This window comes from Streptomyces sp. NRRL F-2664, from assembly GCF_000719345.1.
Classification (GTDB): Bacteria; Actinomycetota; Actinomycetes; order Streptomycetales; family Streptomycetaceae; genus Streptomyces.
In genome coordinates this window covers 1-113,829 of the sequence record NZ_JOFX01000001.1, presented here as the reverse complement: position 1 = coordinate 113,829, position 113,829 = coordinate 1, and the positions used below count along the sequence as shown (strand labels likewise).

The window sequence follows — 113,829 nt, the reverse complement described above, 5'->3', positions numbered from 1 at the left end:
GAGCGAAGGAGGTCGGGCGAGCCGGGACGGCCGGCGTCGGAAAAGGGGGAAGCGGCCGCCGGGACCGTCGGGACCGTCGGAGCACTCATCAGGGTTCTGCCTTCTGCCACGGGACACACGGGCACAGTCGGGATCAGGGGCGGGTCGTTCGGTGATCCTGACAGCGCGCGCTCGCGTGCCGGACGAGGTCCACTGGGATCCGTCCGCGGAGCAGGAGTTCATACCGCATACGGCCAGCGTGGCGATCTCCCGGGGACGCCGTCAAGCGGGATCGGGCAGATGTCGGGCGCGTCACGCGCTGTGCGGGCGCGCGCACCGGCGCGCCCGGGCCCGCCGTCGGCCGCGCCGCCGCGGGCACCTCCCGTCGGCCCGTCATACGGCGGCGCCGAGCGCGGCGATCACGTCGACCTTGCGCGGCATGCCGGCCGCCCGCCGCACGATGCGGCCCGCCGCGTCCAGGACGAGCACGGTCGGGGTCTTCTCGATGCCGAGGGCCCGCACCAGGTCCAGGCGCTCCTCCGCGTCGATCTCGACGTGCGCGACCCCTTCGACCATGCCGGCGACCTCGGCCAGGATCCGGCGCGTGGCCCGGCAGGGCTGGCAGAACGCGCTGGAGAACTGCACCAGGGTCGCCCGCCGGCCCGGCTGCGCGCCCAATTCCGCCGCACTCAGGCGCACGCGCCCGCCGTCGACCCGGGCGCCGGACGGGCCCCCGGCCCTGCCGTCCCGCCGTTCTTCCCGCCCGCGCACCCGCACTCCCCTCGTCACCCGCGGCCTTCGCGTACCCACATGATCGTCGTACGCTCGTACGTGGATGGGACACGCGGCGGGCCCGGGGCATTCCCGGCGTGACAAGAATCTCCCCGGGCGCGGGCGTCTGGACTGGCCAGCGGCCCTCGTTTGGGGCACCATCCCCAAGGGTCGCGTACCTACGCTTCCGTAACTTCCGGCCGGGAGCTCCTCCCCAGACAGAAAGCGGGTCTCCCCATGGCTGAGCTCGTCTACCCCCCGGTGATCGGCGCCGCGCACAGTCTGTTCCGCGCGTTGGACATCCGCATCGACATGAAGGGCACCGAGAACATCCCCCGCAAGGGCGGTGCCGTCCTGGTGTCGAACCACATCGGCTACCTCGACTTCATCTTCGCCGGGCTGACGGCACGGCCGCAGAAGCGCCTGGTGCGTTTCATGGCGAAGGAGTCGGTGTTCCGGCACAAGGTGTCCGGCCCGCTGATGCGCGCGATGAAGCACATCCCGGTGGACCGCAAGCAGGGCGAGACCGCCTACCAGCACGCGCTGGATTCGCTGCGCTCCGGTGAGATCATCGGGGTGTTCCCCGAGGCGACGATCTCGCAGTCCTTCACCCTGAAGAGCTTCAAGTCGGGTGCGGCCCGCATGGCGCAGGAGGCCGGAGTCCCGTTGATCCCCGTGGCGCTGTGGGGCACGCAGCGGCTGTGGACCAAGGGCCGCCCCAAGAACCTCAAGCGCAGCCACATCCCCGTGACGCTGCGGGTGGGCGAGCCCATCGAGGCGCCGACGGACCAGTACGCCGGGGCGATCACGCGCCGGCTGCGCGAGCGCGTGCAGGAGCTGCTGGACGCGGCCCAGCGCGCCTACCCGGAGAAGCCCCGGGGTGCCGAGGACTCCTGGTGGCTGCCGGCCCACCTGGGCGGTACGGCGCCGACGGCGGCCCAGGTGCGCGAGGCGGGCTGAGCCCTCGCGCCGACGATGCGGCTCCGCCCCGCGCAGGAGCGGAGCCGCGGCTCAGCCTGCCTGGGTCCGGCCGTCGTCGGACGCGGCGCGGGGTGGGCCGCAGGGGGCCTTGACGCACTGCCACTGCGGCTCCTTCGGGTGGTGCTTGCCATGGTCGGGGCCGCCCTTGCCGGGCGGACCGCACGGGGCGGTGATGCACTGCCACTGCGGCTCCTCGGGCTGGTGACCGGCGTCGTTCGTGCCGCCCTTGCCGCCGCCCGCGCCCGGACGCTTCTTGTCCCACGCGCCGCCCTTCTTCCAGCTGTCGCGGTGGTCCTTCCCCGGCCCGCCCCGGTCCGTGACGGCCGCGTGCGCGGCGGCGGCCGGGGTGGCGGCGAACGCGGCCGTGGGGACCAGTACGGCTCCGGCGGCCATGGCGGTCGCGGCCGCGAAGTGGGCCAGGCGCCGCGTACGTACGGTGTGGGTCATGACGGTTCTCCTCCGGGAGAGCGGAACGGGCATCTCCAGTACGCCCCGGTCCTCGTCGCCCGTCAGGTCCCGGCCTCTCGTGACTTGACACCACCGCCGCGACGGCCCGGGCGGTCCCGTCCGGCAGGAGGTCAGTCGTCGAGCAACCGCCACGCGGTGAGGGCGAGCCTGACCCGGGTCAGTCCGGTGGGCGCGGTGAGGTCGATGTCCAGGGTCTTCGAGATCTGTTCGAGTCGCCGGGCGACGCTGCTGTGGTGCAGGTGGAGGAGGTCGGCGGCGCGGCGCAGGGAGCCGGTGGCGCAGTAGGTGTCCAGGGTCTCCATGTCCTCACCGTCGTGCGCGATGCGGGCGATGGCTGCCACGTCGGCGTTGTCACGTGCGGTCTCCCGGGGTACCTCGGCCAGGAGTGCCAGCGCACCCAGGTCGGTGTGGCGGACGACGGGTTCGCGCGGGGTGGTGAAGCGCAGGGCGGTGCGGGCCTGCTGCCAGGACCGGTCGGGACTGTCGGCCGCGCCGATGCCGGCGCGCACGCCTGCCGGGAACAGGGCCCGGTCGACGGTGGTGGCCAGGATGACGCCCACATCGGCGAGCGGTGCCGCCTTCACGGGGCGGGCGCGGCACACCAGGCTGCCGATCCGGCCGAGCGGGAGCTGCGAGCGGACGGCCACGACGTGGACCGGCAGGTCGGCGGCGAACCCCAGGAGCCGTAGCGCCCGTGCTCTGGCCGCCTCATCGCCGTCGGAGCTGATGGCCAGTTCGACGAGCGCGGGGTCGGCCATGGTGGTGCGGGCCGGGCCGTACCGCGTCTACGACATGTCCTGGACGGGGACGGGTGCCGCTCTGGTGTCGACCATGGAGGACCTCAACCGGTTCTACGGCAAGCTTCTCGACGGCGAGATCGTCAACCGGTCGTCGCTGGCTCAGATGCAGCGCACGGGCCCGGTCATCGCCCTGGACGGATCGGTGATCGAGTACGGCCTCGGGCTGCACAAGGTCGTCGTCCCGGGGTGTGGCACCTTCTGGGGACACGACGGCACGGTCTGGGGGGCCGGCACGGTTTCCCTGACCCGGGCCGACGGCCGGCGTCAGCTGTCCGTCGCGGTCAATCTCCAGAGGTGGAACGAACGGGACTCCTCGGGGCGGCCGCAGCACCACCCCATCGACGACGCGCTGGAGAGGCTGTACCAGCACGCGATGTGCGCCAGCACGGAGCCCCGGGCCGAGAACGCCTCCGAGTCCAAGGCGTTCGGCCCGTGACCGGCTGCCGCAGCCTCAGAGTGCGGTCGGCAGCTTGCGCCACAGGTCCTGCCGGTCGGCGGACTCGCGGAGCGCGGTGAGCACGGCCGGGTGCGGGGACGCGTACACCTCGGGGTGGTCGGCCTCGCCCAGCTCGGGGCGTACGGGGAAGGCCAGGCGCTCCTCGGCGAGGTCGAACCGGGCGTCCACTCCCGGCTTGTTGCCGCGCGGGTCGAGCCGGCTCCAGCGGTCGCGGCCCGGCAGGCGCAGGGCGGTCAGCCCGTGGACGAGGGGGTTCGAGCCGTCGTCGTCGGCGAGGCTCTGGTAGCACAGGCCGGCCGGGATCCCCCGGGCGCGCAGCAGGGCGACCAGGGCATGGGACTTGGCGTGGCAGATGCCGTTGCGCGTGCCGAGCACGTCGGAGGCCCGCCAGGCGACCCGCTCGTCGCCGGAGTCGGCGGAGTGCGGGATGGTGTCGCGAACGAACACGAAGGCGGCTTCGGCGTATGAGTATGCGTCGCCGGTGGTCGACCAGAGGGCGTCCGCCCGTTCCCGTACGAGGCGATGCCAGTGGTCCACGGCCTCGTCCGAGGCCAGATAGGCGCGCACGTCGGGGTTCTGCTGGATCAGCTGCATGGCCCGGAGCATAGGCATGCCACCCACCGCAATTCAATGGATTTGCGGTGGGCGGCATACTTATACAGCCAGGCGGGAGGGAGCGCCCCTAGCGGGCGAGCTCCTCCTTCAGGGCCTGGAGGAAGCCGTCGACGTCCTCCTCCTGGGTGTCGAAGCCGCACATCCAGCGGACGTCGCCCGCGGCCTCGTCCCAGAAGTAGAAGCGGTAACGCTTCTGCAGACGCCGGGAGACCTCGTGCGGCAGCCGCGCGAACACGGCGTTCGCCTGCACCGGGTAGAGGATCTCCACGCCGTCGGTCTCGCGGACACCGGCGGCGAGGCGCTGCGCCATCTCGTTGGCGTGGCGGGCGTTGCGCAGCCACAGGTCCTTGGCGAGCAGCGCTTCGAGCTGCACCGAGACGAAGCGCATCTTCGACGCGAGCTGCATCGACATCTTGCGGATGTGCTTCATCTGCCGGGCCGCGTCCGGGTTGAGCACGACGATGGCCTCGCCGAACATCATGCCGTTCTTGGTGCCGCCGTAGGACAGCACGTCGACGCCGACCGTGTTCGTGAAGGTGCGCATCGGCACGTCGAGCGAGGCCGCGGCGTTGGCTATCCGGGCCCCGTCGAGGTGGACCTTCATGCCGAGCCTGTGGGCGTGCTCGCAGATCGCCTTGATCTCGTCCGGCGTGTAGACCGTGCCGAGCTCGGTGTTCTGCGTGATCGAGACGACCTGCGGCATCGCGCGGTGCTCGTCCTCGAAGCCCCAGGCCTCCTGGTCGATCAGCTCGGGCGTGAGCTTGCCGTCCGGGGTCGGCACCGCGAGCAGCTTCAGCCCGGCCATCCGCTCCGGCGCGCCGCCCTCGTCCACGTTGATGTGGGCGCTCTTGGCGCAGATCACCGCGCCCCAGCGGTCGGTCATCGCCTGGAGGGCGGTGACGTTCGCGCCGGTGCCGTTGAAGACCGGGAAGGCCTCCGCGTACGGACCGAAGTGGCTGCGGACGATCTTCTGCAGGTGTTCGGTGTACTCGTCCTCGCCGTAGGAGATCTGGTGACCTCCGTTGGCGAGGGCGAGGGCCTCCAGGATCTCCGGATGGACCCCCGCGTAGTTGTCGCTGGCGAAGCCGCGCACTGCCGGGTCGTGGTGCCGGCGGGCATCGGTCTTCACGGTTGCGGAGTGAGCCACAGACGCTGTCCGTTCACATCGATGGCGGGCTGCTCCCACACGCCGGCGATGGCCTCGGCCAGCTCCTTCACGTCGGTGAAGCCCGCGAACTTCGCATTGGGACGCTCGGCGCGCATCGCGTCGTGCACCAGTGCCTTGATGACCAGGATCGCAGCTGCCGCGCCGGGTCCCTCGTCACCCCCAGCCTTGCGGAAGGAGTCCGCCATGGCGAGGGTCCAGGCCTCGGCGGCCGCCTTGCCCGCGTTGTAGGCGGCGTTGTTGGCGACCGGCTTGTGCGCGCCGGACTGGCTCACCAGGACGTAGCGGCCGCGGTCGCTGCGCAGCAGCCCGTCGTGGAAGGCGAGCGAGGTGTGCTGGACGGTGCGGACGAGGAGCTTCTCCAGGAAGGTCCAGTCGGCCAGGTCGACGTCGGTGAAGGTCTTGCTGCCGCGCCAGCCGCCCACGAGGTGGACCAGTCCGTCGACCCGCCCGAACTCCTTCTCGGTGTGCTCGGCCCAGGCCTTCGTGGCCTCCAGGTCGAGCAGGTCCACGGTGTCACCGGTGATCGTGGCGCCGCCGTGCGCGTAGCGCGCCGCGTCCACGGCTTCCGCGAGCCGCGCCGGATCGGCGTCGGACGCCACGACGGTCGCACCCGCCTCGGCGAGGCGGAGCAGGGCGGCGCGGCCCGCGGGCCCGCCGGCCCCGGCCACCGCCACCACCGCTCCGTTCAGCTTTCCATTGCCGTTCCCGGAGCCGTTCATCTGTGCAGCCTCCTGTGGGCGAGTGCTCACGCGGCGACTCGCTCGGCCTGCTCCGCGTTCTGGGCGGTGATGCCCCTGGTCGCCGCGATCGTGCTCTTGAGCTTCTTGGCGAGCGCCTCAAAGAACATGCTGAGCGGAAACTCGTCCGGAAGCACGTCGTCGACGAGCTTGCGCGGCGGCTGCGTCAGGTCGAGGGCGTCGGCACCCTTGGCCCACTTCGAGCCCGGGTGCGGGGCGAGGTACGTGGAGACCAGCTCGTAGGCCTTGAGCCAGTGGACCAGCTTCGGGCGGTCGATGCCGGCGCGGTAGAGGTCCTCGATCTCGGCGCACAGCTGGTTGGTGACCTGCGGGGCGCGCATCCAGTCGATCTTCAGCTTGTTGTCCGTCCAGCGCACCACGTCGTGCTTGTGGAGGTAGGCGAAGAGCAGCTGGCCGCCGAGACCGTCGTAGTTGCGGTTGCGGTCACCGGAGACGGGGAAGCGGAACATCCGGTCGAAGAGGACGGCGTACTGCACGTCGCGGCCGTGCTCGTTGCCCTCGGACTCCAGCTTCACGGCCTCCTTGAAGGCGGTGAGGTCGCAGCGCAGCTCCTCCAGGCCGTACATCCAGAACGGCTGGCGCTGCTTGATCATGAAGGGGTCGAACGGCAGGTCGCCGTGGCTGTGGGTGCGGTCGTGGACCATGTCCCACAGGACGAAGGCCTTCTCGCAGCGCTCCTGGTCGTCGACCATGCGTGCGATGTCCTCGGGCAGGTCGATGCCCAGGATGTCCACGGCGGCAGCGGTCACCTTGCGGTAGCGGGCGGCCTCGCGGTCGCAGAAGATGCCGCCCCAGGTGAAGCGCTCGGGGGCCTCGCGCACCGCGATGGTCTCCGGGAAGAGCACGGCGGAGTGCGTGTCGTAGCCCGGGGTGAAGTCCTCGAAGGTGATGCCGAGGAAGAGCGGGTTGTCGTAGCGGGTGCGCTCCAGCTCGGAGAGCCACTCCGGCCAGACCATCTTCAGGACGACGGCCTCGAGGTTGCGGTCGGGGTTGCCGTTCTGCGTGTACATGGGGAAGACGACGAGGTGCTGCAGGCCGTCGGCGCGCTCGGCGGCCGGGTGGAAGGCCATCAGGGAGTCGAGGAAGTCCGGCACGCCGAAGTCCTCCGCGGCCCACTTGCGCAGGTCCGCGACGAGGGCTGCGTGGTACGCGGCGGCGTGCGGGAGCAGCGGGGACAGCGTCTCGACGGCGCCGATCACGCGGTCGACCGCGGCGAGGACCGTGGCCCGGGCGTGCTCGCCCTCGGCCTCGAAGTCGATGGAACCGTCGGACGCCTGCCAGGGGCGGATCTCCTCCACGGCGGCCTTGAGCTCGGGCCACGCGGGGTGGTCCACCACCCGCGCCCCAGCGGATATCACGGCACCGCCGACGCCCGGCACAAGAGTTTCCGTCATGTCACTTCCTCCACAGGAGAACCTCACGTCCGCACAGCGTATGCGTGCGAGGCTCTCCCGCTCAAGAGGCAATTCGGGAAATTATCCTGCGTCACCCCCGGCTTCACCGAAAGTCTTCCCGTTTGTCCGGGCGGAACTGATAGCTCCGCCCAGTCGCGCGAAGGCTTCACATGCCTGTGGCAGTACCCCGGCCAGGCCCAGGAAGCCGTGGAACATGCCCGGATGGCCGTCCAGGACCGACCGGATCCCGCTCCGCCGCAGCCTGCGGTGGTATGCGCGGGCCTCGTCCCGCAGCGGGTCGCACCCGGCGATCACCAGGTGGGCCGGCGGCAGCCCGGCGAGGTCCGCGCGCACCGGGGAGGCCAGCGGGTGCCGGCCGTCGCCGCCGGGCCCGAGGTACTGCTCCCAGAACCAGCGCATGTGCGCGGCCGTGAGGAAGCAGCCCTCGGCGGCGGTCCGGTACGAGCGGCGGTCCTGGGCGGCGTCCAGCACCGGACACGCCAGGGCCTGGAGCGCGACCGGCGGCCCCCCGCGCTCCCGGGCGAGCAGCAGCGAGGCGACGGCGAGGTTGCCGCCGGAGCTGCCCCGGCCACGACCAGGGCGGCCGGGTCGCCGCCGAGGTCGTCCACGTGGCCGCCGGCCCAGCACAGCGCCGCGTGGGCGTCCTCCGCGGCCGCCGGGAAGCGGTGCTCGGGGGCACGCCGGTAGTCCACCGAGACCACGGCCGCGCCGGCCGCCCGTGCCAGGTGGCGGACGGTGGTGTCGTGCGTGTCCATGTCGCCCAGGACCCACCCGCCGCCGTGGCAGAACACGACGGTGGGGCGGGGCCCCGGCCACCGCCCGGGGTCGGGCAGGTAGACCCGCACCGGTACGGGCGCGGCGCCGGGCGGGCCGGGAACGGTCAGGTCCGCCACCGCCCCCACACGCGGGCGGCGGGCCGGCGGGCGGGGCGCGGCCGCCAGGACCCGCCGGGCCTCGTCGGCGCGGGTGACGCCGCGGCCGAGGTCGGGGAACGCGGCGGCGAGGGCGTCGACGCATGCCGCGGCCGCCGGGTCGAGACGGTCCCGGTCGCTTCCCCGCCCCGCCGGGCCTCGGCGGTCGCGGGTGCGGGGCCGCCAGCACAGGTTCCGAAAGTGCGGGATGACCTTCTCGCCCCACTGGCGCAGGGTCTCCATGCAGGCGTCCTGTTCCACCGTGCCCATCTGGACCAGGCACATGATCTCGTCGGCCCCTTCAATTCGGAATATGACTAGTAGTCACACCGCGAAGAGGCAAGAGAAGCAGCAGCACCCGGACCTGCCACCGACCGCCTGGGCCGTTCTCGGCCTGCTGTCCTTCCCCGGCGAGCGCACCGGGTACGAGCTGAAGAAGTGGGCGGACTCCTCGCTGCGCTTCTTCTACTGGTCGCCGGCCATCAGCCAGATCTACGCCGAACTGCGCCGTCTGGAGGACATCGGGTACGCGTCCTCCGCGCGCTCGGGGCCCGAGGAGGCGCGGGCCAAGCGCCGCTACAGCATCACCGGAGCCGGGCGCGCGGCCCTGTCCCGCTGGGCCGCCGACACCGCGGACGCCGGCCCCCCGGTCCTCAAACACGGGCTGCTGCTGCGGGTCTGGCTCGGCCACTTGGCCGAACCGGCGCGGCTGCGCGCCATGGTCGAGGCGCACCTGGAGCGCACCCGCGGCGAGCTGGCGGCCGTGCGGGAGGCCGTGGAGCAGGCGGCCGGCGTGCCGGAGTGGGACTTCCCCGCCGTCGCGCTGCGCTGGAGCGAGCGCCAGCACCTGGCCGAACTGGAACTGGGCGAGGCGTTGTTGGCCGACCTCGGGCGGCTCTCCGCGCGGGTCGAGGCGACCGGCCGTCAAGCCGGCGGGGACGCGCCCACGCCCGGGTGACGCGACAGGGCCGCGGCAGGCCGCCGGGGGGCGCGCAACCCTGGCGGGAAGCGGCCGGGGCGCTTCCGCGGGCCCGTGCACGCACGGTCCGTATCCGCGAGCGGCGCACTAGCATGCGACCTCTATCGCGCGCGGCCGGTCGGGACACCGCGACCGCGCGGGGAGCCGCCGTCGACGGAAGCGAGAGAACCTTGACTTTCCTCACCATCGGTCACCGCGGGGTCATGGGTGTCGAGCCGGAGAACACCCTGCGGTCGTATCTTCGGGCGGAACGTTGCGGGATGGACGCCATCGCCCTGGATCTCCGGCTGAGCAAGGACGGCGTCCTCGTCGCCGTGCACGACCCCGACGTGGACCGGACCACCGACGGCTCGGGGGCCGTCGCCGACCTGACGCTGGCCGAGCTGCGCGGACTGGACGCCGGTCAGGGCGAGCGGGTGCCGGTCTTCGAAGAGGTGCTGGAGGCGGTCCGCTCGCCGCTGCAGGTGTCCGTCGACGACCGGGCCGCGGCAGCGGCGCTCGCGGAGCTGGTGCTGCGCCGGGACCTGGTTTCCCGTGTGGAGATCGCCTCCGCGCGCGAGGAGGTGCTCACCGAGGCGGCCCGGCGGGTGCCGGGCGTCCGGACCGCTCTCTTCGTACGGTCCGCCCCCGGTGACCCGGCGGCCGTGGTGGGCCGGGCGACGGGCGCGGGGGCGGCCACGGTCTCCCTGGACATCCGCGGGATCACCCTGGAGCTGGTCGAGGCGGCCCATGCGGCCGGCCTGCGCGTGACGGGCCTGGCGGTCGACACGCTGGACCTGCTGCGGCTGGCGCGGGCGCTCGGCCTGGACGGGGTGACGACGGACCATCCGGAGATCCGCAGCACGGGCCGCTTCACGGCCTGAGGCGGCCGGCCCCGGGCGGCCGCGGCCCCCGTCCGTCACCGGCGCCGCCGGCGCGACCGGTGGCCCGCCGCCTACAGGGGCTTGACCAGCAGCTCGAAGGCGAGGTCGTCGCGCAGCGGGATGCCGAAGCGCTCGTCGCCGTAGGGGAAGGGGCTCAGCTCGCCGGTGCGCCGGTAGCCGCGGCGCACGTAGTAGGCGATGAGCTCCTCCCGCACGTTCACCACCGTCATCCGCATCTCGCCGGCACCCCACGTGTCGCGCGCGCGGCGCTCCGCCTCGGCGAGGATCTCCTTGCCGAGGCCGCCACCCTGCAACCCGGGGCGTACGGCGAACATGCCGAAGTAGGCGTGGTCGCCGCGGTGTTCGATGTGGCAGCAGGCGACGAGCTCGTCCGCGCGCTCGACGACGAGCAGTACCCCGTCCGGGTTGTCGATCACGGCGCGGACCCCGTCGGGGTCGGTGCGCTGTCCGTCCAGGTAGTCGGCCTCGGTGGTCCACCCCGCCCGGCTGGCGTCCCCGCGGTACGCGGACTCCACGAGCGCCACCAGTTCCGGTACGTCGGCCTCGACGGCACTGCGGAAGCTGAGGGCTGCGGGCTGGGCGGTCGACATGGGCGCTCCGTTCGGTGCGGTGGCATATGACATGCCGGGACAGCAGGGAGAGCCTATCCCGGGGCCGCGTGAGCCCCGTGCGAGAAGGGCATCTCTCCCCGTGACGCCGACGAACCGGGAGGTTCCGCCGTGCACGGATCCGCCTCGTCCCTGCCCGCCTCCCTCTCCGCCTGGCTGTTGGTACTCCTGTGCGCCGTGAGCGGTGCGTACTGCCTGCGCAGGGCGTGCGAGTGGGGCGGGCCGGCCGCCGGAGAGGCGGTGATGGGGTTCGGCATGGCGCTGATGGCGGTGCCCCTAGGGAGCGGCGGCGCATGGCGGCCGCCCGTACTGGGCGCGGTCTTCTGCGCGGCGGCGCTGCACGCCGTGTGGCTGCTGCGGGACGGGGCCCACCACGCGCACCACCTGGTCGGGTCGCTGACGATGGTCTACATGACCGCCACCGCGGGCCTCGGACCGGGGGGCGGACACGGCCACGGCGCCGGGCTGCCGCTGCTGACCGGGGCCCTGCTGCTCTACTACGCCGGCTATGTGGTCCTCGGCGGGGCGCGTCTGATCACGCCGGGCGGTCCGGGCCCCGCGCACGGCCCGCCCACCGAACTCGTCAGGGCCTGCCGACTGGCCATGGGGATGGGGATGTTGGCGATGCTCCCGGCGATGTGACGGTGCCCGCGGACGTGTCCTGCGTCACCAATGCACCCGTCCCGTACCCGCAGGTAGTCCCCCGCTCATAGGCTGGTGGCCATGATGGTCCCCGCCGCTCTCCTGCTGCTCGGCGCCCTGACCGCGGTGCTCGCTCCCCGTCTGCTGGCCCGGGCCCAATGGCCCGAACGCGAGCCGGTCGTGGCCCTGTGGGTGTGGCAGTGCGTCGTCGGCGCGGTGCTGCTGTGCTTCGGGCTGTCCATGCTGCTGAGCGCCGCCGCGGCCTGGCAGGCGGTCCGGGGCCGGCTCTTCGCCGTCGCCCCGCACGGGGTGGTCGACGCCTACGCACTCGGCGCGTCCGGGGGCCCCTGGGCCGCCGGCACCGCCCTCGTCCTGGCGGGCGGCGGCCTGTGGACCGGGGCGATGCTGGCCGGAGAGGTGCTGCGGGCGCGGGCCCGGCGGCGCGCGCAGGGCAGTGAACTGCTGGAGCGTGCCCCGCTGCTGCCCGGGGAGGATCCCGCGGGCGCCCGTCTCGTCGTCCTGGAGGGTCCGCGGCCGGACGCCTGGTGGCTGCCGGGAGCGGCCCCGCAGCTGGTGGTCACGACGGCGGCGCTGGGCCGGCTGAAGGGCAGCCAGCTGGACGCGGTGATGGCGCACGAGCAGGGGCACGCGGCGGCCCGGCACGACTGGCTGCTGCACTGCTCGCGGGCGCTGGCCCGGGGCTTCCCGCAGGTGCCGGTCTTCGCGGCCTTCGAGGCAGAGATGCACCGGCTGGTGGAGCTGGCCGCCGACGACATGGCCTCGCGACGGTTCGGACGGCTGACGGTCGCGCTGGCGCTCGTCGGACTCAACGAGGACCGCGGGGTGTTCACGGCGACGTCGCCGCCCGAGGCGCATGTACCGCAGCGGGTGCGCAGGCTGCTGTCGGCCGCGCCCCGGCTCTCGCCGGGGCGTCGGCTGCGCCTGACGGCGCTGGCCGCGCTGGTGCCGGCGGTCCCCCTGCTGGTGGCCTTCGTACCGGGGCTGAGCGCGTTGAGGTAGGGAGTGTCCGGCGCCGCACCGGGTTCGCCGGTGCGAGGATCCCCGTATGCGGAACGATCACTTTCGGTGGGTGGGGATCGGGTGCGCACTGCTGACGGCGCTGTTGACCGCCCTGGTGGTGGCGGCCTGGCAGCCGCTCCTGGCGGGCGACGAGCGGGTCGCGCGGGACTTGCACGCGCACGCCGTCGTCCACCCCGGGGTCACGCAGTCCATGCGGGTGCTGACGGACTGGGTCTGGGACCCGTGGGCCATGCGCCTGCTCGCCGCCGTCGCGTGCTGCGCGCTGTGGTGGCGCGGCGAGCGGGAGCGGGCGCTGCGGGTGGCGCTGGTCGTGCTCGTGGCCACGCTGGTGCAGCAGGGGCTGAAGGCGGTAGTGGGGCGGGAGCGTCCGGTGTGGTCGGACCCGGTGGACTCGGCGCACTACGCGGCCTACCCCTCCGGCCACGCCCTGACGGCGGCGGCGGTGTGCGGGATGCTGCTGTGGCTCGTCCCCCGGCCGGCTCCGCGGTGGGCGCCGGCCGCCTGGGCCGCGGCTGCCGTCTCGGTGCTGGGCGTCGGCTTCACCCGGCTCTACCTGGGTGTGCACTGGCTCTCGGACGTGGTGGCGGGCTGGCTGCTGGGCGCGGCCCTGGTGGTGTTGGCGACGTCGGTGTGCGTCCGCGGGCGCGGCCGGGATCGGCGGGAGCGCTGTGGATGAGGCGCGCCTGCCCTGGATGATCCCCCGTGTCACCCAGAGCAGGCGACCCCGTGCGCTGAGTATATTGGCTGCGAGCCAGTCAACGCAGGAGTAAGCATGTCCCCGCGCAGCGCCTCGGTCAATGAAGAATTGCGCAGACGTTCCCGGGAGCGGCTGCTGCAGTCCACGGTCGAACTCGTCGCCGAGCACGGCTACGAGGCCACGACCCTCGGCGACATCGCCGACCGGGCCGGTGCGGCGCGCGGCCTGGTCTCCTACTACTTCCCGGGCAAGCGGCAGTTGCTGCAGGCGGCCGTGCACCGGCTGATGCACCTCACCCTGCACGCGGCACTGGAACGGGAGCCCCGCAGCGCGGACGGGCGGGAACGGCTGGCGCGCGCGATCGACGCGGTCCTGGGGCTGGCCCGGGACGAACCGCTGCTGATGCGGACGCACATGGCGGGCATCCTCACGGCCGACGGTTTCGTGCAGTGCCCGGAGCAGCGGAGGCTGGCCGCCCTGCTGCGCGACACCCTCGCCGGGTACGGCTCGGCGGATGTGGACGCGGATTATCCGCTGCTGCGCGCCCTGTTGATGGGGGCCGTCGTGGCGGTGCTGATGCCCGGCGCCCCGATGCCGGCCGCGCGGCTGCGCGCGGAGCTGTTCCAGCGCTACGGGCTGGATTGGGAGCTGGGTGTCCCGCCGGACGGCGGGCCGCCCGGCGGAACGCTCGACTCACGCCTGTGACCTCACGGTTCAGCGGTAGTCGGGTTGGGTCTGCACGTTGAGCCGGTCCATGCGGACCCGTTTTGCGCTGTCTGTGCGGCGGTCGTCGATCCGCAGCACGTCGAGGCCCTTGGCGATGTCGTTCGAGTAGATGTGTCCGTTGTAGTAGTACGCCGACCAGGATCCGCCGAGACCGAGCCGGTCCGTCGTCAGCGGCCCGCGCTCGAAGTAGGCGATCTCACGGGGCCGGTCCGAGTCGGTGAACTCCCAGACCGAGACGCCGCCCTGGTACCAGGCCTGCACCATGATGTCGCGGCCGCCGCCGACGGGCACCAGCGAGCCGTTGTGGGCGACGCAGTTCTCGGTGTCGGCCTGGTGGCGCGGGATCTTGAAGTAGCTGCGGAAGACGAGTTTGCGCTGGTCCCCGCGGCCGGTGATGTCGTAGATCCCGTCGGCGCCCCGGTCGGGGCCGGTGGCCTCGTTGCAGGTGGCGCCGCCACCGCCGCCGAGTTCGTCGGTGAACACCACCTTGTTCGCCCGCTCGTTGAAGGTGGCCGAGTGCCAGAAGGCGAAGTTCACGTTGTCCTGCACCCGGTCGATGACGCGCGGCTGCTCGGGCCTGCTGATGTCGAAGAGGATGCCGTCGCCCATGCAGGCGCCGGCGGCCAGGTCCTTCGACGGCAGCACGGTGATGTCGTGGCAGCCGGTGGTCTTGGAGACGCCGGGGTTGGTGGGCGCGCCCGGGTTGCCGCCGTCGGGGAAGAGGACCGGGAAGGCCACGACCGCGGCCTGCGTCGGCGCCTTCCTCGGGACCTTCACCACCGAGATGCCGTCGTGCGGCGGCCGGCAGTCGGGGAAGGCCTCGTTCGGGGAGTAGGAGGCGACGTAGAGGTAGACGTCCCTGCCGTCCGGGACGAGGGTGTGGGTGTGCGAGCCGCAGGCCGTCTCGACGGACTTGATGTAGCGGGGGTTCTTCTTGTCCTTGATGTCGAAGATCTTGATGCCCTCCCACGAGGACTTCTCCGTCGCGGGCTGCGAGACGCTGTTGCAGGAGTCGTCGCTGCGGGAGGAGTCGGTGGAGAGGAAGAGCAGGTCGCCGTCGACGGAGATGTCGTTCTGCCCGCCGGGGCAGAGCACCTCGGTGACCTTCTTCGGCGTCCTGGGATTGGCGATGTCGTAGATCGTGAAGCCGTTGTAGCTGCCCGCGTAGGCGTACCGGCCCTGGAAGGCGATGTCCGAGTTGATCACGGCGGGGTCGGTGGAGGGGACGTTCGCCAGGTGTTGGATGTTGGCGCTGTGCACGATCTCGTCCGGGCCGGGGATGCCGCCCGGGGCGGATCCCCCGCCGTCGGAGGCGGCCGTGCCCTGATGGCTGCCGTGGCCGGTCGTCAGGTCGCCCGGGTCGGGGGTGGCCGCCGCCGGTCCGGCCGCCAGGAGGGTCGCGAGGAGTCCGGCCGCCGCTGCGACCACCCCCGCCCTCCTCTGATGCGCTCTCCTGGTGCGTAACGAGGTCACTGTGCCTCCCATGGGAGCCCGATCGGTTCCTTCCGCAGGGGAACGGAACCAGGACCCCGGCAGTATCTTCCCTTCATGGACATGGCAACAGACCTCCGGGGTCGCAAGGCCCTGACCACGCGGCCCTTACGGACGACCGCGGCGTGGGCGGCCGCCGGCCTCCTCCTGGCCCTCACGGCCTGCCAGGACGGCGGGGCGGACCGGGACGACGACGGACGGGCCACGGTCGTCGCGCCGGGCAGGCCGGGCGAGACCGCACGCACACTGACTCCCGAACAGGCCGCCAAGGCCAAACCCGACGACAGTCCGAACGCCGCCGACCACGCCTACGTGCAGCGGATGATCGAGCACCACCGGCAGGCGCTGACGATGAGCGCGCTGGCACCGGAGCGCGCGGCGGCCGATGCGGTCAAACGGCTGGCGGAGCGGATCACCGCAGCTCAGAAACCCGAAATCGGCGCGATGCAGAAGTGGTTGGCCCGCCACCCGGCGCCGACGGCGGGCTCCGGCACCCCCTCCCCCGGTCACGACCACGGCCAGCAGCCGGGGCACGCACAAGGGCACGACCACGGTGCCATGCCGGGCATGGCGACCGAACAGCAGCTGCAGGAGCTGGCCGCCGCCAGGGGCGCGGACTTCGACCGGCTCTTCCTCAGGCTGATGACCGCCCACCACGAGGGGGCCCTGACGATGGCGGGCGAGGCGCTGGCCGGGGGGAACAACACGGCCGTCGAGGAGATGGCCAACGAGGTGGTCGCCACGCAGAGCGCCGAGATCCACCGGATGCGCACGATGGGCTGACCCGCGGTCGGGGCGGTGGCATGCTGGGACCACCTGCGGAAGGAGCTCCGCCGTGCTTCGTGTCGCCGTCGTCGGATCGGGCCCCAGCGGGGTCTACGCGGCCCAGACGCTGGTCCAGCAGCGCGAGGTGCCCGGGGTGCGGGTGGACGTACTGGACCGGCTGCCCGCCCCGTACGGGCTCGTCCGGTACGGCGTCGCACCGGACCACGAGAAGATCAAGTCCCTCCAGGGCAGCCTGCGCACGGTGCTGGAGGACGAGCGGATCCGCTTCCTCGGGAACGTGGAGGTCGGCGGAGCCGCCCTGCCCGCGGCACGGCTGCTGGAGCTCTACCACGCGGTCGTCTACTGCGTGGGCGCGGCCCGGGACCGGATGCTGGGGATCCCCGGCGAGGACCTCGCCGGGGTGCACTCGGCCACGGCCTTCGTGTCCTGGTACAGCGGGCACCCCGACGCCGCCGCCGAGGCCTTCGGCCTGCCCGGGGTCGACGCGGCGGTGGTGGTCGGGGCGGGCAACGTCGCGGTGGACGTGACGCGGATCCTGGCCCGCGGCGCGGCCGGCCTGGCCCCGACGGACATGCCGCAGCCGGCTCTCGCCGCGCTCGCGGACAGCGGCCTGCGCACAGTGTCCATGGTGGCCCGGCGGGGGCCCTCCCAGGCCAGGTTCACCACCAAGGAACTGCGGGAACTGGGCACGCTGCCGGGCGTGGACGCCCGCACGGACCCGGCCGAACTGGCCCTGGACCCCGTGTATGCCGATCCGGACGCGGCCGCCGCGCTGCCTGCGGTCGCGCGGCGGAACCTGGAGGTGCTGCGGGGCTGGGCCGCAGCGGCCCCGGCCGCGGGGCCCCGCCGCATCGCGCTGCGGTTCTACCTGCGCCCGGTGGAGGTGCTCGGCGGGCCGGACGGGAGGGTCACCGGGATGCGCTTCGAGCGGACCGCCCCCGACGGCCGCGGCGGGGTCACCGGTACGGGCGTCCACGAGGACGTCGAGGCGCAGCTGGTGCTGCGCTCGGTGGGGTACCGGGGCGTGCCCCTGGCCGGGCTGCCGTTCGACCCGGTGACGGGCACGGTCCCGCACGCGGCCGGACGGGTGCTGCGGGCGGGTCGCGCCTCGGTCGGCGAGTACGTGGCGGGCTGGATCAAGCGGGGCCCGACGGGAGTCATCGGCACGAACCGGCCGTGCGCGAAGGAGACGGCGTCCTCGCTGCTCCAGGACGCGGGGGTGCTGTCCCGCCGCGCGCTCCCCGGCGACCCGCTGGACGCCCTGCGCGCGGCGGGCCTGCGGCCGGTGGAGTGGCCGGGCTGGATGGCGATCGAGTCGGCCGAGGCCGATCTGGGCCGCTCGCTGGGCCGTCGCTCCGTCAAGATCCCCGACTGGCCCGGCCTGTTGGCCGCGGCGGGCGCGCCTCCCGCACTTTGAGGGCCCGTCGAGCCGCTCGCCCCCGGCCCGCAGAGCCTTGCTTCGGGCCTGCGTGGAGCAGTGCGGCCGCACCATGGGCGGATCGCGTGTCCCCCTTCCCGCGGCGCTTGCGGTCGTCCCCCCTCCCGCTCCCCCGACCGTGCCGGCCGACCCGGAAGATGGGACGGTGAATTCGAAGACGTGTATGGACAGTGAGTCCGTGGAGAACCTGCTGTCACTCCTGGAGCAGGCCGCCGCCCTGCCGGCGCAGGACGCTCGGCGCCGCCGCATCGAGGGGGCAGCCAAGAACCTCCTGCGGCGCGGCCGTCGCGACCGCCGGGCCCAAGCACGCCTGCGCGACCGGGAGGTCGACGCCGCGCTGCTCGCCGCCACCGCCACCGGAGCCCGCGACCGGGTCATGGACACGGCCCTCCCCGCCCCGTCGGCCGGACCGCGGCCCCTGCCGGCAGCCCGGCGGAAGGTCGAGACCTCCGCAGCAGGGCCGACGCCCGCCGCGGGGCAGCCGGCCGCCGTCGGCAGCCTGCGGCGCAGCCAGCGCTGCTACGTCTGCAAGACCCCGTACCGGGAAGTGCATCCCTTCTACCACCGGCTGTGCATGCCCTGCGCCGGCTCCCACCTCGACCAGCGCACCGCACGGACCGACCTCGGCGGCCGCCGGGCCCTGCTCACCGGGGGCCGCGTCAAGATCGGGCACGAGCTCGCCCTCATGCTTCTGCGTGACGGCGCCGACCTGACCGTGACCACCCGCTTCCCCCGCGACGCCGCCGCCCGCTTCGCGGCCGCCCCGGACCGCGACCTCTGGTGGGAGCGACTGACCATAGCCGCGCTCGACCTGCGGGACCCGCGTCAGGTGCTGGCCTTCACCGACCAGGAGCTGGCCCGCGGCCGCCCGCTGGACATCCTCGTCAACAACGCGGCCCAGACCCTGCGCCGCCCACCCGAGGCGTACGCGGCCCTGGCCGCCGCCGAGGCGGCCGGCCTGCCCCCCGCACGCCACTGGGCGGCCCCGGGGTTCACCGTGCCCGGCAGTGCGCAGCTCGCCCTCACCGCGGGCGGCACTGCGGAGCCGGCCGCACCCGGCGTGCCGGCGGGCGTCGGCGGCGTGGTCGATGCCGCGGGACTCCTGCCCGACACCGCACCGATGAACTCCTGGACGCTCCAGCTCGGCCACATCAGCGCCGCGGAGCTGATCGAGGTGCAACTCGTCAACGCGGTGGCCCCGTTCCTGCTGGCCGACCGGTTGCTGCCGCTGATGGAGGCTTCGCCGCACCCCCGCCGCTACCTGATCAACGTCTCCGCCGTGGAGGGCCAGTTCGGCGCCCCCAACAAGTCCCCCGACCATCCGCACACCAACATGGCCAAGGCCGCCCTGAACATGCTCACCCGCACCAGCGCCGCCGCCCTCGCCGCACGCGGGATCCACTGCTGCTCCGTCGACACCGGCTGGATCACGGACGAGAAGCCCGCGGCCGCCCGCGCGCGACACGCGTCGACGGGATGGCGGCCGCCGCTGGACGTCGTCGACGGCGCGGCGCGCATCTACCACCCCATCCGCGAAGGCGAGGCGGGCAGGCCGCTGCACGCGGTGTTCCTCAAGGACTACCGGCCCGCTGCCTGGTAGCGGTCCCGGGTCGGGCCCGGTGCAGGTCGGCCGGGCACCGACAGCCGGTCCGCCTCGGCGGCGGCCGCCGCCAGGACGCTGTCGAGAAGGCCGGGGAAGAGCGCCTCCAGGTCGTCTCGGCGCAGGGCGTTGAGCTTGGTGGTGCCCCGGTAGGCCTGGCGCACCACCCCGCTCTCGCGCAGGACGCGGAAGTGGTGCGTGGTCGTGGACTTGGTGACCGGCAGGTCGAAGTGCGAGCAGGCCAGGTCGTCCGCCGAGCCGGCCAGGTCCAGGACGATGGAGAGCCGGACCGGGTCGGAGAGGGCGTGCAGCACGCCCTCCAGGCGGATCTCGGCCGCCTCCGGGTGGGCGAGGGTGCGGGAGGTGTCCCGGTCCGTCATGTCCCTGCTCCGCTCACTCGGCTTGGTCGGGCCCCCATGGTACGAGAGTCGTCGAAGGAGGCGCGGGGCTCGGGAAGACCGGCCGGAACAGGAGGGTGCGGCCGCGGCCCCGCCGCCGCGGCCGCACCGCCGTCACCAGGACCGGTGGTACTGCTCGGGCGTACGGACCTGCGCGCCGAGCTCGGCGGCCGCACGGCGGGCCCAGTACGGGTCGCGCAGCAGCTCCCGGCCCAGCAGGACCGCGTCGGCCTCGCCGTTGGCCAGGATCTTCTCGGCCTGCGCGGGCTCGGTGATCAGGCCGACCGCGGCCACCGGCAGGCTCGTCGCGGCCTTCACGCGGGCGGCGAAGGGCACCTGGTAGCCGGGGCCGACCGGGATCGTCACGCCGGGGGCGAGGCCCCCGGTGGAGACGTCGAGGAGGTCCACGCCGTGCTCCTGGAGGAGCCGGGCCAGGCGCACCGTCTCGTCGGCGGTCCAGCCGCCCTCCTCCAGCCAGTCCGTGGCGGAGATCCGGAAGAAGAGCGGGAGCTCCTGCGGCCACACCGCCCGCACGGCGTCGACGACCTCCAGGGCGAAGCGGGTCCGGTTCTCGAAGGATCCGCCGTAGGCGTCCGTGCGCCTGTTGCTGTGCGGGGAGAGGAACTCCCCGATGAGGTAGCCGTGGGCGCCGTGGATCTCGACGACCTCGTAGCCCGCCGCGAGGGCCCGACCGGCCGCCGCCGCGAACCGGCCGGTGATCTCTGCGATCTCATCGGTCGTCAGCTCGTGCGGCACCGGGTGGCCCTCGGCGAACGGGACGGCGCTCGGGGCGACCGGCTGCCAGCCGTGCGCGTCGGCGCCGACGGGCGCGCCTCCCTTCCAGGTGCGGTCCGTGGAGGCCTTGCGGCCGGCGTGGGCGATCTGGATGCCGGGGACGGTCCCCTGCGTCTTGAGGAAGCCCGTGATCCGGCGCAGGGCCTCGACCTGGGTGTCGTTCCAGATGCCGAGGTCGTAGGGGGAGATCCGGCCTTCCGGGGAGACAGCGGTGGCCTCCTGGATGATCAGGCCGGTGCCGCCGGTCGCGCGGGCGGCGTAGTGGGCGAAGTGCCAGTCCTGGGCGACGCCCGCGTTCGGCCCGAAGGCCTCCGCGCTGTACTGGCACATCGCGGTCATCCACACCCGGTTGGGGACCGTGACCGATCGGAGGGTGTACGGCTCGAACAGGGCGGCGAAAGCAGCGGGTACGGCGGGGGCAGCACTCATCGGGCTCTCCAGAGGTCACCGGGCGCGCCGGGATCGGCGCCCAAGTACGAGAGTCACCATACTACGAATCCTTTCGTACTACGAGACTTCTCGTACAAGCGCGTCCAGCTCCGCGCGCAGCGCTCCGGTCAGGGCCGCCAGGTCGGGGACGGCGGCCGCGTCGGCGACCAGGCCGTAGTGGACCGTCCCCTTGTAGGTCGAGACCGCGACGGCGAGGGACTGGCCGCGGGCCAGCGGGGCGAGCGGGTAGACCTCATGGACCCTGCTGCCGCCGAGCGAGAAGGTGAGGCCGGGCAACGGGACGCTGGTGACGAGGATGTCGTAGAGCAACCGGGCGGCCTGGGCGACGAGGGGCCCGCCGAGGCGGTGGCCGAGCGGGTGCACGTGGTCGGCGAGCAGGGCCACGGCCCCGGCACCCCGGGCGGGTCCGGCGTCCTTGTTGCGGTCCATGCCGGCGCGTACCCGGTCCAGCCGGCGCAGCGCGTCGGGCTCGGCGAGCGGCAGTCGCAGCAGGTAGCCGGAGAGCCGGTTGCGTGCGCCGTCGGCGCCGCGCGGCCCGCGGCGGCGCGAGACGGGGATCAGGGCCCGCGGGCCGGCCCCGAGCGGTTCGGGGTCGCCGCGCTCCGCCAGCCAGCGCCGCAGGGCGCCGGCGACGAGGGTGATCAGCACGTCGTTGACGGTGCCGCCGGCCCCCTTGCGGACCAGGTTGACCTCGTCCAGGTCGAGGGTGAGTCCGGCGACGGTACGGGGGCCCGCGCCGGCGGGGTCGGCCGTGAGCGCGGCCGGGACACCGAGCGGCAGACCGCCGCGGGCCACGGCGGCGCCGATCTCCAGGGCCTGCCCGACGCCCTGGACCCGGGCGGCGAGAACCCCGGGGATCCGGCTCAGGACGGAGCCGGCCCGCTGTCCGGGGACCGGGCGCACGGCGGCCCGCGGCTCCGGGACCTCGTCGAACAGCGCGGCCGCGAGGGCGAGGGCGCCCAGGCCGTCGGCGAGGGCGTGGTGGAACTTGAAGAGCACGGCGAAGGTGTCCGGATCCGGTCCGGCCAGCACGTGCGCCTCCCACGGCGGCAGGTCGCGGTCGAGGGGGCGGGCCATCAGCGGCCCGGCCGCCTCGTGCACGCGGATGCGGTCCGTGCGGACGAGGAAGACGTGCCGTGCGGGGTCGAAGTCCGGGTCCGGCGACCAGGCGGCGGCGCCCAGCGGCAGCAGCACGTCCCGGATCCGGCGGCGCAGGCCGGGGACGGCGGCGCAGCGTACGGCCAGGAGTGCGGCGGCGCGCTCGGCGGCGTGCCCGCCGGAGCCCGGCGGTCCGGCGGGCCGGAACACGGCGAGGGCGCCGAGGTGCATGGGGTGGTCGGCGGATTCCATCCGCCAGAAGGCGAGGTCGAGCGGAGAGAGGTGCTCGGTGGCCACGTACGTCCTTCCACATGCGGCAGCAGTGGCTTGAAGTCAACCCATGAAGAACACCCTCATGCAAGGCGCAATCATTTCCCAGCGGTAAATGATCGGTATAGATCATCCGATGTGCGGTGCGCGGCGCCCGCCGGGCTCTTGTCGGTGGGCGGGTGCAGACTGGCCGGAAAGACGCTCTGCGAAGAAGGCGACGACGTCCGGAGGTGCCGGCCATGGCCGATGTACTGCTGCTCGTGGGAACCCGCAAGGGACTGTTCATCGGCCGCCGCCGGGGGGACGGGCCCTGGGAGTTCGGTGAGCCCCATTTCAACGCCCAGGCCGTCTACGCGCTCGCCGTCGACCGCCGCGGCCCGGTCCCGCGGCTGCTGGTCGGAGGGGACAGCACCCACTGGGGGCCGTCCGTCTTCAGCTCCGACGACCTCGGGGCGACCTGGCACGAACCGGCCCGGCCGGCGGTGAAGTTCCCCCAGGACACCGGCGCCTCGCTGGAACGGGTCTGGCAGCTCCAGCCGGCCGGGGACGAGGCGCCGGACGTGGTGTACGCGGGCACGGAGCCGGCCGCGCTGTTCCGTTCGACGGACCGCGGCGAGTCCTTCGAGCTGGTCCGCCCGCTGTGGGAGCACCCGACCCGCGGCAAATGGGTCCCGGGCGGTGGCGGCGAGGGCCTGCACACCGTGATCACCCACCCCGGCGACCCGGACGCGCTGACCGTGGCCGTCTCCACCGCCGGGGTGTTCCGGACCCGGGACGGCGGGGCCAGCTGGGAGCCGTCCAACCAGGGAGTCTCGGCGGTGTTCCTGCCGGATCCGAATCCGGAGTTCGGCCAGTGCGTGCACAAGATCGCCCGCGACGCCGGCGACACGGACCGGCTGTACCTGCAGAACCACTGGGGGGTCTACCGCAGCGACGACGCGGGGACCCGGTGGACCGACATCGGCGACGGACTGCCCTCCGACTTCGGTTTCGCGGTGGCCGCCCACCCGCACCGGCCGAACACCGCCTACGTCTTCCCGCTCAACGCGGACTCCGACCGGGTGCCGGCCGAGCACCGGTGCCGGGTCTTCCGTACCGAGGACGCGGGCACCACCTGGCAGCCGCTCACGCACGGGCTGCCCGCCGCCGACCACTACGGCACGGTGCTGCGGGACGCGCTCTGCACGGACGACGCGGACCCGGCGGGCATCTACTTCGGCAACCGCAACGGCGAGCTGTACGCGAGCCACGACGACGGCGACAGCTGGCAGTTGCTCGCCGAGCACCTGCCGGACGTCCTGTGCGTGCGGGCGGCGACGATCGGCCAGTAGAGTGATCCACCGTGGCAGCACGACCGTTGAACGAGATCGTCGAGCCGGGCTGGGCCCGGGCTCTTGAGCCCGTGGCGGCGCAGATCGCCGTGATGGGCGACTTCCTGCGGGCAGAGATCGCGGCGGGCAGGACGTACGTCCCCTCCGGGGCCAACGTCCTGCGCGCCTTCCAGCAGCCCTTCGACGAGGTGAAGGTCCTCATCGTGGGCCAGGACCCGTATCCGACCCCGGGCCACGCGGTGGGGCTGTCCTTCTCGGTGGCACCCGACGTGCGGCCGGTGCCGCCGAGCCTGGACAACATCTTCCTGGAGCTGCACCGGGACATGGGCACCGGCCGGCCCGCGAACGGCGACCTGACCCCGTGGACCCGGCAGGGCGTGCTCCTGCTCAACCGCTCGCTCACCACCGCGCCCCGCCGGTCGAACGCGCACCAGGGCAAGGGCTGGGAGGCGGTCACCGACCAGGCCATCCGTGCCCTGGCCGCGCGGGGGAAGCCGCTGGTCTCGATCCTGTGGGGCCGGGCGGCCCGCAATCTGCGGCCGCTCCTGGGCGACCTGCCGGTGGTGGAGTCCTCGCACCCCTCCCCCAAGTCGGCCGACTACGGCTTCTTCGGCTCGCGGCCCTTCAGCAGGACGAACCAGTTGCTGGTCGGCCAGGGATCACAGCCCGTGGACTGGCGCTTGCCGTCCGTCAGTTGAGCGTATCTGCAATTCAACGGATAAATACGGACAGATGCGGCACGGGATGGCCCTGCCCGAACACCTTGTTCCGATAAGCCAGTAGCATGCGGCGCCATGAGCTCCCCCACTGGCCCCGCACATGGCCTGCCCGTACGAATGCCGCGACCCCGCCCGACCGGACGGCACCGCCGGCCCGAGCCCGCGGCCGCGCCCGAGGGCGCGCCCGCGCTGGTGCTCGCGGTGCCCGGTGCGCCTTCGGCCGCCTCGCGGGGGCTGGCGGAAGAGATCATCAGCATCGGCCGCTCCGAGCTGCCGGGCCTCGACGCCCGCGTCGGCTTCCTGGAGGGTGACGACGCCTCCGAGTTCCCGTCCCTGTCCGGCGTGCTGAGCGCCGTGGCGGCCGACCGGACCGCGCGGGCGGAGTTCGCCCGCGCAGCCGGCCACGAGGTGCCCGAGCAGACCGGCCCGGACGCCGTGGTCGTCCCGCTGCTCGCGGGTCCGGCCAGCGACCTGCTGCGCCGGATGCGTCAGGCCCTGATGGACTCCTCCGCCGCCGCCGAGCTGGCCGACGTCCTCGGCCCGCACCCGCTGCTGGCCGAGGGCCTGCACGTGCGCCTCTCCGAGGCGGGTCTGGCCCGCGCCGACCGCGCCCGCCTGTTCACCGTGACCACCGCCGCCGACGGCATCGTCCTCGCCACCACCGGCGGCGAGGAGGCCGTCCAGGCCGCCGGCATCACCGGCATGCTGCTCGCCGCGCGGCTCGCCGTACCCGTCCAGGCCGCCGCGCTGGACCAGGAGGGCTCGGTGGCCGCGGTCGCCGAGCAGCTGCGCCGCGAGGGCTCCACGCAGCTCGCCCTCGCGCCGTACCTGATCGGGCCCGAGGCGGCCGACGGGCTGCTGGACACCGCCTGCAAGGAGGCCGACTGCGCCACCGCCGAGGTGCTCGGCGCCTACCCGGCCCTCGGCAAGCTGGCCGTTGCGCAGTACACGGCGGCGCTCGGCATTCCTCAGGGCACGCCCGCGCACTGATCCGTCCCCTACGACGCGAAGGCCCCCGCCGAGCCCGGTTTCCCCGGAGGGCGGGGGCCTTCGCGTGGTGCGGCCCTACGCGCCTGGGGCGAGGACCACGCAGCTGGCGGCGGGCACGGGCAGCGACCCGGCCCGGTGCGGCCGGCCGGTGAGCGGGTCCACGTCGAACCAGGTGACGTCGCCGGAGTGCTCGTTGGCCGCGTAGAGCCGGCTCCCCGCGGCGTCCACGGCGAGGTCCCGCGGCCAGACGCCCCCGCAGTCCGCACTGCCGGTGAGCCGCGGCCTGCGGGGGCCGTCGGCGAGCGACAGGGTGACGAGCGCGTCGGCCCCGCGCACGGCCGCCCAGAGGAACCGCCCGTCGGGCGAGGCCACGACCGCCGAGGGGTACGCCCGTACGGCCCCTGGCGCGCCCGGGGAAGCCACCGGAACCTCCTCGACCGGTTCCAGCCGCCCGGATGCGCCGTTCCAGCGGCAGACGGTCACCTGCGGCTCCAGCTCGTGCAGGACGTAGACCGCCTCGCCCTCCGGATGGAAGGCCAGGTGGCGCGGCCCGGTGCCGGCGCGCAGCGGTGTCTCGGCGTGCACCCGCAGCTCCCCCGTGGCCGCGTCGGGCACGCAGACCCGTACCGAGTCCGTGCCGAGATCCACGCTGCACACCCAGCGGCCGGACGGGTCGGTCAGCACCTGGTGGGCGTGCGGGCCGGCCTGTCGGGCCGTGTCGGGGCCCGAGCCCCGGTGCGCGAGGACCCGGGCCGGTCCGGTCGGGCGGCCGTCGGCCGCCAGCGCGAGGCTGCTGACGCTGCCCGAGGTGTAGTTGGCCGTGAACAGGCGGCGTCCGGCCACGCTGACGTGGGTGGGCCCGGAGCCGCCGACGCGCACGGGGGCGCCGAGCGGGGCGAGGCCGCCAGTGGTGGGCCGGAAGGCCGCGACCTCGCCCCGCTCGCTCTCGCTCACCGCGTAGAGGACGCCGGTGTCCCTGGCGAGGGCGAGGTACGACGGATCCTCGGCGGTGGCGACCGAGAGCGGGGTCAGCGCCCCGGTCTTCGGATCCACGGTCGCGGTGGTGACACCGCGGCCGCCCCCCGAGGTGAAGGAACCGATGTAGGCCCGGTGTTCGCCGCTTCGGTCCGTGCTGTCGGCGTCGTCCACAGGAAACCCCTCTCACCGCTGTCGGATCCGTACGCAGCCGACGGTAACAGAAGGTCTAGACCAAATCCCGGCCCCGGGCCCGTTCTTGTGCGCCGGCGTGGTGGACATAGGCCGTACTGCTGGGGAGGTCTTCGTAGGTGCGGTGGAAGACGGGGGTGGCGGAGCCGGAGATGGGCGGCACGATCCAGGACCAGTCGGCCCCCACGTCCCGTCCCTTGCGCTCCTCGCGCGCCATGTGGGAGAGGAAGCGCCGGGACTCGGAGTGGTGGTCGGCGATGGTGACCCCGGCGCGGTCGAAGGAGTGCAGGACCGCCCGGTTGAGTTCGACGAGGGCGCGGTCCTTCCACAGGGAGCGGTCGTCGGAGGTGTCCAGGCCCAGGCGGCGGGCGACGGCGGGCAGGAGGTTGTAGCGGTCGGTGTCGGCGAGGTTGCGCGCTCCGATCTCGGTGCCCATGTACCAGCCGTTGAACGGCGCGGCCGGGTAGTGGATGCCGCCGATCTCCAGGCACATGTTGGAGATGGCCGGTACCGCGTGCCAGCGCAGGCCCCAGTCGGCCCAGTCGTCGCCGTCGGGATGGCCGATCGGCACCTCCAGGACGGCGTCCGCGGGGGTGTCGAACCACCGGGGTTTGTCGTCGACGCCCTGGACCACCAGGGGGAGGAGGTCGAAGGGGGTGCCGGCGCCGCCGGACCAGCCGAGCCGGAGCAGGGCCGCCGTCAGCGGGGCGTTGCGGGCGTCACCGACGGTGAGGGAGGGGTGGTCGCCGTAGCCGGCGTAGCGGACGAGCTGCTCGCTCCAGATCAGCGGCCCCGGGCGGTCCGGGGTCTCCGGGGCGAAGACGGTGATGGTGGGTCTGACCCGGCCGCCGTTGGTCGCCTCGCGCAGGTGGTCGAAGCACTCGGCGGCTATCGCGTCGGCGTCGGTGAGGCCGCGGCGGTCGCGGACCCGCAGCGAGTTCCAGTAGAGCCTGCCTATGCAGCGGTTGCTGTTGCGCCAGGCGACACGCGCCCCGTGGGCCAGCTCCTCGGGCGTATGCACATAGGTACCGGTGTCCGCCAGTTCCGCCCTGACGGCGGCGAGCCGGGCGCGCGGATCACCCGCGCCGGCGTTCTCCCTGTGGAAGAGTCGGATGAACTCCTCGGCCGCCTGCCACACCTGTGCGGTGGTGGAGCGCTGTTGAAGAATTTCCATTCCGGCGGGGTACCCCCTGTCCGACCAGATCCACCCTGTACGTGCCGGATGAATGTGCAGTAAACAATTACCCGTTGTACCTGCCGCAGGTCAGCGGCGTACGGCATGAGCTCCCGGAACACTCCTCCGGGTGATCCTCGCGGAAACGGCTGCGGACGGGGGGCGTGAAGGCGTACGATCCGGCGCACCCGGCGCACCCGGCGCACCCGGCGAACTGACGGAGCGTCGGACCCTCCGCGCGCCCCCGGTTGCACCGAGTGCCACGCATCGAGCCTCGAGCCGAGCCGGGTCAGCGGCAGGGGCGGCTCATGAACAGCGCCCGCTCACCCGCCGACGGCGTACCGTCGTAGAGCGCGGTGTCGAGGCCGCAGAAGGTGAACCCCATGCGCCGGTAGGCGTGCACGGCGGGGGCGTTGACCGAGCTGACCTCCAGCCAGAGGTGCTCCGCGCCCCGTGCGCGGGCGAACTCCGCGGCGCGCTCCATCAGCGCGCTGCCGATCCCGCGGCCCCGGTGGCCGGGCGCGACCTCGATGTCCTCGACGGTCAGCCGCCGGTTCCATGCGGAGTAGCCGACGGCGGCGAAACCGCAGAGCTCGTCGCCGTCGAGGGCCACGAAGGTGCGCGTGTCGGCGTCCACGTCGGGGCCCGCGCCGCGGGCGAACCCCTGCTCGTCGTGCTCCTCGGGCGGAAACGCCTTGTGCACCGGCGGGTCCACGGGGACCTCGCGGAGCAGGAAGCCCCACCCGTCGCCGGAGGCGGTCACCTCGAAGACGGTGGAGGTGGTGAAGGACCCGTCCAGGGCCTCGATGGCACCCGCGTCCTCGGGGCGCGCGAGGCGGTGGACGACTGCGCCGGCCGGCTCGTGCGGGGTGGTCGTCATGAGATCCACCGTACGCAAAAAAACCCCGGCCGAATTCACTGCCGAGGGAGGAGAAGGCGTATATTGAATGGTTCGCGACTTGGACCCTAACAAATCGCGAAAAGCTTACGGAGACACTATATCGCGGCGGGAGCGCAATTGTCAACCGAGGAATTCCGAAAAGAGCAGCAATTCGTCACCGACCTCTATCGGCGCCTCGACGACCTGCGCGACCAGGCCGAACAGGCGGTCGAAGGGGCTTTGCGGGACGTGGGGACGGGCTTCCAGGCGCGCTTGGAGCGCGATGTCCTGGTGGCCGAGCAGTCCGGTCTGCTGTCCGCCCTGAACGCCGGGGAGAACGGCCTGTGTTTCGGGCGCCTGGAGTTCTCCGACGGCGCCGACCACCACATCGGCCGCATCGGGATCCGCGCCGACGACGCGGACCGCACACCGCTGGTCCTGGACTGGCGGGCCGAGGTCGCCCGCCCCTTCTACCTCGCCACCGGCCACACCCCGATGGGGCTGCGGCGCCGCCGGCACATCAGCAGCCGCGGCCGGGTGGTCACCGCCCTGCACGACGAGATCCTCGACCTGACCGACGCGGAGCGCACCGGCCACGAGGGCGCCGACGCGGACGCGGTGCTGCTGGCCGCCCTGGACGCCGCCCGGACCGGCCGCATGCACGACATCGTGCGCACCATCCAGGCCGAGCAGGACCGGGTCATCCGCTCCACGCACCGGGGGGTGCTGGTCGTCGAGGGCGGGCCGGGCACCGGCAAGACCGCGGTCGCGCTGCACCGCGCCGCATACCTGCTGTACGCCCACCGCGAGCTGCTCGCCAGGCGCGGGGTGCTGATCGTGGGGCCGGGGCCGGCCTTCCTCGGCTACATCGGCGGAGTGCTCCCGGCGCTCGGCGAGACGGGCGTGCTGCTGTCCACGCCGGGCGAGCTGTTCCCCGGCGTCCACGCCACCGGCACCGACCGCCCGGGGGCCGCCGCGGTGAAGGGCCGCGCCTCGATGGCGCGGGTCCTCGCCCGCGTCGTGGCCGACCGGCAGCGCCTGCCGGAGGAGGTGCCGGCCGACACGGGCGAGGAGTACGACACCGTCCCGGAGCCCGCGCTGGAGATTGACCACGACGACCACGGGACCCTGCGGCTGGACCGCACGATGGCCCACGAGGCACGCGACCGGGCCCGGGCCACCGGGCTGCCGCACAACCAGGCGCGTCCGGCCTTCGCCTTCGCCGTCATCGACGCGCTCACCGCGCAGCTGGCGGACCGGCTCGGCGCCGATCCGTACGGCGGACCCAACCTGCTGGGGCCGGACGACGTCGCCCAGCTCGGCAAGGAGATCGCGACGAGCCGGGCCGTGCACGCCGCCATCGACTCGCTCTGGCCCTCCCTCACCCCGCAGCGGCTGATCGCGGACTTCCTGGCGGAGCCCACGCACCTGCCCCCGGACGAGGCCCGGCTCATCCGGCGCGCGCGCTCGGCCCGGCCCGACTGGACCCCGGCCGACGTGCCGCTGCTGGACGAGGCGGCCGAGCTGCTCGGGGAGGACGACAGTGCGCTGCGCGCCGCCGAGGAGCGGCAGCGCCGGCGGCGCATCGCGTACGCGCAGGGCGTGCTGGACGTCTCGGCGGGCTCGCAGTCGTACGAGTTCGAGGACGAGGAGAACGAGTACCTCGCGGCCCACGACATCATCGATGCGGAGCGGATGGCGGAACGCCATGAGGAGGCCGACCACCGCAGTACCGCCGAGCGCGCCGCGCAGGACCGCACCTGGGCGTTCGGGCACGTGATCGTGGACGAGGCGCAGGAGCTGTCGGAGATGGCGTGGCGGCTGCTGATGCGGCGCTGCCCGACCCGTTCGATGACGCTGGTCGGCGATCCCGCGCAGACCGGTGACGAGGCGGGCTGCGGTTCCTGGGAGCGGATCCTGGCGCCGTACGTGGGCGACCGCTGGGAGCTGGTCCGGCTCGGGGTCAACTACCGCACGCCGGCCGAGATCATGGCGGTGGCGGCGGCCGTGCTGCGCGAGCGCGACCCGGGGTTCGAGCCGCCGCGCTCGGTGCGGTCCACCGGGGTGCGGCCGTGGGCGCGGGCGGCCGAGGACCTCGCCGCAGCGGTCGCGGAGGCCGTGGAGCGGGACCGGCCGGCGGAGGGGCGGCTCGCGGTGATCGCGCGGCGGGAGCGGCATGCGGCGCTGACCGGCGTGCTGCCGGGGGTACGGGAGGGCGCCGAGCCCGATCTGACCCGGGAGGTGGTGCTGCTGGATCCGCGGCAGGCCAAGGGGCTGGAGTTCGACACGGTGATCGTGGTGGAGCCGGGCGAGTTCGGGCCGAGCGACCTCTACGTGGCGCTGACCCGGGCCACCCAGGCGCTGGGGGTGGTGCACACCCCCGGCCGGCCGCCGGAGGGACCGGCGGCCGGGTGGGGTGCGCTGCTCAGGCGCTGATGACGAACGGCGCCTTCGGGTCGGTGCCCAGCGGGGTGGCCAGCTGGGTGAGGGCCCGTTCGAGGCCCTGGAGGTGGGCGAGCGCGGGCTCGGCGGTGCCGGCGGGCGGGGCGGCGGGGTGCGCCGCCCGAGGTCCTTCGAGCTCCCGCTCGCCCGCGGTGAGCGCCTGTACGGCGGCCTCGACGCGCCAGCAGGCGGCGGCGAGGCGGGCGTCGTGGCCGGCGTCCGGGTCGGCGGCGACGGCCACCAGGCCGCGCACCTCGCGGGCGCAGTCGTCCAGCAGGGCGATGACCTGGCCGGCGCGCGCCTTACGGGCCCGGAACGGGCTGAGCGGGTGGACCAGCGGGGCGAGGGCCGTCCGGACGCGGGCCAGCAGGGTCTCCAGCTCGGCGGCGTGCGGGGCGGGATCCGCCGTCGCGGAGCCGGCGAGTCGGGCGGCGGCCTGGGCGGTGGCCGCGTGCACGCAGTGCAGCGCGCGCTGGATCCAGGCGTCGTTGGTGGCGTGGGTGGTGACGGGCAGGACGAGGACCACGGCCAGCGCGGCGCACACGGCGCCGACCGCCGTCTCCTCCAGGCGCAGCACGAGCAGGCCGGGGTCCAGCACGCCGAGGAGGCCGTAGAGCAGCCCGGCCATCAGCGTGACCGCGAGGATCATCCAGCTGTAGGAGACGGCGGCCGTGTAGAAGATGCCGAAGACGCAGGCCGCGACCAGGAGGGCGGTGGGAAGGGGTGCGCCGTCCAACGGGATGGCGATCAGTACGCCGGCGGCGACGCCGACGACGGTGCCCAGCACCCGGCGGAAGCCGCGGACCAGCGTCTCGCCGCGGGAGGCGGTGTTGACGAAGATCCACCAGGCGGTGCCCACGGCCCAGTACCAGCGGTCCTCGGACAGCACCTGGCCGACGGCGAGGGCGACGGCGCAGGCGGCAGTCGCCTGGAAGGCCTGGCGGGTGGTGTGCCGGGCCAGGCCGCGGCCGGGCAGCGGTGCGGGGGCGGCGGGCGGCGGGGTGCGCCGCTCGATGGGCCAGAGCAGGAAGCGCACCGCGGCCGACGCGGCCAGGGCCAGGCCGACGGCGGCGTAGAGCTCGGGGAGCTGGGCCGGGAGGGCATGGAGGAACTGCGTCACGAAGAAGTTCATGAACGCGAAGATCCCGAGTGCGTGGCCGCGCGGGCCCCAGCGTCGGGCGTAGACCCCGCAGAAGACGACGAGGACGAAGGCGGCGTCGCGCAGCGGGGTCACCCCGTGCAGGGCGGTGGCCAGGGCCAGTACCGGGAACCCGGCGGCGGGCAGCAGGGCGGTGGTGACGGCCTGGCGGCGCACAGTGGGGTCGGTGACGGTGAACAGCGCGAGCAGCGCTGCCAGGCCGCCGGTGATGGAGGCGGTCAGGGAGAGACCGCACAGTTCGGCGAGGGCGACGGCGGCGCCGACGCCGATCACCGCGCGGACCGAGGTCCTCAGCCGCAGACGCCCCGGATCCGGAGCCACGAACATCCTCTTCACAGCGGTGTGCCGCCCCCCTGCAGTGGTGCGCGCCGGGCCGACCCCGCCCGGGGGTGGTGGGCGGCGGACGGGCACGGCGAAGGCGCCGCGCTCCGGAACCGGCCTCGTTGCCGTCCGGCGCTGCGCGGCGCCGAAGTACATGGATAGGACACAGATAAGCACCTGGGGGCCCAGTGGCTCAACTCGGCCTCGATGACCAGGTCCATTGGCGCAGTCGCAGAGGTGATCGGCGCGCCAGAGCGCTGCCAATGGACCAGCCGGGCCCGGCCTTCGCGGACAGGTCGCGCACGACTCTCGTCCGTGCGACCACGCGCTGTTATCGTGCAGCGACCCGGAAGACGTACGGAGGGGGACCTGCGTTGACGTGCAGAGCGGAGTCCGGGGAGGCCGAGGCGTTCAGCCGGGCCGCCGTGGCCGTCTTCCGACTGAACGGGCGCTTCACCGCGGCCGTCGACCGGCTGGCGCCGGCGTCCGGTCTGAGCGCGGCGCGCTGGCAGGTCCTCAGCACGGTGACGGACGAGCCCCTGTCGGTCTCCGAAGTGGCCCGGCGCGTGGGGACCACCCGGCAGAGCGTGCAGCGCATAGCGGACCTGCTCGTACGGCAGGGACTCGCCGTCTATCTGGACAATCCGGCGCACCGGAGGGCGAAACTGCTGGCCGCGACCGAGCGGGGCGGGGCTGCGAAGCAGGAGGTCGACTCCTGTCTGGCCGACCTGGCCCGGCAGCTGTGCGCGAGCCTGGGCGGTGAGGAGGAGGTGCACCGGACGGCCGAGATCATTCGGGGGCTGTCGGGCGCGCTGGCCTCGGTCGGCACGGGCGGCTCCGGGTGAGGGCCGCCCGCGCCCGCTACCGCTATACGGACAAGGCGGCTTGAAACAGCCGCCGTTTTTCCCAAAGGTTGACTGCACCGAGGAATCGTCTTTGCGGTACCGTTCGCGCCTGACACGGGGTTTCAAAGGCGGGGGACCTGTGAATCGGTTTGTCTTCAGACTGCTGGGGCCACTGCTCGTCCAGGCCGAGGACGGCCCCTTGCGCATCAACGGCAGGCGCCAGGCGACGGTCCTCGCGATGCTGGTGCTCTATGCCGACCGGGTCGTCTCGGTGGACACCCTGGTGGACGCCGTCTGGCCGGATTCGCCTCCCGCGACGGCCCGCAACCAGATCGCCATCTGCGTGGCCACCCTGCGCAAGACCTTCAAGCAGGCCGGCGTGACCGACCTGCTGATCACCTCTCCCCCGGGCTACCTGCTGGCCAAGGGCGAGCACCGCGTCGACGTCCAGGAGTTCCTGGAGCGCGCCGAGCAGGGCCGCGACGCCGCCCGGCACGGCCGCACCGAGGAGGCCTGCACGCTGTTCGAGGAGGCGCTGAGCATCTGGCGGGGCTCGGCCCTCGACGAGACGCCCGGCTCCCGGCTGGAGGCCGAGGCGACGCGGCTGGAGCAGATGAGGCTCACGCTCATGGAGGAGCGGGCGGGGCTGATGCTCCAGCTCGGCCGGCACCGCGCGCTCATCGGCGAGCTCACCGACCTGGTGGCCCGGCATCCACTGCGCGAGCAGTGCCGTGAGCACCTCATGCTGGCCCTCTACCGGTCGGGCCAGCGGGCCGAGGCCCTCGACGTGTTCCTGGCCGGCCGCCGCTTACTCACCGAGCAGCTCGGGATCGAACCGGGTCCGGGGCTGCGGCAGTTGCACGACCTGATCCTGCGCGACTCGCCGGAGCTGACCCGGCCCCCGGCCGTGGCCACCCCCGCGCCGACCGCCCTGCACACCGTCCCGGCGCAACTCCCGGCGCAGGTCATGGCGTTCACCGGCCGGCAGCGCGAGATGGCCTCGCTGGACCGGCTGCTGAAGGAGCCGTACCACCCGCACACCCCGGCCCTGGCGACGATCGTGGGCGTGGGCGGGGTGGGCAAGACGGCACTGGCGGTGCACTGGGCGAGCCAGGTGGCGGACCAGTTCCCCGACGGCCAGCTCTTCGCCGATCTGCGCGGCTACGACGAGGAGCAGGCGCCGGTGTCGCCCGCGGCCGTGCTGGACCGCTTCCTGCGGGCCCTCGGCATAGCCGCACCGCAGGTACCGGTCGATCCCGATGAGCGGGCGGCGCTGTTCCGGAGCCTGCTCAGCACCCGCAAAACCCTGATCCTCCTGGACAACGTACGCTCCTTCCAGCAGCTCAGACCCCTGCTGCCCGGCGGTGGGCGCAGCGTGGTGCTGGCCACCAGCCGGGAGAACCTGGGCGACCTGACCGGGGACTACACGGCGCTCAGCATCCGGCTGCGGATGCTGGAGCCGACCGAGGCCACGGCCCTGCTGATCAAACTCGCGGGGGCGGACCGGTTCGGCAGTGACCCGGTGGCGGTGGAGCAGCTCGGCGCGCTGTGCGACTGCCTGCCGCTGGCGCTGCGGATCGCCGGCGCCCGGCTCGCGGCCAAACCCAACCTGAGCGTGCGCAGCCTCGTGGAGCGGCTGCGCGACCACCGCTCCCGGCTGGACGTTCTGAGCCCGGGCGAGGGCGGGGTGCGCGCCGGCTTCCGCCTCACCTACCGGGACCTGCCGCCGGAGGCGGCCCGGATGTACCGGCGCCTCGGACTGCTGCGCACGGCGGACTTCGCCGCCTGGGCGGGGGCGGCCGTCCTCGACACCAGCGTGTGGCACGCGGAGGAGCTGATCGACCACCTGGTCGACGCCCAGCTGCTGGAGGTGGCGGAGTCGGCGCCGGGCCGGGCGGCCCGCTACCGCTTCCAGGACCTGCTGCGGCTGTTCGCCCGGGAGCGGGCGGAGTCGGACGAGCCGGAGGGCGAGACGGACGCCGCATTGGAGCGGGCCTTCGGCGCGTGGCTCTGGCTGGCCGAGGAGGCGCACCGGCGGATCGACGGACGCGACTTCCCGGTGGGCCGGCCGGCCGCGCCCGCCCCCGGCTTCCTGGGCGAGCTCGCCGACGAGCTGCTCGGCTCGCCGATGGACTGGTTCGAGTCGGAGCGCACCGCCGTGACCGACGTGGTGGCCCAGGCGGCGGAGACGGGCCGGGCCGGCTACGCCTGGAAGCTGACCGAGAGCGCGGTGCCGCACTTCGAGACGAAGAACTACCTGGAGGACTGGCAGCGCAGCGCCGAGCAGGCCCTGGCGTCCGCCCGCTGCGCCGGTGACGAGCCCGGCGAGGCGACCATGCTGCGGCTCCTGGGGTCGCTGGCGATCTACCAGCGGCGCTACGAGCAGGCCGAGGGCTGGAACATGGCCGCGCTGCGGCTGCTGCGCACCACGGGTGACCTGGGCGGGGCGGCGCTCGCGCAACGGAACCTGGCCATGTGCGCACGGTTCCAGGGCGACTGGGAGCGGGCGCTGGAGTACTGCGAGGCGGCGCTCGGCGGCTTCCATGCGTCGGGGGACATCGGCAACGAGGCCCATCTGCTGGGCTTCCAGGCGCAGATCGAACTGGACCGGGGCAACGTGGGCGGCGCGCTGCCGCTGGCGGAGCAGGCGGTGGCGCTCAGCCGGCGTACCGGATCGGTACGGGCGGAGGCCCAGAGCGTGTACCGGCTGGCCGAGGTGCGGCTGCGCGCGGGGGGCTACGGCGAGGCGGCCGAGGCGTTCGGCGCGGTGCTGCGCCTGACCCGCGGCGAGGGCGACCGGGTCGGTGAGGCCCACGCGCTGCGGGGTCTGGGGCAGACGCAGTGGAGCCAGGGCCTGCTGCAGGCGTCGGGGGACACGCTGCAGCAGGCCCTGGAGATCACCGTCGAACTGGCGGACCGGTTCCTGTACGCCCGGGTGGAGACGGACCTCGGGTGCGTGGATGCGCTCGGGGGCCGGTGTGCGGAGGCGGCGGAGAGGTTCCGGCGGGCCTGTGCCGCCTTCGGTGAGGTCGGCGCGCAGCCCTGGCGGGTGCAGGCGGGCCGGCTGCTGGCGGCCGTACGGGATGCGGGGGACGTACCGGGCGGTGGGGGTCCCGGAGGGCTGCCGCATCGTTCCTTCACTCCGGAGGAACTGACGGAGCTGCTGGCGCATCCGGCGAACTGACGCCCGTCCGATATGGCGCGGGCCGCGGGGGCGGATGGCCGCCGGTGCGGGCTGCGGTGGTGCGGGGTCCGCGGCGGGGGCGCCGGCTGCGGTGGCGGTGCGGGCCTGCGTGGTGCGTGCGGCCCCAGCACGTGCTGCCGTCCACGTGCGGTGGTGCGGGCTTGCGATGCTGCGTGCTGCGGTGGAACCGGAGGAGCGGCGCGGCGCTCGGGTGGGGGCGCCGCAGGGGGGTCAGCCCCAGGGCATGTCGCCGTTCGTGCCGGCGGAGCCGGACGGGGAGGGGTGCAGCGGCTTGACGATCCCCCAGGGCATGTCGTCCGCCTGGACGCTGGTGCCCCCCTGCGCCGTGACGGCCGACACGGCCCCCGTGCCCACGAACATCCCCGCAAGGACAACCAGGCAAGCGGCCGTCTTCTTCGCCGTCCGGGTGCTGCGCATCTCGGATTCCCCTCTCGATGGATCATCACTGCCGCTCGCTGCGGCACGAATGGAACAGTAGGGACGCCTCCTTTCTCTTCCGTGTTCCATCGATTTCGTGACCCAGGCCCCCCTCGAAATCGACACGATATCGAGGGGACAACGACCTCCTCTAGCTTCGTTCGAAGATTCTTCTCAGGAATCACGGATGGGGCGGTACATGGAATTCCGAGTGCTCGGGCCAGTAGAGGTACGGCGGGACGGCCACCGGGTCGCGTTCTCCGGGGCGAAGCTGCACACCGTGCTCGCGGCGCTCCTCCTGGCCCGCGGGGAAGTGGTGTCGGACGAGCGGCTGTGCCGGTTGCTGTGGGGCTGGGCGCCCCCCGCGACCGTCAGCGCACAGCTCTACACCTATATTTCGCGCCTGCGCAAGATTCTGGGCGCCGACGTGACGATCGATCGCAGACCGCCGGGATATGCCATGAGCATCGGTAATGCGACCGTCGACCTGAACGAATTCGAGAAGCTGGCACTCGGCGGCCGCGAGGCACTGATCAAAGAGGACTTCGAAAAGGCCGGTGAGCTGCTGCGCGACGCCCTGGCCCGGTGGAACGGCCAGCCGTTCGCGAACGCCACCGAATACCTCGCCGACGCAGAGGCCCCGCGACTGACGGAGGCGCGGGCCGTGACCCTGGAGCACCGCATCGCCGCGGACCTCGCCCTCGGCCGGCACGAGCAGCTCACCGGCGAACTCACCGGGCTCGTGGCGGAGTTCCCACTGCGCGAGCGCATCCGCTGCCAGCTGATGACCGCCCTGTGCCGGTCGGGGCGGCAGGCGGACGCGATCCACCTCTACCACCACGGCCGGGCGGTGCTCGCGGACGAACTGGGGGTCAATCCCGGCGAGGAACTCCAGGCCACCTACCGGGCGCTGCTGGACGGCACACTCGACCGGTGGCCGGGCTCCGCCCCCGCCGTACGGGCGGGCGCGCGGCCGCGGGCCTCGGGCCCCTCGGACGGGACCCCGGCCATGCTGCCCCCGGACACCGTCGACTTCACCGGGCGGGAGCCGGAGCTGGAGCTGGTGTGCCGGGCCCTGGCCCCCGACGGGCAGGGTGCCGGACGGCCCCGCCGGGTCCTGGTCACCGGCATGGCGGGGCTGGGGAAGACCGCGCTGGCCGTCCACGCGGCGCACCGCTGCCAGCGGCATTTCCCCGACGGCCAGTTGTACGCCGACCTGCGCGCCGCGGACGGCACTCCGCGGCACCCGGCCCGGGTACTGCGCCGGCTGCTGCGGGCGCTGGGCCCGATGGACGACGTACCGGCCGCCGACGACCAGGACCAGCTGGTGCGCCTGTACCGGGAGCGGACCCGGGGACGGCAGCTGCTCATCGTGCTGGACAACGCCTCCGGGGCGGCCCAGCTCGGTCCGCTGCTGCCCAACACCCCCGAGCCGGCCGTGCTGGTGACGGGGCGTACGGCCCTGCCTACGGTGGCCGGGGCGCACACGGTGGCCCTCGCGCCCCTGGAGCCGCGGGCCTCCCTGGAGCTGCTCGCCGCGGCGGCCGGTCCCTCCCGGGTGGCGGCGGCCCCGCGCGCGGCGTCCGCGATCGTCGAGCACTGCGCCGGGCTGCCGCTGGCGCTGCGGATCGTCGGTACACGGATCGCGGCCCGGCCGCACTGCACGCCCGACCGGCTCGCCCGCAGGCTGGCCGACCCCGTGACCCGGCTGCGGGAACTGCACTCCGGCGACATGGACGTGCACACCTCCCTGCTGCCCTCCTGGCGCGCACTGGAGCCGGAGGTGCGGGCGGTGTTCCCGGAGCTGGCCGCGCTCGGCCCGGATCCGTTCCCGGCAGCCGAGGCGGCGACGGCGCTGGACCTGCCGGAGGCCGAGGCCGAGCGGCTGCTGGAGGCGCTCGCCGACGCCGCCCTGCTGGAGGTCAGCGGCGCGGACGAGTGGGGCCAGCCCTGCTACCTGTTCCACCCGCTCGTCCGGCTCTTCGCGCTCTCCCTGGAGGAGGGACGCGCGGCGGTACCCGCCGAGCGGACCGGCCGTCCGGAGCGTAACCGGCGGCTAACTCACCGCCCCTAGCCTCGCCCTGCCCCGCAGCAGGGCGCCCCGGCCCGCATCCACCCCGAGCACGCACACGCCAACGGCCCGTAACACCGAATGGAGTTGGACCATGACCGAGCTCCTGCCCGCTCGCGCGGACAGTGCCGCGTCCTTCCCGATGACCGAGACGCAGCAGGCACTGATGATCGGGCGAGGCGAAGCCGTCGAGATGGGCGGCATCGGCTGCTACGGATATTTCGAGTGGGAGCGCGCGGACCTCGACCCGGAACGGTTCGCGACCGCCTGGCGCACGGTGGTCGCCCGCCACGACATGCTCCGCGCGATCGGCAGGACGGACGGCACCCAGTGGGTGCCCGCCGACCCGCTGCCGTTCGAGATCCCGGTCGTGGACCTGCGCCACCTGTCCGCGGACGCCGCCCGGGAGCACCTCGCCGCGGTGCGCGAGGAGATGAGCCACGTGGTCTTCCCGGTCGGCAGCTGGCCGCTGTTCGACCTGCGGATATTCCGGCTGGGCGGTCCGGAGGACCTCGGCCGGGTCCACCTGGGCATCGACCTCCAGGTGCTGGATGCCTCCAGCGCCTTCCAGGTGCTCTTCCCGGAGCTGGTCGACCTGTACGAGAACCCCGATGCCGAACTCCCCGAGCCCGGCATCAATTTTGCCGAGTACGCCCGCTGGCGCGCCGACGCCCTGCCGCACACCGAAGCCTTCCGGGCCGCCCGCGACTACTGGGTGCAGCGCGTGCCCACGCTGCCGCCGGCCCCGTCGCTGCCCACGGGCGGTGCCGGCGGCGACACCGGCGAGGTCCGCTTCGACCGGCGTGAGCACCGCCTCTCCCCCGCGGACTGGCAGCGGTTCACCGAGCGGGCGCACGGGGCGGGCCTGACCCCGTCGTTGCTGCTCACCGCGGCCTTCGCCGAAGTGGTGCGGGCCTGGGCGGAGGAGTCCGACTTCACGATCAACTACCCGGTCTTCCAGCGCCCCGCGGTGCACCCGGACATCACCGGCGTGCTCGGCGACTTCACCAACGCGGTGATGCTCGCCGCCGACGGCTCGGGCGCGACCTTCCTGGACCGCGCGCACGCCCTGCGCGACCAGCTGGCCCGCGATGTCGAGCACGGCTCCTTCAACGGCGTCCGCGTACTGCGGGAGTTGACTCGCCTGCACGGCGTGGGTGCGCAGGCCGGGATGCCCGTGGTCGTCACCAGCCTGCTCGACTACCCGGTGCGCCGGCCCGTCACGGACCTGGGCCGGGAGGTGTACTCGATCTCGCAGACCCCGCAGGTGACCCTCGACGTGCAGCTGCGGGAGCTGGCCGGTGAGCTCCGCGTCATCTGGGACTTCGTCGACGGCGCGTTCGCGCCCGGCTTCGTCGACGCCGCCTTCGGCGTGTACGTGGACCTCCTGACCAGGCTCACCGACGATCCGGACAGCCTGCACACCCCGCGCTTCGACCTGGTCCCGCCGGCCGAGCGGGAGCTGCGCCGGCAGGTCAACGACACGGCCGGGCAGATCCCGTACACCACCCTGCACGAGCTGTTCGCCCGGCAGGCGGAGCTCACGCCGGACGCCGAGGCCGTGGTGGACTCCCGGCGGCGGCTCAGCTACGCCGAACTGGCCGCCTACGCCTGGCGGATCGGGCACACGCTGCGCGAGCACGGGGCGGCGCCGGGCGAGCTGGTGGCCGTGGTGATGGAGAAGGGCTGGGAGCAGTACGCAGCGGTGTACGGCATCCTCGCGTCCGGTGCCGCCTACCTGCCGCTGGACGCGTCCGTGCCGCCGGAGCGGCTGCGCCGGCTGCTGGCCGAGGCCAAGGTGGACCGGATCCTCACGCAGTCCTCGCTGGAGTCCCGGGTCAGCTGGCCGCCCACGGCCCGCCGCTACCGGGTGGACAAGGACTTCGAGACCGGCACCGCGACCCGGCCCGACACCGCGCAGACCCCCGCGGACCTCGCGTACACGATCTTCACCTCGGGCTCGACGGGCGAGCCGAAGGGCGTGATGGTCGACCACATCGGCGTGGTCAACCTGATCCGCGACGTCGCCGACCGCTTCGGGGTCGACGAGCGGGACCGGCTGCTGGCCATCTCGGGGCTGCACTTCGACGCCTCGATCTACGACGTCTTCGGGGTGCTCACCCAGGGCGGGACCGTGGTGGTGCCGCCGCCGTTCGAGCACGCCGAGCCCGACGTGTGGGCCGACCTGGTGCAGACGGAGCGGGTCACGCTGTGGAACTCCGTACCCGTGCTGATGGAACTGCTCGTCGGCGAGGCCGAGGTGCGCGACCGGCGGGGGGCCGGCCGGCCGCTGGAGTCCCTGCGGCTGTCGGTGCTCTCCGGCGACTGGATCCCGCTGACCCTGCCGGACCGGCTGCGGGCGCAGAGCCCGCGGATCCAGGTGGTGGGCTCGGGCGGTCCGACCGAGACGATCTGCTGGTCGCTCTTCCAGCCGATCGGCGAGGTCGACCCGTCGTGGACGAGCATCCCCTACGGCAAGCCGATCACGAACCAGCGCTACTACATCGTCGACCGGACGGCCCACGAGCGCCCGCTCGGCGTCGTCGGCGAGATGGCCGTGGCCAGCGACGTCGGCCTCGCGCTCGGCTACTGGAACGACGCCGAGCGCACGGCGAGCCGCTTCGTGCGCCTCCCGGAGACCGGCGAACGCGCCTACCTGACCGGCGACCTGGGCCGGTACCTGCCGGACGGCAGCATCGAGATCCTGGGCCGGGACGACTTCCAGGTCAAGATCCAGGGGCACCGGATCGAACTGGGCGAGATCGAGGCCGTGCTGCGCCAGGACGACGAGGTCGAGGCGGCCGTGGTCGTGGCCCCCGCCAGCGCCCACGGGGTGCGGCGGCTGCACGCCTACGTGGTGGCCGACGCCGGGTCGGACGCCGGCGCCGCCGACCGGGTGCTGGAGCGGCTCGCCGCGCAGCTCCCCGGCTACATGGTGCCCGCCGCGATCACCGCGCTCGACGAACTGCCGCTGACCCGCAACGGCAAGGTCGACCGGCTGCTGCTGGCCTCCTCCGCCGGGAGCCGGCAGTCCGCCGACGACGCGGCCGCACCCGACGGCGGGGAGGCGACCGGCAGCGCGCTGGAGCTGGTGCTGTGCGCGGCGGTCGCGGACATCCTCGGCCTGGACGGGGTGGCGCCCGGTGACAACTTCTTCACCCTGGGCGGCGACTCGCTCAGCGGGACCCGGCTGGCCGGACTGCTCAAGGAGCTGCTCGGGGTGCCGGTGCCGGTCAAGACCGTGTTCCAGAACCCGGTGGTCCGCGACCTGGCCGGAAAGATCGCCGCGGACGAGCAGCACGGTGCGGAGGCGGTCGCGGCCGCCGAGGCGTTCGGCGAGCTGGAGGCCGAGGAGACGGACACCGCCGATGCCGAGGACTGAGGAAACCACCCGGTTCAGCACGGCCACCACGGACGATTCCGAGAGGGGACAGTCATGAGTCTCACCCTGCCCGCGCCCGTCACCGGTCCTCCGGACGGGAACGGACGGCCGGGCGGCGCACCCCGGGTGCCCGCACCGGACCTGGTCGATTTCGCCGCGCACGCCAACACCCGGCTCAGAGACCGCGACTCCGTCCTGTACGACCTGCTGGCGCGGGAGTCGGCGCGCCAGCGCGACACCCTGATGATGGTCGCGGCGTCCAGCGTCGCGGACCCCTCCGTGCTGGCCTGCGAGGGCAGTGCGCTGGGGAACCTGACCGCCGAGGGGTATCCCGGCAACCGCTACCACGCGGGGTGCGGCGTCGCCGACGACATCGAACGCCTCGCGATCGAGCGGGCGTGCGCGGCCTTCGGGGCGCAGGACGCGATCGTGCAGCCGCACTCCGGGTCGTCCGCGAACCTCGCCGTGATCACGGCCCTGCTCAGCCCGGGTGACAGCCTGCTCGGCCTCGACCTGGACTGCGGCGGGCACCTCACCCACGGCTCCCCCGCCTCGGTGACCGGCCGCTACTACCGCGCCCACGGCTACCGGGTGACGCCGGAGGGGCTGCTCGACTACGACCAGATCCGTGAACTGGCGCTGGAGCACCGGCCGAAGCTGATCGTGTGCGGGGCGAGCGCGTACCCCCGCAGCATCGACTTCGCCCGGTTCCGGGAGATCGCGGACGAGGCCAACGCCTACCTCCTCGCGGACATCTCGCACATCGCGGGCCTGGTCGCGGCCGGCCTCCACCAGAGTCCGGTCGACCACGCCCACGTGACCACCACCAGCACCTACAAGCAGCTGTACGGCCCGCGCGGCGGACTGATCCTGCTGGGCCGCGAGGCCCGCAGGGCGGGGCCGGAGCGCGGCACCCTGGCCGCGACCCTGCGCCGGGCGGTGTTCCCCTTCACCCAGGGCACCCCCGACCTGGCGTCGGTGGCGGCCAAGGCCCGCGCCCTGGACTTCGTGGCCAGCCCGGACTTCGCCGAGGTGGCCAAACGGCTGGCCGACGGTGCGCAGGCGATCGCCGAGCGCCTCCTGGACCGGGGCTTCCGGCTGGTCACGGGCGGTACGGACACCCACATGGTGCTGCTCGACCTGCGCGGCACCGGCGTCACCGGGGACGTGGCCGAGGAGGCCCTGGAGTCCTGCGGGATCGTCGTCAACCGCAACCGCGTCCCCGGGGACACCACGCCGGTCCGGGTGACGGGCGGGCTGCGGCTGGGCACGAACACGCTGGCCGCCCGCGGGATGGACCGGACGGTGGCCGCCGAGTGCGCCGACCTGGTCGCGGACGTCCTCACGGCGCTCGCCGCGCCCGGCGGCGTGCTCCCGGACGTGTTGCGCGACCGGGTCCGCGCCCGGGTGTCGGAGCTGTGCGCCGCCCACCCCCTGCCGGGGTACCTGCCGTGACCTTCAGCGGCTTCCCGCCCTCGGCACTGCGCCTGTACGAGGACCTCGCGGCCGACAACAGCAAGGAGGCGTGGCGGCTGCGCCACCGCGAGCGGTACGAGCGCGACGTGCGTGCGCCGATGGACGAGCTGGCCGCTGAACTGGGCACGTTCTTCGCGGAGTGGGCCGGACCGGCCGGGGTGCAGGTGCTCGGCCCGGTCCGCGACACCCGGATGTCCCACGACAAGTCCCCGTACAAGACCTACCAGGGCGCCTATCTGGACCTGCTGCCCTGTCTGGGACTGTGGGTGCACCTGGACCGGGACGGGCTGTACGCCTCCGGCCGCTGGTACCCGTACGCCGGGGCCGAGGTCGCCCGCTACCGTGCCGCCGTCGAGGAGGAGGACGGCGGCACGGAACTGGCGGCGCTCACCGGCCGGCTGGCGGAGCAGGGCTTCGTCATCGGCGGGGACCGGCTCAGGTCCCGGCCGCGGGGGGTGCCCGCGGACCACCCCCGGCTGGACCTGCTGCGCCACCGCAAGATCGACGCGGGGCGCCGCTACGGTCCGGCCGCGGGTCTGCACACGGCACGCGCCGGGGAGCTCGTACGGGAGACCTGGCTGCTGGTACGGCCGCTGCTGGACTGGATGGCGGCCCGTGGGCTCACCCCGCGGCCGCGTGAACGAGGAGTTGACGATCCGTCATGAGCACAGCCGGATGCACGGTCGCCGATCTGCGCAGCGACACGGTGACCCGGCCGGGTCCCGCGATGCGGGCCGCGATGGCCGACGCGGAGGTCGGCGACGACCTCTTCGGGGAGGACCCGACCGTACGCGCCCTGGAGGAGCGCCTCGCGGCGCTCTTCGGCTTCCCGGCGGCGCTGTTCACGCCGTCCGGAGTGATGGCCAACCAGATCGCGCTCCAGCTCCTCGTCGGTCCCGGCGAGGAGCTGGTGTGCGACGCGGAGGCGCACGTCCTCGCCCATGAGGAGGCTTCCCCGGCCCGCTACGGCGGCATCCAGACCCGTACGGTGACGGCCGAACGGGGGGTGATCACCCCGGCCCTGCTGGCGCGGGTGCTCCGGCGGGGGAACCCGTACACCCTGGGCACGCGCGCGGTGGAGGTGGAGCAGACCCACACCCGCGCCGGCGGCACCGTCCATCCGCTGGAGACGCTGCGGGCGGTGCGCGCCCTGGCGGCCGGCGCGGGCGTTGCCGTCCACATGGACGGTGCCCGCATCTGGAACGCCATGGCCGCGACCGGAACCGCGGCGGAGCGGTACGGGGAGACGGCCGACTCGCTGTCGGTGTGCCTGTCGAAGGGGCTCGGCGCGCCGGTCGGCTCGGTGCTGCTGCTGCGGGCCGAACACCTGCCCCGTGCGCGCAAGCTGCGGCACGGCCTGGGCGGCGGGATGCGCCAGTCGGGCATCCTGGCGGCTGCGGGGCTGTACGCCCTGGACCACCACGTGGAGCGGATCGCCGAGGACCACGAACACGCCGCGCTGCTGGCGGCGGGGCTGCGGGAGGCGGGCTTCCCCGTGCGCCCGCCCGAGACCAACATCGTCCTCGTCGGGGTGCCGGGCGCCGACGAGGTCGTCGCCCGGGCCGCACGGGAAGGAGTGCTGGTGACCGCGCCGGACCCGGACACCGTCCGGCTGGTCACCCATATGGACGCAGGACGCGAGGCGTGTCGGCGCGCCCTGGAGGTGCTGACCGCCGTTATGACCGATGTCGTCGCTGGTGCGCGTGAGGGCGTGCCCGCGGGGCGAAAGCAAGAAGCGGAAGAGAGCGAAGTAGCAGCATGAGTTTAGAAGTCCGGCCGGCCACGGCGGATCTGTGGGACGACGTCAAGAAGGTGCTCCAGCCGAAGAAGAGCGCGCACACGTGCTGGTGCATGGCGTGGCGGCTGACGACCGGGGACTACGGGAGGATGTCCGCGGAGGAGCGCGGTGAGCACCTGCGGACCCTGGCGGAGAAGGCCGATCCGCCGCCCGGGGTCCTCGGGTTCCTGGACGGGGAGGTCGCCGGCTGGTGCAACGTGGCGCCGCGCCGCCAGCTCGACCGGTTGACCTCGTCGAAGACGATCACGCCCGTCGACGACGTGCCCGTGTGGTCGGTGACCTGTTTCGTCGTGCGCAAGGAATTCCGCGGCAAGGGGGTCGCCTCCGGTCTGCTGGAGGGGGCCGTCGAGCACGCGCGGGCGAACGGCGCGCCCGCCGTCGAGGGGTATCCGGTGGATCCCGAGGGCGGCCGGGTGAACCCGACCCTCGCCTACGTCGGCACGATGGACATGTTCGAGCGGGCCGGCTTCCGCCGGATCCTGCGCACCGAGGCCAAGAGCGACAAGCGGCACCGCTGGATCGTACGTCGCGACCTGGTCTGACGCCCGCACCGGCGGTACCGGTGAAGGGGCCCCCGCAGTGCGGGGGCCCCTTCCTCGTCCTCGGCTCAGGGGGTGTGCGCCGCGGTGTCCCACAGCTGGGTGGGCCGTCCGCAGCGCAGTGCCTCCCATGCCGCGCGCCGGTAGCAGCCGGCCACCAGGCCGTCCCGGACGAGGCCGGAGGCGCCGTGCAGGTGCACCGCGTCACGGGTCACGTCGAGGGTGGTTTCGGCAGTGAGGGCGATCAGTCCGGCGGCCTCCCCCGGGGTGAGCCGGCCTTCGTCCAGGTCCCGGGCCGCGTCCCCGACGGCCCAGCGCACGGCGTCGAGCCGGGCCAGCAGCCCGGCCACCCGCAGCCGGGGGCCCTGGTGCTTGACCAGGGCCTGGCCGAACTGCTGGCGGCCGCGGATCCGGGAGACGACGGCGGTCAGCGCGGCCGCGGTGATGCCGGCCAGCAGCGACGCCTGGTGGACGGCGGCGCGCAGGCCGACGCGGGCAAGGGCCTGCTCGGCGGCGAGGCCGCGCAGCAGGACCGACCCGGCCGGGATCCGCGCCTCGTCGAAGACGGCGCCGGCGACCGCTCCCCCGCCGTGGTCACGCAGCGGGCGTACGGTCACCCCCTGCGCGGGCAGGTCGACCAGGACGATGCAGGGACCGTCGGGACCGCTCGCCAGGACCAGCAGGGCGTCCGGCCCGACGCCGGCGGCGAACGGACCGCCGGTGCCGGTGAGGACGACCCCCGCGCCGTCGCCGTCCGGTTTCCAGGCGATGCCCGGCGCTACCGTCCCGCGCGGGTCGGGCAGCCGGCCGGGGACGGCGAGCTGCAGCTCGCCGGCGCGTACCCGGTCGAGCAGGTCGTCGGTGCCCTCCGGGGCGAGGGGACCGAGGGCGGAGAGCACGTCGAGCGCGAGGAGGGTGTCGGCCAGCGGGACGGGCTGCATCGCGTTGCCCGCCTCCTCGCAGACCATCGCGAGGACGGCCTGGCCGAGGTCGAGTCCCTCCTGGTCGATGGGCAGGGCGAACTCCCACGCGCCGACCTGCGTCAGTGCCTCCCAGGCGCCGGCGGGGGTGTCCCCGTCGACCTCCAGGCCCTGGCGCACGGTGAGCCGGAGCTGCCGGAAGAGCGAGTCCTCGTCCTCCCGCTCCCGCCACCGCTCCGGCGCCGCACCGGCCGCCCCGCCCGTACCGCTTCCGTTGACCGCCTGCGTCGTCACGGCCGTACCTCCGCCCCTGAGTCGAGACGCAGCCGGGCCAGCGTCTCCAGCATCATTTCGGCGGTGCCGCCGGATATCCGCATCCCGGGGGCTTCACGCATCGCCGAATCGAGTGGGTGTGCCACCCCGTCGACCTCCGGGTCGTCGAGGGTCATGCTCGTGTCGCCGTCGAGTTCGGCGGCCCACCAGGCCACCTCCGCGGCGAGTTCGGTGGTGTACCACTTCGCGGCGGCGGCCTCGTCCTCGTTGAGCTCGCCACGGTCGAGGCGGGTCAGGACGCGGCGCACGAGGGTGCCGGCCGCGAGGAGCCGGGCGTTGAGCTTGGCCAGGCCTATCTGGTCGTGCTGGCCGGCCTCCAGCCGGTCGGTGTGGGCCTCCAGCCGTTCGACCGCGGCCCGGTACCAGCGCAGCGCCTTGACGTAGTAGTCGAGTCCGGTGCGCTCGAAGGCCAGGGTCTTGACGACGATCGCCCAGCCCTGACCGATGCCGCCGACGACGTCGTCGGCGGTGACGGCCACTCCGTCGAGGGCGACCTCGTGGAAGGCGTCGTCGCCGATGCCGGGGATCTGCCGGATGGTGACGCCGGGCTGGGCCAGGGGCACGAGGAAGAGGCTGAAGGCGTCGTCCTCGCCGCGGGCCAGGCACAGCCCGTAGTCGGCGAAGCGGGCGAAGAGGGAGTGGACCTTCGTGCCGTAGAGCTTGTAGCCACCGTTGCCGTCGGAGACGGCGCGGGTGGAGAGGATGTTGAGGTCGGAGCCTGCCTGCGGTTCGCTGAAGAGCACGCACCCGAAGGAGGTGCCGGCGGCGAAGCCCGGCAGGTGGCGCGCCTTCATCTGCGGGCTCGCGACGTTGAGCAGGGTGGAGCCGACGATCTGCACGGTGAGCGTGTGCAGCAGGTCGGGGACGTCGTGCATGGCGAGTTCCTCGACCAGCACGGCGGCGGCGACCTGGCTGACACCGCGGCCTCCGTACTCCTCGGGCCACTGGGGTGCGAGGAGGCCGCGTTCGCCCAGGGCCCGGTGGATGGGCCGGGGGTCCCGGGTGCGCCGGGCCTCGGCGACGGGGGCGGACACCAGGATGTCGTGGATGTCCTCGCGCAGGGCCCGCATGGGGGTGCGGGGCACGTCGGCCCCGCTCCGTACGAGCCCGCAGTCCGCGGGCGCGCGGTAGAACTCGGTGGTGAGCACGGGCAACTCCCTAGGCGGGTCTGGTGGGTCCGGGTGGGGATCGAGCAGGGGCCGGGGCCCGCGGCCCCGGCCCCGCTCAGTGCCGGGTGGTGGTGAGTGGGGAGGCGGGCGCGGCGACGGCCCGGTCCAGTACCTCCTCGATCCCGGTGAGCAGGCCGCGCACGTCCTCGGGCGCGGCCGCGTGCCGGTTGTACTCGGCGGTGCCGCCGATCTCGCCGTCCCGCTCGACCAGGCCGACGCAGGCCAGGGCGGCGGCCGGGTCGGGGCTGTACAGCTCCAGGTGGCGGGCCGGCGGGCCCGGCAGCTGGCCGACCTCGATGCCGGGCAGGTCCAGCGGTACGGCCGGGTAGTTGTGGAGGGCGAACAGGACGTTGTACGGCGGGGGCGTGCCGTCGCCGAACAGCACGTCCACGGGCAGGCGCTGGTGGGCCAGGGCGTCGGCCACCGCGGTGCGGGTACGGTGCAGGAGCTCCCGGAAGGAGGGTCCGTCGGCGAGGTCGAGCCGGATCGGCACGACGGTGGTGTACTGGCCCACGGCGCCTTCCAGCGGTGCGGCGAACCGGCCGGCGGCCGGGGTGCCGATCACCACGGAGGTACGGCCGTCCCTGCGGGCCAGGACGACCGCGAGCGCGGCGAGCAGGGTCATGAACGGGGTGGCCCCTTCGGCCGCGCCCAGTTCCAGCCCGGCGTCGACGGGACCGCGGGCCAGCCGTACGGGCACGTGGCCGCGCTCGAAGCCGCCCGGGGCCCGGGGCGCGGGCGGGTCCGCCGCGAAGACCGCCCGCCGGCGGGCGAGTTCGGCGGTGCCGTCCGGCCCGGCGAGCCAGCGGTGCTGCCAGTCGGCGTAGTCGGGGAACTGCAGCTCGGGCGGAGCCAGCCCCTCCGGGCCGTCCCGGTAGCCGGCGGCGAGGTCGGCGAGGAAGACCCCGGAGGACCAGCCGTCGAAGACCGCGAGGTGGGAGGCGAGGATCAGGACGTGCTCGTCGGGCGCGGTCCGCAGCAGCCGGAACGCGCTGGTGCGGCCGGTCTCCAGGTCCAGGACGGTGGAGGCGCTCTCGGTGGTCTGCAGGGCGACCCGCTCGGCAGCGGCGTGCGGGGTGAAGCCGGAGAGGTCGGCGCGGGTCAGCCGCAGCACCGGTTCCCCGTCGACGTGCAGCCGCGGCTGGTCGGCGGTGGAGCGGACCAGCCGGGTGCGCAGCGCCTCGTGGCGGTGCAGCACGCCGGTGAGGGCCTCCTCCAGCCGCCGGGGGTCGAGGGTGCCGGTCAGCCGGAGCGCGTGCGAGCCGGTGGCGACGGCCGGATGGGTCCGCTCCCGGCGCCAGAGCCGGGCCTGGAGGGCGGTCGGCGGGACCGGCCCCGCGCCGGAGCGCGGAGCCGGGTGGCCGGGTATGGGCCGGCGGGCGGCCAGCATCAGGCGGGCGAGCTCCCGTTTCGCCTCGGGGAGCGCGGCGAGCGCTCCCTCCAGCCCGGCCGGTCCGGCCATCAGGGCCCCTCGGGCTGCTGGAGGGAGCCGAGGAGGGCGGCGGCCTCTTCGTCGCTCATGTTCTCGATCTGCTCGAAGACGGCCAGCAGCCGGTCCTGCTCGCCGGCGGCCTCGGCCTTCGCCGCGCGGACGAGCTCGGCGAGGCCGGCGACGGTCGGGCGGCCGAAGAAGTCGGCGAGGGCGATGTCGATGCCGAAGAGGGCCCGGACCCGGGAGACCACGATGGTGGCCTGGAGGGAGCTGCCGCCCAGGGCGAAGAAGTCGCCCTCCACGTCCGGGTTCTGCCATTCCAGGAGCGGGGTGAGGATGTCGCGGCAGATCTGCTCCTCGACGGCGTCGCGCGGCGGGGTCCCGCCCTGTGCCGACTGCTCGGTGGGCAGGGGCAGGGCAGCGGTGTCGACCTTGCCGTGGGGGGTCAGCGGCAGCTCGTCGAGCACGACGACGACCGGGACCATGTATCCGGGGAGCCGGACGGCGGTGTAGGCGCGCAGGCCTTCGGCGTCGGCGACCTCGGAGGCGTAGCTGCCCACCTGCTCGACGGTGACGTAGGCGGCGAGCATGCGCTCGCCGCCCGCGGCGGGCTGGGCCACCACGACGGCCTGCTGCACGGAGGGGTGCCCGGTCAGGACGGCCTCGACCTCGCCGGGCTCGATGCGGTGGCCGCGTACCTTGAGCTGGCGGTCGGTGCGGCCCAGGAAGTCGAGGTTGCCGCCCGGCAGCCAGCGGACCAGGTCGCCGGTGCGGTAGAGGCGGGCGGTCTCGGGGCCGTCGGCGAAGGGGTTGTCGGCGAAGCGTTCGGCAGTGAGGTCGGGGCGGCCGAGGTAGCCGCGGGCCACGCCGGGGCCGGCCACGCACAGTTCGCCGGGGACGCCGGGCGGGACGGGGCGCAGCCGCTCGTCGAGGACGAAGGCCTGGTGGCCCGGCATGGGGCGGCCGATCGGCGGGTTGCGGTCGTAGCTTCCGGTGCAGTCCATCAGCGTGACGGCTACGGTCGCCTCGGTGGGTCCGTAGCCGTTGACGAACCGGCGCTCCCCCGCGGTCCACTCGGCGACGAGCCGGCCGGGGAAGGCCTCGCCGCCCACCGACACCAGACGCAGGTCGGGCAGGGCCGCCTGGTCGAGCAGGGGCAGCAGCGCGGGCGGGAGCTCGGCGACGGTCACGGCGTCCTCGCGCATGCGAGCCTGCAGCAGGGCCGGGTCGCGGCGCTCGTCGTCGGTGGCGATGACGAGCGAGCCGCCGGCGAGGAGGGTGGTGAAGATCTCGAAGACGGAGACGTCGAAGGTCAGCGGGGCGAACTGCAGGACGCGGTCCTCGGCCTTGATCTCGTAGGCCTTGGCAATGGTGCGGGAGAAGTGGGTGACCGAGCGGTGCTCGATCATGACGCCCTTGGGGGTTCCGCTGCTGCCGGAGGTGTAGAGCACATAGGCCAGGTCGGCGGGGGTCGAGCTGAGGGCGAGGGAGGGGACCTCCCGGACGGGGGCCGCGGTGCCGGTGTTGACGAGTTCGAGCGGGACGGGCAGTTCCGCGCTGCCGTCGACGAGGGCGTGGCGGACCTTGGCGTCGGCCAGGACCGTACGGGTCCGCTCCGCCGGGGCGGCCGGGTCGACCGGGATGTAGTGGGCACCGGCCTTGAGGACGCCGAGGACGCCGGCGACGGCGGCGGGGCCGCGGGCCACGCAGACGGCCACCGGGTCGCCGTGTCCGACGCCGCGGTCGCGCAGCCGGTGGGCGATGGCCTCGGACCAGCGGTCGAGGGCCGCGTAGTCCAGGCGCGTGGCGCCGTGCCGGACGGCGACGGCGTCGGGGTGGATGGTGGCCCGCTCCCGGAAGGCCCGGTCCAGCGTGGTGGTCCATGCGGCCTCGTCGACGGGGCCGCCGCGGGACAGCTCGCGGGCGTGCCGGGAGGCGGCCGGCTCCTCGACGAGGCTGATGTCGCCGACCTTGAGGTCGGGGTTGTCGGCGACCTGCTCCAGGACCTGGCGGAAGGCGGCGAGGAGGGCGCTGGCCGTGCCGTGCCGGTAGAGGGAGGTGTTGTATTCGAGGGAGAGTTCCAGGCCGTCGTTCTCGCCGACGAGGAAGCTCATGTCGAACTTGGCCGCTCCGTCGTGCAGTTGGTCCATGGTGAATTCGACGTCGGCGGCCTGCGCCCGGTGGGTGCCCCAGCGGCCGAGCGAGGTGAACTCGATCTGGAAGAGGGGGTGGCGCAGCGGGTCGCGGACGGGGCGGACGGCCTCGACGACCTGCTCGAAGGGCAGTTCGCTGCTGGTGAAGGAGTCCATGACGGAGGCCGCGGTGCGGGTGACGAGCTCGCGGAAGGTGAGCCCGTCGGTGACCTCCGTCCGCAGGGTGATCATCTGGACGAAGCAGCCGATGACCTGTTCCAGGTCGGGGTGCGGGCGGGAGGCGCTGGCGGTGCCGACGACGACGTCCTCGGTCCGGGTCCAGTGCCGCAGCAGCGCGTTGAAGGCGGCCAGCAGGGTGGTGAAGACGGTGGTGTTGCCCGCGTCGGCGAGTTCGGTGAGCCGGTCCAGCAGCTTCTGGTCGAGGGTCAGTTTGAGGCCGCGTCCGTCGCCCTTGGTCTCGGGGCCGCGCGGGTGGTCCGGCATGACCTCCGTGGCGACGGCGCCGGCGAGGATCTGGCGCCATTTGGCGGCGAGTGCCCGGCCGTGCTCGTCGTTCTCCAGCTTGGCGCGCTGCCAGGCCGCGAAGTCGGCGTACTCGACGGCGAGGGCGGGGGCCTCGGGGCGCCTGCCCGCGGCGGCAGCGGCGTAGCTGGCGGTCAGCTCCTCGGTGAAGATGCGGGTCGAGCCCGGGTCCCAGGCGATGTGGTGGACGACCCAGAGCAGGACGTGCCGGTCCGCGGCGAGGCGCACCAGGTGGGCGCGCACGGGCGGGGCGGCGGCCAGGTCGAAGGGGGCGGAGGCGGTGGCCGCGGTCAGCTCGGCGAGTTCCCGGTCGGCGTCGTCGCTGCCCGTCAGGTCGGTGCTCTGGACGCCGAGGACGAAGGAGGGCACCGGCTCCTGCCAGGGGACTCCGTCGATCTCGACGAGTTTGCTGTGGAGCACCTGGTGGCGGGCGACGACGGCGTTGAGCGCCTCGTGCAGGGCCGCCCGGTCGAGGGGGCCGCCCAGGGTTATGGAGAGGGCTATGTTGTTGCGGGCCTTGCCGGCGCCCAGCTTGTCGACGAACCACATCTGCTCCTGCTGGAAGGAGGAGCGGGAGCGCGGTCCGTGGTCGGCGCGCTTGAGTTCGACGCGGCGGCCCACGCCGGCCGTCATCTGGTTGCGCATCCTGCCCAGCAGCCGGGAGCGCTGTCCCTGGGGCAGGCGGCCGAGCCGTTCGGCGAGATCAGACATGGTTTCCTCCGTTGCGGTGCAGGTCTGCGAGCAGGGCGGCGAGCCGGTCGGGCAGGTGCTTGGCGAAGTAGTGGCGGCCGCCGGGGATCACGGCGAGCCTCACGTCGGCCGCGTAGCGGCCCCAGGCGCGGTAGCCCTCCTCGTAGCCGTCGGTGGCGTCGTCGGCGTCGCCGATGATGCAGGTGAGCGGGGTGGCCAGGGGCCGGTCGTAGCCGGCCGGGGTGCGGGCGAAGAAGCGGGCGGCCTCGGTCATGTCGTGCCGCACCATCCGCAGGACGGCGGTGAGGTCGCGGTCGTCGAGGACGCCGTCGAAGCCGTCCATGGTGGTCAGGTAGGCGACGAGGTCGTCGTCGCCGGAGACGCGCTCCATCTCCAGGGCGTACTCGGGGTCCTCCTCGGGGAGGGCCGCGGCGAGGTCGAGGGCGACGGGGCGCTGTCCCAGGCGTTCGAGCACGTGGGTGGTCTCCAGCGCGGTGACGACGCCGGCGCAGTGGCCGTAGACCGCGTAGGGGCCCCGGACGGTGCGGGCGATCTCCGCGGCGGCGAGTTCCGCGAACTCGGGAACCGGCAGCATCGGGCCGGGGCGCAGCGGGTCGTGCCCGGGCGGGGAGACGGCCAGGAGCTCTATGTGCGGCGGCAGTTGGGCCGCGAGGGGCTGGTAGGCGATGGCGTCGCCGCCGCCGTGCGGGAAGCAGACGAGGGTCAGGGCGGTGGTGCCGGGTTCCCGCTCGGGGGTGAGCCGGTGCAGCAGGGTGTGCGCCTGCGCGCCGGCTCCGCCGAGTTCGGCGGTACGGGCGGCGAGGCCCGCCGGGGTCGGGTTGCTGAAGAGGTCGACCACGCGCAGGGCGGCGGCTCCGCCGTCGGGGAGGGCGGCCGCGACGGCCCGTACGGCGCGCACGGCGGCGAAGGAGTCCCCACCGAGGGCGAAGAAGTCGTCGTGGGGGGCCACGTCGGCCACGCCGAGCACCTCGGCCCAGACGCCGGCGATGCGCAGGACGACGGGGTCGCCGTCCAGCGGTGCGGCGGCGGGCCGGTCGGCGGCGGGGGCGGTGGGCCGCGGGTCCGGCAGGGCGCCGCGGTCGACCTTGCCGTTGGGGCTGAGCGGCAGGCTTTCCAGCAGCACCAGTTCGGCGGGGACGCAGTGCGGGGGCAGGACCGCGCCGAGTGCGGTGCGCAGGGCGGCGGGGTCCGGGTCGGCGCCGTCCTCGGGGACGACGTAGCCGACGAGGCGGTCGGAACCGGCGGCGGTGCGGCGCGCGGCGACGACGGCTTCGCGGACGCCGGGTCGCTCGCGCAGCGCGCTCTCCACCTCGCCCGGTTCGATGCGGAGCCCGTTGAGCTTGATGCGGAAGTCGGTGCGGCCGAGGAGTTCGATGGTGCCGTCGGCGCCGTAGCGGGCCAGGTCGCCGGTGCGGTACAGGCGTTCGGTGCGGCCGGGCTCCAGTTCGACGTGGACGAACTTCTCCTCGGTCAGCTCGGGCCGGTTCAGGTAGCCGCGGGCCAGTCCGACGCCGCCGAGGTGGAGTTCGCCGGGGACGCCGACCGGGACGAGCCGGTCGTGCGGGTCGAGGACGTAGGCGCGCTGGTTGGCCATGGGGCGGCCGTACGGGAGCTTCGTCCACCGGGGGTCGACCCGGCCGACCCGGTACTCCACCGAGTGGATGGACGCCTCGGTCGCTCCGCCCAGGGCCGCGAAGGACAGTTCCGGTGCGAAGGCGCGGATCCGGTCGGGCTGGGTGACCGGGATCCAGTCGCCGCCGAGGAACGCGGTGCGCAGCCTGGGCAGTGCGGGGCCGCCGGCGTGTTCGAGCTGGTCGACGAGGAGGCCGAGGAGGGCGGGGGCGGAGTTCCAGACGGTGACGCCGTGCCGCTCGACCAGGTCGGCCCAGTGGGCGGGGTCCTTGGCGGCGGCCGGGTCGGGCAGGACGAGCGTGCCGCCCGCCGCCAGGATGCCGAGGGTTTCGTAGACGCTCATGTCGAAGCTGGGCGAGGACAGGGCGAGCACCGAGTCCGCCGGGCCGATGCCGTACGAGCGGTTGAGGTCGAGGAGGTTGTTCACGACGCCGCGGTGTTCCAGGGCGATCCCCTTGGGGGTGCCGGTGGAGCCGGAGGTGAAGATGACGTAGGCGAGGTCGCGGGCGGTGACGGGGACGTCGGGCCGGGTCGCGGGGAGCTCGGCGAGCGCGGCCCGGTCGGTGTCCAGGAGCACCCGTGCCGTGCCGTCGGGGACGGGCAGCCGGCCGATCAGCTCCGCGTCGGAGACGACGATGGGCGGGGCGGCGTCCTTCAGCAGCAGGGCGAGCCGCTCGGCGGGGTAGTCCGGGTCGAGGGGGACGTAGGCCGCGCCGGCCTTCAGGACGGCGAGGATCGCGGTGACCAGTCCGGGGCCGCGGCGCAGGCACAGGGCGACGGTCCGGCCGGGGCCGGCGCCGGCCGCCACGAGCCGGTGCGCGAGCCGGTTGGCGCGCTCCTCCAGCTCGCGGTAGGTGACGCTCCAGCCGCCGAGGCTGCCGAGGAGCACGGCGGGCGCGTCGGGCCGGCGGTCGGCGTGCTGCTCGAAGAGGTGGTGCAGGCAGGCGTCCTGGGGGAAGGGGGCGCGGGTGGCGTTCCAGTCGTCGAGGGCGGCGCGCCGCTCGGCGTCGGTGAGCAGCGGCAGGGCGGACAGCGGGGCGTCGGGGCGGTCGACGGCGCCTTCGAGGGTGGTGAGGAAGTGGCCGAGCAGCCGGTCCACGGTCGAGGCGTCGAACAGGGCGGTGGGGTACTCCACGAGGGCGCGGACGGCGGTGCCCGTGTCGTGGACGCTGATCATGAGGTCGTACTTGGTGGCGTGGGAGGAGAAGTCGATGGGCTCGGTGGCGAGGCCGGCCAGGCCCGGAGCGGTGTCCGGGGTCTCGTCGAGGAGGAACATCACGGAGGTCAGCGGCGGCCGGCTCGGGTCCCGGGGCAGGCCGAGGGTGTCGACGATGAGGTCGAAGGGCAGTTCCTGGTGCGCGTACGCCTGGAGCGTGGTGTGGCGGGTGGCGCGCACCAGCTCGGCGAAACCGGGGTCCCCGCCGGTTCTGATGCGCAGCGGCAGGGTGTTGACGAAGAAGCCGATGAGGTCGCCGAAGGCCGGGTGGTCGCGGCCGGAGACGGACGTGCCGACGACGATGTCCTCCTGGCCGGTCCAGCGGCGCAGGGTCGCGGCGAAGCCGGCCAGCATCGTCATGTAGAGGGTGGCGCCCTCGGACTTGCCGAACTCGCGCAGCCGGGCGATCAGGTGCGGCGGGAGGTCGATGTAGCGGGAGGCTCCCTCGTGGCCGAAGACGGGCGGACGGGGCCGGTCGGTGGGCAGGTCCACGGGCGTGGCACCACCCAGTTCCTCCCGCCAGAAGGAGGTCAGCCCCTCCAGCCGGTCGCCGCTGACCCGGCGGCGCTGCCAGGTCGCGAAGTCGGCGTACTGCAGGGCGAGCGGGGCGTTCGCCTCGGCGGGGACCCCGGTGCGGGCGGCGTAGGCGCGCTCCAGTTCGGTGTAGAGGATCCGCATCGACCAGCCGTCGGTGACGATGTGGTGCAGGTTGAGGACGAGGACGTGGTCGTCGGCGCCCAGGCGGCCCAGCCGGGCCCGCAGCGGAACGGCGCCGGCCAGGTCGAAGGGGGCGCCCGCGTCCGCGTCGTAGAAGGGGCGGACGGCTTCCTCACCGGGCAGTTCGGTCAGCGGCAGGGGCAGCCGGAAGCCGTCCACCACGCGAGGCAGGGCCTCGGTGGCGCCCTCCTGGTAGGTGTACACCGTGCGCAGCACCTCGTGGCGGTCCACGATGTCCTGCAGGGCCGCGTGCAGGGCGGGCACGTCGAGCGGGCCGCGGATGCGGGTGGCGACGGGCACGTTGTAGGCGGGGCTGCCGGGCTGGAGCTGGTCGATGAACCACAGCCGGCGCTGTGCGAAGGAGAGCACCGGCGGGTCCGCGGGGTCGCGGGGTGCCGGCTCCGGGTCCTCCCGTACGGCGGCGCGCCCGCCGGTGCGGCCCGTCAGGGCCTGGAACAGTGCCCTGCGGGACTTCGGCAGTGCGGCTATGCGTTCGGCGAGGGACTCGCTCACCTTGAGCCTCCGTGCGTCTTCGGGAGAGGGAGTACGGCAGGGCGCGCCGCGGGAACGCGGCGCGGGCGTGCGGGTGTGCTGGTGTGCGGGTGCGGGTGGGCCCGGGCGGGCGTGGGAGCGGGTGCCGGGAGCGGGTGCCGCTCGGCGGGCACCCGCTCCCGTGGGGCCGGACCGTCAGGCGGTGATCCTGGCCTCGTCCGCCGTCGGAGATCCCTCCTCGGCGGTGTCGTCTCCGCCGGGCATCTCCTTGATCTTGGCGACCGGCCCGCCGAGCAGGGTCAGGCCGCCGATGATGGTGACCGCACCGGCCACCGCGAGGCCGCCGGTGAGGCCGATCGCCTCGCCGAGCGCACCGCCGGCGAAGTAGCCGAGGGACAGGGCGCCGTACACCGCGGAGAGCGCGGTGCCGCTCACGCGGCCCATCTGCTCGTTCGGGGTGACCCCCTGCACGAGGCTGAGGACGTGGATGTCGAACATCGGGGAGACGAAGCCGATGACGGCCTGGACCACGATCAGTCCGACGAAGCCGCCGACCGCGCCGCCCGTCGGGACCAGGATGTAGCCGGCGCCGAGCACGACCGCGGTGATGACCAGGAGGCGGCCCACCGAGAGGCTCTTGGAGACGACCTCGGAGAGCACCGCGCCGACGATGACGAAGACCGACATGACGGCGAAGGCGACACCGACCTGGCCGGGGCTGAGGTCCAGCACCTTGTAGGCGTAGACGATCAGGATGGCGTCACCCATCGCGGCACCGAGGTTGACCACGACGTTGGCGGTGAACAGGCCGCGCAGGACCGGGTTGCCGAAGAGGGTCCTCATGCCCTCCTTCATCTCCGCCTTGGCGGAGGCCTTGCGCTCTTCGGTGCGCTCGCGCACGTCCCGGTGGCGGATGACCAGCAGGGCGATGAGCGAGATGAGGAAGGTGAACGCGTCGGCCGTGATGGCGCGTGCGGCGCCGAGCAGCTGGATGAGCGCGCCACCGGCGCCGGCGCCGACGGCCTCGGCGACGCTGCGGCTGATCTGGAGCTTGGTGTTGCCCTCGATGAGGTTCTCGGTGCCGATGAGCTGGGGCAGCCAGGACTGGTACGAGACCTCGAAGAAGGTGGTCAGGCAGCCGGTGATGCCGGCCACGATGAAGAGGTGGGTCATGGTGACGGAGTCGAGCGCGAACGCCAGCGGGATCGTGGCCAGGGCCAGGAAGCGGCCCAGGTCGGCGACGATCATGACGGTGCGCCTCGAGACCCGGTCGGCCACCAGCCCTGCGATCGGGGCGAGCAGCAGGAAGGGGAGGAAGCGCAGCGCGCCGAGCACGCCGACCTCCAAGGCTCCGCCGTCCAGCACCACGACCGCGAGGGTCGGAAGTGCCAGAAGGGAGATCTTGTCGCCGAAGTTGCTGACGGTCTGCCCGAACCACAGGCGATTGAAATCGGAATGCCGACCGAGTGCCATGTCGACGCCCTTTTCTGATTGGGTACGGAATTGTCGGACGGCACTGACGCTATGGACCGCGAGTTAGACCCCGGTTACGCATTCCGGGACTATAGAACGCTTGTAGACATGCGATGAGTTCAGCTGGAGAAGCGTGCGATGTCGGCGCTCTCGCGGGCGATCCCGGCGGCCACGGCGGGGCTCCAGGGTGCCGTTCCCGCGAAGGGTTCGACCGTGACGGGCGTCCCGCGGCGGCCGCCCGACCAGGTGCCGACGGCCATGCCGTCGACGATCACGGTGGCCCGGATCTGTCCGCCGCCGGGCCACACGCGGCGCTCGTGCTCCGCCGGTACGGACAGGGCCCGGTCGCGGTAGCCGACGAGGTAGTTGTCGTAGGCCGGCAGCAGTCGCACGTCGGGTTCGGCGGGGGCGGGCGGGGCCTCGGGGCCGGTGTCCCGGACGGCGGCCCAGGCGCTTCTGCCCGTGGTCGTCCTCAGACCGGACCAGTGGACGAAGTCCAGGGCGTCGGAGGGGCCGTGGGCCGCGCGGTAGCGCCGCGCGAGCTCCCGCACGGCCGCCTCCCCGGTGTACGGCAGGGGCCCGGTGGCGGGCAGCCAGTCGTCGAGGAGGACGAAGGTCGCCTCGCCGCCGCGCTGCGGTCCGTGGCAGATTCGGCCGGCGAGGGCGGCGCGGCGGATGAGGTGGAAGGCGGACTGCCCCTTCGGCTCGACCCCGAGGGTGGTGAGCCGGTCGGTGAGCTGGGCGCGGGTCAGCGGGCCCTCGGCGGCGATCGCGTCGGCGATGAGCCGCTCCGAGCGCGTGCACAGGTCCTCGTCCAGGCCGAGTTCGCGCAGGCGCCGCGCGGCGAGCGCCAGGTGGAGGGGGCCGAAGAGGGCCAGCAGCCAGCGGGCGTCGGCGGCCGGCACCAGCTGGAGGGTGCCGCGCATGAACCAGCCCCGGACGGCAGTGCGTTCGGTGTCGGTGGCCCGGCGCACCGCCTCCAGGGTCAACCCGCGGGCGCGGACCCGCAGCCCCAGTTCCGCCGCGGGCAGGTCCTGCGCCTGGACGGCCAGCACCCGGCCCAGGACGGCGGCGACGGAGTCCTCCCGGACCTCGCCCCCGATCGCCTGCGCGCGCGCCCTGAGAAGCCGTTCGGTCGTACGTCGTTCCACGTGTCCAGTCTTTCAGCCGAGCAGCCGCAGCCGCATCTCCTCGCGGGCCGCCACGCATCCGACGGCCTGCGCACCGCCCCAGTCCAGCAGCCGCCATCCGCGCCAGCGCGGCGGCTCCTGCCCGTACACGGGCAGATCGATGCGGGCGGGCTCGTCGAGCGTGCCCGCCCCGACCTTGACCAGGGACTCCTTTCGTACCCACTGGCGCAGGAACGCGCGTCGTGGATCACTGTCCGACCGCAGGGCGGCCAGTTCCTTCTCCGTGCAGACGGACGATGCCGTCCGCCAGTCCACGGGCCCGTCGCCGACGGCCTCCACGTCCACGCCGACCGGGCCGTCGGCCGCGGCCGCCGCGACCCAGCCCCGGGCGTGCGCGAGGCTGACGCCGGTGCCGGGCGCCTCCACGAGCCGCGGCCGGCCGTGCGGCCGGTCGCAGGAGCCGCAGCTCTGAACGACGGTGAGGCCCTGCGCCGGGCGGCCCAGGAGCCGCCCGGCGCAGAGCCGGACCAGTGCGTGCGCGGCCAGGAAGTCCTCCCGGTCGCCGGCCGACCGGAGGGCGCCGGCGCGGTCCAGTTCGGTACGGGTCAGCAGCTCCCGTACGTCCCCTGCCGCGGCCAGCACCGCTCCGGTCGGCCCGGCCAGTGCGAGACCGGCCATCAGCGCCTGCGGCGCAACACCGCGTAGTAGCCGGGCAGCCGCAGGGCGTCGGAGTCCGACTGGGGGTCGATGGCATGCAGTTCGATCGCTTCGTCCTCGACGATCTCCCAGCCGTCGGCGCCGAAGGCCTCCGCCAGCTCCGGGCGGGTGAAGCGGTGCGAGTGCCGGACGCCGGCCGCTTCCAGCGGGCCGACCAGGTCCTCGGCGCGGCCGCGCTTGCCGCCGACGAAGCCGAGGTAGCCGAAGGAGTTGCTGGAGTAGTCGGGCTCGTGCACGATCAGCGTGCCCTCGTCGCCCAGCAGCCGGTCGGCGACCGCGGCGAGCCGGGCCCTCGCCTCGGTGTCCAGGACGTGGAAGACGCCGCGGACGAAGATGTTGTAGGGACCCTCCCCCAGCACCGCTGCCTGTTCGGCGTCGGTCATGTCGATCGCCAGGTAGTCGACGTTCGCCACGCCTTCGGCCTCGCGCTTGGCGTGGTCGATGGCGCTGGCGGAGACGTCGACGCCGATGACCGACGGGTAGTGCGGGGCGAGTTCGCGGCTGTAGCGGCCGTTGCCGCAGCCGAGGTCGATGAGCGGCAGGTCGGCGCGGAAGTGGCGCTGCGCCTGGCCGAGGAGCCACTGGAACTCCTCGCCGCTGTCGGCGTCCCAGATGACGTCGCCGCCGCGGCCGGTGCGGCTGATGCCGGCCCAGTAGCGCTCCCAGGCGTCGCCGGTGTCGCGCTCCTCGGCCTTGGCCGCGTCGGCGCCCTCCTCGCCGGGCGGCGGGGAGTACTGCTCCCACACCTCGTCCTCGCCGAGGGCCTCCAGCAGGCCGGTGAACTCGTCGAACATCGCGTCGATGAGTCCGTCCGGGTAGACGGCGGGAAGGAAATCCCAGTTGAAGGTGAGCCCTTCGGGCTTCTCGAACACCTGGAAGTCCAGGGAGACCTGCGGGGTCTGGGAGATCCCGTACACGGGGGCGCCCAGTTCGGTCTCCTCGTACTGCGGCGGGTGGCCGGCCAGGCTGGTCATGACCACGGGCATGGCCGGGGCGAGGGAGCCGCGCAGCTTGGTGAGTTCGCGCAGCACCTGCACCCCGCTGAAGTAGCGGTGCTCCAGGTCGGCCCACAGGCGGCGCTGCACCGCCTGGGCCCGTCCGGCGAAGGTGGAGTCCTGCTGTTCGACGGCGAGCAGCAAGGTGGTGGTGGTGTCCGCGAGCAGCGCGTTGACCTGCGGGTGCAGCGGGAGCCGGTTGAAGAGCGGGAAGTTGATGGTGAAGCGGGCCTGGCCGCAGGCCCTGCCGAGGATCTACGGCATACGAGATGTAGAGAGGTCTCGTGGGCTCGGAGATGTGTATAAGAGACAGGGGTGGCGAGGCGGTCGCGCCAGTACCACTCGGAGCGGCGGTAGATCTCGCTGTCGCGCAGCGAGTTGCCGACGGCGAGCACGTAGTCGCGGAAGGTCAGCTCCAGCGGGGCGAGTTCGGCGTCCGGTTCCACGTAGTAGGTGACCAGGTCGGGGACGAGGACCTGGAAGTAGCTCCAGGCGTCGGCGACGAGGAAGTCCAGCGAGAGGTGGATCCGCGCCCGGCCGCCGCCGAGCAGGCTGATCCGCACGTCGAAGAGCGGCCAGGCGTCGGCGTCGAGGACCTGGTGGGACAGCTTCTCGCGCAGGGCGGCCAGTTCGGCCGTGCGGGACTCCTCGTCGAGGCCGCCGAAGTCGGTGACGGGGATGTCGTAGGCGGGGACCTCCTCGAAGACCTGCTGGGTGCCGTCGGGCAGGACGCGGGTGCGCAGGGCGTCGTGGCGTTCGACGAGCCGGCGCCACGCCCTCTCGAAGCGCGGTACGTCGAGCTTCTGGCTCTCCCACTCGAAGTAGCCGTGGCAGCCGACGTTGCCGAGTTCGACGAGTCCGCCGCGGCCGATCCACAGCGCCTGCTGGCTCTCGGTCAGCGGGAACGGCTCGAACCGCGCGGCGGGGTCGGGGACGATCGCCGGGAGACCGCCGAAGGATCCGCGGCCGCCCGCCCGCTCGGTGGTGACCAGGGTCGCGAGTTCGGCGACGGTGGGGCAGGTGGACAGGTCGGAGAGGCTGAGCTCGACCCCGTAGCGGCGCCGGATCTCGTCGATGAGCTGGAAGGCCAGCAGCGAGTGCCCGCCCAGCTCGAAGAAGTTGTCGTGGATGCCGACGCCGTCGGTGCGGAACGCCTCGGCCCACAGCCGGCTCAGGCCGTCCTCGACCTCGTTGCGCGGTGCCTCGTAGCCGGCGCCGACGCCGTCGCGGCCCTCCGGGGGCTCGGGCAGGCTGCGCCGGTCGACCTTGCCGTTGGGCAGCCGCGGCAGGGAGGGCAGCACGACGACCGTGGCCGGGACCATGTAGTAGGGCAGCGTACGGGCGACCTCGGCCCGCACGGTGGCCGAGTCGGGCTCGGCGGCGCCGGCCGGGGACACGTAGGCGATGAGCCGCTTGTCGCCGGGGCCTCGCTCCTGGGTGACGACGACGGCCTCGGCGATGCCGTCGAGCCGTGCGATGTGCGTCTCGACCTCGCCGAGCTCGACGCGGAAGCCGCGGATCTTGACCTGGGAGTCGGAGCGGCCGAGGAGTTCGACGGCGCCGTCCTCGCGGCGGCGGGCGAGGTCGCCGGTGTCGTAGAGCACCGGGTGCGGGTCGTCGGGCAGGACGTTGGGGTGGAACTTCGCGGCGGTGAGCTCGGGGCGGCCGTGGTAGCCGGCGGCGACGCCGGCCCCGGAGACGTGCAGCCGGCCGACCTCGCCCTCGGCGACGGGGCGGCCGTCGTCGTCCAGGAGGTGGACGCGGAGGTTGGCGATCGGTACGCCGACCGGGACCTGGCGGGTGGCGCGGACCTCCTCGGAGGTGGCCTGGCTGGTGAAGTCCACGCCGGCGCCCAGGTCGAGGCAGGACAGCACGTTCGTGGTCTCGGTGGTGCCGTACGTCATCACCACGCGGAAGGGGGTGTCGACGGGCGGCCAGCTGTGCACGCGCTCGGCGGTGGTCACGAGGATCCGCAGCGCCGTGTCCGCCGGCCAGTCCAGCGCCCACGCGGGTTCGGCCAGCGCGGCCACCAGCATGGTGTGGGTGATGCCCTCACCGACGAGCCAGTCGCGGATCTGCTCGGGGGTCTGCGCCTGGCCCGCCTCGGGGATGTGGATCGCGGCGCCGGCCGGCAGGTAGGCGAGCCATTCCATGATCTGGACGGCGAAGCCGGGGGTGGACATCCAGGAGGCGCGGTCGCCGGGGCGGACCCCGTAGGCGCGGGTGGTCCAGTGCACCAGGTTGGTGAGGGCGCCGTGCCGCTCCAGGACGGCCTTGGGGGTACCGGTGGAGCCGGAGGTGTAGATGAGGTGGCTGATGGTGTCGGGGCCGGTCACGGCGTCGGGCGCGGTGTCCGGCATGCCCCGTCCGGCGGTGGCGACCTCGGCCGTCGGGACGTCCTGCGGTATCCGGCGGCCGAGTTCGGCCGGGGTGAGGACCAGCAGCGGCCCGGCGTCGGCGATCATCGCGGCGAGCCGGTCGTCGGGGTTGACCGGGTCCAGCGCGACGACGGCCGCGCCCGTCTTGAGGATGGCCAGGGAGCCCAGGACGTATTCGGCGCTGCGCGGGTAGCAGAGCCCGATCCGGGTGCCGGGGGCGGCTCCCCGGGCGGTCAGGGCGTGCGCCAGGCGATTGGTGGCGGCTTCCAGCTCGGCATAGGTCCAGGAGCGGTCGCCCTGCGCGAGGGCGGTGGCCGTGGGGGTTCGGGCGGCCTGTTCGGCGAGGAGCTGCGGGTACCCGGTGGCGGGGAACGCGGCGTCCGAACGGTTGAAGTCGACGAGTGCGGTGGTCACAGTACGGGCCCTTTCTTACTTCGCGAAGGCTCGGCTGCGCAGCAGCCGCACGGGGAGACTGTTGATCCCCCAGGTGAAGTTGGACGAGTTGAAGGTGGCGGGGCCGGTCAGTTCGAACCCGTCCAGGACGGCGAGCATCTCGGTGAGCAGGGCGCCGAGTTCGAAGCGGGCGAGGCGGGCGCCGAGGCAGAGGTGGCGGCCGTGGCCGAAGGCGACGTGCCGGTTGGGGCGGCGGTCGACCCGGAAGCTGTGCGGGTCGGCGAAGACGTCCTCGTCCCGGTTGGCCGAGACGTTCCAGAGCGTGACGCGGGCGCCGGCGGCGATGCGGCTGCCGGCGATCTCGGTGTCGTGGGCGGCGGTGCGCAGGGCGTGCACACCGGGCGTGGTCCAGCGCAGGATCTCCTCGACCGCGGGGGCGATGCCGTCCGGGCCGAGGCCGCGCAGCAGCCGCCACTGGTCGGGGTGCTCGGCGAACATGTGGACCGCGCCGGCCGCCGAGTAGCGGGTGGTCTCGTTGGCGCCGGACAGGACGCCGTTGAGGTTGAAGACGATCTCGTGGTCGCTGAGCGGCCGTTCGGTGCCGTCGCCCTCGTCGACGAGGGTGTCGTGCGCGATCTGGCTGACCAGGTCCTCGCCGGGGCGGGCCCGGCGCTCGGCGAGCAACTCGATGAAGTAGAGGAAGATCTCCGAGTGGGCGCTGCTGCGCACCGCCTCGTCCGGGGAGTCGAACGCGTCCGTGGTCAGGGCGCCGATCCAGGCCCAGTCGGCGCGCGGGATGCCCAGGACGGCGCAGACCACCCGGTTGGGCAGCTGCTTGGCGAGGTCGATGAAGTCCAGTTCGTCGCGTTCGGCGGCCTCGGTGACCAGGTCGGCGACGACCTGCTCGACCAGGGCTTCCAGGCGCGGCATCTGCTGCGGGCCGAAGGCCTGTCCGAGGGCCCGCTTGAGGCGGGTGTGGTGGGGCACGTCCGAGACGATGAGCATGCGCTGGGCGACGGCGGCGACGGCGGCGGGGTCGCTCCCGAGGCGCATGCCGCGGCCGGAGGTGAAGGTGTCGCTGTCGGCGTAGACCTTCATGATGTCGCGGTGCCGGCTCAGCGCCCAGAAGCCGCCGTCCTCGCTGCCGGGCTCGGGGTGCCAGTGGACGGGCGAGTTGGCGCGCAGCCAGGTGAAGGTCGGCCAGAAGTCGTTGCGGCCGAAGGGGCCCGGGTCGAGCAGGTCGATCTCCATCTCAGGCTCCTCGCAGGCTGAGCGGGCGGATGTCGGGCCAGTGGGCGTCGACGAAAGCGGCGCATTCGTCCTCGGTGCCGTCGAAGCCGGCCGGCGTCCAGCCGTCGGGCGTCTCGCGCGTGGCGGGGTACAGCGCGTACTGCCCCTCGTGGTTCACGAGGACCTGGTGGGTGGTGGGCACGGTGTCCTCCGGGCTCGGGCCGTCGGGTGCGGGCGGGCTGTCAGGCGGTCGGGGCGAGGGGTGCGCCCTCGCCCCGCAGCAGGGCGGTCAGGTGGTCCAGTACGGGCTGGGGGCGGCGCAGTACGGCGTGGTGGCCGCCGGTGGTGGTGTGGCGGGTGAAACCGGCGGTGGTGACGGCAGCCCAGCCGTCCAGATCGGTGGCGCTGACCGTCTCGTCGCCGTCGGCGCCCCAGGCGTGCACGGGCACGGAGAGCGGGACGCCGGGTCGGTGGACGTAGCTGAGGGACAGCTGGGCGTCCTTGCGGAGCATCCCGACCATCAGGGCCCGGGTGTCCTCGTCGAGCAGGCGGGGATCGAGGTCGGCGGTGTCGAAGAGCTTGTCGAGCTCCTCCCCGTCGTCGACGATGCCGCGGCCGGCCCCGGTCCAGTGGCCGGGCGCCCGGCAGCCGCTGACCACCAGGACGCGCGGGGTGACCCGGCGGGAGACCTCGTAGCCGAGGAGGCCGCCGAAGCTGTGCCCGAAGACGATCAGGGGCCGCCTGCCGACGGTGGACACCAGTTCGGCCGCGATGGCCTCGACGGCTTCGTCGAAGGTGTCCGGCATGGGCTCGCGCCAGCGGTTCTCCCGGCCCGGCAGCTGTACGCCGTACACCTGCGCGGTGCCCTCCAGGGCGGGCTGCCAGGCACGGAACTGCTGGCAGCCGGCCCCCGCGGGGGGCAGGCACAGCAGGACGGGCAGGGCCGGGTCGGCGGGATCCGGCGTCCAGGTGGAGATCCAGGTGCCCATGGCCTACGCCCCCTCGGCGGTGTCGGCGGCGGCCGTGTCCCGTTCGGCGGCGAGCCGGTCGATCTCGGCGGCGACGTCGGCCACCGTCGGCCGGGCGAGCAGCGCCCCCAGGCCGACGCGCAGTCCGGTGGTGCGGCGCAGCTCCGACACCGCGCGGGCGGCGGCGAGCGAGTGGCCGCCCAGGTCGAAGAAGTCCGCCTCCGGCCCGGGGACGTCGGTGCCGAGGACCTCGGCCCACACCGTCATCACCGTGCGCTCGCTCGCGCTGAGCGCGGCGCCGGCGGCCCCGTCCGTCCCGCCGCCCCGCTCCGGTTCGGCCAGGGCGCGGGCCAGCGCCGCGCGGTCGGCCTTGCCGGTGGTCAGCGTCGGGATCCGGTCCAGTACCCGTACGGCAGCGGGTACCGCGGCGGCGGGCAGCTGCTTGCGGCAGCGCTCCAGCACGCGGTCGCAGAGCGCGGCCGGGTCGGCGACGCCGGGCGCCGCGACGACGGCGAGGCCGAGGGTCTGGCCCGCGGTGAGCGGGCAGCACGCGGCGGCGACGACCTCGGGGAGTTCGGCGGCGATGCGTTCGACCTCCCCGAGTTCGATGCGGTGGCCGCGGACCTTGACCTGGTCGTCGCGGCGGCCCCGGTACTCCAGTTCGCCGCCGTCGCGGCGGATCACCACGTCGCCGGTGCGGTACATGCGGGTGCCGCCGCCCTGGAAGGGGTCGGGCAGGAAGCGGCTGGCGGTGAGCCCGGGGCGGCCCCGGTAGCCGCGGGCGACGGCGGGGCCGCCGAGGTAGAGCTCGCCCTCGGTGCCCGCGGGCACCGGCCGCAGCTCCTCGTCCAGTACGTACGCCCGGTAGCCGGGCAGCGGGTGTCCGATGCTGGTCACGTCGTCCCCTCGTCGGCTGTCGGCCCAGGTGGCGGCGATGGTCACCTCCGTCGGCCCGTACACGTTGAGCAGCCGGCGGCCTGCGGTGAACCGCTCGGCCAGGGCGGCGGGGCAGGCCTCCCCGGCGACGACGACCACCTCGGCGGAGTCGAGGCCCGTACCGTGCGCGGCGAGCAGCGACGGGGTGAGGGAGACCGTGCGCAGTCCGGCGGGCAGCGGTTCGCGGCCCTCCGCCGCGGCCTGGCGGAGTCCGTCGAGGGAGAGGTCGGTGAGGGCCACCCCCTGGCCGTGGACGAGGTAGAGCAGGGTGCACCAGAGCCAGCCGTCGAAGGCGGGCGACACGGCGTTGAGGCCGAGTCCGCCGGGCGGCAGGCCGAGTCCGCGCAGGGCCTCGACGAACGTGTCCAGGCCCCGGTAGGTGACCTCGACGCCCTTGGGGCGGCCGGTGGTTCCGGAGGTGTAGATGAGGTAGGCGCAGCCGTCGGGGGCGGGTGGGGAGACCGCGAGTGCCCCGGGGGCGCCGCGGCGGACCTCGCGGGGGGTCAGGAGGCCGGTGCCGCCGGTCTCCAGGCCGGCGGGCACGCCGGGGGCGACCAGCAGGGCGGCGCCGGCGTCGCGCAGGATGCCGCCGAGCCGCTCGACGGGATGGCCGGGGTCCAGCGGTACGGCGGTTGCGCCCAGGCTCCATACGGCGAGGAGGGCGGGCACGCTCTCGCGGGACCGGCCCAGCAGGAGCGCGACGGGGGTCTCCGGGCCGACTCCGGCACGGGCGAGGGCGGCGGCGTACCGGGCGGTGCGGGCGGTCAGCGCCGCGTAGGTGAGGGTGCCGTCCGCGGACTTGACCGCGGTCTCGTTCGGCTGTTCGCGGGTCCACCGTTCGAGGCGGGCGAACAGCGGCGGGAGGGCGCCCGGGGCGCTCGCCCCGGCCGGCCCGGCATGGGGCTCGGTCATCCGTCGTTCCTCTCGGTGTCCGCGGGGCGGGCGGCCTCGGTGGCCCGCAGCCGCGGGCCGACCACCTGGCTGCCTGCGCCCTGCGGGAGCTGCATCGACTTGGTCTCCAGGAAGGCCTCCAGGCCGGCCGTGCCGCACTCGCGTCCGATCCCGGACTGCTTGAACCCGCCGAAGGGGGCGGCCGGGTTGAACTGGCCGCCGTTCACGTCGACCAGGCCGGAGCGGAAGCGGCGCGCCACCCGCTCGGCCCGGGCGTCGTCGCCGGACCAGACCGCGCCGTGCAGCCCGTAGCGGGTGCCGTTGACGATCCGGACGGCCTGCTCCTCGTCGTCGTAGGGGATGACGGACAGCACCGGTCCGAAGATCTCCTCCTGGGCGATCGTGGTGAGCGGGTCGACGTCGGCGAAGACGGTCGGCCGGACGTAGTAGCCGGTGTCCAGGCCGGCGGGCCGGCCGGGGCCGCCGTGGACCAGGCGGGCGCCGCCCTCCTCCATGCCGCGGCGGATGTAGGCGGTGACGCGGGCGTGGGCGGCAGCGGACACCAGCGGGCCGAGGTCGGTCGCCGGGTCGCGCGGGTCGCCGGTGACGTAGCCGTCCATGGCTCGGGCGGCCAGTTCCACGGCCTCGTCCTGCCGGTCGCGCGGCACCAGCAGCCGGCTCCACTGCAGGCAGGTCTGGCCGGTGTTGAAGAGCACCTGGTCGACGGTGGCGGCCACGGCCGCGGCCAGGTCGGCGTCGTCGAGGACGAGGCTGGCGTTCTTCCCGCCCAGTTCGAGGTGGACGCGCTTGACGCGGTCGGCGCCGAGCGCGGAGACCTCGCGCCCGGCCCGGGTGGATCCGGTCAGGGAGACCACGTCGACGTGCGGGTGGGTGGCCAGGGCCGTGCCGACCGTGTCGCCGGTGCCGACGACCATGTTGAAGACGCCGGGGGGCAGGTCCGCCTCGGCGATCGCCTCGGCCAGCAGCCGGGCGTGCAGCGGGGTGATCTCGCTCGGCTTGTGCACGACGGTGCACCCGGCCGCCAGCGCCGGGAGGATCTTCTGCACGGTGAGCAGCAGAGGGGTGTTCCACGGGGTGATGCAGGCGGCGACGCCGGCGGCCTCGCGGACGACGAGCGAGTGGCCCACCCGCTCCTCGAAGGCGTAGGAGGCGGCGGTCTCGACACAGTGCGCGGCCATGCCGAGGGAGAGCCCGACATGGGTGTGGCGGGCCATCCGGGCGGGCGCTCCGACCTCGGCGGTGATGATCTCGGCGAAGCGGTCGGCACGCGCCTCCATGGCGGCGACGACCCGGCGCAGCAGGGCGGTCCGCTCCCGCAGCGGGGTGGCGGCCCAGCGTGTGAAGGCGCCCGCGGCGGCGCGGGCGGCGAGGTCGGCGTCCCGGACGGTGCCGGCGGGCACGGTGGCCAGGGCGCGCTCGGTGGCCGGGTCGGTGACGACGAGGCGGCCGTCGGCGTCGGAGGCGACCCAGGCGCCGCCGATCCACTGGTCGGTGTAACGGGGCGGCAGGGGGGCCGGCTCCGGCGCGTCGCCGGGCGGTCTGGAGTCCTGGGGCGCGGTCGGCACGGTCAGCACGGTCACGGTGGGGTCCTCACTCGGTCGCGGGATTCACGGGGCTCGCCGAACAGCGGTGGCGCTGGACGGTGTCGGTCACGCGGTCGCGGGGTCGGCGGCGCGGGCCAGGACGGACGGGGCCCGGTTGTCGGGCCGGGCCCGGCGCACGGGGCGGGCCGGGGCGGGGCTGCGGACCTCGGCGCTCCACACGGGTGTCCCGGGCTGCCGCCCGGCGGGCCGCAGCGCGCGGACGGTGGCAGGGGCGCCGCCGACGGAGCCGGGCCCGGCGGGGCGTGGGGCGGCGGCGCGGGCGGCGGCCGGGATCAGGGTGCGCAGCAGCCGCTGGGTCTCCTGGCCGGGCGCCACGGCCAGTTCGTCGCGCAGGCGGCGGGCGCACAGCTCGTACCAGCGGCGCACGCAGGCCAGTTCGCCGCGCCGGCCGTGCGCCGCCATCAGCGCACGGTAGGTCTCCTCGTGGTGGCGGTCGATCTCCAGGGTGCGCTTGCAGAGTCCGATCAGCTCCACGAAGTCCTCGCGCTCCTCGGCGTCGGTGCGCAGCACGCCGAGCGCCCGCAGGGCCAGCGCCCTGAGGTACTCGCGCTGTTCGACGACCCAGTCGGCGCTCTCGCCGCGCAGGAACTCGCCGCCGTAGAGGTCGATCGCCGACCGCAGCCGGGTCCGGGCGAGCGCGGTGTCGCCGGCGGTGGCGGCGCGCAGGCCGGTGTGCACGAGCTCCTGGAAGCGGTCGAGGTCGGACCACAGGGCGGAGACGTTGAGGACGTAGCCGAAGTCGCGGTAGACCAGTTGTATCCCGGAGTCCCCCGGGTGGTCGGGGTGGGCGTCCAGCACGCGGCGCAGCGCGTGGGCGGCGACCTTGAGCGAACTGCCCGCGGTGCTGTCGGTGCCGGGCCACAGGGAGGCGTAGAGCCGGTCGCGGGTGAGCATCTGGCCGCGGTGGAGCACGAGGTACTGGAACAGTCCGCGGGCCTTGCCGGCCCGCCAGCGCCGTACGGGTGTGCCGTTCACGGTCAGCTCGAAATCGCCCAGGAAGCGGACGCGTACCGCCGGCCCCGCTGTCTCGGTCGCTGCGGTGGTCATCGCGTCCTCCCGGTCGTCGTCCGCCTGTGGCTGTGCCTGCGGGACGAGTCTGTTCGGGGGGCCTACAACGGGCCTACAACGGCTGGATCCTTTCGGTGTAGGGCGGTGATAGGGCGCTTTTCGACACTGATGAGCACGACCACCCGAACCGCCGACTCCGAAATGAGGGCTGTTTCATGACCAGCACCGACACCCGGCTTCAGAAGGTCGTCATCCTGGGAGGCGGCACGGCCGGCTGGATGACGGCCGCATATCTCGGCAAGGCGCTCCAGGGAACGGTCGACATCACCGTGCTCGAAGCGCCGACGATCCCGCGCATCGGAGTCGGCGAGGCCACCGTGCCCAATCTCCAGCGCTCGTTCTTCGACTACCTGGGGATCGCCGAGGACGAGTGGATGCGGGAGTGCAACGCCAGCTTCAAGATGGCCGTGCGCTTCGTGAACTGGCGGACCGGCGGACAGGGCGAGTCGACCGCCCGGGAGCTCCCGGGGGGCGGCCCGGACCACTTCTACCACCCCTTCGGGCTCCTGCCCGACTACGACCAGACGCCGCTGTCGCACTACTGGTTCAAGCGCAAGTACGAGGGCCGCACCACCGAGCCGTTCGACTACGCCTGCTTCCGCGAGCCTCCCGTGATGGATGCCATGAAGGCCCCGCGCTGGCTCGACGGCCGGCCCGCCACCCGGTACGCCTGGCACTTCGACGCCCAGCTGGTGGCCGACTTCCTGCGCCGCTTCGCCACCGAGAAGCAGGGCGTGAACCACGTCCAGGACGAGATGGTCCGGGTCGAGCAGGACTCCCGCGGGCACGTGACGGTGCTGCACACCAAGGGCGGACTGGCCCTGGACGCCGACCTGTTCGTGGACTGCTCGGGCTTCCGCGGGCTGCTGATCAACCAGGCGATGGAGGAGCCCTTCATCGACATGAGCGACCACCTGCTCTGCGACAGCGCGGTGGCGACGGCGGTGCCCCACGACGACGAGGCGGGCGGGGTCGAGCCGTACACCTCGGCGATCGCCATGTCCTCCGGCTGGGCCTGGAAGATCCCCATGCTGGGCCGTTTCGGCACCGGCTACGTCTACTCCAGCAAGTTCACCGACCAGGACACCGCCACCCGCGAGTTCGCCGACATGTGGGGTCTGGACGCGGAGGAGACGAAGTTCAACCACATTCGCTTCCGCGTCGGCCGCAACCGCCGCGCGTGGGTGAAGAATGTCGTCAGCATCGGCCTGTCGTCCTGCTTCCTGGAGCCGCTGGAGTCGACCGGCATCTACTTCATCACGGCCGCGATCTACCAGCTCGCCAAGCACTTCCCGGACAAGACCTTCAACGAGGGGCTGATCAACAGCTTCAACCACGAGATCGAGGTGATGTTCGACGACACCCGCGACTTCATCCAGGCGCACTTCTTCTACGCGCCGCGCAACGACACGCCGTTCTGGCAGGCCAACAAGAAGCTGGTCCTGCCCGACAACATCCAGCAGAAGATCTCCGCCTACAAGGCCGGCCTGCCCATCAACTCCCCGATCACCGACGAGTCCACGTACTACGGCAACTTCGAGGCGGAGTTCCGCAACTTCTGGACCAACGGCAGCTACTACTGCATCTTCGCCGGCCTCGGCCTGGAGCCGGACGCCCCGCTGCCCACCCTCGCGCACCGGCCCGAGTCGGTGGCGGCCGCCGAACCGCTCTTCGACACCGTCAAGCGCCAGCAGCAGAACCTGCTGGAGACCCTCCCCAGCGCGTACGACTACCTGCGCCAACTGCACGGCGCGTAAGGCCCCCCGCGACAGCGGCCCGGCAGCACGGCTCTTGGCCGGCTGCCGGGCCGTTGTCGCTTCCAGCCACCTCAGGAGTCAGACATGCCCCACCGCTCCGCGCCCCACCCCGCCGCACCGGACGAGTCGGACAGAGACCGGCACGCGGATCTGCGGCCCTTCATGGCCGCCTTCCCCACGGGGGTGTCCGTCGTGACCACCCTCGATGCGGACACCGTCCCGCACGGACTGACGTGCAGCTCCGTCGCGAGCGTCGCACTCGAACCGCCCACGGTCCTTGTGTGCATACGGTCGGCGAGCCCGACCCTCGCGGTGGTCCTCGCCCAGGGGGCGTTCGCGCTCAACCTGCTGCACGAGCGGGCCCGCGGCGCCTCCGACCTGTTCGCCTCGGGCGCTCCCGACCGCTTCGAGCGCGTCGAGTGGCGGCTGCCGCTGGGGGCGGGCGGGCCGCACCTGACCGCGGACGCGCACGCCGTGGCGGACTGCGCCGTGGTCCGGACCGTCGGGTTCGGCGATCACACCGCCGTGTTCGCCGAGGTCCGCCGGGTGACCGTGCGGGAGGACCCGCAGCCGCTGCTGTACGGCCTGCGCCGCTACGCCCGGTGGTCGCAGGCGGCCTCGGTCCCGCCGCCGGCCGCCCTTCCCGTCCCGTCCGCCGCTCTGCGCCCCGGCGCCCCCGAAGGAGGTACCCGTGTCGTCCGCTGATCCGCTGCCCGCCCTGCTGGTCGCCGTCCCCGCGGTGATCCTCGCCTGCCGGGCGGGAGCCGCGGTCTGCCGCCGGATCGGCCAGCCGCCGGTGGTGGGTGAGATCGCCACCGGCATCCTGCTGGGCCCGTCGCTGCTGGGCTGGATCTGGCCGGAGGCCCAGCACGCGCTGTTCCCCGCGTCCGTCCTTCCGTACACCTCGGTGCTGGGCCAGCTCGGCCTGCTCGCCTTCATGTTCCTGGTCGGGCTGGAGCTCGACCTCAAGAACCTGCGCGGCCACACCCGCGTCGCGGTCGCGGTGAGCCAGGCCGGGATGCTCCTGCCGCTGGTCCTGGGCGCGCTCCTGGCGACCGCGATGTACGGCGGCTTCGCCCCGGACGGCGTGGGCCGCATGCCGTTCACCCTGTTCATGGCCGTGGCCATGAGCATCACGGCCTTCCCCGTACTGGCCCGGATCCTCATCGACCGGGGACTGTACGGGACTCCGCTCGGGGCACTCGCCATGGCCTGCGCGGCCGTGGACGACGTCGTGGCGTGGTGCCTGCTGGCCGTGGTGGTGGCCCTGGCCTCGGCCGGGTCCCCGATGGAGGCGGCCACCACGGCCGGTCTCGCCGTCGCGTTCACCCTGCTGATGCTGTACGCGGTACGGCCGCTGCTGGCCCGCTGCGCGGCCCGCGCCGACCGGGCCGGGGACGCGACGGTCCTGGTCGCCCTCTTCAGCGGGCTGAGCCTGTCGGCGCTGGCCACCGACCGGATCGGCGTGCACGCGCTGTTCGGCGCTTTCCTGTTCGGCGTGATCACCCCGCGCGGCGGCGGGCGCATCGAGCGGGCGGCGGCCCGGCTGCGGGCCTTCACGGTGCCCGTGCTGCTGCCGCTGTTCTTCGTGCACACGGGGCTGCGCACCGACGTCGGGGGCCTGACGGCCTCGCCCGAGCTGTGGCTCTGGACGGCCGCCATCCTGGCGGTCGCCTTCCTCGGAAAATGGGGCGGAGCGGCGGGCGCGGCCCGGATCTGCGGAAGACCGTGGCGGGAGGCCCTGTCGATCGGCGCCCTGATGAACTGCCGCGGGCTGACCGAGCTGGTGGTGCTCAATGTCGGTCTGGAACTGGGCGTGATCGGACCGCAGTTGTTCACGATGCTGGTCCTGATGGCGCTGGTCACGACGGCGATCACCAGTCCGGCCCTGACCCGGCTGCGCGCCAAGGATGCGGCGGCGCCGCAGGAGGCGTCGGCCGCGCCGGAGGGCGCGCTCGCCCGCCCCTGAGGCCCGGATCCGGCCGGCGGGTTCCTGACGGCTGTTCAGGCACCCGCCGGTCGCTGCCGTGCCGCGCCCAGGTCCCGCACGTAGCGGATCGCGGGACGGCCGTCCAGGACGGTCTCCCCCACCGGCAGGAAGCCGGTGCGTTGCAGGACCGTGCGCGACCCGGTGTTGTCGACGGTCGCGGCGGCGCGCAGGAGGCGCAGGCCGTACGTGTCCGCGGCGAGCACCAGGGCCTGCCGGACCGCGTTGGTGGCCAGGCCCCGGCCGGCCGCCTCCTTCGCGACGCGGAAGCCCAGTTCCGCGGAGCCGTCCTCGACGTCGATCAGGTTGACCCTTCCGAGCACCTCCCCGTCCCCGCCGATGATCAGGTGGAGGTGGTCGCGGCCGGCCTCCTGTCCCGCGAGCAGTTCCGCGAGACGGGCGTCGAATTCGGCGAAGTACGCGTCCCCGCGGTCGGGCACCGACTCCGCGAAGTAGGCGCGGTTGGCGCGCTCGAACGCGAGGAGGGCCGGGGCGTGTTCGGCTCGGAGCCGCTGGAGTTCCGTCATCGGGGCATGGTAGGCGGGCGGGCGGCCGCCGCGCCTGTCCGTTTCAGCGCGGCGGGGCGTTCCCTGTGGGCACGCAGAGCACGGGGACGGGCGAGAGGTGCAGCAGCTTGTGCGGGGTGGACCCGAGGAGCGCGCCGCGCATGGGGCTGTCCCCCCAGCTGCCGACGATGATGACGCGGGCGCCGTGGCGTTCGGCGGCATCGAGCAGGGCCTGGGCGGGTTTGTCGTCGACGACCTCGACGGTGGAGGGGACCCCGGCGGCGTCCGCCTCCTCGACGGCGTGCGCGAGGGCGCTGCGGCCGGCCTGGCGGACGGCTTCGCGGTGGGCGCGGTACTCCTCGCCGGTGCTGCCGGGGGCGGCGGCTCCGTAGACGAGGACGAGTGGTTCGCCGAAGGCGGTGGCCACCTCCAGCGCCACGGACAGGGCCCGTTCCGCGCCGGGTGATTCGTCGTATCCGAGGACCACGGACATCGCGTCTCCTGCCTCCTCAGCGTTTACGGGCGTGGACGAGGGCGGGGTCGACCACTCCGCGGCGCTCCTGCCAGAACCTGCCGTCGCGTACCCGCCAGAAGGACATCACAAGCACGCCGACGAGCGCGATCGCGATCCCGATGACCAGGGGCGGTCCGAGCCCGAACCAGGAGACGCCGCTGGCGGAGTTCTCCGGGTTCGCCATGTCGCCGATCGACTCGACCAGCAGCCAGATGAGCAGACCGGCTCCGACCACCGGGCCGACGCCGATGAGCAGGAGGTTGTGCGGTCCCTCCAGCAGGTGGCGGCGGTAGTAGACGGCGCAGGCCAGGCCGGTGAGCGCGTAGTAGAAGGCGATGAGCAGGGACAGCGCGGTGAGCGAGTCCAGGAGCGCGTTCTCGCTGATCTGGTTGACGACGAGGTACCAGCCGATGGCGATGCCGGCCACCCACCAGGTGCTCACGTCCGGGGTGCGGAACCGCGGGTGGATGTGTGCGAGGTGCGGCGGCAGGGCGTGCCGGCGGGCCATGGACAGGGCGGTGCGGGAGGCGGGGATGATCGTGGTCTGCGTGGAGGCGAGCGCGGAGGTGCAGACGGCGAGGAGCACCACCCAGTCCCAGCCGCCCATGACCTCGTGGGCGAGCACCGCGAAGACGGCTTCCTCCTCGGCGGCGTTCTCGGCGAGGAAGACGGTGCCCGCGTAGCCGACGACGGCGATGCACACGGACAGGTAGGTGACCAGGAGGATCACGGTCGACCAGATCCCGGCACGGCCGGGGGCGGTCGCGGAGTTCTCGACCTCCTCGGTGAGGTTGACCGCCGATTCCCAGCCCCAGTACATGAACACGCCGAGCAGCAGTCCGCCGGTGAGGGCGGCGCCGCCCGCGCCGAAGGGGTTGAGCCAGCTGATGGACGGCTCGATCTCCTCCAGGGTGCTGGTGCCGGCGTAGATGCGGTAGAGGGCGACCACCGCGAAGGCCAGGAGGAAGAAGACCTGGGCGAGGATGAGGACGTCCTGGACGTGCGCCGACAGTTCGGTGCCGATGACGCAGATCGCGGTCATGGCCAGGATCACCGCGACGGTGAGGCCCTGCCGGATCCAGGCGTTGGCCGCCCAGTCGTCCAGCCCGAGGGCGAGCAGTCCGAAGTTGACGGCCACGTCCGCGAGCGAGCCGATGACGAGCACGCCCGTCATGGCGATCGCCCAGCCGCCGAGCCAGCCGGCCCACGGGCCCATGGCCCGGGTGACCCAGGAGAAGGTGGTGCCGCAGTCCTGGTCGACCTTGTTCAGGTAGTAGAAGGCGGCGGCGATCATCAGCATCGGCACGAAGGAGGCCAGGATCACGCCCGGCGCGTAGATCCCGACCAGGGCCACGATCGGCCCGAGGACGGCGGCCAGGGAGTAGGCGGGCGAGGTCGAGTTCAGACCGATGACGAGCGCGTCGAGGAATCCGATCGCGCCGGCCCTGAGCCCCGCTTCCTGGGTGGGCGTCGCGGGGCGGTCGCCCGCAGCGTCATGGCTCATGTACGCATGTTCACGCAGGCGGCCCCGGCGCGCGAGGCGAGAGGACGCGGGTCAGGGGCGGGTGTTCCAGCCCGCGATCACCGGGAGGCCGTGCTCGGTGGACAGTGCGCTGACGGTGCCCGTGCGCAGCAGGAAGAGCCGGCCCTGCTCGGGCTCCAGGCGCAGGTAGCGGGCGGTCAGGACGCGCAGGAGGTGGCCGTGGGCGACGAGGACCACGTCGCCGTCGTCCGCCCGCAGCACGGGGGCCACCCTGGCCAGGACCCGGTCGGCGCGGGCGCCGACCTGGGCGGCGCTCTCGCCGGGATGGTCGGCGTCGCCGGGCGGCACGCCGTGGGTCCACAGGGACCAGTCGGGCGTGGTGCGGTGGATCTCCGCGCTGGTGATGCCCTCGTAGGCGCCGTAGTCCCACTCGTACAGGTCGGAGTCGATGCCGGCGCCGGCGAGGCCGGCCAGCTCGGCGGTGGCGACGGCCCGGCGCAGGGGGCTGGTGAGCACCAGGGCCGGTCGCCGGTCCTGGAAGTACGGGGCCAGGGAGATGGCCTCCTCGACGCCGCGCGCGGTCAGCGGTACGTCGGTGCGCCCGGTGTGCCGCCCGTCGGCGCTCCAGGCGGTCTCACCGTGTCTCACCAGCATCAGGTCGCTCACCCTCCGGACCCTATGCCTTCCGGCATGTCGACAGGCCGGGACCGGGCGGGCGTGTCACTGTCGGGCGTCATGGACGAGGACCGGAAGGCCGTGCGGACGGCGGGTTCGCAGCTCCCGCCGCACATGCCGGCGTTGATGGTCGCCCTGACCGGGGTGACCGGGGTGGTCGAGGCGGTGAGCCTGCTGGCGCTCGGGCCCGCCTTCACGGCGATGCAGACCGGCAACGTGCTCTTCCTCGCCTTCGGTGCCGCGCAGGCGGGCGACCTGCCGACGCTGCCCGCCGGGGTCTCGCTGGCCGCGTTCGTCCTCGGGGTGGTCTGCGGCTCGCACCTGGAGGCCGTGACGGAGTCCCGGGGGAGGCACTGGTTCGTCCTCGGCCTGGTCGTCGAGTCGGGGCTCCTGGCGGCCGCCGCGGCCGCGGCCTGGGGGCTGGCCCCGCAGTACGGGACACCGGACGCGCGGCACCTGGCGGTGATGGCGGTGGTGGCGCTGGCGATGGGGGTGCGCAACACCACCATCATGCGGGCGAACGTGCCGGGCGTGCCGACGACACTGGTCACCCGGTCCATGACGGCGTTCCTCGGCGGCTCGGCCATGGGGCGCGACGCCGTCTACGGGTACGGCACGGCCGGATGGCAGCTGCGCGGCCTGTCCGTTCTCGCCATGTTCACCGGCGGGGCGCTCGGGGCGCTGCTGATCCGGGCCGGCTGCGCGGTGGGCTGGCTCCTGCTGCCGGCCGCCGTCGCGGTGCTGGTGGTGGGCCTGGCCTACCGGGGGCAGCCCGCGCTGCGCACCGGTCAGGCCCCTGGCCGGGAAGGATCGCGCTGAACTGCGCCGTTGGTAGAGTCCCCATCATGGCGGTGGACGAGCTCGACACCAGAATCCTGCGCCTGCTGATCGAGCAGCCGCGCACCAGCGTCCGCGAGTACGCCCGGATCCTCGGTGTCGCGCGCGGCACCCTCCAGGCCCGGCTCGACCGGCTGGAGCGCACCGGCGTGATCACCGGGAGCGGGCCGGTGCTCTCCCCCGCGGCCCTCGGCCATCCGGTGCTGGCTTTCGTGCACATCGAGGTGACCCAGGGCCATCTGGACGACGTGGGCGACGCGCTGGCCGCCGTACCCGAGATCATCGAGGCCTTCTCGATCACCGGCGGCGGGGACCTGCTGACCCGTGTGGCGGCCCGGGACAACGCCCATCTGGAGGACGTGATCCAGCGGCTGATCCAGCTCCCCGGTGTGGTCCGCACCCGGACGGAGGTGGCGCTGCGCGAGCGGGTGCCGCACCGGCTCCTGCCACTGGTCGAAGAGGTGGGGAGGAACGCCCGCACAACCTGACACGACGGCCGGGACTGAACGCGACCTGCAGGACGGACACATCGAATGATTTCCGTCATATTCGATCTCGATGGCACCCTCGTGGACAGCGAGCCGAACTACTACGAGTCCGGACGCCGCACCTTGGAGCGGCACGGCGTCCCCGACTTCACGTGGGAGCAGCACTCCCGCTTCATCGGCATCGGCACGCTGGAGACGCTGGAGATCCTCAAGGACCGGTACAGCATCCCGGCACCGGTGGAGCAGCTGCTCACCGAGCAGAACGCCGCCTATCTGGACCTCGCCCGCACCCGGACCGAGGTCTTCCCTCAGATGCGCAGGCTCGTCGAGCGGCTGAGCGCCGAGGGGGCGGCGATGGCCGTGGCCTCCGGTTCCTCGCGGGAGGCGATCGACGCCGTCCTGGCGGGCACCGGCCTGGACGCGCTGCTGACCACGGTGGTATCGGCCGAGGAGGTCGCGCAGGGCAAGCCCGCTCCGGACGTGTTCCTGGAGGCCGCCCGCCGGCTGGGGGCGCAACCGGCCGACTGCGTGGTCGTGGAGGACGCGGTGCCGGGGGTGCGGGCCGCGCGCGCCGCCGGCATGGACTGTGTCGTGGTGCCGTACTCGCCCGACATCGCGGACGACCCGGCCTGCGCGGGCGCCGGGCTCCTCTTCCGGGGCGGGCAACCGGAGTTCGGCGCGGACGCCGCGTACCGGTGGCTGGCAGCTCGCGCGGCGCGCACGGGGCACCGGACCGGCTGACGGTGTCGGCGGTGCCGGGCCGGGTGCGCCTCTGGCGCCCTGTCGGCGCGGCTGTCACCATGCGGGCGTGACCGCGACCCTGCCCCCGGGCTCCCGCGGCGGCGGCCCGCGCCGCTGGCCCCTGCTCGGGAACCTGCCCGCCTTCGCCCGCGATCCCCTGGCCTTCTTCGAGTCCCTGCGCGACGACCACGGGGACTGGGTGTCGTGGTCCCTCGGCCCTCGGCGCAACGTGCTGGTCTCCCGCCCCGAGCACGCCGGCGAGCTGCTGGCCGCCGTGGAATCCACCTTCGCGCCGAGCGAGCTGGGCTGGGCGTTTCGCCATTTGCTGGGCAATGGAGTGGTCGTCGCCACCGGGGACGACTGGCGGCGCAAGCGGGCCCTGGTCCAGCCGGCCGTCCGGCCGCGGCAGGTGCGCTCGTACGCCGCCACGATGGTGGAGTGCGCGGACGCGCTGGCCGGCGGCTGGCGGGAGGGCGACCGGATCGACGTGCACCGGGAGATGGCCGGACTCACGCAGCGCATCGCCGTGCGCACGCTGTTCGGCAGCGACGCGGCGGGCCGGGAGGAGCCCATCAGCACGGCCATGGCCACGGCCCAGCGCGAACTGGGGGCGGAGTTCCGGGGGCTGACGCTGTTCCTGCCGCCGTGGGTGCGCACTCCGGGCCGGCGCCGCATGCGGGAGGCCGTCGCGGTGCTCGACCGGGAGATCGAGCACGTCATCCGGGAACACGAGGCGGCTTCGCAGGCCGGGGTGGAGCGCGACGACCTGCTGAGCCGCCTGCTCGCGGCGCGCGGGGAGCACGGCGGCCCCCTGTCCCGCACGGAGCTGCGGGACGAGTCGATCACCCTCTACATCGGCGGGCACGAGACCACCTCGACCACCCTGACCTGGGCCTGGCAGCTGCTGTCCGGGGCACCGCGGGCCCGGGCCCGGCTGACGGAGGAGCTGGAGCGCGTGCTCGGGGGGCGGCTGCCTGCGTACGACGACTACGCGCGGCTCCCGTGGACCCGGCAGGTGGTCAAGGAGACGCTGCGCCTCTATCCGCCCATCTGGCTGATCTCGGCGGTCGCGACCGAGGGGGCGACGATCGGCGGGAGGCCCGTCCCGGCGGGAACGTCGGTGTGGACCAGTCCCTGGTCGGTGCACCGCGACCGGCGGTGGTTCCCGGACCCGGAGTCCTTCCGCCCCGAGCGGTGGGACGACGCCGCCCGGCACCCGGTGCCCGAGCACGCCTGGTTCCCCTTCGGCGGCGGCCCTCGGGCCTGCCTGGGCGCCCGGTTCGCCCTGGTGGAGGCCACCCTCGTGCTGGCGGTGCTGGGGCAGCGGTTCCACCTGGACAGCGGCGGCGAACCGGCCCGGGTGTTCCCCGGCCTCACGCTCCAGCCGGACGGGCCGGTCCTGGCCACGCTGCGTCGGCCCGCCGCCGCCCGTCGGGCCTGAGGGCGGATCATGCCGGGCTCGCGGGGTGGGAAGAACCGGTGACCCCCGCGAGTTGGTAGAACCGTGAACGAACTCATGGGGTACGCGGGCACCGGTGCGGACACGGAGACGGACGTGGACGTGGTGGTCATCGGCGCCGGGCAGGCGGGCCTGTCCGGCGCGTACCACCTGACACGGGCGGGGCTCGACCACGTGGTCCTCGACCATGCGCCCCGCCCGGGCGGGGCCTGGCAGTTCCGCTGGCCCTCGCTCACCTACGGCAAGGTCCACGGCATGCATGCACTGCCCGGCATGGAACTGACCGGCGCCGACCCGCTGCGCCCCTCGTCGGAGGTGGTCGGGGAGTACTTCGCAGCCTACGAGGACCGCTTCGACCTGCGCGTACGGCGGCCCGTTCACGTGTCGGCCGTGCGGGAGGGCGACGGCGGGCGGCTGCGTGTGGACACCTCGGCCGGAGTGTGGTCGGCGAGGGCCCTGATCAACGCCACCGGGACCTGGGACCGGCCGTTCTGGCCCCGTTACCCCGGGCAGGAGGCGTTCCGCGGCCGCCAGCTGCACACCGCGGGCTATGCCGGGCCGCAGGAGTTCGCCGGCAAGCGGGTGATCGTGGTCGGCGGCGGCACGTCGGCGGTCCAGCACCTGCTGGAGATCGCCGAGGTGGCTGCGGAGACCACCTGGGTGACCAGGCGGCCGCCGGTCTTCCGCGACGGGGGCTTCGGCGAGGCCGAGGGGCGGGCCGCGGTCGCGCTGGTGGACGAGCGGGTGCGGCGGGGGCTGCCGCCGCAGAGCGTGGTCAGCGTGACGGGCCTGCCGTTGAACGAGGCCGTCCGGGCCGGCCTGGCCTCCGGCGTCCTGGACCGCCGTCCGGTGTTCGACCGGATCACCCCCACGGGGGCCGTGTGGGCGGACGGCAGCCGGGTGGAGGCGGACGTCATCCTGTGGGCCACCGGGTTCCGGGCGGCCGTCGACCACCTGGCGCCGCTGCGCCTGCGCGAGCCGGGCGGCGGCATCCGGGTCGAGGGGACCCGCGCGGTCCGTGACGAGCGGGTCCACCTGGTCGGCTACGGCCCGTCCGCCTCGACCGTCGGCGCCAACCGCGCGGGCGGCGCGGCGGTCCGCGAGATCCGCCGCCTGCTGGCCCGGGAGCGGGCCGCCGTGCCCGTACCCTGATCCGGGCCGATCGCCGTCAGGACTTCCCCGGCCGTGTCGTGCCGTTCCCCCGCCCGGCGGGGTCCCGCACGTACACCTGCCGGGCGGCCGGCGCCGCTGTGCGGAGGGGGCCGCACCGGCTCAGCCGGAGCGCGGGCCGGCGTGGGCGCGGCGCTTGTTGAATTCCGCGACGTGCTTCCTGTGCTCCTCGTACGTCGCCGAGAAGCGGGTGTCCCCCGGCTCGACGGTGACGAAGTAGAGCCAGTCGCCCGGCGTGGGGGCGACGGCCGCCGCCATCGCCGCCAGACCCGGGTTGTCGATCGGGGTCGGGGGGAGGCCCTGGCGTTCGTACGTGTTGAAGGGGCTGTCGATGCGGGTGTCGCCCAGGGTGGTGTCCACCGTGCTGCGGTTCAGCGCGTAGTTGATGGTGGAGTCCATCTGGAGCGGCATCGACCTCGCGAGCCGGTTGTGCACCACCCGCGCGACCTTCCCCATGTCGGCGCGGTTCTCGGCCTCCGCCTCGATGATGCTGGCCATCGTCGCCGTCTGGTACGGGGTCATCCCGTGGGCCCTGCCGCCGTCGGTCACCGCCTTGGTGGCGAGCTTCCGGTTGGCCGTGTGCACCATGTGGGCGAGGAGGGCGGCCGGGGTGGTCTTCGAGGTCAGCGGGTACGTCGCCGGGAAGAGGTAGCCCTCCGGATTGCCCTTGGCCTCCGCGGGCAGTGCAAGCGGGGCGGTGGCCGCTGCCGACTTCGCGGTCCCCGGCGGGAGCTCCAGTGCACGGTCGACGGCGGCGTACACCTGCGTCGCGCGCCAGCCCTCGGGGATCACCAGCAGGCGGGGCTTTTCGGGCGCCTCCCCGCCCCGCAGGAGCGGGACCATAACGGCCGCACCGGCGGTGAGAAGCAGCACGCCGAGGAAGAGCGCACGTCGGCCCCGGCGGGTGAGCCGGGATCGGGCCTGGGGCGGCCGGTACTCATGACTCATGCGGGAACGCTAACCCGCAAGTCGTTACTTTTCCGACATTCGACCCGTGTGCCGGTCATACGGTCACACATTCACAGGGGCGAGCTGCGCGCCCTCGGGCGGCTCGGGGGCCGGCGCCGCGTCCCGGTCCCGGCGGACCAGGGCCGCGTACCGGCCGTCCGCCTTCAGCAGCTCCTCGTGGGTGCCCCGCTCGGCTATGCGGCCGCCGTCGAGGACCACGATCTGGTCGGCGTCGCGCACGGTGGACAGGCGGTGCGCGATGGTGATGGTGGTGCGGCCCGCGGACAGGCGGTCGAGGGCCTGCTGGACGGCGTGCTCGGTGCGCGTGTCGAGGGCGCTGGTGGCCTCGTCGAGGATGAGCACCGGCGGGTCCCTGAGGATGGTGCGGGCGATGGCCAGGCGCTGCTTCTCACCCCCGGAGAAGCGGTGGCCGCGCTCCCCCACCAGGGTGTCGTAGCCGTCGGGCAGGGACGCGATGTGGTCGTGGATCTGTGCGGCGCGGGCGGCCGCGGTGATCTCCTCGTCCGTGGCGTCCGGTTTGGCGAAGCGCAGGTTGTCCGCGACCGAGGCGTGGAAGAGGTAGGTCTCCTGGGAGACCACCCCGATGGAGCGGGCCAGCGAGTCGAAGTCGAGGTCGCGCACGTCGACGCCGTCGATGGCGACCCGTCCGCCGGTCACGTCGTAGAGCCGCGGCACGAGGTGGCCGAGGGTGCTCTTGCCGGACCCCGTCGGACCGACCACGGCGAGCGAGCCGCCGGCCGGGACGGTGATGTCGATCCCCGAGAGGGTCGGGCCGTTCTCGGCGCCGTAGGTGAAGTGCACGTCCTCCAGGGCGACCTCCCCCTTGGCCCGGTCCAGCCGGACCGGGTCGGCGCGCTCGGTGATGTCCACCGGCAGGTCGAGGTACTCGAAGATGCGGGCGAACAGCGCGAGCGACGTCTGGATCTGCACCCCGGTCGACAGCAGGCTCACGGCGGGCCGGAAGAGCCCCTGCTGGAGGGTGACGAAGGCGACGAGCGTACCGACGGACAGCGAGGGGGCGCCGCTCTGGAGGGCGATGCCGGCGGCCCAGTAGATCAGCGCGGGCATGGCGGCCATGACGATGCCGATGGTGGACATCCGCCAGCGCCCGGCCATGCTGGAGCGCACCTCCAGGTCGACGAGCTTCTCGGACTCCGCGGAGAAGGCGGCCGTGAGCGACTCGGAACGGCCCATGGTGCGGCCGAGCAGGATGCCGCTCACCGAGAGCGACTCGGTGACCGTCGCGGCCATGGCGGCCATCTGCTTCTGCCGCTGCGTCGTGATCCTCTTGCGCTCGTGCCCCACCCGCCGGCTGATCCACACGAAGACGGGGAGCAGGAGCAGCGAGACCAGGGTGAGCCGCCAGTCGAGCGCCAGCATGGCGACCACGGTGGCGATGACCGCCGTCAGGTTCGAGACCAGCGAGGTCGCCGTGGAGGTGACGGTGGCCTGCATGCCGCCGATGTCGTTGGCGATGCGGGACTGCACCTCCCCGGTGCGGGTCCGGGTGAAGAAGGCGAGCGGCATCCGCTGGAGCTGGGCGTAGACGGCGGTGCGCAGGTCGTGCATGACGCGCTGGCCCACCGTGGTGGATATGAGCGTCTGGAGGACGCCGAAGACGCTGGTGACGACGGCGGTGAGGATCATGCCGAGCGCCAGCAGGCTGAGCAGTCCGGTGCGGCCCTGGGGGATCGCGACGTCCAGGATCTCCTTGAGCAGGAACGGCGAGGCCACGCCGACCAGCGAGGAGGCGCAGACGAGCAGGCCGACGACGGCGAGCCGGCCGCGGTAGGGCCGGAACAGCGCCACGATCCGGCGCAGCTCCCTGGGCTGGTCCGCCGGGGCGGGGCGGGTGGGGTCGAGGGGGTCGGTCGATGGGGTCCACTTCGGTTCGTCGTGCGGCATGGGCACCCTCTCGGGGGTCGGGGACGGGGGCAGGGGACGGAGTCGGGGGCGGGCCGGCCCGGCAAGGAGGCGGCACCATGAGAGCATAGGTCATTGTTACCTATACTCACAATGAACGGGGTCCTGCTATCGTTCCCGCATGAGCTCCGCCTCCGACACCGATCGCCTCCTCGCCGAACAGCTCCTGCGGCTGACGCGCAGACTCCACCGGATCCAGAAGCGCCACATGGTGCCCCTCGGGATCACTCCCGCCCAGAGTCGGCTGCTGCGCCTCGTCTCGCATTACGAGGGCGAGCAGCCGCCCCGCATGGCGGACCTCGCCGCGCGGCTGGAGGTCGTGCCGCGCGCGGTGACCACCCTCGTCGACGGCCTGGAGGCGGCCGGGTGCGTACGGCGCGTGCCCGACCCGGCGAACCGCCGCGTCATCCGGATCGAGCTCACCGACAGCGGCCGCGCCACGCTGCGCCGTCTGCGCAACGCGCGGACGGACGCGGCGGAGGAGATCCTGGCACCGTTGACCGCCGACCAGCGCGAGGTGCTCGGCGGTCTGCTGAACGCCCTGTCGGACGCGCCGGCGGAGCACACCTGCTGAAGCGGCCGCGAGCGCCGCTCACGAGGCGAGGGGTCGCACATGCCGCTGCTGGAACCGAAGCCGGGGACCCTGCGCCCGCGCACCACCGGCGGCGGCCCCTCCCCCGACCGGGTCCCCCCGCACCGGGCCGGCGGTACGCCCGAGCCGCTGCGCACCGAGCTGATCGAGCTGCTGGGCGCCGAGAAGGTGCTGTGGAGGGCCTCCGACCTGGTGCGCTACGCCTCCGACGCGTCCCCGTACCGCTTCGTGCCCCAGGTCGTGGTGATCGCCGAGGACGTCGACGACGTCTCCACGGTCCTCTCGTACGCCCGCGGCCGCGGCCGCGAGGTCGTCTTCCGCGCCGCCGGGACCTCGCTGAACGGCCAGGCCCAGGGCGAGGACATCCTGGTCGACGTACGCCGCCACTGGCCGGCGTCGAGGTGCTGGAGGGGGGCCGGCGGGCCCGTGTCCGGCCGGGCACCACCGTGCTGCGGGCCAACGCCGCACTGGCCCGCCACGGCCGGATCCTGGGCCCCGACCCGGCCAGCGCCATCGCCTGCACCGTCGGCGGCGTCGTCGCCAACAACGCCTCCGGGATGACCGCGGGCACGACCCGCGACTCCTACCGCACGCTGTCCTCGCTCACCTTCGTCCTGCCCGGCGGCACCGTCGTGGACAGCGCCGACCCGCTGGCCGACGAGGAGTTGGCGCGCGCCGAACCGGCCCTGTGCCGGGGACTGATGGAGATCAAACGGGAGATCGAGGCCGATTCCGCCCTGACGGCCCGGATCCGCGCCAAGTACGAGATCAAGAACACCACCGGGTACCGGCTCGACGCCTACCTGGACGGCAACACCCCCGTCGAGATCCTCCGGGGACTCATGGTCGGATCGGAGGGGACCCTCGGCTTCATCTCGGAGGTCGTACTCGACACCCTCCCCCTCGACCGCGAACGGTGCAGCGCCCTGCTCTTCTTCCCCTCGCTGCCCGCCGCGGCCGCGGCCGTGCCCCGCTTCACCGGGGCGGGCGCCCTCGCCGTGGAGCTGATGGACGCGAACACCCTCCGGGCCTCCGTCAGCGTCGAAGGGGTGCCCGCCGACTGGGCCGCCCTGCCCGGGACGACGACGGCCCTGCTCGTGGAGTTCCGCGCGCCCGACGCGACCGGCCGGGAGGCCTGCGCGCGCCGTGCGGCAGCCGTCCTCGACGGACTCGACCTGGTCGCCCCGGTGGCCTCGATCACCAACCGCTTCACCAGCGACCCGAGCACCATCGCCGGCTACTGGAGGGCCCGCAAGGCCTTCGTCACCGCCGTGGGCGGGGCCCGCGCCCGCGGCACCACCCTGATCACCGAGGACTTCGCCGTGCCGCCCTCCCGCCTGGCCGAAGCCTGCGCGGCACTCCTCGAACTGCAGGCCGCCCACGGATTCGACGCGGCGGTCGCCGGCCACGCCGCCCATGGGAACCTGCACTTCCTGCTCGCCTTCGACGCCGCGGACCCCGCCGACGTGGAGCGGTACGGCGCCTTCATGGACGCCTTCTGCCGGCTCACCGTGGAGCGCTTCGACGGCTCCCTGAAGGCCGAGCACTCGACCGGACGCAACATGGCCCCCTTCCTCGAACTGGAATGGGGTCCCGCCGCCACCGCCCTGATGTGGCGCACCAAACGGCTCGTCGACCCGGACGGGATCCTCGCCCCGCGGATCCTCCTCGACCGCGACCCCCGGGCCCATCTGCGCGGCCTGAAGACGATCCCGCGGGTGGAGGCGGTGGCAGACCCGTGCATCGAGTGCGGTTTCTGCGAACCGACCTGCCCGAGCGCGGACCTGACGACCACTCCGCGCCAGCGCATCGTGCTGCGCCGGGAGATGGTCCGCCAACCGCCCGGCTCACCCCTGCTGGACGGGCTGCTCGACGCCTACGGCTACGACGCGGTCGACACCTGCGCGGGCGATTCCACCTGCCGGCTCGCCTGCCCGGTCGGGATCGACACCGGTGCCCTGATGAGGGACTTCCGCCACCGCCGGCACGGCCCGCACGAGGAGGCGGTGGCCGCCCTGGCCGCGCGGCACTTCCGGACCGTCGAGACCGCCGCCCGGACGGCCGTCGCCGCCGCGGGCAGGATCCCCGACCGGGTCGGGGACCGGCTGCTGGACGCCCTCAGCCGGGCAGCACGCAGGGCCGTACGGCCGGACCTGGTTCCGCGGTGGCTGCCCCGGCTCCCGCCCGCCGCCGGGGCGCTGCCCGTCACACGGCGGCCGGGTGCCGCGGCCGTCTACTACCCGGCCTGCGTCAACCGGATCTTCGCCGGCCCGGCGGGCCGGCCGGGTCCGTCCCTGCCGCAGGCCCTGGTGGCGGTGTCGGAGCGGGCCGGCAGACCGGTCTGGATCCCCCGCGACGTGGCCGGCACCTGCTGCGCGACGATCTGGCACTCCAAGGGCTATGAGGAGGGCAACCGGGTGATGGCCAACCGGATCGTCGAGGCCGCCTGGGGCTGGACGGCCGGCGGGCGGCTGCCGCTGGTCGTCGACGCCTCCTCCTGCACGCTGGGCATCGCCCGCGAGGTGGTCCCCCACCTGACGCCGGACAACCGGGCGCTGCACGAGCAGTTGCGGATCGTCGACTCCGTCGTGTGGGCCGCGGAGGAGCTGCTGCCGCACCTGGAGGTCCGGCGCACGGTGGGCTCGGCCGTCCTGCACCCCACCTGCTCGATGCGGCACCTCGGCGACGAGGCGCAGCTGCGCGCGGTCGCCGCGGCCTGCGCCGAGGAGGTCGTCGTCCCGGACGACGCGGGCTGCTGCGCCTTCGCGGGTGACCGCGGCATGCTGCACCCGGAGCTGACGGCCTCGGCGACGGCGCGGGAGGCCGCGGAGGTGGCCGCGCGGCCCTTCGACGCGTACCTGTCGGCGAACCGCATGTGCGAGGTGGGCATGGACGCGGCCACCGGACGCGCCTACCACTCGGTCCTGCTCGCACTGGAGCACGCCACCCGCCCGTGAGCGCCGGCGTACGCCAGCCCTGCCCCCCTGCGCGACCAGGCAGCCCGCGGACGGCCGCCCGCGCACATCTCTTTCCCGCGGCGCCCGGCGGACGGAAAATCGATTGCCCGGGCCCGGTCCGGAAGGCGAACCTTGCACGGTTTGGAACAGTCGACCAGTCGTGGGGCGTCATGCAGATCAGTGATCTTCCGTATCCGGATCCGGGGGTGCCCGACGCTCGTTCCGGCCCGCGTTTCCTCCTGTGGCTGGGGCGCGGTCAGATCGGCGGCCAGCTGCGGAGCCTGGGTTGGGGGATGCTGCACTTCGGTGGCGTCGCCGGGCTCCCGTACGTCGTGGGCCTGGGCGTCGACGCCGTCGTCGACCGCGAGCCGAACCGGCTGCTGCTCGTCGGCGGGCTGCTCGTCCTGATCGGCGTCGCCATCTCCGTCGGCGACGCCATGCTCCACCGCACCGCCGTCACCAACTGGATCACCGCCGCGGCACGGGTGCAGCAGCTCCTCGCGCGCACGACCGCCGAGCTGGGCTCGGCCCTGACCCGCCGGGTGGCCGCGGGTGAAGTCGTCGCGGTGTCCACCGGCGACGTCGAGAAGATCGGATGGTTCGTCGAAGCGGTCTCCCGTTTCCTCGCCGCCGTCTTCGCCGTCGTCCTGGTCTGCGTGGGCCTGGTGGTCTACGCACCCGAGCTCGGCGTGGTCGTGGCCGTCGGCGTGCCGCTGATCGCGCTGGCCGCACTGCCGCTGCTGCCGCGCGCCACACGACGCGCCGACGTGCAGCGGGAGAAGGCGGGCAGGGCCACCGAGCTGGCCTCGGACACCGTCGCCGGGCTGCGCGTACTGCGCGGCATCGGCGGTGAGGAGCTGTTCCTCGGCCGGTACCGCGAGGCTTCGCAGGAGGTCCGCACGGCCGCGGTGCGCAGCGCCCGGATGTGGGCGCTGATCTCCGCGATCCAGGTGGCGCTGCCGGGTCTGCTGCTGATCACGGTCGTCTGGTACGGCGCCTCGCTGGCCCTGGAGGGGCGCATCGCGGTGGGCGAACTCGTCGCGGCGTTCAGCGCGGTGGCGACGCTGCTCTATCCGCTGCGGCACTTCGAGGAGATCGCCATGGCGTACTCCTTCTCGCGTCCCTCCGCGAAGCGGGCGGCCCGGGTGCTGTCCCTGACCCGGACGGATCCGGCGGAGCGCCCGGCGCCGGGCGGACCGGTGGCGGAGCCGGGCGCGGGCGCCGACCTGTACGACCCGCGCAGCGGACTGCTCGCGCCCGCCGGCCGGTTCACCGCAGTCGTCTGCGGTGACCCCGACCTGGCGGGCCGGCTGGCGGAACGCCTCGGCGGCCATGCCATGGCCGAACCGGCCGACGGCGGCGCCGTCGCCGTCGCCGGTCCGGGGGCGGAGGACCCGCAGGTGGTGGAGGGTCCGTCGGTGCTCCTCGGCGGGGTCGCGCTGGACGACCTCGGGCTGGACACCGCCCGCAGGCTGGTCCTCGTACAGGACAAGGATCCGGTGCTGCTGTCGGGGACGCTGCGGGAGCTGCTCGACGTACCGGCCTCCGGGACCGTCGCGCCGGGCGCCGCTCTGGCGGCGGCCCAGTGCGCGGACGTGCTGGACGCACTGCTGCAGTCGGCGCCGGACGGGGTCGACGACCCGATGGAGGCCCGGATCACCGAGCGCGGCCGGTCGCTGTCCGGTGGCCAGCGCCAGCGTCTCGCACTGGCCCGTTCGCTGGTCACCGACCCCGAGGTGCTCGTCCTCGACGAGCCGACCTCCGCGGTCGACTCGCACACCGAGGCCCGGATCGCGGACGGGATCGCGGCCCTGCGCAGCGGGCGTACCACGGTCGTCCTGGCATCCTCGCCGCTGTTGCTGGACCGAGCGGACCGGGTCGTGCTCATCGACGGCGGCACGGTGGCGGCGGTCGGGACCCACCGCGAGCTGCTGCACCGCGAACCCCGCTACCGGGCGGTCGTCACCCGCGAGACGGACGAGGAGCAGGGGCTCGCCGGGCACGGGCCGGAACTGACAGAGCTGGAAGCACTCACAGAGATCGAGGAATCCGCATGATCGGCGTGGCGCCGCCGGAATACGACCCGGCCGCCCCGGAAACGGCCGCGACCCTGCCCGTGGGCACGCCGGCGACCGTACGGGGCTATGTGCGCGACCTGTTGCGGCGCCACCGGCGGGCCTTCCTGGTGCTGGTGGGCGTCAACGCGATCGCGGTGATCGCCTCCATGGTCGGGCCCTACCTGCTGGGCCGGGTCGTGGACGACCTGGCGGCGGGGGCCAGGGAGCTCCATCTGGAGCGGATGGCAATGCTGTTCGCGGTGGCGCTCGCGGTGCAGACCTGCTTCATCCGGCTGGTCCGGCTGCGCGGGGCGATGCTCGGCGAGGAGATGCTCGCCGACCTGCGCGAGGACTTCCTGGTGCGCTCGGTGGGGCTGCCGCCCGGCGTGCTGGAGCGGGCCGGTACCGGTGACCTGCTGTCGCGGATCACCACGGACATCGACCGGCTGGCCAACGCGATGCGGGAGGCCGTGCCGCAGCTGGCCATCGGCGTGGTGTGGGCGGGGCTGCTGTTCGGCGCCCTCGCGGTGACCGCGCCGCCGCTGGCGCTGGCCGCGCTCGTCGCGCTGCCGGTGCTGGTGATCGGCTGCCGCTGGTACTTCAGACGGGCGCCTTCGGCGTACCGCTCGGAGGCCGCGGGCTACGCGGCGGTCGCGGCCGTGCTCACCGAGACGGTGGACGCGGGCCGTACGGTCGAGGCGCACCGCCTGGGGCCGGAGCGGATCGCCCGGTCGGAGCGGCGGATCAAGGAGTGGACGGCGTGGGAGCGGTACACGCTGTTCCTGCGGACCGTGCTGTTCCCCGTCATCAACGTCACCTTCGTGACGATCCTCGGCTCGGTGCTGCTGATCGGCGGCTACTGCGTGCTGCAGGGCTGGATGTCCGTGGGCCAGCTCACCACGGGGGCGCTGCTGGCGCAGATGCTGGTCGATCCGATCGGCCTGATCCTGCGCTGGTACGACGAGCTGCAGATCGCTCAGGTGTCGCTGGGCCGCCTGGTGGGCGTGCGGGAGATCGAACCCGACGCGGGGGACGCGAAGGTCGTGCCCGACGGCCGGGACGTCCGTGCCGAGGACGTCCGCTTCGGTTACCGGGAAGGCGTTGACGTCCTGCACCAGGTGTCGATGTCGGTGCCGCCGGGCACCCGGATGGCGCTGGTCGGCCCGTCGGGCGCGGGCAAGTCGACGCTGGGGCGGCTGCTCGCGGGCATCTACGAGCCCCGTACCGGTGAGGTCACCCTCGGGGGGGCCCGGCTGTCGCGGATGCCGGCGGAGCGGGTGCGCGAGCACGTGGCCCTGGTCAACCAGGAGCACCACGTCTTCGTGGGTTCGCTGCGCGACAACCTGCGTCTGGCGCGGACCGGGGCGCAGGACGCCGAACTGTGGGCGGCGCTGGGCGCGGTGGACGCGGACGGCTGGGCCCGGGCCCTGGCGGACGGCCTGGACACCGAGGTCGGTTCCGGCGGTACGGCGCTCACCCCGGCGCAGGCCCAGCAGGTGGCGCTGGCCCGGCTGGTGCTGGCGGATCCGCACACGCTGGTGCTGGACGAGGCCACCTCGCTGCTGGACCCGCGGGCCGCACGGCATCTGGAGCGCTCGCTGGCGCGGGTGCTGGACGGCCGCACGGTCATCGCGATCGCCCACCGGCTCCACACGGCGCACGACGCGGACGTGATCGCGGTGGTCGAGGGGGGCCGGATCAGCGAACTCGGCTCGCACGACGAGCTGGTCGCGGCGGACGGCGCGTACGCGGCGCTGTGGCGGTCCTGGCACGGCTGAGCCGCGGAGCGGGACAGCCGTGCCGGGCCGCGGCCCCGGACAGCCGTGCCGGGCCGCGGCCCCGGGCATCCTGCCCGGAGCCGGACGCCGGCCGGATGCCCGGCGCCGCCTCGTGGGAGCCCGCCGGACACCGGGGCGTGTCGTTCGGATCGGCCCGGCATGATCGAAGGACCCGCCCTAGAGGAAGCCGAGTGCGGAGGCGCCTCCCACGCCGCCCAGCAGGATGAAGACCGGCATGAGGACCTTCAGCTCCACCCAGCTGCCGGCGCGGAAGCGCATCGGCTTCGGCGGGCCGATCGGGTACCAGCGCTTCCCGGCGATCGGCAGGGGCCACAGGATCGGGCAGCCGGAGACGGTCAGCGCGTCGCCGATGTCGTGGACCAGCGCTCCGAGGACGATGGGCAGCCCCAGCCAGAGGTATTCCTGCCCCGGCCCCGTGAACAGCCAGTTCGCACCGTTGCCGGGCTGGTCGAGCACCCCGGCCATGATCCACGCGCTCGTCGCGCCGAGCAGCCAGACCAGGACGTCGCTGGACATGCGGGCGGCCCGCCACAGGAGGCCCTCGACCGCGAGCACCAGGTGCACGAAGAGCAGTGCGAGCACGCCCCATCGGCCGGCGGTGACGGCGAGCGCGGAGGAGCCGCCGCCGATCAGGACCGCCCACAGCCAGGTGTGCGTCAGGGTGCGGTGGCCGCCGGAGCGGCGGGCGTCCTTGGTAGAGCGGGTGGCCTTGTAGACGGCGTAGGAGATCTTGTCGACGACCTCGCACAGGCCCTTGGACAGTGGCCCGAAGGCGCGGGAGATGGTCGCGGACTTGTGGTCGAGGTCCGGGGCGAGGGCGGCGCCGGCGCAGATCAGCGCGCCGACGACGAGGACCGGCCAGGGCATGGGGTGGCCGGCGGCCGCCGTGGCCGCTCCCACCCCCAGCCAGGCCGCCGCCCCGGACAGTGAGTGCGCCGGACCCATCATGCTCGTTCCCCGCCCCGCTGGTGTGTATCGGGCCCTGTCGACCGGTTCGTTCGGGCCGCATCGACGGCACAGCGTACAGTCGGTGATCTTCGTTGCGTCCTCCGGTTCCCGGATCCGGGGGGAAGCCAGGCAAGATGGGGGCGTGACCCTCATTGATCAGCTGCCGCCGACCGCCGACCCCGATGCCCTGTTCGAGGCTTTCTCCTCGTGGGCGCAGGACCAGGGCATCTCCCTGTACCCGGCTCAGGAGGAGGCGCTGATCGAGGTCGTCTCCGGGGCGAACGTGATCCTGTCCACGCCGACGGGCTCCGGCAAGAGCCTGGTCGCGGCCGGTGCGCACTTCACCGCCCTGGCGCAGGACAAGGTGACCTTCTACACCGCCCCGATCAAGGCGCTGGTGTCGGAGAAGTTCTTCGACCTGTGCAAGCTCTTCGGCACCGAGAACGTCGGCATGCTGACCGGCGACGCCTCCGTGAACGCGGACGCTCCGGTGATCTGCTGCACCGCCGAGGTGCTGGCCTCCATCGCGCTGCGTGACGGCAAGCACGCCGACATCGGCCAGGTCGTGATGGATGAGTTCCACTTCTATGCCGAGCCGGACCGCGGCTGGGCCTGGCAGATCCCGCTGCTGGAGCTGCCGCAGGCGCAGTTCGTCCTGATGTCGGCGACCCTCGGCGACGTGAAGCGGTTCGAGGAGGACCTGACCCGGCGTACCGGCCGGCCCACCTCGGTGGTCCGCTCCGCGACCCGCCCCGTCCCGCTGTCCTACGAGTACGTCACCACGCCGATCACCGACACGATCACCGAGCTGTTGGAGACCCGGCAGGCTCCCGTCTACATCGTGCACTTCACCCAGGCCCAGGCGGTCGAGCGGGCGCAGTCGCTCATGAGCATCAACATGTGCACCCGCGAGGAGAAGGACAAGATCCAGGAGCTGATCGGGAACTTCCGCTTCACCACCAAGTTCGGCCAGAACCTCTCGCGGTACGTGCGGCACGGCATCGGCGTGCACCACGCCGGCATGCTGCCCAAGTACCGGCGTCTGGTGGAGAAGCTCGCCCAGGCCGGCCTGCTGAAGGTCATCTGCGGTACGGACACGCTCGGCGTCGGCGTCAACGTCCCGATCCGCACGGTGCTGTTCACCGCGCTCACCAAGTACGACGGCAACCGGGTCCGCACGCTGCGTGCCCGTGAGTTCCACCAGATCGCCGGACGTGCCGGCCGGGCCGGCTTCGACACGGCGGGCTTCGTGGTCGCCCAGGCCCCCGAGCACGTCATCGAGAACGAGAAGGCCCTCGCGAAGGCGGGCGACGATCCGAAGAAGCGCCGCAAGGTGGTCCGCAAGAAGGCGCCCGAGGGCTTCGTCGCCTGGTCGGACACCACCTTCGAGAAGCTCATCGCCGCCGACCCCGAACCGCTGACCTCGCGCTTCAAGGTCACCAACATCATGCTGCTGTCGGTGATCGCCCGGCCGGGCGACGCCTTCCAGGCGATGCGCCACCTCCTGGAGGACAACCACGAGCCGCGCAAGGCCCAGCTGCGGCACATCCGGCGGGCCATCGCGATCTACCGCTCGCTGCTGGACGGCGGCGTGGTGGAGCAGCTCGACACCCCGGACGCGGAGGGCCGCACCATCCGGCTCACCGTCGACCTGCAGCAGGACTTCGCGCTCAACCAGCCGCTGTCCACCTTCGCCCTCGCCTCCTTCGACCTGCTGGACCCCGAGTCCCCCTCCTACGCGCTGGACATGGTGTCCGTCGTGGAGTCCACGCTGGACGACCCGCGCCAGATCCTGGCCGCCCAGCAGAACAAGGAGCGCGGCATCGCGGTCGGGCAGATGAAGGCCGACGGGATGGAGTACGAGGAGCGGATGGAGCGCCTCCAGGAGGTCACCTACCCCAAGCCGCTGGAAGAGCTCCTCTCGCACGCCTACGACGTCTATTCCAAGAGCCACCCGTGGGTGCGCGACCACCCCGTCTCCCCCAAGTCGATCATCCGCGACATGTACGAACGCGCGATGACCTTCACCGAGTTCACCTCCTTCTACGAACTGGCCCGCACCGAGGGCATCGTGCTGCGCTACCTGGCCAGTGCCTTCAAGGCGCTGGACCACACCATCCCCGACGACCTCAAGTCCGAGGACCTCGAAGACCTGATCGCCTGGCTCGGTGAACTGGTCCGGCAGGTCGACTCGAGCCTGCTGGACGAGTGGGAGCAGCTGGCGAACCCGGAGGTGGAGACGGCGGAGCAGGCCCAGGAGAAGGCCGACCAGGTCAAGCCGGTCACCGCGAACGCGCGCGCCTTCCGCGTCCTGGTCCGCAACGCCATGTTCCGCCGGGTGGAGCTGGCCGCCCTCGACCACGTCGACGTGCTGGGCGAGCTGGACGCCGGGTCCGGCTGGGACGCCGACGCCTGGGGCGAGGCCATGGACGCGTACTGGGACGAGTACGACGACCTGGGCACCGGCCCGGACGCGCGCGGCCCGAAGCTGCTGCAGATCGAGGAGGACGTGCAGCACGGTCTGTGGCGCGTCCGCCAGACCTTCGCCGACCCCAACGGCGACCATGGCTGGGGCATCAGCGCCGAGGTCGACCTGGCGGCCTCCGACGAGGAGGGCCGGGCGGTCGTCCGGGTCACCTCGGTCGGCGAGCTCGGCGCCCTGTGACCTGGTCCGGCACGCCGCCGGACCGCCCGGACCGCCCACACCGCCCGGACCCGACTGTGGAGACCCTTTGATGACGAACCCCGCCGAAAGACTGGTCGATCTGCTCGATCTGGAGCAGATCGAGGTCAACATCTTCCGCGGCGCCAGCCCACAGGAGTCCCTCCAGCGCGTCTTCGGCGGCCAGGTCGCCGGTCAGGCGCTGGTGGCCGCGGGCCGCACGGTCGAGAGTGACCGCCCGGTCCACTCGCTGCACGCGTACTTCCTGCGCCCCGGCATTCCCGGGGTGCCGATCGTGTACCAGGTGGAGCGGGTGCGCGACGGACGGTCCTTCACGACGCGCCGGGTCACCGCGGTCCAGCAGGGCCGGACGATCTTCAATCTCACCGCCTCCTTCCATCATCCGGAGGACGGCAGCATCGAGCACCAGCTGCCTCCCCACCACGTCCCCCATCCCGACACGCTCCCCAAGGTCGCGGACGAGATCCGCGAGCACCTCGGGGCGCTGCCGGAGGCGCTGGAGCGGATGGCCCGCCGCCAGCCCTTCGACATCCGCTACGTCAACCGGCTCCGCTGGACACCCGACGAGCTCAAGGGAGCCGATCCGCGCAGCGCGGTGTGGATGCGGGCGGTCGGCCCGCTGGGCGACGACCCGCTCGTACACACCTGCGCGCTCACCTACGCCAGTGACATGACCCTCCTCGACGCCGTGCGCATCCCCGTCGAACCCCTGTGGGGCATGCGCGGTTTCGACATGGCCTCCCTCGACCACGCCATGTGGTTCCACCGGCCCTTCCGGGCGGACGAGTGGTTCCTGTACGACCAGGAGTCACCGATCGCGCACGGCGGCCGTGGCCTGGCCCGCGGCCGCATCTACGACCTGGAGGGCAGGCTCCTGGTCTCCGTGGTCCAGGAGGGCCTCTTCCGCCCGTACCCCGCCCCGCCGGCCCGCCCGGACCGGCCGGACCGGTCGACCGATGCCGCCTCCGAGAACTGAGCCGCCCATGCCCACCCCCGCCCTGCCGTGCCCCTGCGGACTGCCCGCCGCCTATCCGGAGTGCTGCGGCCGCTTCCACTCCGGCGACGGGCGGGCCCCGACCGCCGAACTGCTCATGCGCTCGCGCTTCAGCGCCTTCGCCGTCGGTGACACCGCCTACCTGTTGCGCTCCTGGCACCCTTCGACACGCCCGGCCCGCCTGGACCTCGATCCCGGGCAGCGCTGGGAGCGGCTGGAGATCCTCGCCACGGAGCGCGGCGGGATGTTCGAGACGGAGGGCTCGGTGGAGTTCCGCGCGCACTACCGCGAGGGACGGCACACCGGCTCGCTGCACGAGAACAGCGGCTTCGCCCGCGAGGGCGGGGCCTGGGTCTACGTCGGCCCCCTCTCCCCCGTCGACTTCGACTGACGGCGGGCGCCGGTCAGGGCGGACTCCAGACGGGTGCGGTACCAGTGGACCTCGTCCGGGGGCCCGGCCCGCAGCAGCCCCTCCGCCACCGCTGCGGCGGCCGGGACCTGCGGATGCCCGTACGGCGGGGGCGGGGCGAGCGCGGCCAGGACGATCCGCTCCGCCGGGTCGGGCACGGCCTCGCGCAGCTCGTCCTCGGGGAGCGGGCAGGCCAGTACGGCCGCGCGCGCCCACGGGTCGGCGGTGCGTCTCAGCAGGAGCCCCACATGCCGCCCGCGCCAGGTGCGCGGGCGCAGGTCTCCCTTGGCCGAGAGCAGTTCCCGGTCCTCGGCGGACGCCGTCCCGCGCAGCATCCCCGGCTCCCGCTCGGCGAACTCGCGCAGCTCCGCTGCCAGGTAGAGCCACACGACGGCCCGGTAGCGGTTGATGCGGTAGCCGATCGGGGTGAGGTGCCCGCAGCGCGCGAGCCGGGTGAACCGGCTCGGGCCGACGCCCAGCACCTCGGCCGCCGCCTGGGCTCCGGCCACCGTCTCGACCTGCCGGCGCAGCGCGTCCGGCGGGCCGGTGGCCGCGGCCCGCACCCGCTCGATCTCCGTCCGCGCGAAACGTGCGGCCCCGCCCGCCGCCGCCGGCGGACCGGCCCGTACGATCCCCAGCTGCACGGCCCGCGCGAACTCGCCCCGGGTCAGGCCCAGTTCTCCGGCGGCCTGCGCACTGCCGACGAGCGCCTGCGCTGCGCCCCCGGCCCGAACGGCTGCCCCGTCCCCCTCGCACGCGGCCGTGCCCCTCGGCGGCGCGGTCATCATCTGCGTCATCACGGTCCTCCCCCACGAGCACTGATCACTCTGTGTGAAGACCGTAACCGGGTGCGACGACATCCCGCGAGGCCTGTGGACAACCACCCCGCACCCCGCCCGCCGCGCCTGCGGTCAGCCGCCGGTGATGCGCCGCTCCGCGACGCCCAGGTGCTCGCCCACCCGGTTGACCAGCAACGTCATCTCGTAGGCGACCTGGCCGATGTCCGCCTCGGCCGCGCTCAGCACGCACAGCGAACTGCCCGCTCCCGCGGCCATGACGAAGAGCGCCCCGTCGTCGTACTCGACCATCGTCTGGCGGACCTCTCCGGCCCTGAAGTGCCGACCGGAACCCTTCGCCAGGCTCTGCAGGCCGGCCGCCACGGCCGCCAGGTGTTCGGCGTCCTCCCTCGGCAGCCCCGCGCTCGCCCCCGTCACCAGGCCGTCATTGGACAGCACCACAGCGTGCCGCACCTGCGGGACCCTGCGTGTCAGGTCGTCCAGCAGCCAGTCCAGTCGCTTGTCCAGTGCCATTCCCGGCCCCTCCCCGTCGACGTGGCCCGCTCGGCCGCGCCCCACCCCGCGTAGTCGTGCCGCAAGCCTTCCCCACCAGTGCCTTTCCGGCAAGGAGGATGTGCCCATGGCGAAGAAGATGACTCAAGAGGAATGGCGGGCCTTCGTGTCCCGCTCCACCCGCACCGGAAAGCTCTGCACCGTGCGCGAGGACGGGAGTCCGCACGTCGCTCCCATCTGGTTCGTACTCGACGGCGACTGCTTCGTCTTCAACACCGGCAAGGACACCGTCAAGGGCCGCAATCTGGCCAGGGACGGCCGTGTCGCGCTCTGCGTGGACGACGACCGGCCGCCCTTCTCCTATGTCGTCCTCCAGGGCCGCGCCGAGATCAGCGGATACGCCGACGACGCGGACGGGATGCTCACCTGGGCGACCCGTATCGCCGCCCGCTACATGGGCGAGGAGCAGGCCGAGGCGTTCGGCCGCCGCAATGCCGTCCCGAGCGAACTCCTGGTCCGCGTCCCCATCGACAAGGTGACCGCCTTCGCCGGAGTGTCCGACTGATCCAGCGGCCCGGCCCGGCCCGCTCACGCGGGACCGGCCTGGGGTCCCACCGAGTCGAGCAGCCGGGCGGTGTGCACCCGCCCGGCATACTCGACCAGCCTGATCAGCACTTCCTTGCCCGAGTCCTTGTCCCGGGCGTCGCACAGCACCACCGGGGTGCCCTGTTCCAGGTCCAGCGCGCGCGAGACGTCGTGCGCCCCGTAACGCCGCGCCTCCGTGAAGCAGTTGACGGCGACCACGAACGGGATGCGCCGGTGCTCGAAGTAGTCCACCGCCGGGAAGCAGTCCTCCAGCCGCCGGGTGTCGGCGAGCACGACCGCGCCGAGCGCTCCCTGGGACAGCTCGTCCCACAGGAACCAGAAGCGGTCCTGTCCCGGAGTGCCGAAGAGGTAGAGGGACAGCCCGGAGCGAATGGTGATCCGCCCGAAGTCCATGGCCACGGTCGTGGTCGTCTTCTGGGCCACACCCCCCGTGTCGTCGACCAGTTCGCCCGCCTCGCTCAGCTGCTCCTCCGTGCGCAGCGGCCGGATCTCGCTCACCGCGCCGACGAGCGTGGTCTTGCCGACCCCGAAGCCGCCCGCCACGAGGATCTTCAGGGCGAGCGCGGCCAGTTCGCCGTCGTCCTCCCCCGCCCCGGGGTCCGCGTCGGGGCCCGGCCCCGGGGCCGGGTCCCGCTCCACGTCCACGTCCGCCTCCGCGCCCGTACCCGGGTACGGGGCCGGTGCGTCTCCGGCCGGCCCGTCCGGTCCGGACGTCCCGAAGGGGCCCGACGTCCCGGAGGGTCGGCTGTCTCGGTGTCCCATCACAACGCTCGCAATCCCTCGATGACTTCACGCAGAATCCGCTCGTCCGGCAGCTGAGCGGGCGGTACCGGGCGGCTGACCGTGACGTACCCGCCCTCCAGCAGGTCCCCGAGGAGCACCCGGACGACTCCCACGGGCAGGTCGGCGTCGGCGGCGAGTTCGGCCACCGACTGGGTCTCGGACCGGCAGAGCTCCAGCAGTGCCCGGTGCTCGGGGCCGAGCAGCGACTCGGCCCCCTCGTCCGCGCCGCCGTCCGGATCCACCGCGACCAGGGCGATCAGGTCGAAGCGGACCCCGTGGGGTCCCGGCCGGGTACGCCCCCCGGTCATGGCGTAGGGGCGGACGAGCGGACCCGCGTCGGCGTCGTACCACTGGCCGTTCATGTGCCGGACCGCCGCCCTCAGCCGGCGGCCGGCGGCTGCGCCGCGAACCGCGGCGGGGTGTAGAGGTGCTCGCCGACCCGCTTCACCAGGCGGGCCATCTCGTAGGCGACGAGGCCGAGGTCGGCGCCGCCGGCGCTGAGGACGGCCAGGCAGGAGCCGTCCCCGGCGGCCGCGACGACGAGGAAGCCCTCGTCCATCTCGACCATCGTCTGGCGCACGCCCCCGACGTGGAAGTGCCGGCCCGCGCCCTTGGCCAGGCTGTGGAAGCCGGAGGCCACGGCCGCGAGGTGCTCGGCGTCCTCCCGGCTGAGCGCGCTGGAGGCGCCGACCGCCAGGCCGTCGTTGGAGAGGACCACGGCGTGCCGGACCTCGACGACCCGGTGGACCAGGTCGTCCAGGAGCCAGTCGAGTTCGCCCGACCGACGGCTGCCGTCGTACCCGGTCCTCTGGTGCTCGATCATCACACTTCTCCTTCACTGCCTGCGTGGGGGGAGTTGTCCTCGGCTCCGCGGGCCCATCCGGCCCGGTAGGCCGCCATCCGGTCCCTGGCCTGCTCCGGGCTGCGTCCCGGCGGGTCCTCGGGAAGCCGGACGCCGCCGGAATCCGGGGCGGGGGCCTCCCGCAACTGCGGGACGAGGCTGGCCTGGCGCACCCGGCGCGGCAGTTCCGTCACGGAGCCCGAGGGGGGTGCTGCGGCCTCCGTACGGCTGCCCGCGCCACCGGTGGTGCGCGGCCGGAGCGCGGAGACCGGCGCCGGGCTCGGGTCCCCCGCCGCGGCGGGGGCCCGGCCCCCGGTCGGGCCCCCGCGCGGGCCCCCGGTCGGCTCGGCGTCCCGTACGAGGCCCGGTCCGCGCGGCTCGTCGCGTACGGCTGCCGGTCGACGCGGTTCGTCGCGGAGCACGGTCACGGCGGGCGGCTGCTGTGGCGCCTCCCCCGCTTCCCGGGCCGGCGCGGCACTACGGGCGCGGGCGGCGGCACGGGCAGGGGCCGGCCCGGCTGCGGCCGGCCGCTCCTCCCGGCGTCCGGGTCCCTGGCCGACCTCGGGGTGGTCCGCGTCGGAGTGGTCCGCGGCCCCGTCCGCCCCGGTGACGGCGCCCTGGAGCAGGGAGGTGGGCAGCAGCACCACGGCGGTGGTGCCGCCGTAGGGCGAGGGGCGCAGGTGCACCTTCACCCCGTGGCGGGCCGCGAGACGGCTGACCACGAAGAGGCCGAGCCGGTCGCTGTCGAAGAGGTCGAGGTCCTCGGACTGCTCGATGCGCCGGTTGGCGTCGCTCAGGGCCTCGCGGCCCATGCCCAGGCCGCGGTCCTCGACCTCCAGGACGTAACCCGTGCCGACCGGCTCACCGCTCACCCGGACCTTGGTGTGGGGAGGGGAGAACTGGGCCGCGTTCTCGATGAGTTCGGCGAGGAGGTGGGTGAGGTCGGCGACGGCCCCGCCGGTGACCGCGGCCTCGGCGAGCCGGCGTACCTCGACCCGCGGGTAGTCCTCGATCTCCGACACGGCGGCCCGGACCACGTTGGTGAGCGGGACCGGCATCCGCCAGGCCCGGCCGGGGGCCGCCCCGGAGAGGATGATCAGGCTCTCCGCGTGCCGGCGCATCCGGGTGGTGAGGTGGTCGAGGCGGAAGAGGTCGCCGAGCTCGTTCGGGTCGTCGGCACGCCGCTCCATGGAGTCGAGCAGGGTCAGCTGCCGGTGCGCGAGGACCTGACTGCGGCGGGCGAGGTTGACGAAGACCCCGGAGACCCCGCTGGCGAGTTCCGCCCGCTCGACCGCGGCGCTGAGCGCCGCCCGGTGCACCGTGCCCAGCGCCTCGCCGACCTGGGTGATCTCGTCGTCGGCCGGCGGGCCGGCCGGTGTCTCGGCGGCGACGTCGATCTCCTCGCCGGCGCGCAGCCGCTCCATCGCGTCCGGGAGTTTGCGGTGGGCGATCTCCAGCGCGGTGTTGCGCAGCGAGACCAGCTCGACGACCAGCACGCGGCCGATCCGGACGGAGATGACGAGGGAGGCGGCGACGGCCGCCAGGCCCAGCAGCACGGCGGCTCCCGCCGCGGTGAACGCCCCTTCGGCGACGGGGTCGGCGCGGTCCGCGGCCGCGGCGTGCGCGGCCTCCGCGATCTCCCGCATCGAAGCGCTGATGCCGCTGTGGGCGGCCTCCCATCCGGCGGGCGCACCACGCGCGTCCCGGGAGGTGCCGGCGGCCAGCGCCCGGTCCTCGGCGCCGGTGAGGTCGGCGTACGCGGCGCTCTTGGCGACGGACTGCCAGGCGTCCTGCTGGGCGGCGGGCAGGTCGCGCGCCGCGGCATCGGTGATCGCGCGGCGGGACTCCACGGCGCCGGTCAGCTGCCGGAGCGTTTCGGCGCTGCGCTGGCCCGGTAGCGCGAGCAGTGCGTCCTCGCGCGACAGCAGTTCCGCAGCGCGGGCGAATTCGAGCAGCACCCGCGCGTCGGCCCCGAGTTCGGCGTGCTCGCCGCCGGACAGGGAGCCGTTCACGGCGAATGCCGCGTCGACCACCCGGGTGTAGATCGCGAAGGCGGCCTCGGGGGTGGCGCGGCGGTCGGTGATGTCCTTGCGGGCCGACACCAGCCCCTCGGCGGCCACGACGAACGCGTCCAGGCGGACCCCGATGTCCGAGCCGTAGTCGCCGGAGTCGGCGACGGTGTGGCGGTCGCCGAGCCTCAGGCTGCGGACGGCGCCGTCGGTACGGCGGGCCTGCTGGCCGAGGGCGCCCGGGTCGGCGGCGGGGTCGGCCAGCAGGCGGACGGCGGCGCGCCGTTCGGCCTGCAGCTCGGCGACGGCGGCGGCGACGGGGGCCCGTATCTCGGCGTCGGCCTGCCGGACGCGGTCCAGCCAGGCCATGTCCTGGGCGGTGGTGACGGTGGCGAAGGCCCAGAGCGCGAGGAGCGAGACCACCGGGACCATGAGCAGGGAGACGATCTTCGCCCGGACGGTGGCGGGGCGCAGGCGCAGCCGGGGGCGGCGCTGCCCGAGCGGTGCGGCCGAGCCGGTGGGGCGGGTGTCGTCCGGCCGGCTCGACCGCCGGCGGGCCGGGTCCTGCGCCGGTTCCTCGGCCGGAGGCCCGGCATGGGCCCGGCGGCCGCGTGGCGGTGGCGCGGGCAGCCGCGAAGCCGCTGGTTCCGGTCTTCTGCGGGGTGTACGCATGGGCTCCTCGTTCCGGGCGTTGCCTACGGTGCGGTCGGTCGACGCTCCGGTCGGGGCCGACGGGTCTACGGGGTGGACGGTCGTGCGGGGGTGGCCGGTCGAGGGGATCGAGGGCCGTACGGGGTGGGGGCCCGCGGACGGTCGTGCGGCCGACGGACCGGCGGCGGTGGAGCGGGCGGGCGCGACGGGAGCGGCGCACGGCCGCCGCACGACCGGCCACGGCAGCGGTGGGCTCAGTGCGCGGCAGCGGTGTGCTCCCCCAGGTGCCGGGCGGAGGCGGAGGCGGCGCGCTCGTCGGCGGTCGGGGAGAGCGCGACGAAGGCGGCGGTGATGAACAGGTAGGAGCCCAGTCCGACGGCCAGCGGGAAGATGAACTGCATCGCGGTGGCCCCGGGCAGCGCCGCGTCCGACGGGCTGACGCCGACCTCGACGGCCGTCATCCCCGTGTAGTGCATGCTGCTGACGGCCGCGCCCATGACGAGGGAGGCGGCGGCCACGGCCAGCGGCGACTTGATGTGGAGCGCGGCCCAGAGGGCGGCGGTGGCGGCGACCACGGCGATGACGACGGAGAGGCCGACGAGGAGCGGGTCGTAGGAGACCTCGCCGTGCAGGCGCAGGGCCGCCATGCCCAGGTAGTGCATGCTGGCGACACCGAGGCCGGTGGTGAGGCCGCCCAGGACGAGGGCGCGCCCGCGCGCCCTGCCGTAGCCGACGGCGAAGACTCCGGCGCCGACGACCAGCACGGCGACGAGCAGGCTCGCGATGGTGAGCGGCACGTCGTAGCGGATCTCCGTACCGGTGGCCTCGAAGCCGAGCATGGCGACGAAGTGCATGGTCCAGATGCCGGTTCCGATGGCGGAGGCCGCGGTGAGGAGCCAGTTGCGGCGGACGGCTCCGGCCGCGGCGAGCGCACGGACGGTGCAGCGCAGCCCGAGGGCGGCGCCGATCGATGCCATCACGTATGACAGCACGGGTGTCAGCCAGCCGTAAGCGGCGTGGTCCAGATGTCCCAGGTGTCCCATGGCCACGGGACGCTAGTCCGGGTGAGGGCGCGAACAGGGGGCGCATTTCGAAAGCAGCTGTAAGTGCTGAAATATGACAGAGCTACGTTCACCTTCGATCACCCCGGGCGTCACCTTGCGCACCGGCCCCGGACACCCGGGCGTGCGGCTGCGGGGGACGGCCGTGGGGGATCATGGGCCCATGAGCGAAGACCACACGCACGTGCAGGAGTTCTTCGAGGCGCGCGCCGAGGCCTGGGACCGCAAGTTCCCGGAGGACGGGCCCGCCTTCGCCGCGGCGGTGGCCGAGTGCGGGCTCCGGCCCGGGGACCGCGTGCTCGACGCGGGCTGCGGCACCGGGCGGGCGCTGGGTGCGCTGCGGGCCGCAGTCGGGCCCGCCGGGACCGTGCTCGGCGTGGACCTGACCCCGCAGATGCTGGCCGCGGCGCGGCGGGCCGGGCGGGCTGCCGACGGTGCGCTGCTGCTCGCGGACGTGGCCCGGCTGCCGCTGCGAAGTGAGGTCCTGGACGCCGTGTTCGCCGCCGGGCTCATCGCGCACCTGCCCGATCCGGCGGCCAACCTGCGCGAACTGGCGCGGGTGGTCCGCCCCGGGGGCCGGCTCGCGCTCTTCCACCCGATCGGGCGGGCGGCGCTCGCCGCGCGCCAGGGCCGCGAGTTGTCCCGGGAGGACCTGCGGGCCGAGCACCACCTCGGTCCGCTGCTGTCCGCCGCGGGCTGGGAGCTGACCTCGTACGCCGATGAGGACCACCGGTTCCTGGCCCTGGCCGCGCGCCGCCCCTGACCGCACCGCCGCACCGGGCCGCCCGGCACGACAGACAGTCGTACGTCGCCTCCCCGGCCGGTGACCGCGGAGGTGCCCGGGGTCAGGCGGGAGGCTGGGCCTCGGCTCCGGCGGGCCGGCGGGGATGCGGCAGGGGGCAGCCGCCCGAGCCGGGCTGGGGAAACGTGCCGAGCTCGCCCACGTCGTAGCCGTCGGGGTAGCCCTTGATCTCCGGGTTCTGGCGGGCGTAGTGCGGGGCTCTGCGCGGGGGCAGCAGCCGGACCGCGCGGCCCCGCAGGCGCAGGGCCCCCCGCACCAGCCTGCGGAGCCCGGGGTGCGGGGCTCCGTACCGGAAGGCGTCGATCAGCGCGTCGTCGAGGAGGGCAAGCCCCGCGCGGCGCACGGCGGGCGCGAGCGGCGCCGGGTACCACGAGGCCATCAGGTCGAGGGTGGCGTCGGCGACCTTGCGGCCGCCCTCGTCCCAGCCGAAGTGGGCCTTCTCGTAGGCGTCGAGGGTGGCCTCGAACTCCTCGTAGGAGCTGGGGATGTCCGCGATGCCCATGTGCCGGCCGAGGGTGGCGTAGTAGTTCGCACTGGCCCGCCGCTCGTGGTGGGTCATCGGGCGCCAGCCGTAGGCGTCCAGCCAGCGGGCCGGAATCACCACGAACGTGCACAGGACGTACCGCATGTCGTCGTTGGAGATGGCGTAGCTGCGGTGCATCTGGTTGACGCGGCGGATCGCCGTGCGCGCGGTGTCGCTGTCGAAGCCGTGCTCGACGACGGCGTCGAGGAGCAGCGCCGTGTCGTCGTAGCGCTTCTGGGTGCGCTCGGTGAACTCGGCCGTCTCGGCCAGCAGGCCGCCGATGCTCGGGACGGCGTACGTCCGGAACAGCGCGAGTTCCAGGGCGCGGGTGAAGTCCCAGGGGAACTCGTGGGTGGCGGTGAGCCGGTAGATGGCGAGGAAGTCCTGGTCGGGGTCGAGCCGGAGGATCTCCTTCAGCCGGTCGTAACGCTGCACCGGGTGTCCCTTTCTGTGGCGGGCCCCCAACTCTACGTGCAGGTGGTGGGCTTGGAAATCGTGTCCCGCAGGCTCTCGACGCGCGGGTTACCGAGTAGTTAAGGTGCGCCGACGAGAGAGCAGGTGGGAGGCCAGGTGTCCGACGACGAGGGTGGCGGCTCGCTGTACGTGCTGACCGCCGTACTCCTGACCCCCGCGCAGTTCCCCAGTTTTCTGGGCGACGACTTCCCCGAGGCCTGCGCCCTGCTGGGCGTGGCGCCCACCGGGGAGGGGTACGGGCTGGTGCTGGGCCAGGACGAGGAGGGCGCCCGCTGGACCGTCGTCGTCGACGACGTGTCCCTGGTGGCCGCCGCGATCGCCTCGTGGGACTGCGGCATGGAGTACGACCTGTCGCCCGACGAGCGGACGATCGTGGTGTCGCTGGCGGGCTGGCCGGTGGAGCTGTCGGTCGCCGCTCCGGGGGTCCCCGAGCCGCACGATCCGGAGCAGGGCGCGGACGGTACGGGGCGGGTGCCGCTGGCGCCGCCCTCGGCGGAAGCCTGGGGTCCGGTGCAGCGGCGGCTGGGCGCGGACCAGATCGCCCGGGAGTGGGCCGATTGGCGCGAGCGCGTGGCGACGGACGGCGGGGCCGCGGCGGCGGCGCACCCCGGGCTCGCGCGTGCGCTGGAGGAGGCACTGGAGTACACCCGGACCCCGCCGCCGCCCGGCCGGGTACGGTCCACGTTCGCCGGTGAGGAGGCCCGGACGCTGCGCGTGGACGGCCCCGGCTGGTCGTTGGTGGCCCGGACCGGCGAGGCGGCCTTCGTCCTGCTGGACGAGGAGCCGGGCGAGGTACTGACGGTCCCCCGCGCGGGGGACCCCGACCTGCCGGACCTGCTGGCGGCGCTCGACCGCGTGGCGGTCCGCCCGGCGTGACCTCCGGCCGGACCGGGGCCGGGGGGCAGGGGCAGGGGCAGGGGCAGGGAAGAACAGCGGCGTGCAGACGAACGGCGTCTGCGCGTACGCGGACACGAGGGGGACGTGGTGGTGGAGTCGGAGCCGGTGGGTGTGGTCGTGGGTGGTCGCGCCGAGGTCGTGGACGACGACTGGGGGCCGGAGACTGCGGTGATCCGCCTGGACGGCGAACGCTTCGGTCCGGAAGCCCTCTATGGACTGGAGGACTTCTCGCACGTAGAGGTCGTCTACCACTTCGACCGGGTCCCTGTGGAGAAGATCGAGACGGGCGCGCGGCACCCGCGGAACAACCCGGACTGGCCGCTGGTCGGCATCTTCGCGCAGCGCGGCAAGAACCGGCCCAACCGGCTGGGTGTCTCACGGTGCCGGGTGATCGGGGTGGACGGACTGGAGGTCCACGTGGAGGGGCTCGACGCCGTCGACGGCACACCCGTGCTCGATCTGAAGCCGTACATGGTCGAATTCGGGCCACGCGGTGAACTGCGGCAGCCGGAGTGGGCGGCCACCCTCATGAATGGCTATTACTGATAGGCCTGTTGGCCGGAATCCTCTATTACCGTCGGTAGTTAAACGCTTCAACCAAACGGAACCGGCCAGGGCGACCGAAAATCGCTCTGGATCCCCTTCCTCCGGAATGATCGAATCGGCCAGTCACACGGCTCAAAGGGTGCGCACCTCACCCCCACGCTCATTCCAGATGGAGGCCACTCTTGAATTCCATGTCGTACCTGGACCTGCACCGCCGCGTCGCGCGCGACATCGACGCGGAGATCGAGACGGCCCTGGGGCGGCTCGGCCCGGTCGCGGCGACCACGAAGAACTCCGTCGCCAAGCTCTTGGAGCAGCGCAAACTGAGACATCCCCTGTCCGTGCTCCCGCTGCTCACGCACGCCATAGAGACGGGGCGTCCCGGGCCGGCCGTCCCCCTGTCCGCCGTCCACCTGCTGTGGTGGACGTCCGCGTGCTACCTGGACGACCTGGCGGACGCCGATGGGGCGTCGATCTGCGGCGAGCTCACCGAGGACGAAGCGCTGCTCGCCGCCGTCATCACCGGAAATGCACTGCCCATCCAGATCATCCTGGCGCAGGATCTCCCGGAGGCGGCGCGCGCCGCCCTGATAACCGAGATTCTGAACGGCTGGATCATAGGTGTCGACGGCCAGATAGACGACATGCGCGGGGACATCTGCAGCGCCTCACGCAAGTCCGTGGTGGAGACGTACCGCGGCAAGTCCGGCGCCCCCTTCGGCATGATCACGGCAATGGCCGCCATCTTCTCCGGCGCGGCGGACGAAAAGGTCGAGCTGTGGCGTGAATTCGGCTACGTCTTCGGAATCCTCTGGCAGCTCTTCAACGACCAGGAGGACATCCTGTCGGGGCGGGACGAGGACCTGCTCAACGGTACGGTGACCTATCTGCTCGCCTCCGTCCTGGAGGACGCTTCCCCCCTTTCCCGCGACCGCATCCTGGGCCTCTGCGCCGACGCCGGCCGGTCGCACCAGGCCCGCAGCGAACTCGCGAGCCTCCTGCGGACGCCCCTCGCCCTCGACCGCTACCGGGCGGAGATCGACGCGTTCCGCGCGGAGGCGTACCGGATCCTGGACGAACTGGGCGGCGACGCGGCCTATCAGCCGGTGCTCCGCGGTCTGGTGGACCACGCGTCCCAGATGCTGCTCGAAGCCGAACTCCCCCCGGTCGTCGTGAGCGGCGCGGCCTGAGCGCCCCACCCCGCTCCGCGGCCACGCCCGCCGGGCTCCGCACGCCACTCGGAGCCCGGCCGACGCCGGGCACGGGGGCACCGGGCCCGGCGCCGCGCCGTCAGCGGCCTATCTGCTTCCGGGACAGGCCCCGCACCCGGCGCCGCTGGGAGGAGTCCAGCAGCAGGTAGGCCGCAGCCGGCACCCCGACCAGGACCAGCAGACCCGCCCAGAAACCCACGGCCCAGAACAACACGATGGCTGCCACGACTCCGGCAACCGCGACCTTTCCGCTGTTGGACACTGCGGACACCTCCTTGTGCCGTCGACCACTACCCCCTCAACGCGCCGCCCCGACCACGCGTTCCCGCCCGTCCCGCGGGCTGCAGCGGGGTGCGGCACAGGCTCCGGTACCGGGCCGGGTCCGGGCCCGCCGGACCGCGGCGGGCCTGCCGCGGCGCGGCCACGCGGCGACGGTGGCGCCCCCGGCCCCGCGGCACCGCAGGAGGCCGACACGGGCGGCCGGGATCGTCGGGACGCCTCGGTAGGGTGATCGCCTACCGTACGGAGTGAGGCTGTGATGAGCGAACCGACCAAGCCCGAGGTCGAGGTTCCGGAGGGGGATGCTCCGCAGGAGCTGGTGGTCCGGGACCTCGTCGTCGGGGACGGCGCCGAGGCGAAGCCGGGGCGGGTGGTCCGGGTCCACTACGTCGGGGTCACCTTCGAGTCCGGTGAGGAGTTCGACGCGTCCTGGGACCGCGGCGAGCCGTTCAAGTTCGCCGTCGGGGGCGGCCGGGTCATCAAGGGCTGGGACCGGGGCATCAGGGGGATGCGGGTCGGCGGCCGGCGCGAGATCGTCGTTCCCCCGCGCCTCGGCTACGGCAAGCAGTCCCCGTCGCCGCTGATCCCGGCGGGTTCCACGCTGGTCTTCGTCGTGGACCTGCTGTCCGTGGTGTGACGGGGACGTACACGTTGCGGACGGCTCGGCCGCCCGGGGGAAGTACCCGATCTGTCCTCCTCGACCTGATGCTGCCCGGGATCGACGGGCCGGAGGGTGTTCCGGCGCTGGCAGGACGGGCAGGCCGCGGCCGTCCCGACCGCTTGGTCGACGAGCACCGACCCGCCTACCGGCCGGTACCCCGATGGTCGGGGCCACGCCGCCCGCGGCAAGCCGACCAACCGCATCGGCGTTGCCCTCCAGGTCCCGGTCCCCTCGGTCGCGCTGCGCCACGGCTGGCGTGGCCCCCTGGTGCGGCACTGTGCGGGGCACGCGCCCCATCCCGCCTACCAGCCGCCTGTCAGGGTGCGGGCCGCACCGAAGGTGGTGTCGCCCCGGCCCGACCAGGCCTTCAGTGTGCCGGTCGCGTTGTCCCGCGCGAGGATGTCCGCCTTGCCGTCGCCGTCGATGTCACCGGCCGCGGTGGTCTGCGAGAAGCTCCAGCCGCCCGTGACGTTGACCGGGGAGTTGAAGTAGCCGCCCGCGTTGTGGGTCCACATCTTGAGCGAGTTGGTGGCGGTGTCGCGGGCGATGATGTCGGCCCGGCCGTCGTCGTTGAAGTCGGCTGCGGCGGTCTGGGTGAAGTTCCAGCCGGCGGTGAGCTGGGCTGCGGCGCCGAAGGTGCCGTCGCCGCGGCCGGCCCAGATCTTGAGGTTGCCGTCACCGTCGCGGGCGATCAGGTCGGTCTTGCCGTTGCCGTCGAAGTCGGCTGCGGCGGTCTGGGTGAAGCTCCAGCCGCCGGTCACGTTGGTGGGCGTGGCGAAGGTGCCGTCCCCTCGGCCCACCCACAGGCGGAGCGTGTTCTGGGGGACGTCCGCGTCGGCGGGCCCTTCGTAGCGGGCCATGATGTCGGCTTTGCCGTCACCGGTGAAGTCTCCGGCGACGGTCTGCGAGTAGTTCTGCCAGCCGTCGGTGAGGTCCTTCGCGGCGGAGAAGGTGCCGTCGCCCTTTCCGAGCCACATCTTCAGGGTGCCCGTGGGGTCGTGTCGGGCCAGGAGGTCGGAGATCGAGTCGCCGTTGAAGTCGGCGGTGGTGGTCTCCCCCATGGGGAGCGACGCTCGAGGCGTCCGGTCGGTCATCGTGCGGCCGAGGAGTTCCGTGCCGGCGTCGTTGAAGTGGAGTTTGTCGGTGCTCGCGAGCGTGGGCCGGAGGGCGTAGGGGTTGTCGAGGTCCTTGGTGACGACGTCGAAGTCGATGTAGTCGTCGATGTCGCCCGAGGTGCGGATGTAGTTGTTCACCGCTTGCCGGACGGCCTCACGGACGCGGAAGGTCGAGGAACCGGGGGCGTAGCCGGAGAAGCGGACGCCGCGGGCGCGCGCCTGGTCCGCGATCGTACGGATGGCGTTCGTGACCGTGGCCGCCGACGCACCGTCGAGGATGTCGTTGACGCCCTCGTAGAGGACGACCTCGCGGACGTTGGGCTGGGCGAGGACGTCGCGGTCGAGGCGGGTGACCGCGCTGGGTCCTTGGCCGGCCGCGATGTCCCGGGCGATCCGGTTTCCGCTGATGCCCGCGTTGAGGACACCGGGGGGCGAGGGCGCGTCGTTGAGCAGTGAGGCGTAGAAGTCCGGCCAGCGCCGGTTGGTGTTCGCGGTGCTGTGTCCGCCGTCGGTCTGGGAGTCGCCGATGGCGACGACGGTTCCCCGGGAGCCCGTGGTGGCGACGTCGACACCACTGACCAGGCTCCAGAAGGACAGCTGCTTGGAGAAGTCGGCGCCGCTCGTGTCGGCCGACTGGTCTCCGGCGAGCCGGGCAGTGGTGTACGAGGTGGCCAGGGCGTACGGGTGCTGCGGCGCCGTCTTCACCGTGCCGGGCAGGTGGTAGCTGACCAGCAGGTTCTTCCCCGCCGTCACGGACAGGGCGACCGGGTCGCTGAAGACCTCGCCACCCGCCGGGAGCGTCGTCTGCTGGCTGCCGCCGAACGTCACGGTGACCGGGGTCTGCGTGGCGCTCGCCCCGCTCGCCTGGCCGGCGACGGTGACGTGGCCGAGCTTGACGGGGTCGCCGGAGAAGGTGTTGGCGAACCGCAGCCGGATGGTGCTGCCGCTGGTGTGCGGGTTGACGACCATGCGGAAGGTCTGGTTCGTCCAGTCGGGGTAGTCGGCTCCCATCGAGGTGGATCCGGCGTGGCCGAAGGACGTGGCCCAACTTCCGGTCCAGGAGGCTCCGCCGGGCGCGGCCGGCGTGCTGCGGACCGCCGCGGAGAAGACGTGGAGGCGCTTTCCGTCGGCGGGGGCGGCGGGCAGGGTGACCGCGGCGACCGTCTTGCCCGCTGTGATGGGGACGGTGACCGCGAACAGTTTCACCGGTGTGGTGCCGCGCGCCGAGCGGTCGAGGACGACGGCCGCTGCGACCGGGTTTCCGGCCTCCCAGTCCCCGACGCTGTCGAGCGAGTACGCCGTGGTGCTGCCGTCGCTGTAGTGCACCGTGCCGGATCCGGTCACTGCGCCGCCGGTGGCCGTGACGAGGAATCCGAGCGCGTTGCCGGAACCGGACACGGGCACCCGCTGGCCGTCGGCGACGATGTTGTCGGGCTGGCCGGGGGCCACGTCGGGCCGGGTGTAGGTGGTGCCGTTGATCGTGACGCGGGCTCCCTGGGTCCACCCGGCGGCGTTCAGCGCTTCGGCGGACAGGCTGTCGCCGTTGCCGTCGAGGTTCGCGGCGCCCGGGTTGGCCTGTGGAGCGATTCCGGTGTTGTTGAAGGCGCTGGCGAAGGTGGGGTGGACGGTTACGGCGGCGGCACTCGCGTGGGTCGCGGCGAGCCCGGTGGTTGCCAACCCGAGAACGAGGGCGGTCGCCACGACTCTCGTCCTGGTGGACCCGGAGGTGGGGCGTGACATGGTAGGGCTGCCTTCCTGGCTTGGTCGGTGTCGGAGAGTGGTGCCGTTGGTGCGGTGGTTACCAGCCGGCGGTGAGCTTGGCGGGGCTGCCGAAGGTGGTGTCGCCGCGGCCGGCCCAGATGGTGAGGTCGCCGGTGGAGTCGTTGCGGG

General features: G+C 73.6%; 93 protein-coding genes and 3 pseudogenes (1 of these 96 only partly in view). 44 read left to right on the top strand and 52 right to left on the bottom strand.

The features are described 5' to 3' along the window. Window positions 1-89: the start of a flavin reductase family protein gene (locus IF89_RS0100485; RefSeq protein ID WP_030759282.1), read on the bottom strand. Its footprint begins 451 nt before the window's first position; the window shows 89 of its 540 coding nt (coding positions 1-89); its start codon is at window positions 87-89; the stop codon falls past the left edge of the window. 283 nt (window positions 90-372) lie between these two features. Then, window positions 373-756: a TlpA family protein disulfide reductase gene (locus IF89_RS0100480; RefSeq protein ID WP_420706853.1), complete on the bottom strand. Its 384-nt coding sequence runs from the start codon at window positions 754-756 to the stop codon at window positions 373-375. 231 nt (window positions 757-987) lie between these two features. Between IF89_RS0100480 and IF89_RS0100475 the strand changes: the two genes are divergently transcribed. Next, window positions 988-1,710: a lysophospholipid acyltransferase family protein gene (locus IF89_RS0100475; RefSeq protein WP_030759276.1), complete on the top strand. Its 723-nt coding sequence runs from the start codon at window positions 988-990 to the stop codon at window positions 1,708-1,710. Between the two features lie 51 nt (window positions 1,711-1,761). Here IF89_RS0100475 and IF89_RS45760 read toward each other — a convergent pair whose 3' ends face one another. Next, the gene (locus IF89_RS45760) at window positions 1,762-2,178 is read right to left on the bottom strand and encodes a hypothetical protein (protein ID WP_030759273.1); all 417 of its coding nucleotides are present in this window, start codon (window positions 2,176-2,178) and stop codon (window positions 1,762-1,764) included. Between the two features lie 131 nt (window positions 2,179-2,309). After that, a complete protein-coding gene (locus IF89_RS46860) occupies window positions 2,310-2,501 on the bottom strand; it encodes a helix-turn-helix domain-containing protein (protein ID WP_078628010.1) in 192 nt (63 codons plus the stop codon). Between IF89_RS46860 and IF89_RS46855 the strand changes: the two genes are divergently transcribed. Continuing rightward, the gene (locus tag IF89_RS46855) at window positions 2,500-3,435 is read left to right on the top strand and encodes a serine hydrolase (protein ID WP_078628009.1); all 936 of its coding nucleotides are present in this window, start codon (window positions 2,500-2,502) and stop codon (window positions 3,433-3,435) included. The two genes, IF89_RS46860 and IF89_RS46855, sit on opposite strands and share 2 nt — an antisense overlap. A gap of 15 nt (window positions 3,436-3,450) precedes the next feature. On the opposite strand, the gene IF89_RS0100455 is transcribed toward IF89_RS46855, so the two are convergent. From IF89_RS0100455 to IF89_RS49560, 5 genes and pseudogenes are all read right to left on the bottom strand, one after another. Then, window positions 3,451-4,050, bottom strand: a complete 600-nt coding sequence (locus tag IF89_RS0100455) for a transglutaminase-like domain-containing protein (RefSeq protein ID WP_030759265.1) — start codon at window positions 4,048-4,050, stop codon at window positions 3,451-3,453. Window positions 4,051-4,138: 88 nt separating this feature from the next. Further along, window positions 4,139-5,200 carry a threonine aldolase family protein gene (locus tag IF89_RS0100450; RefSeq protein WP_030759262.1) on the bottom strand — a complete coding sequence of 354 codons (1,062 nt, stop codon included), beginning with the start codon at window positions 5,198-5,200 and terminating at the stop codon, window positions 4,139-4,141. Then, window positions 5,197-5,958 carry an SDR family NAD(P)-dependent oxidoreductase gene (locus tag IF89_RS0100445; RefSeq protein ID WP_030759259.1) on the bottom strand — a complete coding sequence of 254 codons (762 nt, stop codon included), beginning with the start codon at window positions 5,956-5,958 and terminating at the stop codon, window positions 5,197-5,199. The genes IF89_RS0100450 and IF89_RS0100445 overlap by 4 nt, the downstream gene beginning before the upstream one ends. Before the next feature lie 26 nt (window positions 5,959-5,984). Next, on the bottom strand, window positions 5,985-7,391 hold the full coding sequence (locus IF89_RS0100440; protein ID WP_051806667.1) for a DUF6421 family protein: 1,407 nt from the start codon (window positions 7,389-7,391) through the stop codon (window positions 5,985-5,987). A gap of 81 nt (window positions 7,392-7,472) precedes the next feature. Beyond that, window positions 7,473-8,566 (bottom strand): annotated as a pseudogene (locus IF89_RS49560) (alpha/beta hydrolase). 70 nt (window positions 8,567-8,636) lie between these two features. Here IF89_RS49560 and IF89_RS0100430 point away from each other — a divergent pair. Both IF89_RS0100430 and IF89_RS0100425 read left to right on the top strand, forming a co-directional pair. Further along, window positions 8,637-9,281, top strand: coding sequence for a PadR family transcriptional regulator (locus IF89_RS0100430; RefSeq protein ID WP_051806666.1), 645 nt, complete (start codon window positions 8,637-8,639; stop codon window positions 9,279-9,281). Between the two features lie 191 nt (window positions 9,282-9,472). Beyond that, complete coding sequence (locus IF89_RS0100425; protein ID WP_078628008.1) at window positions 9,473-10,165, top strand: glycerophosphodiester phosphodiesterase; 693 nt, start codon at window positions 9,473-9,475, stop codon at window positions 10,163-10,165. Between the two features lie 71 nt (window positions 10,166-10,236). On the opposite strand, the gene IF89_RS0100420 is transcribed toward IF89_RS0100425, so the two are convergent. Beyond that, window positions 10,237-10,776: a GNAT family N-acetyltransferase gene (locus IF89_RS0100420; RefSeq protein WP_030759248.1), complete on the bottom strand. Its 540-nt coding sequence runs from the start codon at window positions 10,774-10,776 to the stop codon at window positions 10,237-10,239. Window positions 10,777-10,905: 129 nt separating this feature from the next. Between IF89_RS0100420 and IF89_RS0100415 the strand changes: the two genes are divergently transcribed. The 4 genes from IF89_RS0100415 to IF89_RS0100400 all read left to right on the top strand — a co-directional run bounded on the left by IF89_RS0100415 (window position 10,906) and on the right by IF89_RS0100400 (window position 13,879). Further along, a complete protein-coding gene (locus IF89_RS0100415; RefSeq protein ID WP_030759243.1) occupies window positions 10,906-11,436 on the top strand; it encodes a DUF5134 domain-containing protein in 531 nt (176 codons plus the stop codon). Between the two features lie 81 nt (window positions 11,437-11,517). After that, window positions 11,518-12,456 (top strand): M56 family metallopeptidase, encoded by a 939-nt coding sequence (locus IF89_RS0100410; RefSeq protein WP_030759240.1) that lies wholly within the window; start codon window positions 11,518-11,520, stop codon window positions 12,454-12,456. Window positions 12,457-12,502: 46 nt separating this feature from the next. Further along, window positions 12,503-13,153, top strand: a complete 651-nt coding sequence (locus IF89_RS0100405) for a phosphatase PAP2 family protein (RefSeq protein ID WP_078628007.1) — start codon at window positions 12,503-12,505, stop codon at window positions 13,151-13,153. 96 nt (window positions 13,154-13,249) lie between these two features. Continuing rightward, the gene (locus IF89_RS0100400; RefSeq protein ID WP_030759233.1) at window positions 13,250-13,879 is read left to right on the top strand and encodes a TetR/AcrR family transcriptional regulator; all 630 of its coding nucleotides are present in this window, start codon (window positions 13,250-13,252) and stop codon (window positions 13,877-13,879) included. A 9-nt stretch (window positions 13,880-13,888) separates the two neighbouring features. Here IF89_RS0100400 and IF89_RS0100395 read toward each other — a convergent pair whose 3' ends face one another. Next, entirely contained in the window at window positions 13,889-15,385 is a 1,497-nt protein-coding gene (locus tag IF89_RS0100395) for an LVIVD repeat-containing protein (protein WP_051806664.1), read from the bottom strand. Between the two features lie 63 nt (window positions 15,386-15,448). Between IF89_RS0100395 and IF89_RS0100390 the strand changes: the two genes are divergently transcribed. The 3 genes from IF89_RS0100390 (at window position 15,449) to IF89_RS0100380 (ending at window position 19,215) form a co-directional block, all read left to right on the top strand. After that, window positions 15,449-16,174, top strand: a complete 726-nt coding sequence (locus IF89_RS0100390; protein WP_420706845.1) for a DUF305 domain-containing protein — start codon at window positions 15,449-15,451, stop codon at window positions 16,172-16,174. A gap of 52 nt (window positions 16,175-16,226) precedes the next feature. Next, a complete protein-coding gene (locus tag IF89_RS0100385; RefSeq protein ID WP_030759224.1) occupies window positions 16,227-17,594 on the top strand; it encodes an FAD-dependent oxidoreductase in 1,368 nt (455 codons plus the stop codon). 199 nt (window positions 17,595-17,793) lie between these two features. Continuing rightward, the gene (locus tag IF89_RS0100380) at window positions 17,794-19,215 is read left to right on the top strand and encodes an SDR family NAD(P)-dependent oxidoreductase (protein ID WP_234327611.1); all 1,422 of its coding nucleotides are present in this window, start codon (window positions 17,794-17,796) and stop codon (window positions 19,213-19,215) included. On the opposite strand, the gene IF89_RS0100375 is transcribed toward IF89_RS0100380, so the two are convergent. The 3 genes from IF89_RS0100375 to IF89_RS0100365 form a co-directional block, all read right to left on the bottom strand. Beyond that, the gene (locus IF89_RS0100375; protein WP_051806663.1) at window positions 19,194-19,595 is read right to left on the bottom strand and encodes an ArsR/SmtB family transcription factor; all 402 of its coding nucleotides are present in this window, start codon (window positions 19,593-19,595) and stop codon (window positions 19,194-19,196) included. The two genes, IF89_RS0100380 and IF89_RS0100375, sit on opposite strands and share 22 nt — an antisense overlap. A 132-nt stretch (window positions 19,596-19,727) precedes the next feature. Further along, window positions 19,728-20,837 carry an NADH:flavin oxidoreductase/NADH oxidase gene (locus IF89_RS0100370; protein WP_030759216.1) on the bottom strand — a complete coding sequence of 370 codons (1,110 nt, stop codon included), beginning with the start codon at window positions 20,835-20,837 and terminating at the stop codon, window positions 19,728-19,730. A gap of 78 nt (window positions 20,838-20,915) precedes the next feature. Continuing rightward, window positions 20,916-22,253 carry a wax ester/triacylglycerol synthase family O-acyltransferase gene (locus tag IF89_RS0100365; protein ID WP_030759213.1) on the bottom strand — a complete coding sequence of 446 codons (1,338 nt, stop codon included), beginning with the start codon at window positions 22,251-22,253 and terminating at the stop codon, window positions 20,916-20,918. Window positions 22,254-22,465: 212 nt separating this feature from the next. Between IF89_RS0100365 and IF89_RS0100360 the strand changes: the two genes are divergently transcribed. The 3 genes from IF89_RS0100360 (at window position 22,466) to IF89_RS0100350 (ending at window position 25,266) form a co-directional block, all read left to right on the top strand. After that, window positions 22,466-23,557, top strand: a complete 1,092-nt coding sequence (locus IF89_RS0100360) for a WD40/YVTN/BNR-like repeat-containing protein (RefSeq protein WP_030759211.1) — start codon at window positions 22,466-22,468, stop codon at window positions 23,555-23,557. Window positions 23,558-23,568: 11 nt separating this feature from the next. Continuing rightward, window positions 23,569-24,255, top strand: coding sequence for a uracil-DNA glycosylase (locus tag IF89_RS0100355; RefSeq protein WP_030759209.1), 687 nt, complete (start codon window positions 23,569-23,571; stop codon window positions 24,253-24,255). Window positions 24,256-24,351: 96 nt separating this feature from the next. Further along, a complete protein-coding gene (locus IF89_RS0100350) occupies window positions 24,352-25,266 on the top strand; it encodes a sirohydrochlorin chelatase (RefSeq protein WP_030759207.1) in 915 nt (304 codons plus the stop codon). Window positions 25,267-25,341: 75 nt separating this feature from the next. Here the strand turns inward: IF89_RS0100350 and IF89_RS0100345 are convergent, their stop codons facing one another. The 3 genes from IF89_RS0100345 to IF89_RS0100335 all read right to left on the bottom strand — a co-directional run bounded on the left by IF89_RS0100345 (window position 25,342) and on the right by IF89_RS0100335 (window position 28,487). After that, a complete protein-coding gene (locus tag IF89_RS0100345; protein ID WP_030759205.1) occupies window positions 25,342-26,415 on the bottom strand; it encodes a lactonase family protein in 1,074 nt (357 codons plus the stop codon). Between the two features lie 55 nt (window positions 26,416-26,470). Continuing rightward, entirely contained in the window at window positions 26,471-27,607 is a 1,137-nt protein-coding gene (locus IF89_RS0100340; protein ID WP_030759203.1) for a nitric oxide synthase oxygenase, read from the bottom strand. 289 nt (window positions 27,608-27,896) lie between these two features. Beyond that, window positions 27,897-28,487 carry a GNAT family N-acetyltransferase gene (locus IF89_RS0100335; RefSeq protein ID WP_030759200.1) on the bottom strand — a complete coding sequence of 197 codons (591 nt, stop codon included), beginning with the start codon at window positions 28,485-28,487 and terminating at the stop codon, window positions 27,897-27,899. A 138-nt stretch (window positions 28,488-28,625) separates the two neighbouring features. Between IF89_RS0100335 and IF89_RS0100330 the strand changes: the two genes are divergently transcribed. Further along, entirely contained in the window at window positions 28,626-30,923 is a 2,298-nt protein-coding gene (locus IF89_RS0100330; RefSeq protein WP_051806662.1) for a HelD family protein, read from the top strand. On the opposite strand, the gene IF89_RS0100325 is transcribed toward IF89_RS0100330, so the two are convergent. Beyond that, window positions 30,913-32,415 (bottom strand): FUSC family protein, encoded by a 1,503-nt coding sequence (locus IF89_RS0100325; protein ID WP_030759195.1) that lies wholly within the window; start codon window positions 32,413-32,415, stop codon window positions 30,913-30,915. The genes IF89_RS0100330 and IF89_RS0100325 overlap by 11 nt on opposite strands. 368 nt (window positions 32,416-32,783) lie before the next feature. On the opposite strand from IF89_RS0100325, the gene IF89_RS0100320 reads away from it, so the two are divergent. Together IF89_RS0100320 and IF89_RS0100315 are read left to right on the top strand one after the other, a co-directional pair. Next, window positions 32,784-33,254, top strand: coding sequence for a MarR family winged helix-turn-helix transcriptional regulator (locus IF89_RS0100320; protein ID WP_030759191.1), 471 nt, complete (start codon window positions 32,784-32,786; stop codon window positions 33,252-33,254). Between the two features lie 139 nt (window positions 33,255-33,393). Further along, a complete protein-coding gene (locus tag IF89_RS0100315) occupies window positions 33,394-36,438 on the top strand; it encodes an AfsR/SARP family transcriptional regulator (RefSeq protein WP_078628005.1) in 3,045 nt (1,014 codons plus the stop codon). A 231-nt stretch (window positions 36,439-36,669) separates the two neighbouring features. Here IF89_RS0100315 and IF89_RS0100310 read toward each other — a convergent pair whose 3' ends face one another. Continuing rightward, window positions 36,670-36,876 (bottom strand): hypothetical protein, encoded by a 207-nt coding sequence (locus tag IF89_RS0100310; RefSeq protein WP_030759186.1) that lies wholly within the window; start codon window positions 36,874-36,876, stop codon window positions 36,670-36,672. Between the two features lie 199 nt (window positions 36,877-37,075). On the opposite strand from IF89_RS0100310, the gene IF89_RS0100305 reads away from it, so the two are divergent. The 6 genes from IF89_RS0100305 (at window position 37,076) to IF89_RS0100280 (ending at window position 46,145) form a co-directional block, all read left to right on the top strand. Further along, window positions 37,076-38,950, top strand: coding sequence for an AfsR/SARP family transcriptional regulator (locus IF89_RS0100305; RefSeq protein ID WP_078628036.1), 1,875 nt, complete (start codon window positions 37,076-37,078; stop codon window positions 38,948-38,950). 91 nt (window positions 38,951-39,041) lie between these two features. Next, complete coding sequence (locus IF89_RS0100300; RefSeq protein ID WP_051806661.1) at window positions 39,042-42,329, top strand: non-ribosomal peptide synthetase; 3,288 nt, start codon at window positions 39,042-39,044, stop codon at window positions 42,327-42,329. Window positions 42,330-42,383: 54 nt separating this feature from the next. Next, complete coding sequence (glyA, locus tag IF89_RS0100295; protein ID WP_078628004.1) at window positions 42,384-43,784, top strand: serine hydroxymethyltransferase; 1,401 nt, start codon at window positions 42,384-42,386, stop codon at window positions 43,782-43,784. Then, on the top strand, window positions 43,781-44,470 hold the full coding sequence (locus IF89_RS0100290) for a DUF2461 domain-containing protein (protein WP_030759174.1): 690 nt from the start codon (window positions 43,781-43,783) through the stop codon (window positions 44,468-44,470). Before glyA ends, IF89_RS0100290 begins: the two co-directional genes overlap by 4 nt. After that, window positions 44,467-45,567 carry a threonine aldolase family protein gene (locus tag IF89_RS0100285; protein ID WP_063831220.1) on the top strand — a complete coding sequence of 367 codons (1,101 nt, stop codon included), beginning with the start codon at window positions 44,467-44,469 and terminating at the stop codon, window positions 45,565-45,567. The genes IF89_RS0100290 and IF89_RS0100285 overlap by 4 nt, the downstream gene beginning before the upstream one ends. After that, the gene (locus IF89_RS0100280; protein ID WP_030759168.1) at window positions 45,564-46,145 is read left to right on the top strand and encodes a GNAT family N-acetyltransferase; all 582 of its coding nucleotides are present in this window, start codon (window positions 45,564-45,566) and stop codon (window positions 46,143-46,145) included. The genes IF89_RS0100285 and IF89_RS0100280 overlap by 4 nt, the downstream gene beginning before the upstream one ends. A gap of 65 nt (window positions 46,146-46,210) precedes the next feature. Here the strand turns inward: IF89_RS0100280 and IF89_RS0100275 are convergent, their stop codons facing one another. The 16 genes and pseudogenes from IF89_RS0100275 to IF89_RS48975 all read right to left on the bottom strand — a co-directional run bounded on the left by IF89_RS0100275 (window position 46,211) and on the right by IF89_RS48975 (window position 71,222). Then, the gene (locus IF89_RS0100275) at window positions 46,211-47,356 is read right to left on the bottom strand and encodes an acyl-CoA dehydrogenase family protein (protein ID WP_030759165.1); all 1,146 of its coding nucleotides are present in this window, start codon (window positions 47,354-47,356) and stop codon (window positions 46,211-46,213) included. Next, window positions 47,353-48,543, bottom strand: coding sequence for an acyl-CoA dehydrogenase family protein (locus IF89_RS0100270; RefSeq protein ID WP_051806660.1), 1,191 nt, complete (start codon window positions 48,541-48,543; stop codon window positions 47,353-47,355). Before IF89_RS0100270 ends, IF89_RS0100275 begins: the two co-directional genes overlap by 4 nt. 76 nt (window positions 48,544-48,619) lie before the next feature. After that, a complete protein-coding gene (locus IF89_RS0100265; RefSeq protein WP_030759158.1) occupies window positions 48,620-50,026 on the bottom strand; it encodes a condensation domain-containing protein in 1,407 nt (468 codons plus the stop codon). Then, window positions 50,026-53,382, bottom strand: a complete 3,357-nt coding sequence (locus IF89_RS0100260; RefSeq protein WP_030759155.1) for a non-ribosomal peptide synthetase — start codon at window positions 53,380-53,382, stop codon at window positions 50,026-50,028. The genes IF89_RS0100265 and IF89_RS0100260 overlap by 1 nt, the downstream gene beginning before the upstream one ends. Further along, a complete protein-coding gene (locus IF89_RS0100255) occupies window positions 53,375-57,460 on the bottom strand; it encodes a non-ribosomal peptide synthetase (RefSeq protein WP_051806659.1) in 4,086 nt (1,361 codons plus the stop codon). The genes IF89_RS0100260 and IF89_RS0100255 overlap by 8 nt, the downstream gene beginning before the upstream one ends. 174 nt (window positions 57,461-57,634) lie before the next feature. Continuing rightward, complete coding sequence (locus tag IF89_RS0100250) at window positions 57,635-58,912, bottom strand: MFS transporter (RefSeq protein ID WP_051806658.1); 1,278 nt, start codon at window positions 58,910-58,912, stop codon at window positions 57,635-57,637. 119 nt (window positions 58,913-59,031) lie between these two features. After that, window positions 59,032-60,063 (bottom strand): winged helix DNA-binding domain-containing protein, encoded by a 1,032-nt coding sequence (locus IF89_RS0100245; RefSeq protein ID WP_043192478.1) that lies wholly within the window; start codon window positions 60,061-60,063, stop codon window positions 59,032-59,034. A gap of 12 nt (window positions 60,064-60,075) precedes the next feature. Then, the gene (locus IF89_RS0100240) at window positions 60,076-60,720 is read right to left on the bottom strand and encodes a 4'-phosphopantetheinyl transferase family protein (protein WP_051806657.1); all 645 of its coding nucleotides are present in this window, start codon (window positions 60,718-60,720) and stop codon (window positions 60,076-60,078) included. After that, window positions 60,720-61,553, bottom strand: a complete 834-nt coding sequence (locus IF89_RS47390; RefSeq protein WP_234327629.1) for a class I SAM-dependent methyltransferase — start codon at window positions 61,551-61,553, stop codon at window positions 60,720-60,722. The genes IF89_RS0100240 and IF89_RS47390 overlap by 1 nt, the downstream gene beginning before the upstream one ends. A gap of 176 nt (window positions 61,554-61,729) precedes the next feature. Beyond that, entirely contained in the window at window positions 61,730-64,546 is a 2,817-nt protein-coding gene (locus IF89_RS0100230; RefSeq protein WP_030759137.1) for a non-ribosomal peptide synthetase, read from the bottom strand. Window positions 64,547-64,561: 15 nt separating this feature from the next. Then, window positions 64,562-65,776 carry a cytochrome P450 gene (locus IF89_RS0100225; protein ID WP_030759134.1) on the bottom strand — a complete coding sequence of 405 codons (1,215 nt, stop codon included), beginning with the start codon at window positions 65,774-65,776 and terminating at the stop codon, window positions 64,562-64,564. A gap of 1 nt (window position 65,777) precedes the next feature. Beyond that, window positions 65,778-65,960 (bottom strand): annotated as a pseudogene (locus tag IF89_RS0100220) (MbtH family protein); the annotation flags it as partial. 37 nt (window positions 65,961-65,997) lie between these two features. Next, entirely contained in the window at window positions 65,998-66,744 is a 747-nt protein-coding gene (locus IF89_RS0100215; protein WP_051806656.1) for a thioesterase II family protein, read from the bottom strand. A gap of 3 nt (window positions 66,745-66,747) precedes the next feature. Beyond that, window positions 66,748-68,571: a non-ribosomal peptide synthetase gene (locus tag IF89_RS0100210; RefSeq protein ID WP_078628002.1), complete on the bottom strand. Its 1,824-nt coding sequence runs from the start codon at window positions 68,569-68,571 to the stop codon at window positions 66,748-66,750. After that, a complete protein-coding gene (locus IF89_RS0100205) occupies window positions 68,568-70,079 on the bottom strand; it encodes an aldehyde dehydrogenase family protein (protein WP_030759125.1) in 1,512 nt (503 codons plus the stop codon). Before IF89_RS0100205 ends, IF89_RS0100210 begins: the two co-directional genes overlap by 4 nt. A gap of 141 nt (window positions 70,080-70,220) precedes the next feature. Continuing rightward, entirely contained in the window at window positions 70,221-71,222 is a 1,002-nt protein-coding gene (locus IF89_RS48975) for an AfsR/SARP family transcriptional regulator (protein ID WP_051806655.1), read from the bottom strand. A gap of 176 nt (window positions 71,223-71,398) precedes the next feature. Here IF89_RS48975 and IF89_RS0100195 point away from each other — a divergent pair, with 176 nt between their 5' ends. From IF89_RS0100195 to IF89_RS0100185, 3 genes are all read left to right on the top strand, one after another. After that, on the top strand, window positions 71,399-73,000 hold the full coding sequence (locus IF89_RS0100195) for a tryptophan halogenase family protein (protein ID WP_030759121.1): 1,602 nt from the start codon (window positions 71,399-71,401) through the stop codon (window positions 72,998-73,000). 84 nt (window positions 73,001-73,084) lie between these two features. Then, window positions 73,085-73,705 carry a flavin reductase family protein gene (locus IF89_RS37460; RefSeq protein WP_030759118.1) on the top strand — a complete coding sequence of 207 codons (621 nt, stop codon included), beginning with the start codon at window positions 73,085-73,087 and terminating at the stop codon, window positions 73,703-73,705. Then, window positions 73,692-74,969, top strand: a complete 1,278-nt coding sequence (locus IF89_RS0100185; protein WP_051806654.1) for a cation:proton antiporter — start codon at window positions 73,692-73,694, stop codon at window positions 74,967-74,969. The genes IF89_RS37460 and IF89_RS0100185 overlap by 14 nt, the downstream gene beginning before the upstream one ends. Window positions 74,970-75,004: 35 nt before the next feature. On the opposite strand, the gene IF89_RS0100180 is transcribed toward IF89_RS0100185, so the two are convergent. The 4 genes from IF89_RS0100180 to IF89_RS0100165 are packed head-to-tail and all read right to left on the bottom strand — an operon-like array spanning window position 75,005 to window position 78,156. After that, window positions 75,005-75,514, bottom strand: a complete 510-nt coding sequence (locus tag IF89_RS0100180) for a GNAT family N-acetyltransferase (RefSeq protein ID WP_030759112.1) — start codon at window positions 75,512-75,514, stop codon at window positions 75,005-75,007. Window positions 75,515-75,557: 43 nt separating this feature from the next. Then, window positions 75,558-75,986, bottom strand: a complete 429-nt coding sequence (locus IF89_RS0100175; protein ID WP_030759109.1) for a universal stress protein — start codon at window positions 75,984-75,986, stop codon at window positions 75,558-75,560. Between the two features lie 16 nt (window positions 75,987-76,002). Continuing rightward, window positions 76,003-77,511, bottom strand: a complete 1,509-nt coding sequence (locus tag IF89_RS0100170) for an APC family permease (protein ID WP_030759106.1) — start codon at window positions 77,509-77,511, stop codon at window positions 76,003-76,005. Between the two features lie 51 nt (window positions 77,512-77,562). Then, a complete protein-coding gene (locus IF89_RS0100165; protein WP_030759103.1) occupies window positions 77,563-78,156 on the bottom strand; it encodes a histidine phosphatase family protein in 594 nt (197 codons plus the stop codon). A gap of 24 nt (window positions 78,157-78,180) precedes the next feature. Between IF89_RS0100165 and IF89_RS0100160 the strand changes: the two genes are divergently transcribed. From IF89_RS0100160 to IF89_RS0100140, 5 genes are all read left to right on the top strand, one after another. Next, the gene (locus IF89_RS0100160; RefSeq protein ID WP_158717771.1) at window positions 78,181-78,984 is read left to right on the top strand and encodes a YoaK family protein; all 804 of its coding nucleotides are present in this window, start codon (window positions 78,181-78,183) and stop codon (window positions 78,982-78,984) included. Between the two features lie 26 nt (window positions 78,985-79,010). Continuing rightward, entirely contained in the window at window positions 79,011-79,490 is a 480-nt protein-coding gene (locus IF89_RS0100155; protein ID WP_030759096.1) for an Lrp/AsnC family transcriptional regulator, read from the top strand. A gap of 45 nt (window positions 79,491-79,535) precedes the next feature. Further along, on the top strand, window positions 79,536-80,231 hold the full coding sequence (locus IF89_RS0100150; RefSeq protein WP_030759093.1) for an HAD family hydrolase: 696 nt from the start codon (window positions 79,536-79,538) through the stop codon (window positions 80,229-80,231). Window positions 80,232-80,298: 67 nt separating this feature from the next. Further along, complete coding sequence (locus IF89_RS0100145; RefSeq protein ID WP_043192469.1) at window positions 80,299-81,672, top strand: cytochrome P450; 1,374 nt, start codon at window positions 80,299-80,301, stop codon at window positions 81,670-81,672. 75 nt (window positions 81,673-81,747) lie between these two features. After that, on the top strand, window positions 81,748-82,842 hold the full coding sequence (locus IF89_RS0100140) for an FAD-dependent oxidoreductase (RefSeq protein WP_030759087.1): 1,095 nt from the start codon (window positions 81,748-81,750) through the stop codon (window positions 82,840-82,842). A gap of 120 nt (window positions 82,843-82,962) precedes the next feature. On the opposite strand, the gene mltG is transcribed toward IF89_RS0100140, so the two are convergent. Together mltG and IF89_RS0100130 are read right to left on the bottom strand one after the other, a co-directional pair. Continuing rightward, window positions 82,963-83,808 (bottom strand): endolytic transglycosylase MltG, encoded by an 846-nt coding sequence (mltG, locus tag IF89_RS0100135; RefSeq protein WP_030759084.1) that lies wholly within the window; start codon window positions 83,806-83,808, stop codon window positions 82,963-82,965. A 63-nt stretch (window positions 83,809-83,871) separates the two neighbouring features. Continuing rightward, on the bottom strand, window positions 83,872-85,734 hold the full coding sequence (locus IF89_RS0100130; RefSeq protein WP_051806652.1) for an ABC transporter ATP-binding protein: 1,863 nt from the start codon (window positions 85,732-85,734) through the stop codon (window positions 83,872-83,874). A 139-nt stretch (window positions 85,735-85,873) separates the two neighbouring features. On the opposite strand from IF89_RS0100130, the gene IF89_RS0100125 reads away from it, so the two are divergent. The 4 genes and pseudogenes from IF89_RS0100125 (at window position 85,874) to IF89_RS0100110 (ending at window position 93,136) form a co-directional block, all read left to right on the top strand. After that, on the top strand, window positions 85,874-86,326 hold the full coding sequence (locus tag IF89_RS0100125; RefSeq protein WP_030759079.1) for a MarR family winged helix-turn-helix transcriptional regulator: 453 nt from the start codon (window positions 85,874-85,876) through the stop codon (window positions 86,324-86,326). 39 nt (window positions 86,327-86,365) lie between these two features. Beyond that, window positions 86,366-89,301 (top strand): annotated as a pseudogene (locus tag IF89_RS37455) (FAD-binding and (Fe-S)-binding domain-containing protein). A gap of 170 nt (window positions 89,302-89,471) precedes the next feature. Continuing rightward, on the top strand, window positions 89,472-91,358 hold the full coding sequence (locus IF89_RS0100115; protein ID WP_030759075.1) for an ABC transporter transmembrane domain-containing protein: 1,887 nt from the start codon (window positions 89,472-89,474) through the stop codon (window positions 91,356-91,358). Continuing rightward, on the top strand, window positions 91,355-93,136 hold the full coding sequence (locus tag IF89_RS0100110; RefSeq protein ID WP_030759072.1) for an ABC transporter ATP-binding protein: 1,782 nt from the start codon (window positions 91,355-91,357) through the stop codon (window positions 93,134-93,136). The genes IF89_RS0100115 and IF89_RS0100110 overlap by 4 nt, the downstream gene beginning before the upstream one ends. 177 nt (window positions 93,137-93,313) lie before the next feature. Here the strand turns inward: IF89_RS0100110 and IF89_RS0100105 are convergent, their stop codons facing one another. Further along, the gene (locus IF89_RS0100105) at window positions 93,314-94,105 is read right to left on the bottom strand and encodes a metal-dependent hydrolase (protein ID WP_030759070.1); all 792 of its coding nucleotides are present in this window, start codon (window positions 94,103-94,105) and stop codon (window positions 93,314-93,316) included. 82 nt (window positions 94,106-94,187) lie between these two features. On the opposite strand from IF89_RS0100105, the gene IF89_RS0100100 reads away from it, so the two are divergent. From IF89_RS0100100 to IF89_RS0100090, 3 genes are all read left to right on the top strand, one after another. Continuing rightward, on the top strand, window positions 94,188-96,770 hold the full coding sequence (locus IF89_RS0100100; RefSeq protein WP_078628001.1) for a DEAD/DEAH box helicase: 2,583 nt from the start codon (window positions 94,188-94,190) through the stop codon (window positions 96,768-96,770). Between the two features lie 70 nt (window positions 96,771-96,840). Further along, entirely contained in the window at window positions 96,841-97,764 is a 924-nt protein-coding gene (locus tag IF89_RS0100095; protein ID WP_051806651.1) for an acyl-CoA thioesterase, read from the top strand. 7 nt (window positions 97,765-97,771) lie between these two features. Next, window positions 97,772-98,173: a YchJ family protein gene (locus IF89_RS0100090; RefSeq protein ID WP_030759060.1), complete on the top strand. Its 402-nt coding sequence runs from the start codon at window positions 97,772-97,774 to the stop codon at window positions 98,171-98,173. On the opposite strand, the gene IF89_RS0100085 is transcribed toward IF89_RS0100090, so the two are convergent. Both IF89_RS0100085 and IF89_RS0100080 read right to left on the bottom strand, forming a co-directional pair. Beyond that, a complete protein-coding gene (locus IF89_RS0100085; RefSeq protein WP_051806650.1) occupies window positions 98,137-98,988 on the bottom strand; it encodes a DUF6397 family protein in 852 nt (283 codons plus the stop codon). The genes IF89_RS0100090 and IF89_RS0100085 overlap by 37 nt on opposite strands. Window positions 98,989-99,102: 114 nt before the next feature. Then, window positions 99,103-99,501, bottom strand: coding sequence for a roadblock/LC7 domain-containing protein (locus IF89_RS0100080; protein WP_030759054.1), 399 nt, complete (start codon window positions 99,499-99,501; stop codon window positions 99,103-99,105). A 106-nt stretch (window positions 99,502-99,607) separates the two neighbouring features. Between IF89_RS0100080 and IF89_RS0100075 the strand changes: the two genes are divergently transcribed. Further along, entirely contained in the window at window positions 99,608-100,045 is a 438-nt protein-coding gene (locus tag IF89_RS0100075) for a PPOX class F420-dependent oxidoreductase (RefSeq protein ID WP_030759051.1), read from the top strand. Window positions 100,046-100,068: 23 nt separating this feature from the next. Here IF89_RS0100075 and IF89_RS0100070 read toward each other — a convergent pair whose 3' ends face one another. From IF89_RS0100070 to IF89_RS0100050, 5 genes are all read right to left on the bottom strand, one after another. Beyond that, on the bottom strand, window positions 100,069-100,656 hold the full coding sequence (locus IF89_RS0100070; RefSeq protein ID WP_030759048.1) for a GTP-binding protein: 588 nt from the start codon (window positions 100,654-100,656) through the stop codon (window positions 100,069-100,071). Window positions 100,657-100,847: 191 nt separating this feature from the next. Beyond that, window positions 100,848-101,231, bottom strand: coding sequence for a DUF742 domain-containing protein (locus tag IF89_RS0100065; protein ID WP_030759045.1), 384 nt, complete (start codon window positions 101,229-101,231; stop codon window positions 100,848-100,850). 17 nt (window positions 101,232-101,248) lie between these two features. Beyond that, complete coding sequence (locus IF89_RS0100060; RefSeq protein ID WP_030759042.1) at window positions 101,249-101,692, bottom strand: roadblock/LC7 domain-containing protein; 444 nt, start codon at window positions 101,690-101,692, stop codon at window positions 101,249-101,251. Beyond that, a complete protein-coding gene (locus IF89_RS0100055) occupies window positions 101,692-104,391 on the bottom strand; it encodes a nitrate- and nitrite sensing domain-containing protein (RefSeq protein ID WP_030759039.1) in 2,700 nt (899 codons plus the stop codon). Before IF89_RS0100055 ends, IF89_RS0100060 begins: the two co-directional genes overlap by 1 nt. Window positions 104,392-104,624: 233 nt before the next feature. Next, complete coding sequence (locus IF89_RS0100050; protein WP_030759036.1) at window positions 104,625-105,404, bottom strand: MHYT domain-containing protein; 780 nt, start codon at window positions 105,402-105,404, stop codon at window positions 104,625-104,627. Window positions 105,405-105,594: 190 nt separating this feature from the next. Between IF89_RS0100050 and IF89_RS0100045 the strand changes: the two genes are divergently transcribed. Continuing rightward, on the top strand, window positions 105,595-106,194 hold the full coding sequence (locus IF89_RS0100045; protein ID WP_030759034.1) for a class I SAM-dependent methyltransferase: 600 nt from the start codon (window positions 105,595-105,597) through the stop codon (window positions 106,192-106,194). 82 nt (window positions 106,195-106,276) lie between these two features. Here IF89_RS0100045 and IF89_RS0100040 read toward each other — a convergent pair whose 3' ends face one another. Next, a complete protein-coding gene (locus IF89_RS0100040; RefSeq protein WP_030759031.1) occupies window positions 106,277-107,191 on the bottom strand; it encodes an oxygenase MpaB family protein in 915 nt (304 codons plus the stop codon). Between the two features lie 135 nt (window positions 107,192-107,326). Here IF89_RS0100040 and IF89_RS0100035 point away from each other — a divergent pair, with 135 nt between their 5' ends. From IF89_RS0100035 to IF89_RS0100025, 3 genes are all read left to right on the top strand, one after another. Continuing rightward, a complete protein-coding gene (locus IF89_RS0100035) occupies window positions 107,327-108,106 on the top strand; it encodes a hypothetical protein (RefSeq protein WP_030759027.1) in 780 nt (259 codons plus the stop codon). 111 nt (window positions 108,107-108,217) lie between these two features. Further along, window positions 108,218-108,673, top strand: a complete 456-nt coding sequence (locus IF89_RS0100030; RefSeq protein ID WP_030759025.1) for an SAM-dependent methyltransferase — start codon at window positions 108,218-108,220, stop codon at window positions 108,671-108,673. Window positions 108,674-108,864: 191 nt separating this feature from the next. Then, window positions 108,865-109,863: a polyprenyl synthetase family protein gene (locus IF89_RS0100025; RefSeq protein WP_030759023.1), complete on the top strand. Its 999-nt coding sequence runs from the start codon at window positions 108,865-108,867 to the stop codon at window positions 109,861-109,863. 100 nt (window positions 109,864-109,963) lie between these two features. On the opposite strand, the gene IF89_RS0100020 is transcribed toward IF89_RS0100025, so the two are convergent. Further along, window positions 109,964-110,146, bottom strand: a complete 183-nt coding sequence (locus tag IF89_RS0100020) for a hypothetical protein (protein ID WP_030759021.1) — start codon at window positions 110,144-110,146, stop codon at window positions 109,964-109,966. 276 nt (window positions 110,147-110,422) lie between these two features. On the opposite strand from IF89_RS0100020, the gene IF89_RS0100015 reads away from it, so the two are divergent. Next, window positions 110,423-110,800 carry an FKBP-type peptidyl-prolyl cis-trans isomerase gene (locus IF89_RS0100015; protein ID WP_030759018.1) on the top strand — a complete coding sequence of 126 codons (378 nt, stop codon included), beginning with the start codon at window positions 110,423-110,425 and terminating at the stop codon, window positions 110,798-110,800. Window positions 110,801-111,126: 326 nt separating this feature from the next. On the opposite strand, the gene IF89_RS0100010 is transcribed toward IF89_RS0100015, so the two are convergent. Then, a complete protein-coding gene (locus IF89_RS0100010; protein ID WP_051806649.1) occupies window positions 111,127-113,640 on the bottom strand; it encodes an FG-GAP-like repeat-containing protein in 2,514 nt (837 codons plus the stop codon). Window positions 113,641-113,829: the final 189 nt, after the last annotated feature.

Bases quoted from the DNA above. Each gene is read 5' to 3' on its own strand.
- IF89_RS0100045 (WP_030759034.1), top strand. From the start codon at position 105,595: ATGAGCGAAGACCACACGCACGTGCAGGAGTTCTTCGAGGCGCGCGCC.
- IF89_RS0100240 (WP_051806657.1), bottom strand. From the start codon at position 60,720: ATGGCCGGTCTCGCACTGGCCGGGCCGACCGGAGCGGTGCTGGCCGCG.
- IF89_RS0100430 (WP_051806666.1), top strand. From the start codon at position 8,637: ATGACTAGTAGTCACACCGCGAAGAGGCAAGAGAAGCAGCAGCACCCG.
- IF89_RS0100445 (WP_030759259.1), bottom strand. From the start codon at position 5,958: ATGAACGGCTCCGGGAACGGCAATGGAAAGCTGAACGGAGCGGTGGTG.
- IF89_RS0100170 (WP_030759106.1), bottom strand. From the start codon at position 77,511: ATGAGCCATGACGCTGCGGGCGACCGCCCCGCGACGCCCACCCAGGAA.
- IF89_RS48975 (WP_051806655.1), bottom strand. From the start codon at position 71,222: ATGACCACCGCAGCGACCGAGACAGCGGGGCCGGCGGTACGCGTCCGC.
- IF89_RS0100140 (WP_030759087.1), top strand. From the start codon at position 81,748: ATGGGGTACGCGGGCACCGGTGCGGACACGGAGACGGACGTGGACGTG.
- IF89_RS0100475 (WP_030759276.1), top strand. From the start codon at position 988: ATGGCTGAGCTCGTCTACCCCCCGGTGATCGGCGCCGCGCACAGTCTG.
- IF89_RS0100360 (WP_030759211.1), top strand. From the start codon at position 22,466: ATGGCCGATGTACTGCTGCTCGTGGGAACCCGCAAGGGACTGTTCATC.
- IF89_RS0100310 (WP_030759186.1), bottom strand. From the start codon at position 36,876: ATGCGCAGCACCCGGACGGCGAAGAAGACGGCCGCTTGCCTGGTTGTC.
- IF89_RS47390 (WP_234327629.1), bottom strand. From the start codon at position 61,553: ATGTTCGACGAGTTCACCGGCCTGCTGGAGGCCCTCGGCGAGGACGAG.
- IF89_RS0100110 (WP_030759072.1), top strand. From the start codon at position 91,355: ATGATCGGCGTGGCGCCGCCGGAATACGACCCGGCCGCCCCGGAAACG.
- IF89_RS46860 (WP_078628010.1), bottom strand. From the start codon at position 2,501: ATGGAGACCCTGGACACCTACTGCGCCACCGGCTCCCTGCGCCGCGCC.
- IF89_RS0100260 (WP_030759155.1), bottom strand. From the start codon at position 53,382: ATGTCTGATCTCGCCGAACGGCTCGGCCGCCTGCCCCAGGGACAGCGC.
- IF89_RS0100130 (WP_051806652.1), bottom strand. From the start codon at position 85,734: ATGCCGCACGACGAACCGAAGTGGACCCCATCGACCGACCCCCTCGAC.
- IF89_RS0100150 (WP_030759093.1), top strand. From the start codon at position 79,536: ATGATTTCCGTCATATTCGATCTCGATGGCACCCTCGTGGACAGCGAG.
- IF89_RS0100210 (WP_078628002.1), bottom strand. From the start codon at position 68,571: ATGACCGAGCCCCATGCCGGGCCGGCCGGGGCGAGCGCCCCGGGCGCC.
- IF89_RS0100370 (WP_030759216.1), bottom strand. From the start codon at position 20,837: ATGAGTGCTGCCCCCGCCGTACCCGCTGCTTTCGCCGCCCTGTTCGAG.
- glyA (WP_078628004.1), top strand. From the start codon at position 42,384: ATGAGTCTCACCCTGCCCGCGCCCGTCACCGGTCCTCCGGACGGGAAC.
- IF89_RS0100180 (WP_030759112.1), bottom strand. From the start codon at position 75,514: ATGACGGAACTCCAGCGGCTCCGAGCCGAACACGCCCCGGCCCTCCTC.
- IF89_RS0100215 (WP_051806656.1), bottom strand. From the start codon at position 66,744: ATGGGCACCTGGATCTCCACCTGGACGCCGGATCCCGCCGACCCGGCC.
- IF89_RS0100350 (WP_030759207.1), top strand. From the start codon at position 24,352: ATGAGCTCCCCCACTGGCCCCGCACATGGCCTGCCCGTACGAATGCCG.
- IF89_RS0100300 (WP_051806661.1), top strand. From the start codon at position 39,042: ATGACCGAGCTCCTGCCCGCTCGCGCGGACAGTGCCGCGTCCTTCCCG.
- IF89_RS0100160 (WP_158717771.1), top strand. From the start codon at position 78,181: ATGTCGACAGGCCGGGACCGGGCGGGCGTGTCACTGTCGGGCGTCATG.
- IF89_RS37460 (WP_030759118.1), top strand. From the start codon at position 73,085: ATGCCCCACCGCTCCGCGCCCCACCCCGCCGCACCGGACGAGTCGGAC.
- IF89_RS0100455 (WP_030759265.1), bottom strand. From the start codon at position 4,050: ATGCAGCTGATCCAGCAGAACCCCGACGTGCGCGCCTATCTGGCCTCG.
- IF89_RS0100440 (WP_051806667.1), bottom strand. From the start codon at position 7,391: ATGACGGAAACTCTTGTGCCGGGCGTCGGCGGTGCCGTGATATCCGCT.
- IF89_RS0100175 (WP_030759109.1), bottom strand. From the start codon at position 75,986: ATGTCCGTGGTCCTCGGATACGACGAATCACCCGGCGCGGAACGGGCC.
- IF89_RS0100390 (WP_420706845.1), top strand. From the start codon at position 15,449: ATGGACATGGCAACAGACCTCCGGGGTCGCAAGGCCCTGACCACGCGG.
- IF89_RS0100325 (WP_030759195.1), bottom strand. From the start codon at position 32,415: ATGTTCGTGGCTCCGGATCCGGGGCGTCTGCGGCTGAGGACCTCGGTC.
- IF89_RS0100285 (WP_063831220.1), top strand. From the start codon at position 44,467: ATGAGCACAGCCGGATGCACGGTCGCCGATCTGCGCAGCGACACGGTG.
- IF89_RS0100265 (WP_030759158.1), bottom strand. From the start codon at position 50,026: ATGGCCGGACCGGCCGGGCTGGAGGGAGCGCTCGCCGCGCTCCCCGAG.
- IF89_RS0100195 (WP_030759121.1), top strand. From the start codon at position 71,399: ATGACCAGCACCGACACCCGGCTTCAGAAGGTCGTCATCCTGGGAGGC.
- IF89_RS0100335 (WP_030759200.1), bottom strand. From the start codon at position 28,487: ATGACGACCACCCCGCACGAGCCGGCCGGCGCAGTCGTCCACCGCCTC.
- IF89_RS0100090 (WP_030759060.1), top strand. From the start codon at position 97,772: ATGCCCACCCCCGCCCTGCCGTGCCCCTGCGGACTGCCCGCCGCCTAT.
- IF89_RS0100155 (WP_030759096.1), top strand. From the start codon at position 79,011: ATGGCGGTGGACGAGCTCGACACCAGAATCCTGCGCCTGCTGATCGAG.
- IF89_RS0100025 (WP_030759023.1), top strand. From the start codon at position 108,865: ATGTCGTACCTGGACCTGCACCGCCGCGTCGCGCGCGACATCGACGCG.
- IF89_RS0100095 (WP_051806651.1), top strand. From the start codon at position 96,841: ATGACGAACCCCGCCGAAAGACTGGTCGATCTGCTCGATCTGGAGCAG.
- IF89_RS0100055 (WP_030759039.1), bottom strand. From the start codon at position 104,391: ATGCGTACACCCCGCAGAAGACCGGAACCAGCGGCTTCGCGGCTGCCC.
- mltG (WP_030759084.1), bottom strand. From the start codon at position 83,808: ATGAGTCATGAGTACCGGCCGCCCCAGGCCCGATCCCGGCTCACCCGC.
- IF89_RS46855 (WP_078628009.1), top strand. From the start codon at position 2,500: ATGTCCTCACCGTCGTGCGCGATGCGGGCGATGGCTGCCACGTCGGCG.
- IF89_RS0100060 (WP_030759042.1), bottom strand. From the start codon at position 101,692: ATGATCGAGCACCAGAGGACCGGGTACGACGGCAGCCGTCGGTCGGGC.
- IF89_RS0100125 (WP_030759079.1), top strand. From the start codon at position 85,874: ATGAGCTCCGCCTCCGACACCGATCGCCTCCTCGCCGAACAGCTCCTG.
- IF89_RS0100280 (WP_030759168.1), top strand. From the start codon at position 45,564: ATGAGTTTAGAAGTCCGGCCGGCCACGGCGGATCTGTGGGACGACGTC.
- IF89_RS45760 (WP_030759273.1), bottom strand. From the start codon at position 2,178: ATGACCCACACCGTACGTACGCGGCGCCTGGCCCACTTCGCGGCCGCG.
- IF89_RS0100105 (WP_030759070.1), bottom strand. From the start codon at position 94,105: ATGATGGGTCCGGCGCACTCACTGTCCGGGGCGGCGGCCTGGCTGGGG.
- IF89_RS0100080 (WP_030759054.1), bottom strand. From the start codon at position 99,501: ATGGCACTGGACAAGCGACTGGACTGGCTGCTGGACGACCTGACACGC.
- IF89_RS0100305 (WP_078628036.1), top strand. From the start codon at position 37,076: ATGGAATTCCGAGTGCTCGGGCCAGTAGAGGTACGGCGGGACGGCCAC.
- IF89_RS0100395 (WP_051806664.1), bottom strand. From the start codon at position 15,385: ATGGGAGGCACAGTGACCTCGTTACGCACCAGGAGAGCGCATCAGAGG.
- IF89_RS0100015 (WP_030759018.1), top strand. From the start codon at position 110,423: ATGAGCGAACCGACCAAGCCCGAGGTCGAGGTTCCGGAGGGGGATGCT.
- IF89_RS0100225 (WP_030759134.1), bottom strand. From the start codon at position 65,776: ATGGAGATCGACCTGCTCGACCCGGGCCCCTTCGGCCGCAACGACTTC.
- IF89_RS0100340 (WP_030759203.1), bottom strand. From the start codon at position 27,607: ATGGAAATTCTTCAACAGCGCTCCACCACCGCACAGGTGTGGCAGGCG.
- IF89_RS0100250 (WP_051806658.1), bottom strand. From the start codon at position 58,912: ATGGCACTCGGTCGGCATTCCGATTTCAATCGCCTGTGGTTCGGGCAG.
- IF89_RS0100410 (WP_030759240.1), top strand. From the start codon at position 11,518: ATGATGGTCCCCGCCGCTCTCCTGCTGCTCGGCGCCCTGACCGCGGTG.
- IF89_RS0100065 (WP_030759045.1), bottom strand. From the start codon at position 101,231: ATGAACGGCCAGTGGTACGACGCCGACGCGGGTCCGCTCGTCCGCCCC.
- IF89_RS0100075 (WP_030759051.1), top strand. From the start codon at position 99,608: ATGGCGAAGAAGATGACTCAAGAGGAATGGCGGGCCTTCGTGTCCCGC.
- IF89_RS0100400 (WP_030759233.1), top strand. From the start codon at position 13,250: ATGTCCCCGCGCAGCGCCTCGGTCAATGAAGAATTGCGCAGACGTTCC.
- IF89_RS0100375 (WP_051806663.1), bottom strand. From the start codon at position 19,595: ATGACGGACCGGGACACCTCCCGCACCCTCGCCCACCCGGAGGCGGCC.
- IF89_RS0100420 (WP_030759248.1), bottom strand. From the start codon at position 10,776: ATGTCGACCGCCCAGCCCGCAGCCCTCAGCTTCCGCAGTGCCGTCGAG.
- IF89_RS0100115 (WP_030759075.1), top strand. From the start codon at position 89,472: ATGCAGATCAGTGATCTTCCGTATCCGGATCCGGGGGTGCCCGACGCT.
- IF89_RS0100085 (WP_051806650.1), bottom strand. From the start codon at position 98,988: ATGACGCAGATGATGACCGCGCCGCCGAGGGGCACGGCCGCGTGCGAG.
- IF89_RS0100405 (WP_078628007.1), top strand. From the start codon at position 12,503: ATGCGGAACGATCACTTTCGGTGGGTGGGGATCGGGTGCGCACTGCTG.